100 protein-coding genes, 1 tRNA gene and 1 pseudogene (2 of these 102 cut by a window edge) are annotated in these 115343 nt (G+C 59.0%); 48 read left to right on the top strand and 54 right to left on the bottom strand.

Annotated elements, in window-relative coordinates:
- The 6 genes from QRN31_RS21830 to QRN31_RS21805 all read left to right on the top strand — a co-directional run.
- A protein-coding gene (locus QRN31_RS21830) for an amidohydrolase family protein (protein WP_285434493.1) crosses the window boundary here: on the top strand, positions 1-190 show its final stretch. 1298 nt of this gene lie to the left of the window's left edge; the window shows 190 of its 1488 coding nt (coding positions 1299-1488); the start codon falls outside the window, past its left edge; its stop codon occupies positions 188-190.
- A 12-nt stretch (positions 191-202) separates the two neighbouring features.
- On the top strand, positions 203-865 hold the full coding sequence (locus QRN31_RS21825) for a flavin reductase family protein (RefSeq protein WP_285434491.1): 663 nt from the start codon (positions 203-205) through the stop codon (positions 863-865).
- A gap of 83 nt (positions 866-948) precedes the next feature.
- Positions 949-1713, top strand: a complete 765-nt coding sequence (locus QRN31_RS21820; RefSeq protein WP_285434489.1) for a COG4705 family protein — start codon at positions 949-951, stop codon at positions 1711-1713.
- Positions 1714-1741: 28 nt separating this feature from the next.
- A complete protein-coding gene (locus QRN31_RS21815) occupies positions 1742-2179 on the top strand; it encodes a hypothetical protein (protein ID WP_285434488.1) in 438 nt (145 codons plus the stop codon).
- Positions 2180-2282: 103 nt separating this feature from the next.
- Complete coding sequence (locus tag QRN31_RS21810; RefSeq protein ID WP_285434486.1) at positions 2283-2948, top strand: response regulator; 666 nt, start codon at positions 2283-2285, stop codon at positions 2946-2948.
- Positions 2924-4276 (top strand): ATP-binding protein, encoded by a 1353-nt coding sequence (locus QRN31_RS21805; protein ID WP_285434485.1) that lies wholly within the window; start codon positions 2924-2926, stop codon positions 4274-4276. The genes QRN31_RS21810 and QRN31_RS21805 overlap by 25 nt, the downstream gene beginning before the upstream one ends.
- Positions 4277-4372: 96 nt before the next feature.
- Here the strand turns inward: QRN31_RS21805 and QRN31_RS21800 are convergent, their stop codons facing one another.
- The 9 genes from QRN31_RS21800 to nirA form a co-directional block, all read right to left on the bottom strand.
- Positions 4373-5032, bottom strand: a complete 660-nt coding sequence (locus QRN31_RS21800) for a DUF799 domain-containing protein (protein ID WP_090183372.1) — start codon at positions 5030-5032, stop codon at positions 4373-4375.
- On the bottom strand, positions 5029-5400 hold the full coding sequence (locus QRN31_RS21795) for a DUF4810 domain-containing protein (RefSeq protein WP_285434484.1): 372 nt from the start codon (positions 5398-5400) through the stop codon (positions 5029-5031). Before QRN31_RS21795 ends, QRN31_RS21800 begins: the two co-directional genes overlap by 4 nt.
- Positions 5401-5431: 31 nt before the next feature.
- On the bottom strand, positions 5432-6106 hold the full coding sequence (locus QRN31_RS21790) for a CsgG/HfaB family protein (protein WP_285434523.1): 675 nt from the start codon (positions 6104-6106) through the stop codon (positions 5432-5434).
- A 299-nt stretch (positions 6107-6405) separates the two neighbouring features.
- Complete coding sequence (locus QRN31_RS21785; RefSeq protein ID WP_285434483.1) at positions 6406-9483, bottom strand: error-prone DNA polymerase; 3078 nt, start codon at positions 9481-9483, stop codon at positions 6406-6408.
- On the bottom strand, positions 9480-10895 hold the full coding sequence (locus tag QRN31_RS21780) for a Y-family DNA polymerase (RefSeq protein ID WP_285434482.1): 1416 nt from the start codon (positions 10893-10895) through the stop codon (positions 9480-9482). Before QRN31_RS21780 ends, QRN31_RS21785 begins: the two co-directional genes overlap by 4 nt.
- A gap of 7 nt (positions 10896-10902) precedes the next feature.
- Positions 10903-11520 carry a translesion DNA synthesis-associated protein ImuA gene (gene imuA / locus QRN31_RS21775; protein ID WP_090183365.1) on the bottom strand — a complete coding sequence of 206 codons (618 nt, stop codon included), beginning with the start codon at positions 11518-11520 and terminating at the stop codon, positions 10903-10905.
- Positions 11520-12137: a transcriptional repressor LexA gene (gene lexA / locus QRN31_RS21770; protein ID WP_285434480.1), complete on the bottom strand. Its 618-nt coding sequence runs from the start codon at positions 12135-12137 to the stop codon at positions 11520-11522. Before lexA ends, imuA begins: the two co-directional genes overlap by 1 nt.
- Before the next feature lie 124 nt (positions 12138-12261).
- Positions 12262-12741 (bottom strand): DUF934 domain-containing protein, encoded by a 480-nt coding sequence (locus QRN31_RS21765; RefSeq protein WP_285434479.1) that lies wholly within the window; start codon positions 12739-12741, stop codon positions 12262-12264.
- Entirely contained in the window at positions 12738-14411 is a 1674-nt protein-coding gene (gene nirA, locus QRN31_RS21760; RefSeq protein WP_285434478.1) for a nitrite reductase NirA, read from the bottom strand. The genes QRN31_RS21765 and nirA overlap by 4 nt, the downstream gene beginning before the upstream one ends.
- Positions 14412-14776: 365 nt before the next feature.
- Between nirA and ccoN the strand changes: the two genes are divergently transcribed.
- Entirely contained in the window at positions 14777-16204 is a 1428-nt protein-coding gene (gene ccoN / locus QRN31_RS21755) for a cytochrome-c oxidase, cbb3-type subunit I (RefSeq protein WP_285434477.1), read from the top strand.
- Positions 16205-16219: 15 nt separating this feature from the next.
- Complete coding sequence (locus QRN31_RS21750; protein ID WP_222586382.1) at positions 16220-16441, top strand: cbb3-type cytochrome c oxidase subunit 3; 222 nt, start codon at positions 16220-16222, stop codon at positions 16439-16441.
- A 130-nt stretch (positions 16442-16571) separates the two neighbouring features.
- On the opposite strand, the gene QRN31_RS21745 is transcribed toward QRN31_RS21750, so the two are convergent.
- Complete coding sequence (locus QRN31_RS21745) at positions 16572-17066, bottom strand: hypothetical protein (RefSeq protein WP_285434476.1); 495 nt, start codon at positions 17064-17066, stop codon at positions 16572-16574.
- A gap of 70 nt (positions 17067-17136) precedes the next feature.
- Positions 17137-17913 carry a helix-turn-helix domain-containing protein gene (locus tag QRN31_RS21740; RefSeq protein ID WP_285434474.1) on the bottom strand — a complete coding sequence of 259 codons (777 nt, stop codon included), beginning with the start codon at positions 17911-17913 and terminating at the stop codon, positions 17137-17139.
- A gap of 79 nt (positions 17914-17992) precedes the next feature.
- Here QRN31_RS21740 and QRN31_RS21735 point away from each other — a divergent pair, with 79 nt between their 5' ends.
- Positions 17993-18685 carry an aspartate/glutamate racemase family protein gene (locus QRN31_RS21735; protein WP_285434473.1) on the top strand — a complete coding sequence of 231 codons (693 nt, stop codon included), beginning with the start codon at positions 17993-17995 and terminating at the stop codon, positions 18683-18685.
- A 1-nt stretch (position 18686) separates the two neighbouring features.
- Here the strand turns inward: QRN31_RS21735 and QRN31_RS21730 are convergent, their stop codons facing one another.
- The 3 genes from QRN31_RS21730 to QRN31_RS21720 all read right to left on the bottom strand — a co-directional run bounded on the left by QRN31_RS21730 (position 18687) and on the right by QRN31_RS21720 (position 21696).
- Positions 18687-19205, bottom strand: a complete 519-nt coding sequence (locus QRN31_RS21730; RefSeq protein ID WP_285434472.1) for a GNAT family N-acetyltransferase — start codon at positions 19203-19205, stop codon at positions 18687-18689.
- Between the two features lie 1043 nt (positions 19206-20248).
- Positions 20249-21169: a LysR substrate-binding domain-containing protein gene (locus QRN31_RS21725; RefSeq protein WP_285434471.1), complete on the bottom strand. Its 921-nt coding sequence runs from the start codon at positions 21167-21169 to the stop codon at positions 20249-20251.
- 86 nt (positions 21170-21255) lie between these two features.
- Entirely contained in the window at positions 21256-21696 is a 441-nt protein-coding gene (locus tag QRN31_RS21720) for a carboxymuconolactone decarboxylase family protein (RefSeq protein ID WP_285434469.1), read from the bottom strand.
- A 205-nt stretch (positions 21697-21901) separates the two neighbouring features.
- Here QRN31_RS21720 and pdxR point away from each other — a divergent pair, with 205 nt between their 5' ends.
- The 4 genes from pdxR (at position 21902) to QRN31_RS21700 (ending at position 25290) form a co-directional block, all read left to right on the top strand.
- Entirely contained in the window at positions 21902-23335 is a 1434-nt protein-coding gene (gene pdxR / locus QRN31_RS21715) for a MocR-like pyridoxine biosynthesis transcription factor PdxR (protein WP_285434468.1), read from the top strand.
- A 123-nt stretch (positions 23336-23458) separates the two neighbouring features.
- The gene (locus tag QRN31_RS21710) at positions 23459-23752 is read left to right on the top strand and encodes a putative quinol monooxygenase (protein WP_285434467.1); all 294 of its coding nucleotides are present in this window, start codon (positions 23459-23461) and stop codon (positions 23750-23752) included.
- Positions 23753-23941: 189 nt separating this feature from the next.
- A complete protein-coding gene (locus QRN31_RS21705) occupies positions 23942-24352 on the top strand; it encodes a cupin domain-containing protein (RefSeq protein WP_259155130.1) in 411 nt (136 codons plus the stop codon).
- Positions 24353-24579: 227 nt separating this feature from the next.
- A complete protein-coding gene (locus QRN31_RS21700) occupies positions 24580-25290 on the top strand; it encodes an ATPase (protein WP_285434465.1) in 711 nt (236 codons plus the stop codon).
- A gap of 164 nt (positions 25291-25454) precedes the next feature.
- On the opposite strand, the gene QRN31_RS21695 is transcribed toward QRN31_RS21700, so the two are convergent.
- On the bottom strand, positions 25455-30359 hold the full coding sequence (locus QRN31_RS21695) for an NAD-glutamate dehydrogenase (RefSeq protein ID WP_285434464.1): 4905 nt from the start codon (positions 30357-30359) through the stop codon (positions 25455-25457).
- A 503-nt stretch (positions 30360-30862) separates the two neighbouring features.
- Here QRN31_RS21695 and QRN31_RS21690 point away from each other — a divergent pair.
- The 7 genes from QRN31_RS21690 to QRN31_RS21660 all read left to right on the top strand — a co-directional run bounded on the left by QRN31_RS21690 (position 30863) and on the right by QRN31_RS21660 (position 38360).
- The gene (locus QRN31_RS21690; protein WP_208668626.1) at positions 30863-31216 is read left to right on the top strand and encodes a hypothetical protein; all 354 of its coding nucleotides are present in this window, start codon (positions 30863-30865) and stop codon (positions 31214-31216) included.
- 295 nt (positions 31217-31511) lie between these two features.
- Positions 31512-32471, top strand: a complete 960-nt coding sequence (locus tag QRN31_RS21685; RefSeq protein WP_020800601.1) for an AAA family ATPase — start codon at positions 31512-31514, stop codon at positions 32469-32471.
- A gap of 5 nt (positions 32472-32476) precedes the next feature.
- Complete coding sequence (locus QRN31_RS21680; RefSeq protein ID WP_285434461.1) at positions 32477-33421, top strand: DUF58 domain-containing protein; 945 nt, start codon at positions 32477-32479, stop codon at positions 33419-33421.
- Positions 33418-33912, top strand: a complete 495-nt coding sequence (locus QRN31_RS21675; RefSeq protein ID WP_285434460.1) for a DUF4381 domain-containing protein — start codon at positions 33418-33420, stop codon at positions 33910-33912. The genes QRN31_RS21680 and QRN31_RS21675 overlap by 4 nt, the downstream gene beginning before the upstream one ends.
- Positions 33905-34984, top strand: coding sequence for a vWA domain-containing protein (locus tag QRN31_RS21670; protein WP_285434458.1), 1080 nt, complete (start codon positions 33905-33907; stop codon positions 34982-34984). Before QRN31_RS21675 ends, QRN31_RS21670 begins: the two co-directional genes overlap by 8 nt.
- Complete coding sequence (locus tag QRN31_RS21665; RefSeq protein WP_285434456.1) at positions 34981-36723, top strand: tetratricopeptide repeat protein; 1743 nt, start codon at positions 34981-34983, stop codon at positions 36721-36723. Before QRN31_RS21670 ends, QRN31_RS21665 begins: the two co-directional genes overlap by 4 nt.
- Positions 36720-38360 carry a BatD family protein gene (locus tag QRN31_RS21660; protein ID WP_285434454.1) on the top strand — a complete coding sequence of 547 codons (1641 nt, stop codon included), beginning with the start codon at positions 36720-36722 and terminating at the stop codon, positions 38358-38360. The genes QRN31_RS21665 and QRN31_RS21660 overlap by 4 nt, the downstream gene beginning before the upstream one ends.
- Positions 38361-38366: 6 nt before the next feature.
- Here the strand turns inward: QRN31_RS21660 and QRN31_RS31460 are convergent.
- Positions 38367-39949, bottom strand: a pseudogene (locus QRN31_RS31460) (ATP-binding cassette domain-containing protein).
- A gap of 213 nt (positions 39950-40162) precedes the next feature.
- Here QRN31_RS31460 and QRN31_RS21645 point away from each other — a divergent pair.
- From QRN31_RS21645 to QRN31_RS21635, 3 genes are read left to right on the top strand one after another with little or no spacing between them, the layout of a single operon-like run.
- Entirely contained in the window at positions 40163-41407 is a 1245-nt protein-coding gene (locus QRN31_RS21645; protein WP_285434450.1) for an exonuclease SbcCD subunit D C-terminal domain-containing protein, read from the top strand.
- Positions 41404-45045 (top strand): SbcC/MukB-like Walker B domain-containing protein, encoded by a 3642-nt coding sequence (locus tag QRN31_RS21640; RefSeq protein WP_285434449.1) that lies wholly within the window; start codon positions 41404-41406, stop codon positions 45043-45045. The genes QRN31_RS21645 and QRN31_RS21640 overlap by 4 nt, the downstream gene beginning before the upstream one ends.
- Positions 45042-45638 carry a glutathione S-transferase gene (locus tag QRN31_RS21635; protein ID WP_285434448.1) on the top strand — a complete coding sequence of 199 codons (597 nt, stop codon included), beginning with the start codon at positions 45042-45044 and terminating at the stop codon, positions 45636-45638. Before QRN31_RS21640 ends, QRN31_RS21635 begins: the two co-directional genes overlap by 4 nt.
- Positions 45639-45765: 127 nt before the next feature.
- Here the strand turns inward: QRN31_RS21635 and QRN31_RS21630 are convergent, their stop codons facing one another.
- The 9 genes from QRN31_RS21630 to QRN31_RS21590 form a co-directional block, all read right to left on the bottom strand.
- A complete protein-coding gene (locus QRN31_RS21630) occupies positions 45766-46023 on the bottom strand; it encodes a hypothetical protein (protein WP_222586363.1) in 258 nt (85 codons plus the stop codon).
- Positions 46020-46232: a hypothetical protein gene (locus tag QRN31_RS21625; protein WP_222586362.1), complete on the bottom strand. Its 213-nt coding sequence runs from the start codon at positions 46230-46232 to the stop codon at positions 46020-46022. The genes QRN31_RS21630 and QRN31_RS21625 overlap by 4 nt, the downstream gene beginning before the upstream one ends.
- A gap of 115 nt (positions 46233-46347) precedes the next feature.
- A complete protein-coding gene (locus tag QRN31_RS21620; protein WP_255141673.1) occupies positions 46348-46473 on the bottom strand; it encodes a hypothetical protein in 126 nt (41 codons plus the stop codon).
- Positions 46474-46683: 210 nt separating this feature from the next.
- Positions 46684-46863: a hypothetical protein gene (locus QRN31_RS21615; protein ID WP_208668638.1), complete on the bottom strand. Its 180-nt coding sequence runs from the start codon at positions 46861-46863 to the stop codon at positions 46684-46686.
- 156 nt (positions 46864-47019) lie between these two features.
- The gene (locus QRN31_RS21610) at positions 47020-48195 is read right to left on the bottom strand and encodes a lactonase family protein (RefSeq protein ID WP_285434445.1); all 1176 of its coding nucleotides are present in this window, start codon (positions 48193-48195) and stop codon (positions 47020-47022) included.
- Complete coding sequence (locus tag QRN31_RS21605) at positions 48182-48478, bottom strand: DUF5629 family protein (RefSeq protein ID WP_285434443.1); 297 nt, start codon at positions 48476-48478, stop codon at positions 48182-48184. The genes QRN31_RS21610 and QRN31_RS21605 overlap by 14 nt, the downstream gene beginning before the upstream one ends.
- Before the next feature lie 202 nt (positions 48479-48680).
- The gene (locus QRN31_RS21600; protein WP_285434442.1) at positions 48681-50261 is read right to left on the bottom strand and encodes an aldehyde dehydrogenase (NADP(+)); all 1581 of its coding nucleotides are present in this window, start codon (positions 50259-50261) and stop codon (positions 48681-48683) included.
- Positions 50262-50271: 10 nt separating this feature from the next.
- Entirely contained in the window at positions 50272-51264 is a 993-nt protein-coding gene (araD1, locus tag QRN31_RS21595) for an AraD1 family protein (RefSeq protein ID WP_285434441.1), read from the bottom strand.
- A 137-nt stretch (positions 51265-51401) separates the two neighbouring features.
- Positions 51402-52736 (bottom strand): MFS transporter, encoded by a 1335-nt coding sequence (locus QRN31_RS21590; protein ID WP_285434439.1) that lies wholly within the window; start codon positions 52734-52736, stop codon positions 51402-51404.
- 192 nt (positions 52737-52928) lie between these two features.
- On the opposite strand from QRN31_RS21590, the gene QRN31_RS21585 reads away from it, so the two are divergent.
- Positions 52929-54665 carry an IlvD/Edd family dehydratase gene (locus tag QRN31_RS21585; protein WP_090183261.1) on the top strand — a complete coding sequence of 579 codons (1737 nt, stop codon included), beginning with the start codon at positions 52929-52931 and terminating at the stop codon, positions 54663-54665.
- A gap of 207 nt (positions 54666-54872) precedes the next feature.
- Positions 54873-55601, top strand: a complete 729-nt coding sequence (locus tag QRN31_RS21580) for a FadR/GntR family transcriptional regulator (protein ID WP_285434437.1) — start codon at positions 54873-54875, stop codon at positions 55599-55601.
- Positions 55602-55767: 166 nt separating this feature from the next.
- Here QRN31_RS21580 and QRN31_RS21575 read toward each other — a convergent pair whose 3' ends face one another.
- From QRN31_RS21575 to QRN31_RS21540, 8 genes are all read right to left on the bottom strand, one after another.
- Positions 55768-58152: an efflux RND transporter permease subunit gene (locus QRN31_RS21575; RefSeq protein WP_285434436.1), complete on the bottom strand. Its 2385-nt coding sequence runs from the start codon at positions 58150-58152 to the stop codon at positions 55768-55770.
- Between the two features lie 16 nt (positions 58153-58168).
- On the bottom strand, positions 58169-59221 hold the full coding sequence (locus tag QRN31_RS21570; RefSeq protein ID WP_285434435.1) for a WD40/YVTN/BNR-like repeat-containing protein: 1053 nt from the start codon (positions 59219-59221) through the stop codon (positions 58169-58171).
- 1453 nt (positions 59222-60674) lie between these two features.
- On the bottom strand, positions 60675-63332 hold the full coding sequence (pepN, locus tag QRN31_RS21565) for an aminopeptidase N (RefSeq protein ID WP_285434434.1): 2658 nt from the start codon (positions 63330-63332) through the stop codon (positions 60675-60677).
- A gap of 10 nt (positions 63333-63342) precedes the next feature.
- Positions 63343-64173 (bottom strand): DUF2797 domain-containing protein, encoded by an 831-nt coding sequence (locus tag QRN31_RS21560; RefSeq protein WP_285434433.1) that lies wholly within the window; start codon positions 64171-64173, stop codon positions 63343-63345.
- On the bottom strand, positions 64170-64430 hold the full coding sequence (locus QRN31_RS21555) for a YeaC family protein (RefSeq protein WP_090183249.1): 261 nt from the start codon (positions 64428-64430) through the stop codon (positions 64170-64172). The genes QRN31_RS21560 and QRN31_RS21555 overlap by 4 nt, the downstream gene beginning before the upstream one ends.
- A gap of 35 nt (positions 64431-64465) precedes the next feature.
- Positions 64466-65335, bottom strand: a complete 870-nt coding sequence (locus QRN31_RS21550; RefSeq protein ID WP_285434431.1) for a rhomboid family intramembrane serine protease — start codon at positions 65333-65335, stop codon at positions 64466-64468.
- A complete protein-coding gene (locus QRN31_RS21545) occupies positions 65332-66306 on the bottom strand; it encodes a metallophosphoesterase (protein WP_414922528.1) in 975 nt (324 codons plus the stop codon). The genes QRN31_RS21550 and QRN31_RS21545 overlap by 4 nt, the downstream gene beginning before the upstream one ends.
- On the bottom strand, positions 66303-67193 hold the full coding sequence (locus tag QRN31_RS21540; protein WP_010459816.1) for an NAD(+) kinase: 891 nt from the start codon (positions 67191-67193) through the stop codon (positions 66303-66305). The genes QRN31_RS21545 and QRN31_RS21540 overlap by 4 nt, the downstream gene beginning before the upstream one ends.
- A 111-nt stretch (positions 67194-67304) precedes the next feature.
- Between QRN31_RS21540 and QRN31_RS21535 the strand changes: the two genes are divergently transcribed.
- Positions 67305-68255, top strand: coding sequence for a DUF1853 family protein (locus QRN31_RS21535; protein ID WP_285434428.1), 951 nt, complete (start codon positions 67305-67307; stop codon positions 68253-68255).
- Positions 68256-68387: 132 nt separating this feature from the next.
- Here the strand turns inward: QRN31_RS21535 and QRN31_RS21530 are convergent, their stop codons facing one another.
- The 3 genes from QRN31_RS21530 to QRN31_RS21520 form a co-directional block, all read right to left on the bottom strand.
- The gene (locus QRN31_RS21530; RefSeq protein WP_285434427.1) at positions 68388-69671 is read right to left on the bottom strand and encodes an arsenic transporter; all 1284 of its coding nucleotides are present in this window, start codon (positions 69669-69671) and stop codon (positions 68388-68390) included.
- Between the two features lie 30 nt (positions 69672-69701).
- Entirely contained in the window at positions 69702-70049 is a 348-nt protein-coding gene (locus tag QRN31_RS21525; protein ID WP_285434426.1) for a metalloregulator ArsR/SmtB family transcription factor, read from the bottom strand.
- Positions 70050-70174: 125 nt separating this feature from the next.
- Entirely contained in the window at positions 70175-70735 is a 561-nt protein-coding gene (locus QRN31_RS21520) for an NADPH-dependent FMN reductase (RefSeq protein ID WP_285434424.1), read from the bottom strand.
- A gap of 173 nt (positions 70736-70908) precedes the next feature.
- On the opposite strand from QRN31_RS21520, the gene QRN31_RS21515 reads away from it, so the two are divergent.
- A complete protein-coding gene (locus QRN31_RS21515) occupies positions 70909-71169 on the top strand; it encodes a hypothetical protein (protein WP_285434423.1) in 261 nt (86 codons plus the stop codon).
- Positions 71170-71257: 88 nt separating this feature from the next.
- Entirely contained in the window at positions 71258-72151 is an 894-nt protein-coding gene (locus QRN31_RS21510) for a LysR family transcriptional regulator (RefSeq protein WP_285434421.1), read from the top strand.
- Here the strand turns inward: QRN31_RS21510 and QRN31_RS21505 are convergent.
- The 5 genes from QRN31_RS21505 to QRN31_RS21485 all read right to left on the bottom strand — a co-directional run bounded on the left by QRN31_RS21505 (position 72117) and on the right by QRN31_RS21485 (position 77404).
- Entirely contained in the window at positions 72117-72731 is a 615-nt protein-coding gene (locus QRN31_RS21505; protein ID WP_285434420.1) for a GNAT family N-acetyltransferase, read from the bottom strand. The two genes, QRN31_RS21510 and QRN31_RS21505, sit on opposite strands and share 35 nt — an antisense overlap.
- Before the next feature lie 14 nt (positions 72732-72745).
- Positions 72746-75001, bottom strand: a complete 2256-nt coding sequence (locus QRN31_RS21500) for an Orn/Lys/Arg family decarboxylase (RefSeq protein WP_285434418.1) — start codon at positions 74999-75001, stop codon at positions 72746-72748.
- Between the two features lie 128 nt (positions 75002-75129).
- Positions 75130-75888 (bottom strand): DNA polymerase III subunit epsilon, encoded by a 759-nt coding sequence (gene dnaQ / locus QRN31_RS21495; protein WP_285434416.1) that lies wholly within the window; start codon positions 75886-75888, stop codon positions 75130-75132.
- A 212-nt stretch (positions 75889-76100) separates the two neighbouring features.
- Positions 76101-76553, bottom strand: a complete 453-nt coding sequence (gene rnhA / locus QRN31_RS21490) for a ribonuclease HI (RefSeq protein ID WP_008028618.1) — start codon at positions 76551-76553, stop codon at positions 76101-76103.
- A 92-nt stretch (positions 76554-76645) separates the two neighbouring features.
- On the bottom strand, positions 76646-77404 hold the full coding sequence (locus tag QRN31_RS21485; RefSeq protein ID WP_090183231.1) for a class I SAM-dependent methyltransferase: 759 nt from the start codon (positions 77402-77404) through the stop codon (positions 76646-76648).
- 65 nt (positions 77405-77469) lie between these two features.
- Between QRN31_RS21485 and gloB the strand changes: the two genes are divergently transcribed.
- The 8 genes from gloB to fabI all read left to right on the top strand — a co-directional run bounded on the left by gloB (position 77470) and on the right by fabI (position 88185).
- Positions 77470-78237: a hydroxyacylglutathione hydrolase gene (gene gloB / locus QRN31_RS21480; RefSeq protein WP_285434522.1), complete on the top strand. Its 768-nt coding sequence runs from the start codon at positions 77470-77472 to the stop codon at positions 78235-78237.
- Between the two features lie 99 nt (positions 78238-78336).
- A complete protein-coding gene (locus QRN31_RS21475) occupies positions 78337-79791 on the top strand; it encodes a transglycosylase SLT domain-containing protein (protein ID WP_285434411.1) in 1455 nt (484 codons plus the stop codon).
- A gap of 197 nt (positions 79792-79988) precedes the next feature.
- Positions 79989-81821, top strand: a complete 1833-nt coding sequence (locus QRN31_RS21470; RefSeq protein WP_285434409.1) for an extracellular solute-binding protein — start codon at positions 79989-79991, stop codon at positions 81819-81821.
- Positions 81818-83659, top strand: coding sequence for an extracellular solute-binding protein (locus QRN31_RS21465; protein ID WP_285434408.1), 1842 nt, complete (start codon positions 81818-81820; stop codon positions 83657-83659). Before QRN31_RS21470 ends, QRN31_RS21465 begins: the two co-directional genes overlap by 4 nt.
- Before the next feature lie 3 nt (positions 83660-83662).
- On the top strand, positions 83663-84736 hold the full coding sequence (locus tag QRN31_RS21460) for a microcin C ABC transporter permease YejB (protein ID WP_285434407.1): 1074 nt from the start codon (positions 83663-83665) through the stop codon (positions 84734-84736).
- Between the two features lies 1 nt (position 84737).
- Positions 84738-85757, top strand: a complete 1020-nt coding sequence (locus QRN31_RS21455) for an ABC transporter permease (protein WP_285434405.1) — start codon at positions 84738-84740, stop codon at positions 85755-85757.
- Between the two features lies 1 nt (position 85758).
- Complete coding sequence (locus tag QRN31_RS21450; RefSeq protein ID WP_285434403.1) at positions 85759-87369, top strand: ABC transporter ATP-binding protein; 1611 nt, start codon at positions 85759-85761, stop codon at positions 87367-87369.
- Between the two features lie 21 nt (positions 87370-87390).
- On the top strand, positions 87391-88185 hold the full coding sequence (fabI, locus tag QRN31_RS21445; RefSeq protein ID WP_008152082.1) for an enoyl-ACP reductase FabI: 795 nt from the start codon (positions 87391-87393) through the stop codon (positions 88183-88185).
- Positions 88186-88247: 62 nt separating this feature from the next.
- Here the strand turns inward: fabI and QRN31_RS21440 are convergent, their stop codons facing one another.
- The gene (locus tag QRN31_RS21440; RefSeq protein ID WP_285434400.1) at positions 88248-88919 is read right to left on the bottom strand and encodes a Bax inhibitor-1/YccA family protein; all 672 of its coding nucleotides are present in this window, start codon (positions 88917-88919) and stop codon (positions 88248-88250) included.
- A gap of 123 nt (positions 88920-89042) precedes the next feature.
- On the opposite strand from QRN31_RS21440, the gene QRN31_RS21435 reads away from it, so the two are divergent.
- Positions 89043-89130: transfer RNA gene (locus QRN31_RS21435), tRNA-Ser, on the top strand.
- A gap of 274 nt (positions 89131-89404) precedes the next feature.
- Here the strand turns inward: QRN31_RS21435 and QRN31_RS21430 are convergent.
- The 4 genes from QRN31_RS21430 to QRN31_RS21415 form a co-directional block, all read right to left on the bottom strand.
- On the bottom strand, positions 89405-90385 hold the full coding sequence (locus tag QRN31_RS21430; RefSeq protein ID WP_285434399.1) for an isopenicillin N synthase family dioxygenase: 981 nt from the start codon (positions 90383-90385) through the stop codon (positions 89405-89407).
- Positions 90386-90656: 271 nt separating this feature from the next.
- Complete coding sequence (locus QRN31_RS21425) at positions 90657-91556, bottom strand: glycine betaine ABC transporter substrate-binding protein (RefSeq protein WP_285434398.1); 900 nt, start codon at positions 91554-91556, stop codon at positions 90657-90659.
- Positions 91557-91698: 142 nt separating this feature from the next.
- Positions 91699-92634, bottom strand: a complete 936-nt coding sequence (locus QRN31_RS21420) for an electron transfer flavoprotein subunit alpha/FixB family protein (protein WP_285434396.1) — start codon at positions 92632-92634, stop codon at positions 91699-91701.
- A complete protein-coding gene (locus QRN31_RS21415) occupies positions 92634-93383 on the bottom strand; it encodes an electron transfer flavoprotein subunit beta/FixA family protein (protein WP_285434394.1) in 750 nt (249 codons plus the stop codon). Before QRN31_RS21415 ends, QRN31_RS21420 begins: the two co-directional genes overlap by 1 nt.
- 205 nt (positions 93384-93588) lie before the next feature.
- Here QRN31_RS21415 and QRN31_RS21410 point away from each other — a divergent pair, with 205 nt between their 5' ends.
- Both QRN31_RS21410 and QRN31_RS21405 read left to right on the top strand, forming a co-directional pair.
- Positions 93589-95625: an NADH:flavin oxidoreductase gene (locus QRN31_RS21410; protein WP_285434392.1), complete on the top strand. Its 2037-nt coding sequence runs from the start codon at positions 93589-93591 to the stop codon at positions 95623-95625.
- A 162-nt stretch (positions 95626-95787) separates the two neighbouring features.
- Positions 95788-96171, top strand: a complete 384-nt coding sequence (locus QRN31_RS21405; RefSeq protein ID WP_285434390.1) for a VOC family protein — start codon at positions 95788-95790, stop codon at positions 96169-96171.
- Between the two features lie 70 nt (positions 96172-96241).
- On the opposite strand, the gene QRN31_RS21400 is transcribed toward QRN31_RS21405, so the two are convergent.
- Together QRN31_RS21400 and QRN31_RS21395 are read right to left on the bottom strand one after the other, a co-directional pair.
- Complete coding sequence (locus QRN31_RS21400; protein ID WP_285434388.1) at positions 96242-97018, bottom strand: pyrroline-5-carboxylate reductase family protein; 777 nt, start codon at positions 97016-97018, stop codon at positions 96242-96244.
- Positions 97008-97715 carry a TetR/AcrR family transcriptional regulator gene (locus QRN31_RS21395; RefSeq protein WP_095632016.1) on the bottom strand — a complete coding sequence of 236 codons (708 nt, stop codon included), beginning with the start codon at positions 97713-97715 and terminating at the stop codon, positions 97008-97010. The genes QRN31_RS21400 and QRN31_RS21395 overlap by 11 nt, the downstream gene beginning before the upstream one ends.
- 242 nt (positions 97716-97957) lie before the next feature.
- Here QRN31_RS21395 and QRN31_RS21390 point away from each other — a divergent pair, with 242 nt between their 5' ends.
- Positions 97958-98725: an SDR family NAD(P)-dependent oxidoreductase gene (locus QRN31_RS21390; RefSeq protein WP_285434385.1), complete on the top strand. Its 768-nt coding sequence runs from the start codon at positions 97958-97960 to the stop codon at positions 98723-98725.
- A gap of 12 nt (positions 98726-98737) precedes the next feature.
- Positions 98738-99493, top strand: a complete 756-nt coding sequence (locus tag QRN31_RS21385; protein ID WP_285434383.1) for an SDR family NAD(P)-dependent oxidoreductase — start codon at positions 98738-98740, stop codon at positions 99491-99493.
- Positions 99494-99571: 78 nt separating this feature from the next.
- Here the strand turns inward: QRN31_RS21385 and QRN31_RS21380 are convergent, their stop codons facing one another.
- Complete coding sequence (locus QRN31_RS21380) at positions 99572-100351, bottom strand: SDR family NAD(P)-dependent oxidoreductase (protein ID WP_285434381.1); 780 nt, start codon at positions 100349-100351, stop codon at positions 99572-99574.
- Positions 100352-100800: 449 nt separating this feature from the next.
- On the opposite strand from QRN31_RS21380, the gene fdhA reads away from it, so the two are divergent.
- Positions 100801-102000 (top strand): formaldehyde dehydrogenase, glutathione-independent, encoded by a 1200-nt coding sequence (gene fdhA, locus QRN31_RS21375; protein WP_102614267.1) that lies wholly within the window; start codon positions 100801-100803, stop codon positions 101998-102000.
- Between the two features lie 103 nt (positions 102001-102103).
- Here fdhA and QRN31_RS21370 read toward each other — a convergent pair whose 3' ends face one another.
- The 4 genes from QRN31_RS21370 to QRN31_RS21355 all read right to left on the bottom strand — a co-directional run bounded on the left by QRN31_RS21370 (position 102104) and on the right by QRN31_RS21355 (position 106987).
- Positions 102104-103021, bottom strand: a complete 918-nt coding sequence (locus tag QRN31_RS21370; protein ID WP_285434377.1) for a DMT family transporter — start codon at positions 103019-103021, stop codon at positions 102104-102106.
- Positions 103022-103222: 201 nt separating this feature from the next.
- Positions 103223-104569, bottom strand: coding sequence for an NAD(P)/FAD-dependent oxidoreductase (locus tag QRN31_RS21365; protein ID WP_285434375.1), 1347 nt, complete (start codon positions 104567-104569; stop codon positions 103223-103225).
- Positions 104566-106083: an aldehyde dehydrogenase gene (locus QRN31_RS21360; protein ID WP_285434374.1), complete on the bottom strand. Its 1518-nt coding sequence runs from the start codon at positions 106081-106083 to the stop codon at positions 104566-104568. Before QRN31_RS21360 ends, QRN31_RS21365 begins: the two co-directional genes overlap by 4 nt.
- Complete coding sequence (locus QRN31_RS21355; protein WP_285434372.1) at positions 106076-106987, bottom strand: dihydrodipicolinate synthase family protein; 912 nt, start codon at positions 106985-106987, stop codon at positions 106076-106078. Before QRN31_RS21355 ends, QRN31_RS21360 begins: the two co-directional genes overlap by 8 nt.
- A 790-nt stretch (positions 106988-107777) precedes the next feature.
- Between QRN31_RS21355 and QRN31_RS21350 the strand changes: the two genes are divergently transcribed.
- Positions 107778-109013, top strand: coding sequence for an aromatic ring-hydroxylating oxygenase subunit alpha (locus QRN31_RS21350; protein ID WP_285434370.1), 1236 nt, complete (start codon positions 107778-107780; stop codon positions 109011-109013).
- Positions 109014-109150: 137 nt separating this feature from the next.
- On the opposite strand, the gene QRN31_RS21345 is transcribed toward QRN31_RS21350, so the two are convergent.
- Positions 109151-110113, bottom strand: coding sequence for a LysR family transcriptional regulator (locus tag QRN31_RS21345; RefSeq protein WP_165933958.1), 963 nt, complete (start codon positions 110111-110113; stop codon positions 109151-109153).
- A 448-nt stretch (positions 110114-110561) separates the two neighbouring features.
- On the opposite strand from QRN31_RS21345, the gene QRN31_RS21340 reads away from it, so the two are divergent.
- The 5 genes from QRN31_RS21340 to QRN31_RS21320 form a co-directional block, all read left to right on the top strand.
- Entirely contained in the window at positions 110562-111599 is a 1038-nt protein-coding gene (locus tag QRN31_RS21340; protein ID WP_285434367.1) for a quaternary amine ABC transporter ATP-binding protein, read from the top strand.
- 8 nt (positions 111600-111607) lie between these two features.
- Positions 111608-112612, top strand: coding sequence for a glycine betaine/L-proline ABC transporter permease ProW (gene proW, locus QRN31_RS21335; RefSeq protein ID WP_285434520.1), 1005 nt, complete (start codon positions 111608-111610; stop codon positions 112610-112612).
- A gap of 69 nt (positions 112613-112681) precedes the next feature.
- Positions 112682-113725, top strand: a complete 1044-nt coding sequence (gene proX, locus QRN31_RS21330; protein ID WP_285434366.1) for a glycine betaine/L-proline ABC transporter substrate-binding protein ProX — start codon at positions 112682-112684, stop codon at positions 113723-113725.
- A gap of 86 nt (positions 113726-113811) precedes the next feature.
- Positions 113812-115161, top strand: a complete 1350-nt coding sequence (locus QRN31_RS21325) for an MmgE/PrpD family protein (RefSeq protein ID WP_285434364.1) — start codon at positions 113812-113814, stop codon at positions 115159-115161.
- Between the two features lie 48 nt (positions 115162-115209).
- On the top strand, positions 115210-115343 hold the start of the coding sequence (locus QRN31_RS21320) for a GlxA family transcriptional regulator (protein ID WP_285434363.1). It continues 901 nt past the right edge of the window; the window shows 134 of its 1035 coding nt (coding positions 1-134); it begins with the start codon at positions 115210-115212; its stop codon lies off the right edge, out of view.

Below are 115343 nucleotides of genomic sequence, written 5' to 3'. Positions count from 1 at the left end.
TCAGGTCCAGGGCGTCGACTACCCCGCCCTGCAACGCCAGGCCCAACGACAATTCGAAAAACTGATGCGCAGCCACAGCGACCGAACCTTCGGCCAACCGGACTGGAAAACCCTGTTCAAACCGGCCATCCCGTTTGCCGACGACTACAGCGCACACGCGCCGCTGAGCGCAATCGATCCCCTTCTTTAGAGATGTCTGCCTATGCAAAGCTTCGACTTCAGCACACTGAGTGCACGAGACAAATACAAAATCCTGATCGGCAGCGTGGTGCCACGCCCCATCGCGCTGGTCACCACGATTGATGGCGAAGGCCGGATCAATGCCGCGCCGTTCAGCTTTTTCAATGCGCTGTCCGCCGACCCGCCGATCCTCGCGCTGGGCGTGGAAAACTACGGCGATCAAAGCCCCAAGGACACCACGCGCAACATCCAGCTCAACCAGGAATTCACCGTCAATATCGTCAGCGACGCGCTGGTGGAGGCGATGAATGTCTGCGCCGTGCCCTTCGCACCCGGTTTCGATGAACTGACGGCGGCCGGGCTGACGGCGATTCCCGGCACCACGGTCAAATGCCCGCGCATTGGTGAAGCACCGGTGGCGCTGGAATGCCGACGTATGATGGCGCTGTCCATCGGCCAGTCGCGGGAGATTATCTTCGGGGAAGTGTTGATGGCCCATGTGCGCGACGAATTGATCGACCCGAAAACGTTGTATATCGATCAACTGGGGCTGGATGCGATCGGGCGCATGGGTGGCCATGGTTATGCGCGAACCCGCGATTATTTTGATTTGCCGACGCGTTCGTTGCAGGCGTGGACGGAAGCGCCTGGGGGTGGGGAGCGGTTTTGGCCGGACATCAAATAGAGCCCCTCAGTCTCAGCTAAGTCTGGCGACGTATCTTCTCCCTCTACGCAAGTTCAGCGCAGATCAGGAGAGGCTACCCGCCCATGAATTTCGATAAAGCCGGATGGCTCAACAAAGTGCCCGAGGTGACGCTGTCATTTTGGGTGATCAAGATTCTTTCGACGACGGTGGGTGAAACCGGCGCGGACTTTCTGGCCGTGGATGCCGGTTTTGGCGCGGGTTTGACGAGCATCGGCATGGCCGTGCTGCTGGCGCTCGCGTTGTTCTTTCAACTGCGTACCAAGGCCTATACACCCTGGATCTACTGGTTGACCGTAGTGCTGGTCAGCATCGTCGGGACGCAGATCACCGACATTATGACCGACATGCTCGACATCAGCCTGTACACCAGCACGGCGGTCTTTGCCGTTCTGCTGGCGGTCAACTTTCTGGTCTGGTATCGGGCGGAGCACAACCTGTCGATCCGCGAGATCGTCACCCCGCGCCGGGAGCTTTTCTACTGGGCCACGGTGCTGTGTACCTTTGCCCTCGGGACGGCAGCGGGCGATCTGGCCACCGAAGCCCTGGGCCTGGGCTTCACCCTTGGCGTGATGATTTTCGGTGCGCTTATCGCCGCGACGCTGGTGGCTTGGCGCCTGGGCGGCAACGTGGTGCTGACCTTTTGGCTGGCCTACATCCTGACCCGTCCATTTGGTGCTTCACTCGGCGATTTGCTGACCCAGGCTAAAACCTATGGTGGCCTGGGCATGGGAGCGACCTGGACGAGCGCCATCTTCCTGTGCGTCATTTTTCTTTTGGTCGCGGTTGCGCAATTCAACGTGGTCAACCGCAGAACCGTCACTCAGTAACCGTTCAAAACCCCTTTAAGGATTTCTCATGCGTCCCTTTCAAAATGCCCTTCGCCACGTTGCCATCGTTTCATCGATCGTGTTACTCGGCGTCACCGCTGGTTGCTCGAAACCTGCCGACAAGCCCGGAGCAGCCACGCCGGCCACTTCGGTAAGCGCCTCTGCCCAGACCGGTTCAAAGCTGGGTGATTTGTCTGAGTTCCGTGCCATCGCCGCGAATGTCGCCGCGCTGGTCGATAAAAACGACCTGCCCGGGGCGAAAACCCGCATCAAGGATCTGGAAACGTCTTGGGACTCCGCCGAAGCCGGCATCAAACCCCGTGCCGCCAGTGACTGGCATGTGCTGGACAAAGCCATCGACCGGTCACTTGACGCCCTGCGCGCCAGCACGCCGAAGCAGAGCGATTGCAAGGCAACCATGGATGATCTGTTGAAAGCCTTCGATTCGATGAAAGGCAAACAGTGACCCACAACGCACAGGGTTAATCCGGTGGCGGACAAACATCGGCTCAGGTGCTTCAATACAGGCGCGACGGTCATGACCGTCGCGCTTTTTTTCGGAGCCGTCCATGCGAATCCTGCTGGTTGAAGATGACTCAATGATTGGCGATGCCATTCAAGGCGCGCTGAACGATGCGAGCTACGCCACCGATTGGGTCAAAAACGGACTCATCGCCCTGGCGGCGCTGGAAACCCATGTCTATGACCTGGTGTTGCTGGATCTCGGATTGCCCGGCAAAGACGGGCTCGATGTGCTCGATGGCATACGCGGGCGCAACAATCCGGTGCCGCTACTGATCATTACCGCCAGGGACAGTCTTGATGATCGCCTGCGCGGGCTCGACGGCGGTGCTGACGATTACTTGCTCAAACCCTTCGCCATGGCGGAGCTGCTAGCCCGTATCCGCGCGGTCTTGCGCCGTAAAGGCGGCAGCGCTCATTCACGGCTCGACAACGGCGTGGTGTCGCTGGACCTTCTCTCCAAACAAGCCAGCACCGCCGACATCCCCGACATTCAGCTTTCCAACCGTGAGTTCGCCTTGCTCCAGGCCCTGTTGATCCGGCCGGGCACCATTCTCTCACGCAGCGAACTTGAAGAGCGGATCTACGGCTGGGGCAATGAGGTGGAAAGCAACGCCGTGGAATTTCTGATACATGCTCTGCGGCGAAAACTGGGAAACCACATCATCAAGAATGTCAGGGGTATGGGATGGATGGTTTCAAAGAACGCTTGAATGACTCGGTGCAGGTCCGTTTGTCTGTAACGCTGTCGCTGGCCATCCTGATCGTCGCGGCATTGGCTGGTTTTTTCGCTTTTTTCTCTGCGATCAACGAGACACACGAAATGCAGGACGAGACCCTGCGCCAAGTGGCCATTCTTTTTGATCGGCAAAGGATGACCTTGCACTACCCTGTGGCGGAGCAAGTGGCCGGCGACGATGAAGAGTCCCGGGTGATCGTCCAATACCTGGCCGACAGCACCAAAGCGAGCGGCAGTGATGACGCCACAACGCCGCTGCCCTTCCCGACTGGCCTGGGCGATGGCTTCTCGACGTTGAGCGTTGCCGGTGAAAATTTCCGCGTACTGGTGAGAACAACGGCCAGTGGCGAACGCATCGTTGTCGCTCAAGAAGCAGACGTACGCGAAAAAGAGGCGCGAAAGAGCGCTTGGCGAAGTCTTTTGCCGTTTCTCATTCTGTTTCCGGTGCTGTTGCTGGTGGTGAGCGATCTGGTGCGCAAACTCTTCCGTCCCATAGCGACCCTTTCGGAGGAAATCGATCAGCGCGACGAGCAGGCGCTGCACCCTATCGACGAGAACCACCTGCCAACCGAGATCCGGCCTTTCGTGGTAGCCATCAATCGATTGTTGACGCGTGTCGCGCAATCCATGGAAACCCAGCGCCGCTTCATTGCCGATGCAGCCCACGAACTGCGTTCGCCGATGACCGCCCTGTCGCTACAAGCCGAGCGACTGTCGGCCATAGAAATGTCGGCAGCGGCCCATCAACGTTTGTTGCCATTGACCCAGGGCATTGAACGCAGCAGAAAATTGATCGATCAACTGCTGGCCCTGGCGAGCGCACAATCGAGCGCCGAGCGATCACAGGCATCTGTTTCAGTGCATGACATCTATCGACGGGTACTGGAAGACTTGCTGCCGCTGGCGGAGCGCCGACACATCGATATTGGTGTCGAAAGCTTCGAAGACGTGCAGGTCGTGGGCAACGAAATGGACCTCCTGATCCTGGTCAGGAATCTGGTGGACAACGCGATCCGTTATACCCCGGTGGGCGGGCGAGTTGATCTGGCGGTCGAAATGGCGGGTGAATCCGTGGTCCTTGAAGTCAAGGACTCGGGCCCGGGGATCAGCGCAGAAGAACAACTGCTGGTGTTCGATCCGTTTTACCGCAGTCTGGGAACCGATGAATCAGGCTCCGGGCTGGGTCTTGCGATCGTCAAAGCCATCGCTGACCGTATGGGAGCACACCTGCGATTGAGTTTTTCGGATGAAAAAAACAGGAGCGGATTGTGTGTTTCGGTCAGGTTGAAAAGAGCCAGGTAATACGCTGAAGCCGTGTTGCTCCGCGCCTTGCCGAGCGCGGACGGGCCAACGCCAGCAAGCTCCCGTGCCACGGGAACTTGCTTGAGCCGCCGGGTTTCAGTCGGTGCCGTATTTCGGCGAACGCGGCCCGTACAGCAACCCTGCGGGTTGACCTGCCGACAACAGCCGCGCACTGGTCACACCGGCAATCGGGTAACCGGCATCGGTGGAACTGTTGATCACCTGCTTGACCGCCGCAGTAATCAGCGCGCCAATCAAACCACCGCCGCTGTTGTTGTTGCCCTCTTCGCTCGACGCCCGGGCCGAGCCGGTCCACAGGGTGGTGCCGGTCTTGAGGTCGACCAGTTTCGCGGTGGCGGTCACCACGGTTTCGCTGCTGATGATCAAGTAGCGCGTACCGTAATCCGTCACGGTGATGTAGAGCGCCGCATCGGCACCGAAGATTTCCTGCAGTTTGTTGGCCGGTGCCTGATGGATATCTGCCGGCGTGGTCAGACCGTTCTGGCGAAATGTCTCATCGACCAGCGTGATCGGCAGCACGTAATAACCGGCTTCAGCCAACGGGAACGTAACTTGCGACAGCATGCTGTAGGACGCCTTGACGTCCGGTGAGTTGTTCAGCGGCGGCAGCACCAGAATGGTTTTCGGACGGGCCTGCTTGTACGCCGCATAGTCCACGGTCTTGGGGCTGACGCAACCGCCAAGCAGTGCCAGAGCCAGCAGCCCGGCCATCAGTTTCACTGAGCGCGCGATCATTGAGTCACTCCGGCCTTGGCGTTTTTAAGCAGAAAGTCCATGTAGGGCGTCGACTCGGGGAACAATGTCTTCTCGGTCCTGAATTGCTGCACCATCTGATCGTCCTTGCCCATGCTCAGGTACAACAGACCCAGGTGAGCGTGGTAGCCAGGAGGCGGCGTCTTGCCGGTGGAGCGGATCTTCTGCAGATCGCGCTCCAGCGCTTCGGCCTGTGCTTCCTTGGGTTGCTCACCCTTGAAGTACTCATAGACTTCAGGTTGGTAGCTTTCCCACTGGTAGAGGGTTTTCGGGCTGCTGCAACCGGCCAACAGACCGCTGGCCAGTAATGTCGACGCCATCAGCGCCCATTTCGCATACATCTTGAACATGCGTGTACCGCTCCTTGTCATCAAACCTTGATCAGTTGCCCGGTTTCCATGCACCGGCGTTCATGCCATCCACCAGACGATTGATCGCCTCGCGCATGGCCAGGTCGAGCACTTTGCCGTTGAGGGTCGAATCGTAGGCAGCGGTGCCGCCGAAGCCGATGATTTCCCGGTTGGACAACGCGTATTCGCCCGCACCCTGGGTCGAATACACCACTTCGGAAGTGCTGATATTGACGATGTTCAGGTTGACCTTGGCGTAGGCCACCTGGGTCTTGCCGCGACCGAGAATGCCGAACAACTGGTGATCGCCGGTCTCTTTGCGGCCGAACTCGGTGACGTCGCCGGTCACCACAAAATCAGCGCCCTTGAGTCGCTGGGACTGGCCCTTGATCGCGGCTTCCTGCTGGATCTCGCCCATGTTGTCGCGGTCCAGCACGCTGAAGCGATTGGTCTGCTGCAGGTGAGTGATCAGGATGGTCTTGGCCTGACCGCCGAGGCGATCCACGCCATCGGAGAAGATCCCGCGCATGTAGCTCGAACGGTTATCGAACTTGCCGACAGCCATCGGCACACGAACGCCGGCATACGCCACGCTGGCGCTTTCGACTTTGGCAATCGGCAAGGCTTGCGAGCTTTCGGTCGCACAGCCGGTCATGCTGCCCAACAGGGCAATCGCTGCCGCCGATACCAACATTCGAGAGATCATTCTCACTGCACATTCCTTTTGAAAAAACGGTTAATCCCGGCGCGACAATAGCCAGCCGCTGCGAGTGACAGCGGCGAAAAAAGCGAGGGGAATCGAATCGATGATCGACGTGCGGGACGTCGACGGACGGCATTATGCCAAAGTGCCATCATCGAAGACAGCGTTTAATTGTTTATTGGCGCCAACGTATTGGCCGCACCATGATCGGTCCCATGCTTCGCGTGGGAACGCCTCCCGTGACGCTCTGCGTCACAGCGGGGACGCGGAGCGTCCATGGCTGCAACGATCAATGGTGGAGATCAGCGGAAATCGCGGCTGCGCACGCTGATGCCGTCGAGCAAAGGACTCAGGTCGCTCAAGCGGCCGGCGATCAGGTGGCGCACCTCGCCTTCCTTTTCCCAGCGGCCATCGACCTTGAGCAGTTGCGAGCCGACCAGCACCTTGCGCTGCCGTTCTGCCAAGTCACGCCAGACAATGACGTTGACGTTGCCGAATTCATCTTCAAGGGTGACGAACGTCACGCCACTGGCAGTGCCCGGCCGTTGTCGCCCGGTGACCAGGCCGGCGACGCTGACCGGGCGGCCATGCTCGACGTCCATCAACTCTTTCGAACTGCGGCAACGCCGGGCTTTCAATTCACCGCGCAGCAAGGCCAGCGGATGCGGGCCGAGGGTGGTGCCGACACTGTTGTAATCGGCCAACAGGTCCTCGCCCACGGTGGGTTTGGGCAGCGACACCGCGTCCTCTTCCTGACTCGGCAGACCGGCGAACAAGCCCAGTTGCTTGTGCACCCCTGCCACTTCCCAGCGCGCCCGATGGCGGTCACCGGCCAGGCCTCGCAGCGCACCGGCATCGGCCAGTTGCTCCTGGGCGCGCGCATCGAGCTGCGCCCGCTCGCCCAGGTCGGCGATGTCGACAAATATTCCTTTCACCCTCGCCGCTTCGATGCGTCGGGCATCGTCCTCGCGAAAGCCCTTGATCATCCGCAGCCCCATGCGAATCGCCGGCTGCGCGCCACTGATCGGCTCCAGGCTGCAATCCCAGTCACTGGCGCGCACGTCCACCGGGCGGATCTGCAAATGATGCCGGCGCGCGTCCTGCAGGATCTGGTCCGGGCTGTAGAACCCCATCGGCCAGCTGTTGATCAGCGCACAAGCGAAGGCCGCCGGTTCGTGGCATTTGAGCCAGCAACTGGCGTAGGTCAACAAGGCGAAGCTGGCGGCGTGGGATTCAGGAAAACCGTAGCTGCCGAAGCCTTTGATCTGTTCGAAGATCTGCGCGGCAAACTCGGCCGTGTAGCCGTTTTTTTTCATGCCGGCGGCCAGGCGGTCCTTGTGCGGCTCCAATCCACCGTGACGCTTCCACGCCGCCATGGAGCGGCGTAACTGATCGGCCTCGCCGGGGCTGTAGTCGGCGGCGACAATCGCAATCTGCATCACCTGTTCCTGGAACAGCGGCACACCCAGGGTGCGTTTGAGCACGACTTCCAGCGCCGGGGACGGGTAAACCTCGGGCTCTTGCTTGTTTCGCCGGCGCAGGTACGGATGCACCATTCCGCCCTGAATCGGCCCCGGGCGGACGATGGCCACCTCGATCACCAGATCGTAAAACGTACGCGGCTTGAGTCTGGGCAGCATCGACATCTGCGCCCGGGACTCGATCTGGAACACGCCGATGGTGTCGGCACGGCCGATCATGTCGTAGGTGTGCGGGTCTTCGGACGGAATCGTCGCCAGGCTCAGGTCGAGATGGCGATGACGGCGCAGCAGATCAAAACAACGGCGAATCGCGCTGAGCATGCCCAGTGCCAGAATATCCACCTTGAGCAGTCCCACCGCGTCCAGATCGTCCTTGTCCCACTGAATGATGGTGCGTTCGGCCATGGCGGCGTTTTCCACCGGCACCAGGCTGTCCAGTGGCTGCTCGGAAATCACGAAGCCGCCGGGATGCTGGGACAGGTGCCGGGGAAAACCGATCAGTTGCCCTGTCAAGCTCAGCACCCGACGCAACACCGGGCTCTCGGGGTCGAAACCGCCCTCGATCAGGCGCTCCACCGGCGGTGTTGCATCACTCCAGTGACCGCAGCAATCGGCCAGCGCATTGATCTGGTCCGGCGGTAACCCCAGGGCCTTGGCCACATCACGCACCGCGCCGGCCGCGTGATACGTACTGACCACCGCCGTCAGCGCCGCGCGGGTTCGGCCATAGCGCTGGAACACGTACTGCAAGACTTCCTCGCGACGTTCGTGTTCGAAATCGACGTCGATGTCCGGCGGCTCGTTGCGTTCTTTGGAGAGAAAACGCTCGAACAGCAGCGTGGTGCGATCCGGATCGATTTCCGTGATGCCCAAGGCAAAACACACCGCCGAGTTGGCCGCTGAACCACGGCCCTGACACAGGATGTGTTGGTCACGGGCAAATCGCACAATGTCATGCACGGTCAGGAAGTAGCTTTCATAGCCTAGCTCGGCGATCAGTTGCAGTTCCTTGTCGATCTGCACCAGCACCTTGGCTTGCGGGCCTTTTGGCCAGCGCCACGCAATCCCCTCTTCGGTCAGATGACGCAGCCAGGACGTCGCCGTCAGGCCTTGGGGCACCAGTTCGCGGGGATATTGATAACGCAACTGGCTGAGGTCGAACGTGCAGCGCCGGGCGATGGTCAACGTTTCAGCGAGCAGCGCCTGCGGATAGATCGATTGCAGGGCTTCAAGGCTGCGCACATGTCGCTCGCCGTTCGGATGCAGCCGCAACCCGGCCTCGGCCACCGGCACGTGATGACGAATCGCGGTCATGGTGTCCTGCAAGGCGCGCCGGCCACGGGTGTGCATGTGCACATCGCCGCTGGCCACGGCCGGAATGCGCAGCTCCCTGGCCAGGGTCAGCAAGGCGTCCAGGCGCCCGCGGTCGTCCTGGCCGCAATGCAACTGCACCGTCAGCCACAAGCGCTCGGCGAAAGCCTGTTTCAACCAGTGGCCGCTTGCAAAATCATCGACAGCGTCCGGCACCCACAACGCCAGAAGCCCCGGCATGGCTTCGTTGAAGTCTTCGCGCAGGACCTGATACTGGCCTTTTTGCGTGCGCCGTCGCGCTCGGGTAATCAGCCGACACAGGGTCTGGTAACCCTCCAGGTTCTCCACCAGCAGCACCAGTTTCGGGCCGTCCTCGATGCGCATTTCGCTGCCGATGATCAGCGGCAGCTCCACCGACTTTGCGGCTTGCCAGGCGCGGACGATGCCGGCCAGGGTGCATTCATCAGTGATCGCCAGCGCCTGATAGTCGTGCTTTTTTGCCCGTTGAAACAGTTCCAGGGCACTGGAAGCACCGCGCTGGAAACTGAAGTTCGACAGGCAGTGCAACTCGGCATACCCGATGCTCATGCGAACCAGCCTTGCAGCCACAGCGGACCGCCCTCACCCACCGCACGATAGGCCCAGCCCTGCTGGCCGGAACGGGTTTCGACCAGGTAGTAGTCGCGACGCACATCATCGCCGTCCCACCAGCCGGATTCGATGCGCTCCGGTCCCATGAGAATGCGCGCCGATCCTTCATGGATCGCCAGTGGCTGCGTCAGCAACCAACCCGGACGCTGCACACCCGCCAACCCCGCACAGAGCTGATTGTCGACCCGCGCCTGCCAGGCGCACTCGGGCCGGTGGTCAGCCTGGAAGCGCAAGCCATGCACCGCGTCATCCCCGAGCCGCGCGCGCAAGCGTTCGCGCAGTTGTTCCCAGGGCAAGGACTGCTGCGGACGGTCGTCGAACAGTTCCTGACGCTGCGGGACGAAGCTTGGCAGGTCCTCGGCGCGCAGCCGAAAGCCGCGTACCGGCGCTTCGACTTGAACCTGCTCCAGTCGCCCACGGGCCAGTTCGAAGAGCATCGCCGGGTCACGCTCGGCGCTGAGCAGGCCGACCTTGATCACCGTGTCCGGCAAGCCTGCGTGTTCAAGGTGCAGGTCGAACCGCTGCACGCCACTGTCCCGGCCGCACAGAAACGCCGACAGATCACCGGTCAAGCGTCTTAACGGAAACAGCAGCGCCTGATGCGATTGCACGTCGAAGTTGAGTTCGATGCGTACATCGAAGCGGTCCGGCGGCAGGTAGAACGCCAGCGCCAGCCGACGTTCACCGAACAAGGCGTCCAGGTGCTTGAGCACCTGAGCCTCGAACCGCCGCGCCAGGCTATGACGCGGCAACGCTTGCACCTGGCCCAAGGTGCGCAGCCCCATGCGCGACAACGCCGTGGCTACCGCGGGTTCCAGAGCGATCCGGTCGACCGGCAACTGCCCGAGATGGTGTTGCAAGGCCTCGTTGTCCGGCACCACCAGACCGTCATAAACGTTGGCCAATACCCGCGCAGCCACCGGGTTGGGCGCGGCGACGATCCGATGACGAAAGCCCAGCTCGCCGAGTTCGGTGCGCAACCGCGCCTCGAACTGCGGCCAGGGCCCGAACAGTCCCATGCTGGATTCGATTTCAAACACCACGGCACGCGGGTAGTGGACGCTGACCTGCGAGCTGAAACGATAGGCCCATGCCGCCAGAAACTGTTGCCAGTGCTCGATCTCGGCGACGTCGTATTCAGCCGTGGCAAAGGCTTTGCTCAAGGCTTGCGCGGCGGTCATCGACTGCCCCGCACGCAAGCCCATGGCCCGCGCCGAAGCGTTCACCGCTTGCAGCACCCGACGCTGGGCCGGGCCGGTCAGCAGCGCCAATGGCTCATCAGGATCGGGACGCTGACGCAGCACCGCGTCCAGCGCCAATTGCGGAAAAAGAATGCACACCCAGCGCATGGCAACCTCAATGCCCCACGGGGAAGGCAATCGGTGCCGAACGCGCCAATCCGCCCCGGCACTTGAGCACGCGCAATTGCGCGGGCCTGGCATCGATGGCGATGCGCAGCGCGGCCGGTGACGGGTTGATCGCTTCATGGATCGAGCGGTAGGCGAACGCCAGGGTCGAGCCGGTTTCCGCCGCCACCTGCAAGCGCCGCAACGCCCTGTCATCAGCCTTGTGCGGCCAGCACAGCACCGCGCCGCAACTGCCTGAACGCAGGCATTGCTCCGCCGCCCACAGGGCATCGCGCTCGCTGGCCTGGATGATCGACAACTGGCGCAGATCGACCCCGGCGTTCTGCCAGGCCTGCGGATACGGTACGTAAGGCGGCGCCACCAGCACGATGCGTTCCCCGGCCGCCGACAGCCGCGCCAGCGCTGGCCACACCAGTTGCAGCTCGCCAACGCCCTGCCCGGCCAGGAGGATTTCGGTCAGCGCCGCTTCCGGCCATCCGCCGGTGGGCAACGCCGCGTCCAGCGCGGCATGCCCGGTGGGTTGCGGGCTGACCGCCGGTGGCGCAGGCCGGCCCTTCCAGACCTGGCCGCCATTGAACAGCGTATCCAACGCAACGACGGCGCCCATCACCCTTGCCTCACCAGACCGCAGAACACCCCTTCGATGGCCAGGTCCTGATCAGCCTCGACGATGATCGGCTTGTAGGCCGGGTTGCGTGGCAGCAACCGGACCTCGTCGCCACTTCGCTCGAAACGCTTGATGGTGACTTCGCCGTCGAGCCGCGCCACGACGATCTGGCCGTTGAGCGCCTCGGGATTGCGGTGCACTCCCACCAGATCACCATCGAGAATGCCGTCCTCGATCATCGAGTCGCCCTGCACCCGCAACATGTAATCGGGCACCCGCGAGAAAATCGACGGGTCCAGCAGCAAGCGGCTATGGACCTCGGCATCGGCACCGATCGGTGCACCCGCCGCCACCCGACCGAGAACCGGGACGTCCAGCAACTCGGGCCGCGTGGGCTGCCCGAGCAAACGGATGCCCCGGGCCTGATGCGCATTGACCTCGATAAACCCGGCCTCGGTCAGCGCCAGCACATGCTTGCGCGCCACGCTGCGAGAGGCAAAACCGAACGCCTCGCTGATTTCAGCGAGGCTGGGGGACTGACCGTGCTCCGCGATTCGATCACGGATAAAAGTCAGGATGGCGGTACGGCGGGGAGTTAAAGTCGTCATGGAGTACATTTGTACTCTTTCGGCTTTTTCCTGACAAGGACTTGTCTGCAGGAACTGACGAACGAGGCCCGAATGACATCGACACAAGCGAGCCTGCTCGCGATGAGACCGCCCAAGCAAAAGATGCTCGGGCTTATCGCCGCCGAAACAAAGGCCTGGGCTCAATCACTGAGCGCCCATACAACACGCTCATCCCTGCCAACCCCTTCAGCGCGTCCTCAGCGGATTTGTCCTCGCGCACGGCAAAACTGTCGAAACCGCATTGGCGCATATGGCTGAGTTGATCGCGCAATACATCGCCCACCGCGCGCAATTCGCCGGCCCAGCCCAGGCGTGTGCGCAGCAAGTACGCCTGACTGTAGCCGCGACCGTCACGAAAACTCGGGAAATCCAGGGCGATCAACGGCAGCTGCTCAAACCACGGTTTGAGGTTTTCCACCTCATCGTCAGGCCCGAGCCATACCGCTTGGTGCCCGGGATTCTTCAACCAGCGGGCCAGCGGCAGGATCACTGAACCGACGGGCAACTCACCCTCCAGCTCACGGATCAACCCCCACGGATCGTCAGCGACAATCCGCGCGACACCGTCCTCCAGTCGCAGCAGATTGTTCATGCCGTCACCTCCAGCAGCTTGGGATAAACCTGCTCCTTGAACGGCTCAAGACCAATGCGCTGCAAGGTGTCGACGAACAGTTCTTCGCTCTCGCGGTAACTGACAAACGTGGCGATGATGCGCTCGATCACCTCGGGCACTTCGGCAGCGTTGAAGGACGGGCCGATGACCTTGCCCAGTGCGCTGTTCTTGCCCTGGCTACCGCCGAGGGTGATCTGGTACCACTCGCTGCCGTTTTTATCGACGCCCAGGATGCCGATGTTGCCGATGTGGTGGTGGCCGCAGGCGTTCATGCAGCCGGAGATGTTCAGGCTGATATCCCCCAGGTCATGCAGGTAATCGAGATCGTCGAAGCGCGCCTGGATCGCTTGGGCAATCGGGATCGATTTGGCGTTAGCCAGTGCGCAGAAGTCGCCGCCGGGGCACGCGATGATGTCGGTCAGCAAACCAATGTTGGCGCAGCCCAACCCCTGTTCGCAGGCCAGGCACCACAGCGTGTAGAGATCGGCCTTAGGCACATCCGGCAGCACGATATTCTGCTCGTGGGCGATGCGAATTTCGCCGAAACCGAACTGCTCCGACCACTCGGCCACGGCTTGCATCTGCTCGGTGGTGACGTCTCCCGGCGGCGAGGCAATGCCCGGTTTGGTCGACAGCACCACGCTGGTGTAACCCGCGACCTTGTGCGGCTGGACATTGCGAGAGACCCAGCGGGCGAACGCGGGGTTGTCGGCCAGTCGGGTGCCGAATTCCAGGTCGGTATCAGACAGCGAACGGTAGTCGGGCGCCACGAAGGCACTGGCGACACGCTCATATTCGGCATCGGTCAATTGCGCCGGACCGTCCTTGAGGTACTGCCACTCCTCTTCCACTTCCTTGGCGAACGCGTCAATGCCCAGGGCTTTGACCAGAATCTTGATCCGCGCCTTGTACTTGTTGTCGCGCCGACCGTGGCGGTTGTAGACCCGCAGCACCGCCTCGACATAGGACAGCAAATGCTGCCACGGCAAACCCTCGCGAATCTGCAAACCAAGGATCGGCGTGCGCCCCAACCCACCGCCCACGATGACCCGCAGCAACATTTGCCCGCGGTCGTCGCGATAAAGATACAGGCCGATGTCATGCATCATGATCGCCGCGCGGTCCTGCTCCGCCGAGCAGATGGCGATCTTGAACTTGCGCGGAAGGAACAGGAACTCGGGGTTGATGGTCGACCACTGGCGCAGGATTTCCGCCAGCGGACGCGGGTCCATCAGCTCGTCCGCCGCCACCCCGGCAAAGGCTTCGGTGGTGATGTTGCGCACGCAATTGCCAGAAGTCTGGATCGCGTGCATCTCGACCTGCGCCAGGCGTTCGAGAATGTCCGGCACCTGAGCCAGTTCGATCCAGTTGAACTGCATGTTCTGCCGGGTGGTGAAGTGGCCATAACCGCGATCGTAGTCGCGGGCGATGCTCGCCAGCGTGCGCATCTGCCCGGCATTGAGCGTGCCGTAAGGAATCGCCACGCGCAGCATGTAGGCGTGTTTTTGCATGTACAGGCCGTTCTGCAAACGCAATGGCAGGAATTCTTCTTCGCTCAGCTCGCCGGCCATGAAACGTTCGACCTGATCGCGAAACTGCGCAACCCGCTCGAAGACCAGGGCCCGGTCATAGTCGTCGTACTGATACATGTGGCTACCTCATCAGGGTGGATCGGGCTCTGCGGCCGATACTGGTCAACACACAAGTCCCTGTGGGAGTGAGCCTGCTCGCGATGGCGGAAGGTCAGCCAACCAAGGTGTTGAATGCCAGACCGCTATCGCGAGCAGGCTCACTCCTACAGGTTTTGTGTTGTGGCCCATTTGTAGGGGGACTATGGACCTGCGGCGCAGCGCGTTACAGATTCACCTGAGCGCTAAAAAACCGTATCAGGCTGTCTCAGATGAGCCCACGCCGGCCTCGAATCTGATCCGCATAAATGAAGTTTTCCTGACTCTGTTTTGTTTTCGACAGGGTTTCTACAGTGCAAGACTTTGCAACCGTGGAAGCATTGACCATGAGCACAGCAACAATCACACAGGCCTACAACTACAAGGTCGTGCGCCAATTCGTCGTGGCAACCATCGTCTGGGGTGTCGTGGGGATGGCGATGGGCGTGTGGATCGCCTCGCAACTGGTGTGGCCCGAGATGAACCTCGACCTGCCGTGGACCACCTTCGGCCGCTTGCGTCCGCTGCACACCAGCCTGGTGATTTTCGGCTTTGCCGGCAGCGCGCAATTCGCCGCCAGTTACTACGCGGTGCAGCGCACCTGTCAGGTGCGGCTGTACTCGGACACACTGGCCGCGCTCACGTTTTGGGGCTGGCAATCGGTGATCGTGGTGATGCTGGTCACCCTGCCGCTGGGCTACACCACCACCAAGGAATACGCCGAGATCGAGTTCTCCGGCGCGGTGTGGATGACCGTGGTCTGGGTCGCTTACGCCATCGTCTTCTTCACCACCGTGGTGCGACGCAAGACCAGACACATTTACGTCGGCAACTGGTTCTTCGGCGCGTTCATCGTCGTGATCGCCATGCTGCACGTGGTCAATCACCTGTCGATTCCAGTGGACTGGTTCAAGTCCTACCCGGTGTATTCCGGGGCCACCGACGCCATGGTGCAATGGTGGTACGGGCACAACGCCGTGGGCTTTTTCCTGACCACCGGATTCCTCGGGATGATGTATTACTTCGTGCCCAAACAGGTGGGGCGGCCGGTGTATTCCTATCGGTTGTCGATCGTGCATTTCTGGGCGCTGATCACCCTGTACATCTGGGCCGGTCCGCACCACTTGCACTACACCGCACTGCCGGACTGGGCGCAGTCGCTGGGCATGGCAATGTCGCTGATCCTGCTGGCACCGAGCTGGGGCGGCATGATCAACGGCATGATGACGCTCTCGGGCGCCTGGCATAAGTTGCGCACCGACCCGATCCTGCGCTTTCTGGTGCTATCCCTGGCCTTCTACGGCATGTCGACCTTCGAAGGACCGATGATGGCGATCAAGACGGTCAATGCCCTCTCCCACTACACCGACTGGACCATCGGCCACGTCCACGCCGGTGCGCTAGGCTGGGTAGCGATGATCACCTTCGGCGCCATTTACCACATGGTGCCGAAAGTCTTCGGACGAGAGCAGATGTTCAGCACGCCACTGATCAACGCGCACTTCTGGCTGGCGACCATCGGCACCGTGCTGTACATCGCCTCGATGTGGGTCAACGGCATCACCCAAGGCTTGATGTGGCGGGCAATCAACGACGACGGCACGCTGACCTACTCGTTCGTCGAAGCGTTGCAGGCCAGCCATCCGGGGTACGTGGTGCGCTTTGTCGGCGGATTGTTCTTCCTCAGCGGGATGCTGCTGATGGCTTACAACGTGTGGCGCACCGTGCGGGTTTCGGACGTGGCGCTGGCTGAACGTGACGCGCAGATTGCGTGAGGCAAGGAGCCTGGAATGTTTGAAGTGTTATTGAATGTGATGGCGGTGCTGGGGCTTTGGCTCGGAGTCGAGTATTGCCTGAAGCGGGAGACCACGCAGAGTCTGGAGGATGCCAGTCTGATTCCGTTTGCGGATGATCCCGAGGTAGCGCGGCGAGTGGAATTGGCCACCGGGAAAACGGTGAAGGCAGTGGCGCCGGAAGTGCTGAAACCTGGCTGGGGAAACCTGGAAATCTAACCCACCACAAATCCACTGTGGGAGCGAGCCTGCTCGCGATGGCGGTTGATCAGCCAACATACATGTTGATTGATAAATTGCTATCGCGAGCAGGCTCGCTCCCACAGGGTTATGTGTCAGGTCAGAAGATTCAGCCGCGCTCGCGGGGAATCAGACTCTGCAGTTGCTGCGCCAGGAAATTCGCATCGAAAGCAAAGGTATCCGGGTCTTTAAGGCCGTTGGTCTTGCGCCACTGCCAATGGGTCGCGGGTGGCAGGCACACCAGCGAAATGCTGCCATAGCGCGCCGCCGTCAAGCCCATCACCGCCAATGAAATCTGACCACCCACGCCCATCACGTCCGGCACGAACTCCACCGGTTTGCCGGCGATCACGATACTCAGCTTTTCAGTCTTGAACGTGGACGTCTCGACCGGAACGCTCGGCCCTGACGCGACATACGCCTCGCGGCTCACTTCCAGCAGATTGGGTGCCTGGACCGGTTCCAGCCACAGCTGGATCTGATCGAACAGTTCACCAATGCGCGTCGCCCACACGGCCGATTGCGACTCAAACAGTTGCTTCTTGTGCGCTTCGCTTTCTGCATAGTGGCGAAGCATCTCGCCCAGTTGCTGTACGTCGTCCATCGCGGTGTTCCTTTGGTTGAAGCGGTGCTGCGGACATTGAGCATGGCAGATGCGCGCTGGCGGCGTACGACTAAAAGCGCGAACGGTACTGGCTGGGGGTCATGGCCAGGTATTTGCGAAAGGCGCTGCCCATGTGGGACTGATGGGCGAACCCCGCATCCAGGGCGATGCTGGCCAGGTTCAGGTCGCTGCATTCGATCATCCGGCGAGCCGCCTGAAGCCGCATTTCAACCAGGTAGGCGTGGGGTGTCAGGCCGATGGCCTGGGTGAAATCGCGTAGAAAACGCAGCGTATTGTGCCCGTAAGTGTCGGCCAGTTGTTCCAGTGTCAGGGGCTGGTGGAACTGCTCGGCGATCTGATCCAGGACCCGGGCAAAGGATATCGGCGCAACCTTCTCTGGCGCTTCGGTTGCCGGCTGGGTCAGGCCAACAAAACCCAGGGCGCATTGTTCAAGCGCCAACTGGTCGGGTTGCACGGCCAGCAACAGCCGCCGCATTTCGCGCGCAAGGGTCAGCGCGCGGCGATTGCCTGAAGACTGCACACGATGGTTGACGGCGGGTAACTGCTGACTGGCAAACGGTTCGTCGAGGCGCATCAGCAGGTATTCACCGCCGCTGGCGGACTCTGAGAACACCTCGACACCGATCGGTGTGTAGGCCAGGACGCCCGGCCAGGTATCAAAATCCACGCGGCGGTCGGAATCGATGGCGTGCACGCCTTGCTGACGTTCCAGCGTCACCCCGAGGGTCTGTGACTGTGCCGCATCACGCGCGCTGTAGGCGGCACGGGGCAAGAGTTGCAGGCAAACACTGCCACCGAACAATCGCTGGCTCATGACGTCAGGCATGTGAAATTTCCTGATAGATCGAAACCGGGATCCACTGGACACTCTCTCGCAAAGGGTAGCCAACAAACAGGAGCACGCCATGCGCACCATCGGCCTTATCGGCGGCATGAGCTGGGAGTCCAGCGCCGAGTATTACCGTCTCGTCAATCAACAGGTACGCGACCGGCTAGGACCATTGCGTTCGGCGAAATTGCTAATGTACAGCGTCGACTTCGGGCCTGTCGAACAGGCTCAGCATGCCGGGCGCTGGGACGATGCCGCAGCGATTCTGGTGGACGCGGCGCAGCGTTTGGAGGCTGGCGGCGCGGAGTGCGTGGTGCTGTGTACCAACACCATGCACAAAGTGGCCGGGCAGATTCAGGCCGCGATCAGCATTCCGTTTTTGCACATTGCCGATCCGGCGGGCCAGGCAGCGGTCGATGCCGGGGCGCTGACGGTCGGCTTGCTGGGCACGGCGTTTACCATGGAACAGGACTTTCTCAAGGATCGCCTGATCGCGAAGGGCCTGACGGTGCTGGTGCCGGAAGCCGAAGAGCGTCAAGCCGTGCACCGGATCATTTATGAGGAGTTGTGCGTCGGCGTGATCAGCGAGGCGTCACGCAAGGTGTATCAAGAGGTCATCAAGTCACTGACCCGACGCGGCGCCCAGGCGGTCATCCTCGGCTGTACCGAAATCGGTCTGCTGATCAAACCCGAGCACAGCGCCCTGCCCCTGCTCGACACCACCGAACTGCATGCGCAGGCGGCGGTGGCGTTTGCGTTGGGCGACTGAGTCAATCGGCCGGCGTGCGACGCAGGCGCGCCATGCTCAAGGTGTCGACCAGTCGGCCGTCGCGCACGGCGTAGTCACGGAACAGGCCTTCGGTCTCGAAACCGAACTTGCGGTAGAGCCCGATGGCGGCTTCGTTGTCGGCATATACGGAGAGTTCGACCCGTTGCAGGTTCATCCAGTTGTCGGCGATATCCAGCACGGCCGCCAGCAGTTTCGAGCCCACGCCTTTGCCCTGCCATGCCACTGCGACGCCCATGCCGAGGTTGCCGGCATGGCTGCGGCGGATCCGCGAGAACTGTTCAAGGCCAATGTTGCCGATCACTGTGCCTTGATGCAGCGCCACCAGTTGCACCACGCGTTCGTTATCTGGTGCCAGGCGTTTGCGCCAGACCTCGGTTGATTGAAACGGCATTTGCAGCACCTGACGGGTGATGGCCGGGTCGTTGTAGAGCGCGGTGATGCCGTCGATGTGGGATTCGTTGAAGCGTTCGAGGGTGATGACCGGATTGGTGGCGGGCATGGGTGATTCATCCTTGATGCAGACATGGCTGATTACTCTACAACGCTATCTCCCGGTATGGCGACATTCCCCACCTGCAGGAGTGCAATGCTGTTGGGATTGGGGGCATATCCGTTTCTGCGGTTACGGCGACTATTGGTTCCGCTTTTACAGCGGGTCACTTGGAAAAGCCCCAAGTAACCAAGGGCTCTTGCCCCTGACGTTCGGTGCCTCGCTAAGGCTCGGCATGCCCTCTCTCCGGTCCTGCTCCGTGGGCCCGCCGCCATCGGCCATCCATGGCCGGGGGCGGCTAACCCGGCATCCATGCCGGGTTGCCCACTGCGCAGAACCTGCGCTCGGCCTCTCGAGGGGGCGTGCACCGCCAAAGCAAGGCGAGGCGGCCTACCGGCCGACCTGGTTCTTCAACGCTTACGCGTAGTGATCGTTCTCCAGAGTGTGGGCGCGGTCACGCGAAGTGGCCTTCCGGCCAACCTGGCTTTGGCAGATGTACTCAATACCTGTGGGAGCGAGCTTGCTCGCGATGGCGGCATTACAGGCAACATCACCGCTGACTGACAGGGCCTCATCGCGAGCAAGCTCGCTCCCACATTTGACGGCGTACACCCGTGGCTCCTCACCACTCATCAGGTCGAGCGTTAGCTCGCCTTCAGCTTTTGACCTTGATCTGCCCCGTCGGAAGGCCGAACGCAGGTTCTGCGTAGTGGGCAACCCGGCATGGATGCCGGGTTAGCCGCCCCCGGCCATGGATGGCCGATGGCGGCGGGCCCACGGAGCAGGACCGGAGTGAGGGAATGTCGAGCCACAGCGAGGCACCGTACGTCAGGGGCGCTGGCGCTTGGTTACTTGGCGCTCTTCCAAGTGACCCGCCGTCAGGGCGGAACCAATAGCGGCCGTCACCCCAAAAACGGATATGCCCCCACCCCCAAAAGCGAACAGCATTACCCTAATGAAATGGCTACCCCCGATAGCGGACTAACATTCAAAATAGATGTCGACTGATGCACCGCCATCGCGAGCAGGCTCACTCCTACAGTTGACCGCGGTCAGCTTTGGAACCACTCCCGACGCTCATTGAAGGTGTTTTGGATCAATTCCACGATCACCTGCACGTCAGCCCGCTGCCGGGATTCGGCATTGACCGCCATCCACACCTGGCGCTGCATCGGTTGCTCGAACAACCCGGGTAACGCGATCAAGCCACGGTCAAACTGGCTCATGTACTGCGGCAAAAGGCCGATGCAAGCGCTGCAACGGATCATCTCCAGCATCAACTCATAAGAATGCAACTGCACCACGCCGGCCAGGCGCTGATCCACCACGCTGTTCCATGGCCGGAAACTCTCGACCTGCCGATCATGCTGCCATTGCACCAACAGGAAATCGGCCAGGTCATCCAGGCTATCCGGCCGCGCGGTGACTCGCGAATAGCGTTTGGCGATGTGCGGCAGATACTCCAGGCGCGCCAGCGGCTGGGGTTCGCTGATGGCGAAACTCGGGCCCGGCAGCGGTGAATCGGTGCCGGCCAGCCACAGCACCACATCGGCACTGATCGCTTGCAGGGCCAGTTCACTGTCCAGCGTGATGATGTCCAGGCGAACGCTGGCGTTGCGGCGCAGCAGCGCCACCAGATCACGTCCAAGGATGTCATGCAGGATCGACTCGGCCACCGCCAGCCTAATCAGCGGCTGTTCGATCACCGGTACGTCGTGCTCATGGGCCAGGGCGATCAACTGCGCCTGAAGCTGCAACCCTTCACGGCTCAACGCCACGCCAGCGTCCTGATGATGGAACAGCGAACACTGCAATTGCGCTTCAAGCTGCGCCAGGTGTTTGCGCAACTGGGTCGATTTGATATTGAGGCTGCGGGCCGCTTGCATGAAGCAACCGCAGCGGGCGCTCACCCTGAAGGATTGCGCGAGCACCGGATCGATACCGGCGGCGCGAGTGGATACCATGAATGCCATCTATGACTCCCTGTCGATCTGTCCTGTAAAACCTCATCCTGCGCAGCGTTTATGAACCTGACGTGACACCCCGATGGAAAATCGATTCAGCCGCTGGGGGTTTGCCGAAAGCTCACCGCCAGGCGATTCCAGCTATTGATGGTGGTGACGGCGATGGTCAAGTCGACCATTTCGGTTTCGCTGAACTGCTCCCGGGCCGATGCATACACGTCGTCCGGCACATGGCTTTCAGACAGCAACGTCACCGCTTCGGTCCAGGCCAGCGCCGCCCGTTCACGGGGGTTGAAGAAGCCGCTGTCGCGCCACACCACGATCGAATACAAGCGCCGGTCGGTCTCACCCAGACGCCGTGCATCCACCGAGTGCATGTCAGTGCAGAAGGCGCAGCCATTGATTTGCGAGGCGCGGATCTTGATCAAGTGCAACAGCGCTGGCTCGATGCTGAGGTTGCTGGTCAAGGCTTCCATCGCGATCATCGCTTTCATCGCCTTGGGCGAGGCGCTGTAGTAATCCAGGCGGGAACTCATGGTGGCAGCCTCTTGGATTGAAGGGTTGCTTCCACGGTAGGCGCTGACGCAGGCACGTTACAGATCCAATTGCGCGAAAAAGCCGTGGACCAGCCGGCAGCAGACCAATCGCCGCTTTTTTGCCCGCGCAACTTCTGCACGACGGCCCTTGCGGGTAATCTGGCGCGACGCACACGCGCCTCAATCGCCCAGGAGCCTCGCCGGTATGGAACTTCATGTTGTCATCAACGGCCGCAAGGACCTGGCAGGCCAGTTGTACAACCAACTGCGCAGCGCCATTGAAACCGGCCGCCTGGCAGCCGGCACGCAATTGCCGCCCAGTCGTTTGCTGGCCGAGCAACTGGGCATTTCGCGCAAGACCATTTCCGACACCTATGCGCAGCTGACGTATGAAAACTTCCTGACCGGCGTCATTGGCAAAGGCACTTACGTCAACGCCCGGGCGGCGAAACCCTTACCCAAGCAAAGCCATTCGGCGCTGGCGAGTTTTGAAGTGATCGAGTCCTGGCGCAATCTGCCGGTGTTTCTGCGGCATCCGAACCTGGAAGGCTCGCTGCGCTACGATTTCATCGGTGGCGCCACCAGCAAAGGGCAGTTCCCCCAGGACGATTGGCGCCGCTGCACCTCGCATGCATTGCGCCAGATCACCGCGTCCAAGGGTTTCTACAGCTTGCCCGAAGGCCTGCCAGCCCTGCGTAACGCCATCGCACGGCACATCGCGTTTTCTCGCGGGGTCAATTGCCAGGACGAAGACGTGGTGGTGTGCAACGGCGCGCAACAGGCGCTGGACCTGATTTCCCGGGTACTGAACCGGCCAGGTAGCATCGTCGCGATGGAAGACCCCGGTTATCCGCCGGCGCGCTTGTTGTTCGGCACCCACGGCGCCACGGTCATCGGCGTGCCGGTGGATGCCGAAGGTATTCAAGTGGACAAGATTCCCTTGGGCACCCGGCTGATTTACGTCACGCCTTCCCACCAGTTCCCACTGGGCATGCCCATGAGTCAGGCGCGTCGGGTGGCGCTGCTGGAGCGCGCGTACGAGCTGGGCGCGATCATCATCGAGGATGATTACGACAGCGAATTCCGCTACGAAGGCCGGCCCACCGATTCACTGCAAAGCATGGATGAGCGCGGCATCGTCGCCTACGTCGGCACGTTTTCGAAAACCATGCTGCCGGAACTGCGGCTCGGTTATGCGATTTTGCCACCGGCGATTCTCGACGCCGTTATCCGCGCCAAACAACTCACCGACCTGCACACCTCGACCCTGCCTCAATGGGCGCTGGCCAAATTCATCGCCGAAGGCTGCCTGCTCAAGCACATCCGGCGCTGCCATACGATCTATGCCGGACGCCGCGAGCGGATCCTGTCGCGCATGGCCGGTGACCTTTCGCCGTGGCTTGCACCGGTGCCCACCACTGCCGGGTTTCACATGGTGGTGATGTGCAAGGTGCCTATCGATATTCCATTGGTCATCGAGCTGGCCAAGAAGGTCGAAGTCGGGCTCTATGCGATCGACAGCTTTTACTACCAGCAAGCGCCAAAAGCCGGGTTTTTCCTGGGATTTGGCGCCATCGATACCCTGGACATCGACACCGCCCTGGACCGTTTGCGCGACATTTTGCAGCAGGTAGCCTGACCGATTGGTCTGCGGCTTTATCCGGCGATTGGCTATTGGCGGTCCCCAGGTGCAGGCCTATCCTGCATAGGCGTTATCCCTCAATGAGCAGGATTCGTCCGGCCTGATTCAGGAGTGTGAGCAATGTCCAACGAAGTGATCAATACCGTAAAGGTGAAGGCCGCCGCCGGCCGCTCGGAAGAACTGGGTAAGCAACTGCAAAAGATTGTCGAAACCCTGCGTCAGCAACCGGGCTGCGAATCCTATATGGTCGACCGCTGCCCCGAGGACAGCAACCGCTGGAACGTCAGCGCCCGCTGGCAATCGGAAGCGGCCATGCAGATGCATTTCAACTGCCCTGAAGTACAAGGCTTCATTAGCCTGATCGACAGCCAGCTGGCCAACTCCGTCGACTTCAACAGCTTTCCGCTTCGCTAACCTTCTGTAGCAACTGCCGAACACTGCAAGGCTGCGTTCATGCCGAACGCAGCCTTGTGCTGCCTGGCATTTGCTATCGCCAATGCAGCGATGGATTGGTCCCCTCACCTTCGCGAATATTGGCTGTTTGATTGCCCTGACCCGGGGACTATCGTGGGTCCTGACGATAACCACCGCAGGTAAAGAACCATGAAAGCGTTGCGTTTCCTTGCTGCCCCCCTCGCCGCCCTCGCCCTGACCGTATCCGCCTCGGCCTTTGCCCACGACCCTTCGGAAAAGGTCACGGTCCTGCAGGACCAAATGCTGAAAAACGTGCCTGGGAAAAAAGCATTGATGATCGAAGTCGACTACAAGCCGGGACAATCCTCTATCGCCCACAAGCATGAAGGCACCGCCATGGCCTACGTGCTGTCGGGATCGATCACCTCGCAAGTGAAGGGTGAAAAGGCAATCACCTACAAGGCCGGTGAGTTCTGGTACGAACCGGCTGGCTCGGAGCATCTGGTCTCGAAAAATGCCAGCAAGACCAAACCTGCGAAGTTGCTGGTATTCATGGTGCTGTCCCCGGACGAAAAAGTGTTGATCCCCTTGGAAAACTGATGGCTGAACACGCAGCCATAAATAAACAGGCCCGAACTAGATGTTCGGGCCTTTTTATTTCCACGCGGCATTAACTGAAAACTTTTAAACCAAATAAAACTAGGGATCAACCGACAAGTTGAGTGCTGGCTATTTCAATCAGTCGCGACAGGTTTAGTCTGGAATCACCGCGATTATCTCCGGCAACTAAGATGCTTAAACCCAAGTTGTTTCACTGGAGAAACACCATGAAACTTGCGCTTGTCAGTACCTTAACAATGACCGTTGTATTAACGGGCTGCTCGATCCCCACTGCACCCACGGCCGTGTCTTCCCTGGACGGCCTCTCGATGCCACCGGTCGGTCGCAGCAATGCCACGCGCATCACCAATGGCAGCCATGTTTCGCTGGGCGTCATCTACAGCCGCAATACCCAGGTCAACCGGGCCTACCTTCAGGATTACCAAGCCAATGCCGGCACCGGTTTCGGCCAGAGCCTGCTGGTGCAGTCGATTCACGATGCTTACGTTGCCACCTCCAAGCCCGATCTCGCCGTGGACTGGGTCAAGGCCTCCCTGCAGCGTCAGTTCGGTTCGGTCACGGTGTACCCGGACCTGCAAAGTCTCAAAGCGGCGAAACCCGATGTCGTGGCGATTATCGACAGCCGCAGTCAGTTGATCACTTCGCGCAGTTCCGACATTCAGTCTGATGTCAGTGCCGATTTTTATGACGCCCACTTTAATTACATCGGCACCGCACAGGGGCATGACGCTAAAGAATTGAGTCCTGTATGGGCAGACTTTAAACGCAGCGAAGAGATCGTCGCGGACATTAACGAACAACAGAATGTGCAAGTTCGCGCACTGCAAAAGTTTGACCAGTCACTCAATAATTTACTGACCAGCCCGACAGATAAAGTGTCGATGCTTAATAATATAACCGGTTGGAAGTTGTATTGAGGCTGATGGTCCCATCGCGAGCAAGCTCGCTCCCACAGTTGACAGCGTCCCCCTGTGGGAGCGAGCTTGCTCGCGATAGGGCCTGAACAGCCACCCTAAAACCTTCAGGCACAAAAAAAGCCCCGCCTCTTTCGAGACGGGGCTTTTTCATTCAGCGGCTGATATCAGGCCGCAGGCTCCAGCTCGTCAGCGCTGACAGCCGCTGCGGCTGTCACCACTGCTTGCCCGCTCAACGCCAGGTCCAGCAGCTCACGGTTGGCAACCGCGTACATGGCGTAGTCAGTGCCGCTGGCGGCACGGATTTCTACCAGCATGGCGCGCCAGCGTTCGATCATGCCTTCGTGCTCTTCCATCCACAGCGCCAGACGTGTTTCCACGTCTTGAGTGCCGTCGCCCTGTTGCAGGACGGAGATGGTGATCGCACGTTGTTGCCAGTCGACGTCATCACGGAACGCTTCACGGGCCAGGGCTTGCCAGTTGTTTTCAACCGGCAGTGCGCTGATCTGTTGCAGGTACCAGGTGATGTCCAGCGCGCTGCCCACGGCGAAGTAAGCCTTCGCCACGTCTGCAGGGTTCTGGCCAGTCACGTCGGAGGCTTCGATGATCGGCAGCAAGGTGTACAGGTGCGAAGTCCCGGCCACCATGCGTGCGAGCAACTCAGGCACACCGGCTTCGACGTACGCCTCATAACGAGCCTGCCAGTTTTCGTGGATCTCGCCACTCAGCAGTTCGTCGAGCTTGAGACCCAACTCCTTCAGATGCGGACCGAAGTGCGCGACGTCACGGGCAGCGTTCTGCTCGTTGCGACGGGCACGCAGGAACCAGCGCGTAGCGCGACGGCCCAGACGCATCAGCTCGTCCATCAGCTCCAGTTGTACGTCGGCCGAAACCTGATAGTCCAGGGCTTCGATCTGACGGAACCAGTGCGGGAGGTGGAAGATATCCCGAACTATTACATACGCACCCGCAACATTCGCCGGGCTCATGCCGGTCGACTCTTTGAGTCGTTGAACGAAGGTGATGCCCATGTGGTTCACCAGATCGTTGGCGATCTGGGTGCTGACGATTTCGCGCTTCAGACGGTGACGGCGCATGGCGTCGGAGAACTTGCTCACCAGGCTCGGCGGGAAAGCGGTTTCCATGTCGCGCGTCAGGTAGTGGTCGTCCGGCACCAGGGAGTTGAGCAGCGCTTCCTTGAGGTCGATCTTGCTGTAGGAGATCAACACCGACAGCTCGGCACGAGTCAGGCCATGGCCTGCCGCAACGCGCTCGTTGATCGCTTCTTCAGCCGGCAGGAACTCGATGGCGCGATCCAGCTTGCCGCGGCCTTCCAGGTCGTTCATCAGACGCTTGTATTCGGCGATACGCGGCAAGGCACGACGGGCAGCCAGCGACAGCGCCTGGGTCTGCTTGTAGTTGTTGCCGAGTACCAGGTTGCCCACTTCGTCGGTCATGCTCGCCAGCAACTGGTTACGTTGCTTGTCAGTCATGTCGCCGGCGTGAACCACTTCGTTCAGCAGGATCTTGATGTTCACTTCGTGGTCGGAGCAGTCCACGCCACCGGCGTTGTCGATGAAGTCGGTGTTGGAACCGCCGCCATTGAGGCCGAATTCGACGCGACCCAGTTGGGTCATACCGAGGTTACCGCCCTCGCCCACGACTTTGCAGCGCAGTTCGTTGCCGTTCACGCGCAGCGCATCGTTGGCCTTGTCGCCGACATCGGCGTGGCTTTCGGTGCTGGCCTTGACGTAAGTGCCGATACCGCCGTTCCACAACAGGTCCACTGGCGCCTTGAGCAAGGCGTTCAGCAGCTCGGTCGGTGTCAGCTTGTCGGCCTGAATGTCGAAACGCTCTTTCATCTGCGGGGAAATCGCGATGCTTTTCGCGCTACGGGAGAAGATCCCGCCGCCTTCGGACATGATGCTGGTGTCGTAATCCGACCAGGCCGAACGCGGCAGGTCGAACAGACGCTGACGCTCGGCGAAGCTGTTGGCAGGCTCCGGGTTCGGGTCGATGAAGATGTGCAGGTGGTTGAAGGCTGCGACCAGTTGCAGCTTGTCGGACATCAACAAACCGTTACCGAACACGTCACCGGCCATGTCGCCGACGCCGACTACGGTAATGCTGTCTTTCTGGACATTGATGCCGCGTTCACGGAAGTGGCGTTGAACGCCGACCCACGCGCCCTTGGCGGTGATGCCCATCTTCTTGTGGTCGTAACCGGCCGAACCACCGGACGCAAACGCGTCACCCAGCCAGAAGCCGTAGTCGATGGCGATGCCGTTGGCGATGTCGGAGAAGGTTGCAGTGCCCTTGTCGGCAGCTACCACCAGGTACGGGTCATCGTCGTCATGACGCACAACGTTGGCCGGCGGCACCAGGGCGCCGTCTTTCAGGTTGTCGGTGATGTCCAACAGGCCCGAAATGAAGATGCGGTAGCAGGCGATGCCCTCGGCCGCGATCTCGTCGCGGCTGCCGCCCAGTGGCAGGCGACGCGGCAGGAAGCCGCCCTTCGCGCCGACGGGCACGATGACCGAGTTCTTCACTTGCTGGGCTTTTACCAGGCCCAGGACTTCGGTACGGAAGTCTTCTTCACGGTCGGACCAGCGCAGACCACCGCGAGCAACGTTGCCGAAGCGCAGGTGCACGCCTTCGACGCGAGGCGAGTAAACGAAGATTTCGAACTTCGGTACTGGCTTCGGCAGCTCAGGGATCTGGTGCGGGTTGAACTTGAAGCTGAAGTAGGACTTGTTCTGACCGTGGGCGTCAGTCTGGTAGAAGTTGGTGCGCAGGGTCGCCTTGATCAGGTCCAGGTAGCGACGCAGGATGCGGTCTTCGTTCAACACCTGAACGTCGTCCAGTGCCGTCAGAATCGCGTGTTCCAGACGTTGCTGCTTGTCTTCCAGATCGTCGCCGGTCAGCTTGCGCGCCAGGTAGAAACGGGTTTTGAACAACCGGGTCAGCTCACGAGCGATGTCGGTGTGGTTGTTCAGTGTGCTGGCGATATAACCCAGGTCGAAGCCCAGGCGGATCTGCTTCATGTATCGAGCATAAGCACGCAGCAACGCCACGTCGCGCCATGGCAGGCCGGCGGTCAGTACCAGACGGTTGAATGCATCGTTCTCGGCATCGCCACGCACGATGTGGACGAAAGCGTCCTGCAAGGTGTCGTTGAGTTGCTGGATGTCGAGTTCCAGGCCTTCGGCAGCGGTGAACGCGAAATCGTGAATCCAGAACTCGCGGCCGTTGTTGTGACGCAGGCGGTACGGGAATTCACCCAGTACGCGCAGACCGAGGTTTTCCAGGATCGGCAACACGTCGGACAATGCCAGCGGGGTATCGGCGTGATACAGCTTGCAGTGCAGTTCGCGCTGGCCCGAGACCTGACCCAGTGGCTGATAGAAGCTCATGACCAGTGGATTTTTTTCGCTCAGGCTCAGCAGGTGCTGCATGTCGACCACAGCCGAGTGGGCAGCGAAACGCTCGCGGTAACCGGCCGGGAAGCCTTTCGGGAAGTCAGCCAGCACGTTGGTGCCGTGGGCTTCGCCGAAGCTCTCCACGACCAGGCTCGCGTAGTCGTCCTGCCAGCTGCGGCAGGCTTGCACCACTTCTTTTTCCAGCAGAATCGGGTCGATGTCCAGGCGGTTCTTCGGATCGACGCGCAGAATCAGCTGCACGCGCGCCAGCACGGACTCGGAGAAGAAAGTCCAAAACTCGCAGTCCGAGGCTTTCAGGCGATCCATCAGCACTTGCTGGATCTTCTGGCGCACTTCGGTGGAGTAGATATCGCGCGGCACGTAGGCCAGGCAGTAGCAGAAGCGGCCGTACGGGTCTTTGCGCAGGAACACGCGGATCTTGTTGCGTTCCTGGATCTGTACGATCGACATCACGGTGCTGAACAGCTCGTCGACCGGGGTCTGGAACAGATCATCACGCGGCAGCACTTCGACCACCTGCGCCAGTTCCTTGCCCAGGTGAGCCTTGGGCTGGAAGCCGGAGCGGCGCTCGATTTCTTCGACCTTGCGGCGGATGTACGGGATGACCCGCACGCTCTCGCCATACACCGAGGAGGTGTACAGGCCCATGAAACGGCATTCCTTGATCACGTTGCCGTCGGCATCGATTTCACGGATCGACACGTAATCCGGGTAAGCCGGACGGTGCACACGGCTCGGATGCGCGGCCTTGGCGAACGACAGCAGGGTCGGTTCGCGCAGGTAGTTCACGGCGTAGTCTTCGATGCGCAGGTCATCGTAGGTCAGGCCAGTGCGCAGCAGCTTGGTCAGGCCGAGGAAGGAGTCCTGATCGTAGACGATGTGGCCGCCGTCGGCTTCGTCGCGCACCACGAATTCTTCATAGCCGAGGAAGGTGAAGTGGTTACCCACCAGCCATTCCAGGAAGCTTTTGATCTCGGCTTTTTCTTCTGGATCGACCGCAAACTTGCTGTTGTCCAGGCCGGTGAGGATTTGCTGGACCTTGTCTTTCATCGGCTCGAAATCGGCGACCGCGACGCGGACTTCGCCGAGAACCTGTTCCAGTTCCTTGCTCAGGACATTCATTTCGGCCGTGTTGGCACAACGGTCGATTTCCAGGTACATCAGGGATTCTTGCAGGATCCCTTCGCCCTGGGTGCCTTTTGGCAGGATTTCCAGCAACTCGCCCTTGCTGCCGCGACGCACGCTCAGCACGGTGGTTTGCAGGGTATGGATGCTGTAGCCGCGACGATTCAGCTCGGTGCGCACCGAGTCCACCAGGAATGGCAGGTCGTGGTGCAGCACTTCGACCGCGGTGTGGGTCGACTGCCAGCCGTGGCGCTCGTAATCAGGGTTATAGACGCGCACTTGCGGTTGCGCGTGATCGAAGCGCTCAAGCAGGCGCCACGCAGAAAGGGTGCAGCCGGCGAGGTCGGACAACCGACGCTGGGTCAGCTCGTCCAGGGAAATGATGCCGAAGAATTGTTCAGCGAACAGCGCCACTTGTGGCAGTGCCTGTTCACTGATGTGCTGCGCCAGTGCCGCTTTCAGTTGGTGCTGGAAGTCGGCTTTGCTGGCTGCGGTGAAGAACGCCATCTGTGGTACTCCGCTTGGGCTTGTTATTGATGGAAGCGTCGCGTGCAAAACCCCTTTCGGGGCGATCCGTCACCCTGTTCCTGATTCTCGGGCAGAGGAAACAGGGTGACAGGTGGGTGAAGCTGGACGAGACACTCAGGTCACATTCACCTTCCAAGAATGGGCATCTGCAAAAACGACTCTGCGATCAATTGCACAATGTCTTTACAGGTATCCATTCGATGCGCAGCTTAACGAGTGCGGCAAGGCCTGTGCTTGCGGCGCTGCGACATATTCGGTCATCGGTACGCAGCTCTCGGCATGCGCCTCGAACAACACTAGCAGTCGTGCAGGAAAATGGGCGTTTTATGCCCGTTTTTACCGCACATCCGTCCTCGAAATGACCAGCAACACTTCAAGTGTTCACGACACTTCCTCTGACACTCAGACGAGCAGAAATTCCCACAGGCTGGCAGAATCGGGTTTTATTGCGTTCATAACGCTCGCCGAGCCAGGAATCCCCCATGCAAATCACCACCGAACAGTTGATCGTCAACCCGTGCGATGACGAAGAAGACAACCTGGCCATGCTCTGCTGCACCAGCGATGATGGCGAGATGTTTCTGATGAGTCGCTTCCCAGATGAGGAAGAGCTGGAAATCATCTTCCAGGACACGCCTTCAACGCTCGATGGCGTGAAAGTCACCCTCAGCCCTACCCGCCTGCTGATCGAAATCGCAGCAGCCGACGCCGATGCGCTCAATGGCGAAGATTCCCTGGAAATCATTCACAACACCGATGCCAGCGACCTGCCGGAAGTGGAAGAGACCTTGCAGAATATTCTTGATGGCATCGGCACTTATATAAGCGAACTCTAAGCCTTGGATTCTTGAGTGCCTGAACCGGCCCCATCGCGAGCAAGCTCGCTCCCACATTTGATCGCATTTTCATGAAACAACTCGGTCTCCTGTGGGAGCGGGCTTGCCCGCGATGAGGCCCGAAAGCACACCGTCAACCTTCGAACCTCACAAAACTCCAACACTTTCTCCAGTCAATTCCCGCACTTTGCTCAAAATGCCGTTAGTCGCCGCCCCCCGCGATGGATTAAAGTAACGCCCCCAGCCCTGGCGTTATTCGAACGTCTTCGGTCACCCTTTCCAGGAACAGTCATCGATGGAACATCGTGAAGCGCTGCTAGCGCTGCGAACCTTTCTTTCAACGCAGATTCTCGGCCAGGAAAAACTCATCGAGCGCTTGCTCATCGCCCTGCTTGCCGACGGCCACATGCTGGTCGAAGGCGCCCCTGGCCTGGCCAAGACCAAGGCCATCAAAGAACTCGCCGAAGGCATCGAAGCCCAGTTCCACCGTATCCAGTTCACCCCTGACCTGCTGCCTGCCGACATCACCGGTACGGAAATCTATCGCCCGGAAACCGGCAGCTTCGTATTCCAGCAAGGCCCGATCTTCCACAACCTGGTGCTGGCGGACGAAATCAACCGTGCCCCGGCCAAGGTGCAATCGGCACTGCTGGAGGCCATGGCCGAGCGTCAGGTCAGTGTCGGGCGCAGCACTTATGAGCTATCGCCGCTGTTTCTGGTGATGGCCACGCAAAACCCGATCGAGCAGGAAGGCACCTACCCGCTGCCCGAAGCCCAGCTCGACCGCTTCCTGATGCACGTGAAAATCGGTTTCCCGGACGCCGCCGTCGAGCGCAGGATCCTGCAACAGGCCCGTGGCGAAGCGCTGAACGGCGAAACCAAACCCGAACGCCGGGTCAGCCAGCAGGCGATCTTCGCCGCCCGCAAGGAAATCCTTGGCCTGTACATGGCCGACGCCGTGGAGGAATACCTGGTGCAACTGGTTATGGCCACGCGCACGCCGGGCAAGTTCGACCCGGAAATGGCCGAGTGGATCGCCTACGGCGCCAGTCCACGCGGCTCGATTGCCCTCGACCGCTGCGCCCGGGCTCACGCCTGGCTCGCGGGTCGCGATTTTGTCAGCCCGGAAGACATCCAGGCGGTGTTGTTCGACGTGTTGCGCCACCGCATCATTCTTTCCTTTGAAGCCGAAGCTGCTGGCATCGACCAGGACCGGGTGGTCCAGCGGATTCTCGACGTCGTAGCCGTCGCTTGACCCCGATGAACGCCCCCCTGCCGCCCGAGCCGGGCATCCGCGTCAGCCTCTCCGAGCTGATCGAGATGCGCCATCGCGTGCGCGAAGTGCAGCTGTTTTCCACGCCGAGCCAGCGCAGCCCGCTGATCGGCCTGCACCACTCCAAGCTGCGCGGGCGCGGCGTGGACTTCGATCAGGTGCGGGTCTATCAGGCCGGCGACGACGTGCGCACCATCGACTGGCGCGTCACCGCCCGGACCCAGGAACCGCACACCAAACTGTTCCACGAAGAACGCGAGCGGCCGATTTTCATCATGGTCGAGCAAAGCCGCCGGCTGTTTTTCGGCTCCGGACTGATGTTCAAATCAGTGCTCGCGGCCCAGGCGGCAAGCCTGATTGGCTGGGCAGCCCTGGGTCACAACGACCGGGTCGGCGGGCTGGTATTCGGCGACAACGAGCATTACGAGATCAAACCCCGGCGCAGCAAGCAAAGCCTTCTGCAGTTGCTCAACCGCCTGGTACGGGTCAACCAGTCGCTGCACACCGAGACCGAGCAGCACCGCGATTCGCTCAATCTGGCCCTGCGTCGCGCACGGGAAGTGCTGCGCCCTGGCAGTCTGGTGATCTTGATCTGCGATGAACGCGCCTTGACCGAAGGCTCCGAGCAGCAGCTGAGCTTGTTGTCGCGCCATTGCGACCTGTTGCTGCTGCCGCTGTCCGACCCGCTGGACCACGCACTGCCCGCCGCCGGGCTTTTGCGCTTTGCCGAGCGTGGCGCGCAGCTGGAACTCGACACGCTCAATTTCGACCTGCGCCAAACCTACCGAGCCCAGGCCGAAGCCCGCATCGCCCGCTGGGAACTGCTGGCGCAGAAGTTGCGGGTCTTGCTGATGCCGCTGAGCACCCAGAGCGAGATGGTCGAGCAACTGCGCGAGTACTTGAACCCACAGAAACCGGGGAAAGGTCGATGAGCAGCCTCGATCAATTGCAACCACTGATAACCCCGCCACCCATCGATTTCTGGCCACCCGCGCCGGGCTGGTGGCTGCTGCTGTTGTTGCTGCCGCTGATCGGTTTCGGGCTGTGGAAGGCGCGGCGCTTCATTCCGAACAAACGCCCTGTCGTGCGTGCCGAACAACCGCTGGATCCGGTGCGTATCGCCGCGCTGGCCGAACTGGCGCTGATGCCCAAGCCCTATGACGGCGCACCGGCCGGCGCCTGGCTGCAGCAGCTTAATGGCTTGCTCAAGCGCCTTTGCCGCAACCATTACCCCTACAGCCAGAGCCACACCCTCAACGGGCGCAAATGGCTGGCGTTCCTCGACAACCGTTGCCCGGCCGCCGGCCTGACCCGCTGGATGGTGCTGGTCGAAGGCGCCTACAAACCCGAATGCAAACTCGACGACAAGGCCATCGCCGGCCTGACACAAGCCGTCGACACCTGGATTCGCAAACATGTTTGAGTTCGCCTGGCCGTGGATCTTTGCCGTGCTGCCGCTGCCCTGGCTGATGCGCATCCTGCTGCCGGTGGCCGACAGCGGCGAACCGGCGCTCAAGGTCAGTTTCCTCAACGACCTCGAAGGCCTGGCCCGTCGCCGCGCCCGGGCCAACTTGCCGGCATGGCGCCAGCAAGCACCGTTCATCCTGCTGTGGCTGTTGTTGCTGATTGCCGCCGCTCGCCCGCAATGGCTGGGCGAACCGCTGCCGATCGCAGCCAGTGGTCGCGATTTGCTGGTGGCGGTGGACGTGTCCGGCTCCATGGATTTTCCCGACATGCAATGGCAGGACGAAGACGTCAGCCGCCTGTCGCTGGTCAAGCATTTGCTCGGTGACTTCCTTGAAAGTCGCGAAGGCGACCGCGTCGGCCTGATCCTGTTTGGCAGCCAGGCTTACCTGCAAGCGCCGCTGACGTTCGACCGGCACACCGTGCGCGTGTGGCTCGACGAAGCGCGCATCGGTATTGCCGGCAAGAACACCGCCATCGGTGATGCCATCGGCCTCGCTCTCAAGCGTCTGCGCCTGCGTCCGGCGCAAAGCCGCGTGCTGATTCTGGTGACCGACGGCGCCAACAATGGCGGTGAAATCGATCCGCTCACCGCGGCGCGCCTGGCGGCCAGCGAAGGCGTGAAAATCTACCCGATCGGCATCGGCGCCGACCCGGAGCAAAGCGGTACGTTAGGGTTTCTTGGGATCAACCCGAGCCTGGACCTCGACGAGCCGGCCTTGAAGGCCATCGCCCAAGCCACGGGCGGCCAGTATTTCCGCGCCCATGACGGCAAGGAATTGCAGGCGATCAAGGACACCCTCGACAAACTCGAACCGGTGACCCAGCAACCGACCCAGGCCCGCCCGGCTCAGGCGCTGTATCACTGGCCCCTGGCGCTGGCGCTGCTGCTGAGCATGTTGCTGGTGGTGCGCGAGCTTTGGCCGGATAACCCGCTGCAGCGACTGTTCACCAAGGATCTGTTTTTGCAAACGCAATTGCCTGACTGGCGCCAGCGGCTCAACCGCCTGCGCCTGCGGAGGCGCCGATGAGTGCGCTGTGGCCGTACTGGTTCCGTCCCTGGTGGCTGCTGTTGTTGCCCGTCTTGGGCTGGTTGATTTGGCAGCTCTGGCATCGGCAGAAACGTGCCGGACGCTGGCAGATGATTCTGCCGCCGGCCTTTCACGCCGCGCTACTGAGCGGTGGCGGCGGTCGCGACAGCAAACTGCCGTGGATCACCCTGGGAATTGCCTGGGTGCTGACCGTTCTGGCCCTGCTGGGTCCGAGCTGGCAGCGGGTCGAACAAATCAGCCAGAAACCCGCCGACCCGGTGGTCGTCGTGCTTGAACTGACCCCGGAAATGCTCGCCACCGATGTCGCCCCCAACCGACTGGAGCAAGCCCGGCGCAAGCTGCTGGACCTGCTGCAAGACCGCAGCGACGCCCAGACAGCCATTGTCGTCTATGCCGGCAGCGCACACACGTTGGTGCCTTTGTCGGACGACCTCTCCACCAGCCGCAACCTGCTGGACGCGCTCAAACCATCGCTGATGCCCGTGGCCGGCCATCGTGCCGATATCGCGGTGACCAAGGCCCTGTCCCTGCTCCACCAAAGTGATTTGGGCGAAGGCCGGATCCTGCTGATCGGCTCTACCCTGACCGACCTGGAGCGTGAGGGCATTGATCAGGCGCTGGACGGCAAATCGACGCAGTTTCTGATGCTTGGCATCGGCACCGCTGAAGGGGCGCCGGTGGCCCAAGAGGACGGCAGTTTCCTCAAAGATGATCAGGGCGCGATTCTGGTGCCGCACCTGGACAGCCCAAGCCTGAAAGCGTTTGCCAATGACCTTGGCGGGCGTTATCACCAGGCGCGCCTTGACGATTCCGACCTGCGCGGCCTCGGCCTGCTCGACGGTCCACGCAATCTGCGCAACGACGGCCAGACCCTGCGCCTCGACACCTGGGCCGATCAGGGTTACTGGCTGCTGCTACCGTTGCTACTACTGGCGGGCTGCGCCGGTCGACGCGGCTGGTTGTTCTGCCTGCTGCCGCTGTTGCTGGCGCTGCCGCAACCGAGCTATGCCTTCGATTTTGAAGACTTGTGGCTGCGTCCCGATCAACGCGGCTTGCACCTGCTCAAGCAAGGCCATCCGGCGAAGGCCGCGCAACATTTTGAAGATCCGCAGTGGCAAGGCGTGGCGCTCTATGAAGCCGGCGACTATGCCGGTGCCGCCCAGCGGTTCGCCGAAGGCAATGACGCCCACGCCCACTACAATCGTGGCAACGCCCTGGCCCGAAACGGCGACCTGGAAGCAGCGCTGGATGCTTACGATCAAGCGTTGGAGCGCCAGCCGGATTTGCGCCCGGCACAGACCAACAAGGCTTTGGTGGAAAGTCTGCTCAAGCAGAAAAACACCCCGCCGCCGGCCGAGCCGGACAAAAACGCAGGCGAGCAAACCGACACCGCCGCGCAAGAGCCGCCGCCGGGCGCCGCCACCCAGCCATCGGACAGTGGTGAACCGCAATCCGACGCCCAGCAGGCTGCATTGGAGGCTAATCAGTCGCCTACCACACCGCCAAAACCGGGCACCAATGAAGTCCCGGGCAGTGAACTGGGGGATGAACAAACCACCACGCCACCGCTGCGGCCGGCCAACGACAACATCGATGGCGAACAGCGTCAGGCGCTTGAGCAATGGCTACGTAAAATCCCCGATGACCCGGGTGAACTGCTCAGGCGCAAATTCTGGTACGAACAGCAACAACATCAGGATCAGGGAAAAATTCGATGACCCGCTTCACCCTTTTCATCCTCGCGCTGTTGCTCTGTGCCGTTCAGGCCCAGGCGGCGGAACTGGTCGCCAGTGTCGACCGCAGTCGCCTGAACTCCGGCGAAACAGTCGAACTGACCCTGGAATCCAACGACGTGACGCAGTTCGGCAAGCCTGATCTGGCGCCGCTGGAACCGCAGTTCGAGGTGCGCGGCACTCGTCAGGTCAACCAACTGACAACGCTCAACGGCGATAACCGCGCCACCACGCGCTGGATCATCACCTTGCTGCCCAAGGAAAACGGCAGCGTGACGATTCCTTCGTTGCAGTTGGGCGAGGCCAATAGCCAACCGATCACCGTGCAAGTGGTCGAAAGTGAAACCCAGGACACCACCAACAAACTGGCTCCGGTGTTCATTGACGCCAGCCTGGATCAGACCAGTGTGTACGTACAGGCCCAGGCCATCCTGACGTTGCGCATCTACCATTCGGTCTCGCTGTACGACGACAGCAGCCTGACCCCGCTGCAGATTCCAGACGCGCGCATTGAACAGCTGGGTGAGACACGCACCTACGAAAAAACCATCAACGGTCTGCGCCATGGCGTGATCGAAATGCGCTATGCGATTTATCCGCAACAAAGCGGTGAATTGACCATCCCGGCGCAGATGTTCAGTGCCACGCTGGTGGACACCCAGCCCCCCCAGGATCCTGCAGCCCAAGGGGCAAAAACCGGAAAGTTGATGCGCGTCAGCTCTGCGCCGATTCTGCTGACAGTAAAGGCCAAACCCATTACCTACCCGGCCGACATACCGTGGCTACCGGCGCGCAGCCTGGAACTGAGCGAAAGCTGGAACCCGGAGCCGGACCACACGCAGGTCGGTGACTCGCTGACCCGCAGCCTGACCTTGAAGGCCGAAGGCCTGGCCAGTTCGCAATTGCCGCCGTTGCCCGCCACGGACGTCAACGGCCTGCGCCGCTACCCGGATCAACCGGTGTTGAGCAACCAAAGCACCGAACGCGGCTTGGTCGGCCACCGTGAAGAACGCGAGGCCCTGGTGCCTGGCCGCAGTGGCGCCATCGAGCTGCCATCGGTGGAGGTAGTCTGGTGGAACACCTTCGAAGACCACCTGGAACACAGCAGCCTGCCCGCCCGAACCCTGCAAGTGGCGAACAACCCAAGTCTCGTGGTCGACACCCCGGCCAGCGGCGCCCCACTCACGTCCACGGCCGACAGCGAAACCCTTTGGCGCTGGAAACTCGCCACACTGATCCTCGCCTGCACCACCCTGCTGGGCTTCGGCCTCTGGTGGCGGGCGCGCTGGCAACCGGCAATCTCGCGCGCCGCGCAGGCCGGCCCGAGCCCGCGCACGGTGCTCGATGAACTCAAACGCGCCTGCCAGGCCAACGACTCACACGCCACCCGCCAGGCCCTCGACGCCTGGGCCCGGCAACAACCGGAAACCCTGGCCGACATGGCCGCCCGCTTCGTGCCACTGTCCGACGCGCTGGACGGCCTGAACGGCGCGCTCTACAGCGAGACCGGCCAGTATTGGCAAGGCGAAGAATTGTGGCGGGCGATCAAGGCAATCCCGATTGCCGAGCGGGTTCATGATCCGGTGGGTGACAGTGGGTTGCCGCCGTTGTATCCCAAGTAATGCTGTCTAACTGTTGAGATGAAACTCGGCATCCAGATGAATCGCCTGTAAAAAAGCGCTGTCGTGAGAGATGACAATCAATGCCCCCTGATACTGATTGAGCATCTGCTCCAGCGCTATTTTGCTGGGCAAGTCCAAATGGTTATCCGGCTCATCCAGCAACAGTAACTGTGGCGGCCGCTGGGCGTACAACTGCGCCGCCAAGGCTATCTTCAAACGCTCGCCCCCACTCAACTGACAGGTCTTGAGCGTCGCCCGATCCGCATCAATACCCATCTGCGCCAACCGGGTTCGCGCCTCGGCTTCGGGCAACTCCGGATTACTCTCGTAGAGCCATTGCACCGCCGTGCGTTCGGGGTGCTGCAACCCCGCGTGTTGATCCAGCCAGCCAACATGGCAACTGCGTATGAGTTCGCCTTCGCTCACCGGCAGTTGGCCAGCGATGACTTGCAACAGGGTCGACTTGCCGCTGCCGTTGGCACCTGAAATGGCCATGCGCACAGGCCCGGCCAGCGTTAGATTGATCGGCGCTGCGTAACCGAACGGGAGAATCACGTCATTGAGTTGCACAAGCAGCTTGCCATTGGGCACTACGCTTTCGGGGGACAACATCATCCGCTGAATGTCCGGAGCACACCGCGCCCGGGCCTCGGCAATACGATGTTGCTGCTGCTCCCGGGCCAACTGCTGATTGAGGCGCAATTTCCCCTGACTGTTTTCGCTGCGCTCTTTTTGAGCATTGGTGATCAGCCTGGTTTGACTGCCGTCGCGGGCCTGGCGGTCGCCACGTGCACTGCGCCGTTGCTGACGTTCCATCTGCACGACCATTTCACGTTGTTCGCGCTTGGCCTGTGCCCTCTCTCCTTGCAATGCCGACTGGAATGACTGCTGTTCCTGTTCGCGCGCCGCCACATACTGACTGTAGTTGCCGCCATAGGCCGCCAGCCCCAACGGCGAGAGCTCGACAATTTCACTCATGTGTTCCAAAAGCCCCCGGTCGTGACTGATCAAAATCAGACCGTTGGACCAACGATTGATCTGCTGCGTGGCTTGTGCTGCTGATCAATATCCAGGTGGTTGCTGGGTTCATCCAGAATGAGCCAGTCGGCCCGAGACAGCCAAGCCCCCAGCAGCGCCACACGCTGCCGCTCGCCCCCACTTAAGGTGTCGGTACGCGAGTCCGCGTTCAAATGCCCCAGACCGATCTTCTCCAGCTCCGCCTCAAGGCGCGTGGCGCAATCCCATTGATCGACCGCCAACGCATGGTCGTCATCGTCGATGCTGCCTTGTGCAATACGATCCAGCGCCGCCAGAATCAAGTCGACCCCAGCCAGCGCGGCAACGGTGGGATAGCGCTCGAGCTCCAACAGCTGCGCCACAGCGTATACCTGACCTTCGCGACGGACGATGCCGCTGGTGGGCAGTTGCTCCCCCATCAGTAGACGGCCAAGCAAGGACTTGCCACAGCCATTGGCACCGACGATGCCGGTGGCCCTGGAGTTGAAGGTGTGATTCAAGTGATCGAACAGAACGCGCCCGTCGGGCAGGTTGAACGACACTTGGTCAAGTTGAAGTAATCTTTGGATCATGACATCTCCTTGAATATTCAAATCTCCTTGGTCTTGCACAACAGCATCCGTCACGTCACTTCGGACTGCTGTCCACCATACTGAAACTTCAGACAATCAATAGACAATCCTTCAAAGCTTTCCGCATCTCCGGTCTTTTGCCATTAAACTCTCTCCCTTTTCGCCGCCATCATTTTCCTCGCGGCCATTACCTTATTTCCTACGGAGTTCGCCTTGCGTCTGTTTCACACCTCCGACTGGCACCTTGGGCAGAACCTGCACGGCCAGGACCGCGATTTCGAGCACGGTTGTTTCCTTGAGTGGCTGTTGCGCCAGCTGAAGCTGGACCAGCCCGACGTGCTGTTGATCGCCGGCGATATCTTCGACACGGTCAATCCTCCGGTCAAAGCCCAGGAACGCCTCTACGAATTCATCGTCAGCGCCCACGAGCAGCAGCCTCTGCTGACCATTGTGATCATCGCCGGCAACCACGACTCCGGCTCGCGGATCGAGCTGCCGGCACCGTTGATGCGCCGTTTGCGCACTCACGCCCTCGGTCGGGTGTTGTGGCTGGATGACGGCCAGCTGGATGCCGAACGGCTGTTGCTGCCGTTGCCGGATGCCAGCGGCGAGATTGCCGGCTGGTGCCTGGCGCTGCCATTCCTGCGCCCCGCTGAAGTGACGGGTGCGCAGTTGGGCGACAACTATTTGCGCGGTATCGGTCAGGTTCATGAATGGCTGATCGAAGCCGCCAACGCCAAACGCAAGCCGGGTCAGGCGCTGATTGCTATCAGCCATGCGCACATGGCGGGCGGTTCTGTGTCGGAAGATTCGGAGCGCAGCCTGATCATCGGCAACGCCGAAGCCCTGCCCGCCAGCCTGTTCGGCCCGAGCATCAGCTATGTCGCCCTTGGGCATTTGCACAAGCCGCAGAAAGTGAACGGTGAAGAGCGCATTCGCTACAGCGGCTCACCGATTCCGCTGTCGTTCTCGGAAATCGGTTATCAGCATCAGATTCTCGACGTGAAGCTCGAGGGCGAAACCCTGGTCAGCGTCGAACCGAAGCTGATCCCCCGCGCCGTGAACCTGCAACGCATCGGCCCGGCGCCGCTGGCGGAAATCCTGCTGCAACTGGCCGACCTGCCGAACATCGATTTGCTCGCCGATATTCAGCGCCAACCGTGGCTGGAAGTGCGCGTGCGTCTGGACGAACCGCAACCCGACTTGCGCCATCAAGTGGAAAGCGCCCTGCAAGGCAAAGCCGTGCGCCTGGTGCGCATCGCCGCCGAATACGCCGGAAACGGCAGCCGCGAAGGCGTCGATGATGGCACCACGTTGATCGAACTGGATCAACTGACGCCTCAGGAATTGTTCAGCCGCGCCTGGCAGGACAACTACGGCAGCGAGGTTGATGAGCAAACGCTGAAAGACTTTGCCGAGCTGTTGCAAGACGTGCAGACGGAGAGCGAACAACCATGAAGATCCTCGCGATCCGCCTGAAAAACCTGGCCTCGCTGGCCGGGCCTTTTGAAATCGACTTCACCGCTGAACCGCTGGCCAGCGCCGGCCTGTTCGCGATCACCGGGCCGACCGGCGCGGGCAAAAGTACGCTGCTCGACGCCTTATGCCTGGCGCTGTTCGGCGCCGTGCCACGCTTGAGCAATGCCCAGGTGTCTGCCAAAGCGCCGGACGCCGACGGCGAAATCAGCACCGGCGACCCACGCACCTTGCTGCGTCGTGGCACCGGTGAAGGCTATGCCGAAGTGGATTTTGTCGGGATCGACGGCCGTCGTTACCGCGCGCGCTGGGAAGCCAATCGCGCTCGGGAAAAGGCCGGCGGCAAGCTGCAAGCCAGCCGTCAGAGCCTGCGCGACATCGATCAGGATCAGTTGCTGGCCAGCCAGAAAGTCGAATTCAAGACCCAGCTCGAAGCCGTGCTGGGCCTCAACTTCGAACAGTTCACCCGTGCCGTGCTGCTGGCCCAGAGCGAGTTCAGTGCCTTCCTCAAGGCCAACGACAACGAGCGTAGCGAACTGCTGGAAAAGCTCACCGACACCGCGCTCTATACCCGCCTCGGCCGGCGCGCCTTCGACAAAGCCAAGGAAGCCCGCGAAGCCCACAAGCTGTTGCAGGATCAAGCCACAGGCGTGACGCCGCTGGCACCCGAAGCCCGAGCCGAGCTTGATGAGCGTTTCAACGAAGCGCAGCAGCAACTCAAAACCCAACAGGCGCAGCTCAAGCAGCTTGAATTGCAGCACACCTGGCTCAAGGACCTGCGTCAGTTGCAGGATGAGCAACAGAGCGCCAACGAGCAGTTGACCAGTGCCCGGCAACAGTGGGAAAGCCTCGCTGGCGAACGCTTGAAGCTGACGCGACTGGAACAACTGGCCCCGCAACGGCATCAGTTCGCCCGCAAGACCGAGCTCACGGCTCAGCTCACACCGCTGGCGGCGCAGATTCAGCAGCACACTCAGCAGCAGACCGAGCTGAACGCACGTCAGGCGCAACTCGAACAAAGCCTGAGCGCTGCGCAGACAGCACTGATCGAAGCCCAACGCCAACACACATCCAACGCGCCGTTGCTACGTCAGGCGTTTGAAGCACAAAGCGCCCTCGCCCGTCTGGTAAAAGACGTCAGTGTCAGCGCCGACCTCAAGCAGCAAGCGGAACTGGCCTGCACTCAGGGGCAAACCACGATTCAAGGCTTGCAGGAGCAGCAACAGCAAGTGGCCGCGCGTCTGCAGCGGATCGCCGGGGAGCTTGAGCAAAGCGCGCATCTGGCGCCCTTGAGCGATGCGTGGAACGCCTACCGTGATCGCCTGCAACAGCTGATGTTGATCGGCAATCGCTTGAACAAGGGCCAGGCCGAGCTGGCCGCCCTTGAGCAAAGTGCCGCCCGCGCCAGCGAAGAACTGGCCGCGCAAAAACAGCATCTGGAAGTGCTCTACAAAGAGGCCGGCGCCGAGCCCGAGGCCGTGGCCGAACAGATCCAGTTGTTGGGCAACCTGTTGCAGGACAACCGCAAACAATTACGAGCGTTCGAAGAGCTGACGCGACTGTGGGCCAGTCAGCAGGAGATCGACAAGCGCGGCGCAGAACTTCAGCAGCGCCAGCTCACGGCTCAGCAGGAACGTGATCGCCTGACTCAGGACGGCGTGAAGACCAAGAATGAACTGGTCGTCGCCGAACAGACCTTGAGCGTCACTCGCGAACTGCTGGAACGCCAGCGCCTGGCCCGCAGCGCCAGCGTAGAAGAACTGCGCGAACAGTTGCAGGATGATCAGCCATGCCCGGTCTGCGGCAGCCCTGAGCACCCTTATCATCAACCCGAAGCCTTGCTGCAAAGCCTCGGGCGCCATGATGAAAGCGAGCAGGCCAACGCGCAAAAAGCAGTTGATCTGCTGAAAGAAAAACTCACCGACCTGCGCGCCGAAGTCGGCGGCCTGATCGCGCAACAGAAAGAGCTGTTGCAGCAGCAAGACCAACTCGCCACCCAGCAACAAGGCCTGGCGCCGAGCCTGGAAGCGCATCCCCTATCGGCGCAGTTGCTGGCGCAGGACGCGATCAAACGTGATGCCTGGCTGCACCAGCAAAACAGCCAGTTGAATCAGAGCATCGCCCAGGACGAACAGCGCCAAACCGCCCTGCTCACCCTGCAACAAGACGCCGCCCGCCTCGCGCAGCAACTGCGCAGCGCCGAAGCGGCGAGCCAGCAAGCGAGTCAACACCTGAGCAATCAGCAACGCGAGCTGAGCAGTGATCGCCAGCGCCTGGATGAAGAGCTCAGCGCCTTCAGCACCCTGCTCCCGGCCGAAACCCTGGAGGCCTTGCGTCACGAACCGGCCGCTACGTTCATGCAGCTCGACCGGCAGATCGCCCAGCGTCTGGAGCAACTCGAACAGCAACGCGATGAACTCGGCGAACAGCAAAAACGTCAGCAGACGCTGGAAAAGGAACAGGACCGCCAACTGGCCCGTGCCCAGGCACTGGACGCGGCGCAACAACAGTTCAGCGTCCTCGCCGAGCAACACCACACGTGCCAACAGCAACTGGCGCAACTGCTCGGCGAACACAGCAGCGCCGAACTATGGCAGCAGCAACTCGATCAAGCCGTTGATCAGGCGCGTAACGCCGAAGTCACGGCCAATCAGGAACTGCAAACCGTGCGCACGCGCCTGGTCGAACTGGCCGCCGAGCTCAAAGCCAAGCAAGAGCGCCTGCTGGCCCTGGAGACCGAAGACCACGAGCTGAGCGCGAAGATCGCCGACTGGCGAGCCTTGCACCCGGAACTCGACGACGGCGGTCTGGAAACGCTGCTGAGCGTCGACGACCAGCAGGTCAGCGACCTGCGCCAGCAATTGCAGCACAGCGAAAAAGCCATCGAACAAGCCAGCGTGCGCGTGCAGGAACGCGATCAGCGCCTGCTCAATCATCAGGCGCAGCACAACGGCAATCTCGACGCCGAGCAATTGGCGACGGCACTGACCGAGTTGCAAAACCTGTTCGCCGCCAGCGAACACCGCTGCGCCGAACTGCGTGCGGAACAGGCCGAGGATCAGCGTCGGCAGAACGCCAATCAGGCGTTGGCGCAGCAGATCGCCGACGCCTACGCCGAGTACCAGCGCTGGGCGCGTTTGAATGCGTTGATCGGCTCGGCCACTGGCGACACCTTCCGCAAGATTGCCCAGGCCTACAACCTCGACTTGCTGGTGCATCACGCCAACGTGCAGTTGCGCCAACTGGTGCGGCGCTATCGCCTGAAACGCGGCGGCAGCATGCTCGGATTGCTGGTGATGGACACAGAGATGGGCGACGAACTGCGTTCGGTGCATTCGTTGTCGGGTGGCGAGACGTTCCTGGTGTCGCTGGCCCTGGCGCTCGGTTTGGCATCGATGGCCTCCAGCACGCTGAAAATCGAGTCGCTGTTCATCGACGAAGGTTTCGGCAGCCTCGATCCGGAATCCCTGCAACTGGCCATGGACGCCCTCGACGGCTTGCAGGCGCAGGGCCGCAAGGTCGCGGTGATTTCCCACGTGCAGGAAATGCACGAGCGGATTCCGGTGCAGATTCAAGTCCAGCGCCAAGGCAATGGCCTGAGCACCCTGGAGGTGAAATGAATACGCTGTATTCGTTCCGCCGCTGCCCTTACGCCATGCGTGCGCGTATGGCCCTGCGCTACTCGGGTGTGGCGGTGGATATCATCGAAGTCAGCCTCAAGGCCAAACCGCCCGAGATGCTCGCGCTATCGCCCAAGGGCACGGTGCCGGTGTTGAGTGTCGACGGCCAGGTCATCGATGAAAGCCTGGCGATCATGCGCTGGGCCTTGGCGCAGAACGATCCGCAAGACTGGTTGCTCAAGGATGATCCTGCCGGGCAAGCGCTGACTGGCGCACTGATCGAAGAGAACGATCAGGCGTTCAAGGTGCACCTCAATCGCTACAAATACGCTGAGCGTTATCCCGAGCAGCCGATGGCGGTTTATCGGGCTGAGGGCGAGGTGTTCTTGCGCAAGCTGGATGAGTTGCTTGATGGACGCGATTACTTGCTGGTCGGGCATCCGACGCTGGCGGATGTGGCCCTGATGCCATTCATACGGCAATTCGCCCATGTCGATCGCGAGTGGTTTGCACAAACGCCTTACGTGCGGTTGCAGGCGTGGTTGCAGCGGTTTCTGGAGTCAGAGTTGTTCACCACCGTGATGGCAAAGTAGAACGCGGTCAATGTAGGAGCTGTGTAGGAGCTGTCGAGTGAAACGAGGCTGCGATCTTTTGACTTTGTTTTTTACAAGCAAGATCAAAAGATCGCAGCCTCGTTTCACTCGACAGCTCCTACAGGGTTCACGCGAACACATCACACATCCGCAGCACCGAGCAATCGACGTGGAACGGCCCGAAGAAATCGACCTGGCGTTTCATCGGTGGATTGCCAGCCTGCAGCCCAAAGGCTTTGGCCGTTTCAATGTCACGCGCGAGGTTGTGATTGGCTTCGATCGAGCGGGCTACGGAACCTGCCGAACCTTGCCCGAACCCCAGCAGCGAAGCGCCATTGGTCATGAATGCCAGAAAGGCGATGACCCAGAGTTTGCCCCCTTTCATGCCCCTGCCACTCCCGCCAGTTCTGTCTGATCGATCATCACGTTTTGAGCGCGGTGTTCAAACTGGATGGCGGGATATGCGACCTGAATCGGCGCTTCGAAGGTGTGTTGCGACTGCGCTGCAATGCTGACCACCAGCACCATGGTCACATAGAGACCTATGGCCAGGTAGGCGCCGTATTTGGCAGAAGTGATGATTGAGCTGGCCATGGTGTTCTCCGTGGGCATGTTTCAGAGCCCACAGAATCGATCAAAAAAGCTGTGATAACCACTCAGCGTTATCCATAGTCACCATCAGCTTCGTTGATCATTAAGCCAGTCTATTTCAGTCTTCAATAAAACTCATCAAGCGCTCACGGGCCGCATCCGGCTCGTCTGGAACGGGCTGGGCAGCTGAAAGAATGGGGGTGGAATAGAGAAACAGAAGAACCACTGCCAGACGCATCGCCATGCTGCCGATCCTTGTTACTAGAGTATGAGTCAAAAAAACAACGTCAAATCTAAACGCATGGCTATGTGATATCAAGCGATGCATTGATGGCTATGTGATGCTGTCGTAAACGCGTTATGCAGGAGCGACATCACTCATCGTCTTTCGAAGCATTCAGTTCGATCGGCGCAAGTGACTTCGCTCCTGCATAAAAGGTGCAGGGTTGGAATTTCAGGCTTGGGTCTTGTGATCCAGTGCCGCGTAGAAGTTGGCGCTTTGTTGCAGGTATTTCTGGGTGTAGCTCTGGGTGTGGGTTTTTTTGTCGTTGATTTCAACGTTGGCGCTGGCTGGCAGAGCAACGGTGGCAGAGATGGCGGAAGCAGCGATGATGGAGAAGAGATTGAAGTTCATGTCGGTATTCCTCGGAGTCAGTTGGCTTGCATGCCCGGTGGGGCCGTGAAGCAAACTTAACCTCCGAGGAACGATGCCTTGAAATGCTTTGTAGCATTACCAAATATCAGCGTCGTTGATACAAGGACACAGGCCCCATCAATCGGGGCCTGCGGCCTATTGACGCACCAGGAACTTGAGGTCGCTTGGCGCATCCATCGGCAGCTTTTGTACGGTTTTACCCAGCAGACCGGTCTTGGCATCGCGTTCGATGACGACGATCTGGTTACTTTTCTGGTTGGCAATCAGCAAGAACTTGCCGCTGGGATCAAGACTGAACTCCCGAGGGTGGTCACCTTCAACCGAACGACGCTGCAGCTCTTTGAGATGGCCGGTCGCAGGATCGAGGGCGAACACCAGCAACTGATTGGCGGTGCCACGGTTGCTGACGTACAGGAACTTGCCATCGGCTGAGGCGTGAAGTGCCGCCGCAGCCTTGTCCGATGTCGGCTGGCCGGCGGCGAGGTCGACCATTTGCGTTTGTTCAAGCTTGCCGTCCCGGTAGTCGAACACGGCCACCTGAGCACTCATTTCCATGGTCAGCCAGGCATGCTTGCCATCCGCGCTGAACAGCAAATGACGCGGCCCACTGCCGGCCGGCAATTGCACGGACGCCGGCGTGGCAGGCGTCAACGGCAGATGTGGGTTGGCCTTGGGGTCGAAGCGATAGACAAAGATCTTGTCTGCCCCCAGGTCATTGGAAAACACGTAATGGCCATCCGGCGACGAGACGGTCGAATGCACGTGCGCCGACATCTGCCGCTCGGGATTGACCCGACTCGCGGAATGACTGCTCATCTGCACCACGGGTTTGAGCGTGCCATCGGCGCCCACCGGCAACACCGCCAGCGTGCCACCCGGGTCCTCAACCACCGAATAGTTGCTGACGAACACATGACTGCCATCAACGCTGAGGCTTGAATGGGTCGGCTCATTGCCCAGGCTTTGAACCTGATTGATCAGGCTTAACGCGTGGGTCTTGGGATCGATCGCATAACTGCTGACACGCCCGACCGGGTCTTTTTGTCCCGGGCCGTTTTCGTTGACCACGAACAGATGACGCTGATCCTTGGACACGGTCAGCCAGGACGGATTTTCGCTCTTGACCACTTGCAGTGGCTTGGCGTCGATCTGCCCGGTGGCACTGTCGAATTTGAGGCGATAGATGCCCTGACTCTGCCCCGCCGTGTAGGAGCCGACCAGCAATTGATAGTCTTCGGCCAATGCCGCCTGGGCGCCCATTGCGCCAATGCTGCCGGCCATCAACAGCGGCCAGAGATTACGAATCCTCATTCGCTTCTTCCTCGTCGTCATCACCGCGAATTGCGGTCATGCACACCAATCGGTGTTCGCCGGAACTGCCGGTGATCAGCCAGCTTTGCAAGTCTGGATCGAAGGTCGCGGCTTCGACTTCGGCCGGAGTGAACTCCCAGTGCTTGGACACACGACCGTCCAAGCATTCGATGTGCAGATTGTCGTCTTCATCGAGGGAAAATTCGAAGGCGTGAAGCCCGTCGATTTCCACCATATCGCAATGTTCGAGGGTGGCGAGCAAGGTGTCGGTTACGGCAGTCATGGCAGTCAATCTTTGAATGGGAAAGACGCAATGATAGCTCAATGTGAGGGCGGCTCCGTGCCTGGCATAAAACCCGACCACGAGCAGGAACAAATGTGGGAGCGTGGCTTGCCCGCGATGGCTGACTCTCATTCACTATCGAAGTCGACAGTCAGATTGCTATCGCGAGCAGGCTCGCTCCCACAGGGATTGCAGTTACTTTTTACAGTGCATCGCGTGATGGCTTGCCGTCCACCAGGCGTTGGATTCGCAGAGGGTTAGCGTTCTTCAACGCTTCCGGCAGCAGACTGTCCGGATAGTTCTGGAAGCACACCGGGCGCAAGAAACGGTCAATCGCCAACGTGCCCACTGAGGTGCCGCGCGCATCGGAAGTCGCCGGATACGGCCCGCCGTGAACCATCGAATCGCAGACTTCCACCCCGGTCGGATAACCATTGAGCAAGATCCGTCCGACCTTTTGCTCAAGCAATGCCGTTAGCTCGCCAAACTGCTCGAAGTCAGAAGGCTCGCCAATGATCGTTGCCGTCAGCTGCCCGTGTAGGCCATTCAACGCTGCACTGAGTTGCGCTTGATCGGCGACTTCGACGAACACCGTGGTCGGGCCGAAGACTTCTTCCTGCAAGACCTCATCGCCGTTGATCAACAGGCTCACATCCGCCTTGAACAGCTGCGGCTGGGCCTGATTGCCTTGTTGCGCAGTACCGGCCAGATGCTCGATGCCGGGATGAGCGAGGAGTTTTTGCAGGCCTTTGCCATAGCTGCTCAAGGTCCCGACGTTGAGCATGGTTTGCGCGGGTTGATCGTTGATCAGCCCCGCGACCTGCTGCACGAACGCACTGAACTGCGGCGAGGCAATACCGATCACCAAACCGGGATTGGTGCAGAACTGGCCACAACCTTGAACGACGGAGGCCGTCAGGTCGCGGGCAACGGCTTCAGCTCGAGTTGCGAGGGCCTGTGGCAAGACGATCACCGGGTTGATGCTCGACATTTCGGCGAACACCGGAATCGGTTGTGGGCGCGCAGCGGCCATGTCGCACAGTGCCCGACCGCCCTTGAGCGAACCGGTAAAGCCGACCGCTTGAATCGCCGGGTGCTTGACCAGCGCTTCGCCAACACCGCCGCCGTAGATCATGTTGAACACGCCAGCCGGCATGCCGGTTTTTTCCGCGGCGCGGATGATCGCGTCAGCAACTCGTTCAGCGGTGGCCATATGACCGCTGTGGGCCTTGAACACCACCGGGCAACCGGCGGCCAAAGCCGAAGCGGTGTCGCCGCCCGCCGTGGAAAACGCCAAGGGGAAGTTACTGGCGCCAAACACGGCGACCGGTCCCAGGGCAATGCGGTATTGGCGCAGGTCAGGACGCGGCAGCGGCTGGCGGTCGGGCAATGCCTGATCGATGCGCGCACCGTAGAAATCGCCACGGCGCAGCACTTTGGCGAACAAGCGCATCTGGCCGCTGGTGCGACCACGCTCGCCTTGAATACGTCCGGCGGGCAGCGCGGTTTCACGGCAGACCAGCGCGACGAACTCATCACCCAAGGCGTCGAGCTCATCGGCCACGGCATCGAGAAATTGTGCACGACGTTCGGCGCTCAGGCTGCGATAAGCCGGATACGCGGCAGCGGCAGCCTTGGCGGCAGAATCGACTTCTTCAGGTGTGGCCTGGAAGAAATCGTGTGGCAACGCTTCGCCGGTGCTGGCATCAAGGCTCTGCAGCTTGAGCGAGCCGGCTGCGCTGCGCTGGCCGCCAATGTAGTTGTGACCAAGAATCTGGGTCATGCCTGTCTCCTTAAAGGGTGCCGATGGTGCCGGGCTCGAACGCCGCTTCAACCGGTGCAATCCCGTTGATCAATGGCGCGCCGAACTCGGCCTGACTGATCTCGAACACGTCACCCGGTCGGGTGCGAATGCCGTCGGCAAAGGACAGGGTCGCAGTGCCGAAGAAATGGATGTGTACGTCCCCCGGACTCAGAAACTGGTTGTACTTGAAATGGTGATACTCGAGGTTTTCCAGGCTGTGGCACATGTTGGCCTCACCGCTGAGAAACTCGTTCTGCCAGAGCACTTCACCGTCGCGCAGGATGCGGCTGGTGCCGGCCAGATGTTGCGGCAGATCGCCCACGCGAAGTTCCGGGCCGTAGCTGCAACTGCGCAATTTGGAGTGCGCCAGGTAAAGGTAGTTCTTGCGCTCCATCACATGGTCGGAAAATTCGTTGCCCACCGCAAAACCGAGGCGATACGGTTTGCCGTCGTGGCCGATGACATACAGACCGCTGAGTTCTGGTTCCTCACCGGCGTCTTCGGCAAAGGGCGGCAGCGGAAAAGGTTTTCCCGGACGCACGACGATGCTGCCGTCGCCCTTGTAGAACCACTCCGGTTGCACACCGGCCTGACCAGCCGCCGGCTTACCGCCCTCCACGCCCCATTTGAAGATGCGCATGGTGTCGGTCATCGCGGCTTCGTCGCCGGCCTGCTGATGCATCTTGTCCCGCGCCGAGGCACTGCCCAAATGAGTCAGGCCGGTGCCGCTGACCAGCATGTGCGCCGGGTCCGGGTGATCCAGTGGCGGCAGGATCTGCAGGTTGGCCAGCAGTTGTGCGTAGTCATGGCTGACGCCCAGGCCCAGGGTTTTCACCTGTTGTTCAAGATTCACGCCCGCTTCGATCGCCGCCAACGCCAAGTCGCGCACCGTGCGCGCAGCCTGCACTTCGCGCACCTGGCCCTCTTCGACGACGCCGACCCGGCGCTCGCCGTTACTCAATTCGAACTGAACTAAACGCATGAATTTTCTCCAGTTATTCAAAACTTCACTGTTCCCTGTGGGAGCGAGCCTGCTCGCGATGAGGCCATACCATCCAACATCAACGTTGAGTGTCTGTCCGTCATCGCGAGCAGGCTCGCTCCCACAGTTGATTGGGGTCAGGCCTCAGGTTGGGTACGGCTCGCGCCGCGTGCACTCGCTGCGAACTGGTCCGACGGCAGCACATGCTTGCGCTCCAGCAGGCGATAAACCACACCGGTCAACACCAGCCCGAACACCATCACCCCCGACAGGAAATACAGCCCCGACGCCAGGTTGCCGGTGTATTCCTTCAGCGCACCAATCACGAACGGACCGATATAGCCGCCGAGGTTGCCCACCGAATTGATCAGCGCGATCCCGGCCGCTGCACTGGCGCCAGCAAAGAAGCGACCCGGCAAGGTCCAGAACACCGCCGTGCAGGAAAACAGCGCGAACGCCACCAGGCACAACGCAGCCAGTTGCAGCACCGGCAACGTCAGCCAGGCACTGAGGAACAGGCCGATGGCGCCCAACACGTAAAGCACCGCCAAATGACCGTAACGGTCATTCAGACGGTCGGAACTGCGCGGAATGATCAGCAAGCCAATGATCCCGAAGATGTACGGCACCGAAGACACGAACCCGGTCACCAGGTCAGTCCCGCCGAATTGTTTGATCAGCGTCGGCAGCCACAAGCCCAAGCCATAAATGCTCAACGTCACCGGCAGATAAAACAGCGCCAGCAACAACACGCGTTTGTCTTTCAGGGCGTGCAGCGGATTGCCGTGACGAGTCTGGCCGTAGGTCTCAAGGTCTTTTTTCAGTTCGCCGGTCAGCCAGTCCTTCTCGGCCTGATCCATCCATTTCACCTGTTGCGGACCATCCGGCAGGTAACGCAGCACCGGCCAGGTCAGCAGAATCGCCGGCGTGCCGATGACGATGAACAGCCACTGCCAGCCGTGCAGGCCAAGGGTGCCGTCCATGCCAAGCAGGCCGCCGGACACGGGGCCGGTGATCATCATCGCGATGGGTTGGGACAGGATGAACAGCCCGAGGATCTTGCCGCGATGGCGAATCGGGAACCATTGGGTGATGTAGTACAGAACGCCCGGGAAGAACCCGGCTTCGGCGGCACCGAGCAGAAAGCGCATCACATAGAAGCTGTGCGGTCCCTGGACGAAGGCCATGCCGATGGTGATCGCGCCCCAGGTGACCATGATCCGTGCAAACCAACGGCGGGCACCGAAACGTTCGAGCATCAGGTTGCTGGGGATTTCCAGCAGGAAATAGCCAATGAAGAACAGCCCGGCACCGAGGCCGTAGGCCGCATCACCGATGCCGATGTCCGCGCCCATGTGCAGCTTGGCGAAGCCGACCGCAGAGCGATCCACGTAGGCGATCAGGTACAGCAGGATCAGGAAGGGAATCAGTTTCAACGTGATGCGACGAATAAGCCGCAGTTCCTGGCTCATGAGATCGGTCTCCGATTGTTGTTGTTATAGAACCTCAGGGGACGCCTCTCGCCAAAGCTGCCAGGGCCATCCCTCCGTTGAAAACGACTATATAGTAATACTAATTGCCCAACAACACTTCCAAATGGCCGAATTTGAGCTTATGTTACGCCTTAGCTCGAACAATATAGTCATACAATAAGAGAATCGATCATGTCTGATAAGAAACCCACCCTGCGTTCCGCCCAATGGTTTGGCACTGCCGACAAGAACGGCTTCATGTACCGCAGCTGGATGAAGAATCAGGGCATCGCCGATCACCAGTTCCACGGCAAGCCAATAATCGGCATCTGCAATACATGGTCGGAACTGACCCCCTGCAACGCGCACTTCCGCCAGATCGCGGAGCACGTCAAACGCGGGGTGATCGAGGCCGGTGGTTTTCCTGTGGAATTCCCGGTGTTCTCCAACGGTGAATCGAACCTGCGTCCCACCGCCATGTTGACGCGCAACCTGGCGAGCATGGACGTGGAAGAAGCGATTCGCGGCAACCCGATTGACGGCGTGGTGTTGCTGACCGGTTGCGACAAAACCACCCCGGCGCTGCTGATGGGCGCGGCCAGTTGCGACGTGCCGGCCATCGTCGTGACCGGTGGACCGATGCTCAACGGCAAGCACAAAGGCAAGGACATTGGCTCCGGCACCGTGGTCTGGCAGCTCAGCGAGCAAGTGAAAGCCGGCACCATCACCATTGACGATTTCCTTGCAGCCGAGGGCGGCATGTCCCGTTCGGCCGGCACCTGCAACACCATGGGCACCGCGTCGACCATGGCTTGCATGGCCGAAGCACTGGGCACTTCCCTGCCCCATAACGCGGCGATTCCAGCCGTGGATGCGCGCCGTTACGTGTTGGCGCACATGTCCGGCATGCGCGCTGTAGAAATGGTGCGCGAGGACTTGCGACTGTCGAAAATCCTCACCAAGGAAGCCTTCGAAAACGCCATCCGCGTCAACGCCGCCATCGGTGGTTCGACCAACGCCGTGATTCACCTGAAGGCAATTGCCGGACGCATTGGCGTCGAACTGGATCTGGACGACTGGACCCGCATCGGTCGCGGCATGCCGACCATCGTCGACCTGCAACCGTCCGGGCGCTTCCTGATGGAAGAGTTCTACTACGCCGGTGGCCTGCCAGCCGTGCTGCGTCGCCTCGGCGAAGCTAACCTGATCCCGAACCCGAACGCCTTGACCGTCAACGGCAAGACGCTGGGCGAGAACACCAAGGACGCGCCGATTTACGGCGAGGACGAAGTGATCCGCACCCTCGACAACCCGATTCGTGCTGACGGCGGGATCTGTGTGTTGCGCGGCAACCTGGCGCCACTCGGTGCGGTGCTCAAACCGTCCGCCGCCAGTGCCGAGCTGATGCAACATCGCGGCCGTGCGGTGGTGTTCGAGAACTTCGACATGTACAAGGCACGCATCAACGATCCGGAACTGGACGTCGACGCGAACTCGATTCTGGTGATGAAGAACTGCGGACCAAAGGGTTATCCAGGCATGGCCGAAGTCGGCAACATGGGCTTGCCGGCGAAACTACTGGCCCAAGGCATAACGGACATGGTGCGCATTTCCGATGCGCGCATGAGCGGCACCGCGTATGGCACGGTGGTGTTGCATGTGGCACCGGAAGCGGCGGCCGGCGGACCTTTGGCGACAGTGAAGGAAGGCGACTGGATCGAGCTCGATTGCGCCAACGGACGCCTGCACCTGGACATTTCGGACGCGGAACTGGCCGCACGCATGGCCGACCTGCAACCGCCACAGCAATTGATCGTGGGCGGTTATCGCCAGCTGTACATCGACCATGTGCTGCAGGCGGATCAGGGTTGCGATTTCGACTTCCTGGTCGGCTGCCGCGGCTCCGAGGTCCCGCGACACTCGCACTAACCTCCCCCTGCCCTGTGGGAGCGGGCTTGCCCGCGATAGCGGTGGATCAGTCGCCATAACCGTCGAAAGTGATGGCCCCATCGCGGGCAAGCCCGCTCCCACATTGGCTCTACGTTCCGTTCAAGACTGCGCTTGCTCTGGCGACCGTGCGTGCCGCGCCTGCTATCATGCGCGGCACCTCCATCGCACAGGATCGCGCCGTTCCCCATGGATTACCGCAAACCCTCCGACCGCAAAAGCATGCACTCGCGCATCGTCCAGGAACTGGGCATGCAGATCGTCTCCGGGCGCTTCAAGCCGGACGACAAACTGCCCGCCGAAGCCCTGCTGTGTGAGGAGTACGCGGTCAGTCGCCCGGTACTGCGCGAAGCCACCCGTGTGTTGGTCGCCAAGGGCCTGGTGTATTCCCGTCCGCGGGTCGGCACCGTGGTCAAGCAGCGCAAGGAATGGCACATGCTCGACCCGGACGTGCTGCACTGGCTGATGCAAAGCAGTCCGCAGAATGAATTCTTCGATTTGCTGACCAGTGTGCGCAGCATCATCGAACCGGCCGCGGCCGCCCTCGCCGCGCAATTCGCGACCGACGCCGACATCGCCTCCATCGGTGAAGCCTACCAACGCATGGAAGCGGCACCGACGCCTGAAGCGCTTTTGCAACCAGACCTGGATTTCCACAGCCGCATCGCCGATGCGACCCATAACGACCTGTTGGCCAACCTGTGCAACATGTTGTCGGTGGCGATTGCCGAAGCATTGAAGCATTCCAACCAGCGGCCGAACCTGCATGAACTGGCGTTGCCACGGCACAAGGCGATTCTGACCGCGATCGAGAACCGTGATGCGCTGGGCGCACGGCATGCGACGCTGGTGCAACTCGATGATGCGCGCAGTGCGCTGAATGTGGTGCTGGGCACCGATCCCGCGAACCCACACTGAACCCTGTGGGAGCGAGCTTGCTCGCGATAGCTGAGTGTCAGCCAACATCAATGTTGAATGTTACGCCGCTATCGCGAGCAAGCTCGCTCCCACGGGGACTGGTGTGAAATTTTAGGCATAAAAAAGCCGCAACCTCAGGTTGCGGCTTTTCTGTTTCAGCCAGGGATCAATGAGCGAACAGCGAGTTGCCCTTCTGTCCAGCCAGTTTCTCCGGTTTGATCAGGAACCGTGCCAGCGCTGGCAACAGCCAAAGTGCGCCAAACATATTCCAGAGCAGCATGAAGGTCAGCATCAGGCCCATGTCGGCCTGGAACTTGATGGCCGAGAAAATCCAGGTGCACACGCCAATTGCCAGGCACAGGCCGGTGAACAGCACGGCTTTACCGGTGGACTTCAGCGTCTGGTAGTACGCCTCTTGCAACGGCAGGCCCGCCCGCAGGAAACTTTCCAGGCGGCTGTAGATGTAGATGCCGTAGTCCACGCCAATCCCCACGCCCAGCGCCACCACCGGCAGCGTCGCGACTTTCACGCCGATGCCCATGAACGCCATCAGGGCGTTGCCCAGGACCGAGGTCAGGACCAGTGGCAACACGATGCACAAGGTCGCCGCCCAGGAACGGAAGGTGATCATGCACATGGTCGCGACGCAGATGTAGACGAGGATCAGGATGGTCAGCTCGGATTCCTTGATCACCTCATTGGTGGCCGCCTCGATACCGGCGTTACCGGCCGCGAGGATGAATTCCAGGCCTTCCTTGTTGTTCTCCTTGGCGAAGTCCTGCACGGCATGCACCGCGCGATCCAGGGTGGCAGCCTTGTGATCGTTGAGGAACACCAGCACCGGCGCCAGGGAGCAACTGTTGTTGTACAGGCCGTCAGCACGAGCGATGGAATTGTTCAGCACGTCCGGGTTGCGCGACAGGGTTTCCCATTTCAGGTTGCCTTCGTTCATGCCCTTGATCATCTGCTTGGACACGGTCACCAGCGAGATCGCCGACTGCACGCCCTCGGTGTTCTGCATCTTCCACATCAGTTCGTCAATTGGCGCCATGGCTTCATAACGCGAGCAACCTTCGGCCTTGGTCTTGACCATCACCACCAGCACGTCGGAACTGGTGGAGTAATTGCTGATGATGAAGTTGTTGTCCTTGTTGTAGCGCGAATCCGGACGCAGCTCCGGCGCGCCTTGATCGAGGTCGCCGATTTTCAGGTTCTGGCTGTACCAGAGACCACCGCCAAAGGCCAGCAAGGCCAGGACGATCGACACCGGCGCTACCTTCGGGCTGGCAAAGTTCGCCAGCAGGCGCCAGAACGGGTGTTCGCGGTGGGCGTCTTTCTTGCTGCGCGCGACGGCACGTTTGCTGATACCGACGTAGGAAATCGCCACCGGCAGCAGAATCAGGTTGGTGAACACGATCACCGCCACACCAATGGAGGCCCCGATCGCCAGCTCACGGATCACACCGATGTCGATGATCAGCAGCGTGATAAAGCCCACGGCATCGGCGAGGATCGCGATCATCCCCGGCAGGAACAGTTGGCGGAACGTACGGCGTGCAGCGGTCAACGCGTTGTCCGCGTCACTGGACTGCAAGGCGATGCCGTTGATCTTCTGCACGCCGTGGGAAATACCGATGGCGAAAATCAGGAACGGCACCAGCATCGAGTAAGGATCGAGCCCGAAACCAAAAAAGTGCATCAGCCCCAACTGCCAGACCACCGCCACCAGCGTCGTACTCAATACCGCCACGGTGCTGCGCATGCAGTTGGTGAACCAGTACAGCAGGATCAAGGTGATGATGAAGGCGACGCCGAAGAACATCACCACCATGACCAGGCCATCGATCAGGTCGCCGACTTTCTTGGCGAAACCGACGATGTGGATCTTCACGTTAGGGTTCTGGACTTCGAACTTGTTGCGGATCTTGTCTTCAAGTTCGTGAGAGAACTTGCGGTAGTCCAGCGCCAGCAACTTGCCCTGGTCCTGCGGGTCCGGGTAGGACTCCAGCAGCGGAATATCGACGATGCTCGACTTGAAGTCGTTGGCCACCAGACGCCCGACCTGACCGGACTTGAGCACGTTGTTGCGCAACAGGTCGAGGCTTTGCTGGGAGCCGTTATAGCTCTGCGGGATCACTTCACCGCCGGCAAAACCCTCCTCCGTCACTTCGGTCCAGCGTACGCTCGGGCTCCACAATGACTTGAGGCCGGAACGGTCGACGCCGGAAATGTAGAACACTTCGTCGTTGATCTGGCGCAGGGTCTCCATGTATTCCTTGGAGAAGATGTCGCCGTCAGTGGCCTCCACGGAAATCCGCACCGTGTTGCCCAGGTTCGCCAGGTCGTTGCGGTGCTCCATCATCTTCTGGATGAAGGGATGCTCGAGGGGGATCATTTTTTCGAAACTGGTGGACGGCCGGATCAGCGTTGCCTGCCAGAACAGGAAAATGCTGACCAGCAGGCAGATGACGATCACTGCCGGGCGGTTATTGAAGATCAGGCGCTCAAGAAACGTCGCCTTGTCCTGTTGATGGGTTGTCATGGATGTCATAGCTCCGCCCTTCTTATTATTTGCCCAGCTCTGAGCCGGTTGGCGAAGTAGCGCGAACGCCGCCCTGTCCTGCCAGAATCAGATTACCGTTGCCTGCCGCCGTCACTGCCGACACGGAAATGCGATCCGGCCGGTTGAACACGCTGAAGGTTTCGCCGTTGTCGTTGCTGCGAATCACCGAACCGCCGTTGCCGACGATTACGATGGAACCGTCGTCGAGCAACGTGGCGCCCGACAGACCAAACTCCAGCGCACCGCGAGCCGCCTTGAGCTCGACCGGCTCCCAGGTGGTGCCGAAATCGGTGGAGCGAAACAGGTTGCCGCGCAGTCCGTAGGCCAACAGTGTGTTGGGCTGGGCGGTGCCGATCACGCCGAACAGCGAACCCTGGTAAGGACCTTCAAGCTTCTCCCAGGTCTGGCCCCAATCGGCGGAGCGGAACATGCTGCCCTGCTCGCCGACGATGAACAGCCCGGCATCCTTGACCGCCGCGATGGCGTTGAGGTGGTACTGGTCTTCGTTGTCCAGGCGGTCGCTGGCGTCTTCCCAGTTTTTGCCGCCGTCGGTGGTGGTCATCAAATTACCGTACGCGCCCACGGCAAAGCCGCTGTTGACGTCCTTGAACCAGACGTCGAGCAACGGCGATTCGCGTTTCAAATCTTCGAATTGCTTGGTCCATGTGACGCCGCCGTCCTCGCTGGCGAGGATCTGTGCGTCATGGCCGACGGCCCAACCGTGTTTGTCATCGACGAAATACACCGAGGTCAGCAGTTGCCGGGTCGGCACCTTGGCCTGGGTCCAGGTTGTGCCCTGGTCATCGGAGTACAGAATGTGCCCGCGATCCCCGACTGCCACCAGGCGTTTGCCGGCGTGGGCAACGTCGAGCATCAGGCTTTTGCTGGCTTTGGCGGATTCAACGGAATAGACCACATCGGACGCCGGCGCGGCAGTGGCCAGCGCGGGTCCCGACAACATGGCGCAGCCCAACAGCGAGAGCGCTGTAGCCAGCAACGCGAATTTGCGTATTGCCGGCGGGCGGCAGATACCCACACCCATGACAGGCTCACTCATAGACCTTCCCCCATTATTATTGTTAGGTCGTTTAACCTTTCAGGGCGCCGTAAGGGGTGTGCATCGTGATTGCCTGTTCTGGAGCATAGTCCTGAAATGCGCAATCTAGAGCCCCTTCGGAAGCTGGCTTATCCTATCGGGGTTTGGAAAGGTCTGACAATCGACGCCACGTTATGTTTTGTTAACCTGGGGGGTATGGGGAGCCAGTGAATGATGGAGCATTCGCAGGTGTGATATTTGATAGCAAGTGCATATCCGTTGCTGCGGTAACGGCTGATTATGGTTTCGCTCTTACAGCGAGTCCCTTTTTCAAACGCCAAAAAGGAACCAAAAGGCTTCGCCCCGGCGTACGGCGCCTCGCTGAGGCTCCGCGTACCCTCGCTACGGTGTCCATCAGGGGGCATCGCCTCCGGTCTGCTTCGCGACGACCTCCTCTCGATGTGTGCGGCTTCGCCGCACGGCGCTACGCGCCTAACCCCCTGATGGACACCTACGCTCGGCCTGCCGAAGGGGCGAAAGATCAAAAGCAGATCAAAATCAAGATCAAAAGCCACAGCCACAGCCACATTGCTGGTCGCCTTTTGCAGCCATGCACCGGGCTGACAAACCAGCTTCCACAGTTGGACTGGGCACATCAGGAAGATATTTGTCGGCTGGCAGGCCGCCATCGCTGCGATGCGGCGGCCCGACAAGCCAGCTCCCACAGGGGTCGGTGCACATCTGCAGGAGATTGGTCGGCTGGTCGGGCGCCATCGCTGGCAGGCCAGCTCCCACAAGGTTCGGTGTGCATCTGCGGGAGTTTGACCGGCTGGCAGGCCGCCATCGCTGCGATGCGGAGGCCCGACAAGCCAGCTCCCACAGGGGTCGGTGCACATCTGCAGGAGATTGGTCGGCTGGTTGGGCGCCATCGCTGGCAGGCCAGCTCCCACAAGGTTCGGTGTGCATCTGCGGGAGTTTGGTCGGCTGTCAGGCCGCCATCGCTAGCAGGCTAGCTCCCACAGTAAATCGGGGCATACCGCCCGCTCTTCACCACTCAACAGGATGAGCGTTAGCTCGGCTGCAGCTCTTGATCTTGATCCACGGGCGACATCGGAAGGCTGAGTGGAGGGATTCATCCGGGGTGGGAGCGCAGCGACCGTTCGACGAAGTCGAACACATCGAGAGGAGGTGCAGCGAAGCAAACCGGAGGCGATGCCCCCCGGATGGATCCCGGAGCGAAGGAACCCCGAGCCCCAGCGAGTGGGCCGAACGTAGGAGCAAGCGTTTTTTTGCTTACTTTTTTTAGGCGTTTGTAAAAAAAGTGAGTCGCCGTAAGGGCGAAACCGCCAGCCGCCGTTACCGCAGAAATGGATATGTACACCCAAAAACAACATGGTCAGCTATCAGGCCGCCATCGCGAGCAAGCTCGCTCCCACAGGGTTCGAGTGAACACCTGTGGGAACCCAAACCAACCTCAAGCCAAACTTTTACTGACCACCTCAAACACATCACTGGAAAGCTGCCCAGAAGCACGAATCCGCTCCAGCTCACCCTTCATCAACGCCTGACGCGCATCATCATATTTGCGCCAGCGAGTCAGCGGCGCCAACTGCCGCGAAGCAATCTGCGGATTAAACCCGTTCAACTCAATCACCAGATCAGCCAGGAACCGATACCCCGAACCATCCGCCGCATGGAAATTGATCAGATTCTGCCCCGCAAACGCACCCACCAGCGCCCGCACCTTGTTCGGGTTCTTGATATTGAACGCCGGATGCTGCATCAACTGCCGAACCCGCTCCAGACCACCCGGCAACGTGCTGCCCGCCTGAACACTGAACCACTGATCCATAACCAGCGGATTGTCCTTGAAGTGCTCGGCAAAACTCGCCAACGCCTTGGCCTTCTCGTCTTCGAACGGCGAATTCACCAACACCGCCAACGCGGTCAGGCGCTCGGTCATGTTATCGCTGGTCTCAAACTGCTCCAGCGTCGCCGCAAGGACTTCCGGCTTACCGCTAAGCATCAAGTACGACAGCGCAATGTTCTGCAACGCACGACGAGCGAAATGCTCAGCCTCAGCCACGTACGGGGTTTTCTTCGACAGATCGCGATTAGCCTGATAACGCAACCACAACGCCTCGAACAAACCCTCAGCCAACTGCTTGCGAGCAAACTCACGAGCGATGTGGATGGCATCAACATCCGCCACTTCGCTGATTTCAGTCAGGTAAGCCTCGCCCGGCAGCGAGAGCATTTCCGCCACCATCGCCTGATCCAGCGTCTCGTCGGACAGCACAGTGCGCAGAGCTGAAATCAGGCGCTGATCCAGCACCAGTGTCTCGCCCTTCTGATGCTGAGCGATCAACTCCTGCAACACCTGGACCGACAGTTGCTGACCGGCATCCCAGCGGTTGAAACCATCGCTGTCATGCTGCATCAGGAACATCAGCTGATCGCGGTTATACGGGAAGCTCAGTTTCACCGGTGCCGAGAACCCGCGCAGCAGCGAAGGCAGCGGCTGTTCAGCGATGTCGACGAAGGTGAACGTCTGTTCGGCTTCAGTCACCGAAATGACCCGCGAAGTGCCCTGGGCACTGGCTTCACCGGAAAGACGCAAGGCAATCGCCGCGCCTTTGGCGTCCAGCAGGCCCAGTTCCACCGGAATCACGAAAGGTAACTTCTCGACCTTGTCCGGGGTGGCCGGGCAGCTCTGGCGGAAGGTCAGGCTGTAGGTTTTCGCCGCGGCATCGTAAGACTCGCTGACCGCCAGGCGCGGTGTGCCAGCCTGGCTGTACCAGCGCTTGAATTGGGTCAGTTCGACACCGTTGGCGTCTTCCATGGCCTTGATAAAGTCATCGCACGTCACGGCCTGGCCGTCATGGCGATCGAAATACAGGTCGCTGCCTTTGCGGAACCCTTCGGCGCCGAGCAAGGTGTGGATCATGCCCACGACTTCCGAACCCTTTTCGTACACGGTCAGGGTGTAGAAGTTGGAAATCTCGATGAAGCTGTCCGGGCGCACGGCGTGGGCCATCGGACCCGCGTCCTCGGCGAACTGATGAGTGCGCAGGTACGCCACGTCCTGGATGCGTTTCACGGTCGCCGAGTTCATGTCGGCGGAGAAACCGGAATCGCGGAACACGGTGAAGCCTTCCTTCAACGACAACTGGAACCAGTCGCGGCAGGTCACGCGGTTGCCCGACCAGTTGTGGAAGTATTCGTGAGCGACGATCGCTTCGACACGCTGGTGCGCAGCGTCGGTCGCGGTTTCGGCGCGGGCCAGCACGGCGCTGGAGTTGAAGATGTTGAGGCCCTTGTTCTCCATCGCGCCCATGTTGAAGTCGTTGACCGCGACGATCATGAAGATGTCCAGGTCGTACTCGCGACCGTAAACCTCTTCGTCCCAACGCATCGACTTCTTCAAGCTGTTCATCGCGTGCTGGCACTTGTCGATGTTTTCCGGCTCGACATAGATGCGCAGCGCCACGGAGCGCTCGGTCATGGTGGTGAAGGTGTCTTCAACACACCACAAATCACCGGCCACCAGCGCAAACAGGTACGCCGGCTTCATGAACGGGTCTTCCCAGGTCGCCCAGTGACGGCCATCTTCGCCAGGACCACTGGCAATCGGGTTGCCGTTGGACAGCAGCACCGGATAGCTGTGCTGCTCGGCGACCACCGTGGTGGTGAACTTGCTCATCACGTCCGGGCGGTCAAGGTAATAGGTGATCTTGCGGAAACCTTCGGCCTCGCACTGGGTGCAGAACATGCCGCTGGATTTGTACAAACCTTCCAGCGCGGTATTGGTTTCCGGGTGAATGCGCACGCTGGTGTCGACCGTGAAGCGTTCGCTCAACGGCTGCAGCGTCAGATGATTTTCGGTCAGCTCATAGTCGCCAATGCCAAGCTCCCGGTCGGCCAGGTTGACCGTCAACAGCTCCAGCTGCTGGCCGTCGAGGACCAGCGGCGGCAAGCCCGGGCCACGCTCTGGATTGCGGCGCATCACCAGTTGCGCATGGACCAGGCTATGGTCCTCGAACAACTCGAAGGTCAGGTGCGTCTCGTCGATCAGGTACTCGGGCGCCTGATAGTCCTTCAGGTAAATCATCTTCGGTTGTTCGGTGCGCATGCTGGAGTCCTTACTGATGCACGGCGAGCTGATAAGCCGTGTACTTACGAATATTGATCACGCCAGTGTCGAAAATCAGGTATTGGCCCTTGATCCCCAACAGCGTGCCTTCGGCAATCGGATTCTTGTCCAGGTTGAAGCTGACAATCTTGGCCGGGTATTGCTCGACCGGATAGCGGATTTCGAGGGTTTCTACGTCGGCAATGGTCTGGATTGCCTGTAAGCCAAATCGTTCCTGCAAACCCTGCAAACCTTCGGCACAGCTTTCAAACAATTGATCACGAACCTGAGCCAGGTCCACCGAAATCGCATCACCCTTGAGCAATGCACGCCAGTTGGTCTTGTCCGCTACCTGACTGCGAAACAGGTCTTCGACGAAGCCCGACTGCTGGCGCGTCGACACACGCATGATCGGCAGCGCCTGACGCGCGCCCTGGTCGATCCAGCGGGTCGGGAGCTGGGTGGCGCGGGTGATCCCGACTTTCACTCCGGAAGAATTGGACAGATACACAATGTGATCGGTCATGCAGAACTTCTCGCCCCACTCCGGCTCACGGCAAGTGCCTGCGTCGTAGTGGCAACGCTCCGGGCTCATGATGCAGAGGTCGCACTGGGCCAGCTTGGTCATGCACGGGTAGCAATAACCCTGGCTGAAACTGGTTTTGGTCTTGCGTCCGCAATGGGAGCAAAAAATCGCCCCCAGGTATTCCAGACGCACCGTGCTGCCGATCAATGGATTGACCGGGACCTCGACGTCATCCAGACGAAACGCGTACTGCACGTTCGGCCCGTCAAGGCGCGCCGACATTTTGCTGATTGCACCGCGGCCAATCTCAATCAATGGACGGCATCCGATTTGAACAGGATATTGGGCACGCTGATCGACTTCGAGCTGCACTCCTGCGGCCCCATGTAGCCGGTACGCTCTTCCTCGGGCAGGTTCTGGATTTCCCAGGCGATCATCGCCTGCAACGACAGTTCGCGCTGCTCGGCGGTGAGCTTGCCACCGTCGGACCATTTGCCGATTTCCACCGCCAGTTTCAGGCTCTGGTAGATATCGGGGGTGATGTTTTGGATCATTTCGTTAAAAGAGGACATCAAGAGCTCCGCGCGCTTAAATTCACATAACGGTTTCAGACGGCCAGTTTACGGCGGTTGTACAAACCGCCCAACAAACCGGTCAAGCATCCGACGAGCAACCCGCCGACGTGGGCGGCATTGGCAATTTCACCGAAGCCGATCATCGAGACCAGCCCGGACATGCACAGCACCAGCCACACCAGCATCATCACCAGCACGCCGCGCGGCAGGCGATAAGCCGGGTTCGGCGACAACAGCTGGAAGATCCAGCAATGCCCAAGCAAGCCATACAGCACGCCAGACAACCCACCGAACAGGGTCGGACCGCTGAAATAATACTGGGCGTAATTGGAGACCAGGCTGAACAGCAAGGTCAGGCCGATCAGGTTGATGCTGCCCTGGCGCGACTCGATGCGCCGCCCCAGCTCCCAATACCACATGCCGTTCATGGCCAGGTGCAGGATGCCGAAGTGGATCAGCATCGGCGTCACCAGACGCCACCACTGCCCTGCCGCCAAGCCGTCAGCCAGCGGCACGAACTGGATATAGTCGCCGACAACGCGAAAATCGAGGAAGGTCAGCCAGCGCATCGTGTCGAGGTTTTCACCCAGCAGCGTCACTGCGCCGACAATCAGGCTCAACAGCAGCACCAACCCGGTCGCCCTGGCGTGACGCAATTGCTCCACAAAACCGGGCCGCCTGGTGGTGTGCGCCACCGGAATGTCCAGTTGCTGATCCGGGTCACCTTCCGGAAAGCGTTCGTACAGGGAACGCACGTCTTCGCTGATATTGGCCGGCACCCACAGCACCTGCTCGCCCGCTTCTTCGCTGACGCGATGCGGCACTTGCATGCGCTGCAGCAGTTTGACGAACCCGCTCAAATCCACCGCCAACGGCAGACGCAGCACGGCAACCACACTCATTGCAGCACCTCCGGCCGCTCGACATCGACCCAGACGAATTTGTGCGGATCGAGCCGGGTTTCCTGATCCAGGCGATAAGCGACCAGTTTGCCGTAAAGCACCGCGCTGTAGTCCAGGCAGGCCAGGTTCGGACGGATCGGCGCCGGTTTGCCGCTGCGCCAATAGTGGCCGACGAACAGCAACGGTTCATCGACGCCATAGCGCAACAAAGTGTTTTTTTCCGTTGAAGACAGTGGCTTTCGGGCCACGGGCTCAGGCAAGGCATCAGGCTGGAACACAATATCTCCGTAGGTTTGCGGGTCGTCTTCCCAGAACTTGGTGCGAAAGAACGAGCGCGTCAGGCCATCGCCGCTGGTCATGGTCAACCCGTCAGGCAAGCGCATGTCAGTGCCGCGCAGCAAGCGATCGAACACGGTGCAGGCGAAGCTGCCCGGCACGGCCGAAGCCTGGAGGAAATGTTCGTCGATGCAACCATTGGGAAACAGCGCGCGCAACGGTTCGATCAAGCCCGAATCCCAGCAGGCGTGCACCACGCGAAAGCGTCCGGCGTCGACGAACAGGGGCAGTTCGTAGAACCATTGCTGGAAATCATGCCAGTCGCCGGGATGCTGTTCGAATTGAGTCAAGGTTTCGCCCAGCAAGCGTGCATGACGTGGCGTGTGTTCGCGCACGAACTGCTTGCCGCTGCCCGGAGGTGCGGGGGTGGCCCAGCCCAGCGCGTTGAATTCATGGTTGCCCATAATGCACAGCGCCTGCCCGGCCTCGACCATGTCGTGGACGATGTACAGCGCCTCACGAATTCGCGGACCGCGGTCGATGATGTCGCCAACGAACACCGCCATGCGTGACGGGTGTCGCCAGACGCCACCTTGTTTGTGATAACCGAGCCGGTCGAGCAAGTGCTCAAGGGTCAGAGCGCAACCGTGCACGTCACCGATCAGGTCGTAGCTACGCGCGGGATCGAGCATCAGTCGCCTCCACCACCCAACCGACTGCCCCAGCCGAGCTTGGTCCGGCAGACTTCATAGTAATTGTGGTCGAGCGGGTGAATCAGCCGCAGTTTCTGGGCCTTTTTGCTGATGGTGATAGTGTCACCCGGCGCGCAGGTGAAATGGTTCTGCCCGTCACAGGAGACTTGCGGGTAGATCTGCATATCTTTGGACACGACGATTTTCAGCTCACTGTTGCCATCGACCACAATTGGCCTGCCTGACAAGGTATGGGGGTACATCGGCACTATCACAATAGCGTCAAGCTTGGGGTGCATGATCGGCCCGCCCGCCGACAGCGCGTAGGCGGTCGAACCGGTGGGCGTGGCGACGATCAGGCCATCGGCCTTCTGGCTGCAGACGAACTGGCCGTCGATGTACAGCTCGAACTCGATCATGCGCGTGGATTTGCCGGGGTGCAGCACCACGTCGTTCAGCGCATCGCCCTGGCCTATGGCCTCGGCATGGCGGCGGACTTCGGCTTGCAGCAGGAAACGGTTTTCCACCAGATAATGGCCGTCGAGCACTTCGGCGACTTTGACTTCCAGCTCATCGGGGCGGATATCGGTCAGGAAACCCAGGCTGCCCCGGTTGATGCCAAGCACCGGGATATTGTGTCGGGCCAAGGCACGCGCGGCGCCAAGCAGGCTGCCGTCGCCGCCGACCACAATCACCATGTCACAGACTTCGCCGAGCATCTTGCGCGACGAGGTTTGCAGGCCATGGCCGGGCAAGACTTCGGCGATGGTGTCTTCGAGGATCACGTGCAGATGACGATCGAGCAGAAAGCGTTTCAGTCGGCGGACGGTATCCAGCACCTGCGAACTGCCCAGGCGACCGATGATGCCGATATTACGAAATTGCTCCATGGGGCCCCTGAGGTCTGTGACGGCGAAAAACACGATTATGGGCGAAAGCGCGGGATAGACAAAATCCTTTCAGCCACAAGGATGTACTCCGATTAAGGCTATGCTCGCAAGATGATCCTATTTCCCGATTTGCTCCAGTTACCCCATCGGTTGCGCCACCCTGAAGTGCGCGACCTGGCCTGGGTCATCCTCGCGCCGCCGATGCTCGGCGAAACGCCGTGGCCACAGCGGCATCCGCTGGCCGGCAGTGACTGGGTGCAGGCGCCGGACCGGCTGGAGCACTGGCTGCGGCAACTGGACCACGACAGCTATGACTTGCTGCACTGGCTGGCGCAGGCCAGGACGCGGCGACTGGGCCTGTATTACGAGCGCTTGTGGCAGTACGCCGTGCGCCACGCGCCAGGCATCGACTTGATCGCGGCCAACATGCCGATCCGTCGCGAAGGTCACACGCTCGGCGAACTGGACATGCTATTGCGCGACCGCGACGGCGTGCATCACCTGGAACTGGCGATCAAGCTGTACCTGGGCCCGCAAAATGGCGACGGACACGACACCGCGCAATGGCTCGGGCCAGGCTGTCATGACCGGCTGGACCGTAAACTGGCGCACCTGACCCAGCATCAGTTGCCGATTTCTGCTCGACCAGAGAGCCGCGAAGTACTGGCGGCGCTGGATATCCAGCAGTTCAGCGCGCATCTGTGGCTGGGCGGTTACTTGCTCTATCCGTGGCCTGGGCAAGCCGAACCACCTGCCGGCGCGCATCCGCAACATTTGCGCGGTAGCTGGCTGCATCAGAAGGACTGGGCGCAATTTGTCATGCAGCGTCCATTCGGTCGCTGGCAACCCCTGCCCCGCCACGCCTGGCTGGCGCCGGCGCATTATCCGGCGGAGCTGACCTGGAACGCTGAACAGTTGAATGCCTGGCTGAGCGATCTCGAACCGCAGGCACCGGCGCAATTGATGGTGCGCCTGACTGAAAATGCCGATGGAGAATGGGAGGAAGCCGAGCGACTGTTCCTGGTGGCGGATCTTTGGCCGAATGTGCCGGGTGGTGGCTGATTTTTGTATCGTCTTGTCCGGCCCCATCGTCGGAATGCCGCCCAGAGCAGGCTCACTCCCACAGGGAAATGCAGTTCAAATGTGGGAGTGATCCTGCTCTGGGCGGCATTCCGACGATGGGGCCAACCAGGTCTAGATGGACAACCGCAACGCCAACGCCGCCAACGTCACCAACAGAACAGGCAACGTCAACACGATCCCGACCTTGAAGTAATACCCCCAGCCAATCTGAATATTCTTGCGCTGCAGCACGTGCAACCACAACAACGTCGCCAGGCTGCCAATCGGGGTGATTTTCGGCCCCAGGTCGCTGCCGATGACGTTGGCGTAAATCATCGCTTCCTTCACCACGCCCGTGGCCTGGCTTGCATCGATCGACAGCAAACCGATCAGCACCGTCGGCAAGTTGTTCATGATCGACGACAACAGCGCGGTCAGCACGCCAGTCCCCATGGCAGCGCCCCAAACACCGTACTGCGCAAACCCGTCCAGCCACCCCGCCAGATACCCGGTGAGCCCGGCATTGCGCAGGCCATACACCACCAGGTACATGCCCAGCGAGAAAATCACGATCTGCCACGGCGCTTCTTTCATGACCTTGCGCGTGGAAATCTTGTGGCCACGGGCGGCGATGGCCAGCAGCAACGCGGCGCACACGGCGGAGATGGCACTGATCGGAATACCCAGCGGCTCTAGGGCAAAACAGCCGAGCAGCAGAATCACCAGCACCGCCCACCCGGCATAAAACGTTGCCTTGTCGTGGATCGCCGTGGCGGGATGCTCCAGTTGTTCGGGGTCGTAATCCTTGGGAATGTCACGACGGAAGAACCACATCAACATCGCCAATGTGGCGGCGACACTGACGACGTTGACCGGAATCATGACCGCCGCATAACGATTGAAGCTGATGTGAAAGAAGTCCGCTGAAACAATGTTCACCAGGTTCGAGACCACTAGCGGCAGGCTTGCGGTGTCGGCAATGAAGCCGGCGCCCATCACAAATGCCAGCGTAGCCGCCGGAGAAAAGCGCAATGCCAGCAGCATGGAAATCACGATCGGCGTGAGAATCAGTGCAGCCCCGTCGTTGGCAAACAAGGCCGACACCAGCGCCCCGAGCAGCACCATATAAGCAAAGAGTTTGCGTCCGCTGCCCCGCCCCCAACGCGCCACATGCAAGGCTGCCCAGGCAAAGAAACCCGCCTCATCCAATAACAGACTGATGATGATCAGCGCCACAAACGTGCCGGTGGCATTCCAGATGATCTGCCAAACAATCGGGATGTCACTCAGGTGAACCACGCCGAAAATCAGGGCCAGCACTGCACCAAAAACCGCGCTCCAGCCGACACCGAGGCCTTTGGGTTGCCAGATCACCAGGGTGATGGTCAGCAGAAAAATCAGCGACGCAATAAGCATGCAAAACAGCCTTCAAAGAGAAATCAGGGATTAGCAGCAGCGTACCGGGCGATCGGCCATTGCCTGCAAACGGGCAACATCAGCGGCCAGCCACTCGGAGTGATCGGCCAGCGCGTCCTGTAACAGAGTGATGACCCACGGTGATAATTCCGGGTGCAGGCGATAAAAAACCCACTGCCCCTGTCGACGGTCCGCCAACAGGCCATTGCTGCGCAGTTGCGCCAGATGACGGGAAATTTTCGGCTGACTGAGGTCCAGCCCGGCCGTCAATTCACACACGCACAATTCACCTTCACGGGCGATCAACAGCGCGATTCGACTGCGAGTGTCATCGGCCAGGGCCTTGAAAATATCGACGGGACTGCGAGAACTGGACATGGGTAAACACGCCTCTGGACAACGAGGCGTGAAATATATGGAATTTCGAATATGCAGTAAAGCGAATGCTGAGAACCGCAACCGTTACAGGCTCGGGCTCACAGGCTCCTTTCCATGGGTGCTTGTCACACTTTCTTATGCTGTTCGACCCACTTGCCGTAAGCATTGATGAAGTTCTGCAAGAACGGCTTCACCGATTCCGACACCTTGCCCGCCTCATCGAACGCCGAGCCAGCGCCACCCAAGTAGGCCTCTGGTTGCTGCATGCACGGCACATCCAGAAACACCATGGACTGACGCAGGTGATGGTTGGCACCAAATCCGCCGACTGCCCCCGGTGAAGCACTGATCACTGCGCCGGGCTTGCCGCTCCAGGCACTTTTGCCATACGGACGCGATCCGACATCGATTGCATTCTTCAATGGTGCCGGCACCGAGCGGTTGTATTCAGGGGTGACGAACAGCACTGCGTCGGATGAACTCACTTGTTGCCGGAAAGTGCTGTAGGCTGCCGGCGGAGAAGTTCCGTCAATGTCTTCGTTGTAGAGCGGCAGGTCACCAATTTCAATGATATTGAGCTTGAGATTGGCCGGTGCCAGGTCGGCCAAAGTCAGCGCCACCTTGCGGTTGATCGAATCCTTTCTCAAGCTGCCGACAATAACGGCGATCGTGTAGACGTTGCTCATGGAAGATTCTCGACTGTTCGATGGAAAGACTTGTAGTTATAGATGACGAATCATCAGAGGGCTGCTGAAATCGCCGCCCCTGACTATTTTTTTCCTGTAGGAAAACTTACCTCGCCCAACCACGGTCTACAGAACCGCAAATTGAGTGATTTATCTCCAGAGGTTCTAAGCAGATGGCAGCAGTACTCGTCGGTCAGTTCCATGCAAGAGACGCGGAAGGCCGTGTTTATTCCGTGCATGAGTTCCAGGAATCCACCCCGTCGGCAGACGGCCTGACTGGCTCTGCGCCTGTCACCACCTACAAACTGGCCATTGGCGACCGCGTCAAAAAGCTAGATGACAACCAGTTTCTGCTGGTGCAATCGGACGTGACCATCGTGCGCGAGCCCGACACCTATGTCGGCAGCCCAAAGACGACCAACGTCGCCTCATAACTTCGCGTTATGAGCAGAAGTCATATGCGCGCACTTGAGTTAGGATTCAGTCACTGACTCCCTCACCTGCTGAACATGGACTTCACGCATGCGTTTACGTCATATCGAAGTGATCCACGCGCTCTTGCAGACCGGTCACCTGGGTACTGCCGCCGAATGGCTGCAGTTGCCGGTGGCCGAGGTTGAAAGCCTTTTGCGCGATGCCGAGGATCAGTTGGGTTTCATGCTGTTTTCCAGCGTGCGTGGACGCTTGCAGGCTACACGTGAGGCGCGGGAACTCCAGGTCGAAATTGCCCACGTCTATGACGCGCTTGAGCCGGTGCAGCGCCTGGCCAGCAGCCTCAAGCAATATCAGGCGCATCCGCTGCGCATCATTTGTACCCCGCCCCTGGCGCACCAACTGTTGCCACAGAGCATTGCGGCCTTGCGCCGACGCCTTCCCGATGCGCCTTGCACCCTGCTGAGCCAACCGACCCGAGATATCGTCCGCAGCCTGCTGCTGCGTGAAAGCGATCTGGGGTTGAGCCTGCACGACCCTGATCACGCCGACATTCATTGCCAGGTGATTGCCCAAGGCAAGCTCCAGCTATTAGCGCCCCACGGTTGGCTGCAACCGAAACAGAAATACATTTCCCTGCAGGACCTGGCTGGTCAGTCGATGGTCGGCCTGGAAGGTCACGACCCGCTGAGTCCGGCGCTGGAGAACAAGTTGCACGCCTTGCGCCCCGCCCCCGTCATTCTGACACGGGTGCAGACGCATCAAATGATGCGCAGCATGGTCGAGGCCGGCGAAGGCCTGGCGATTGTCGATCCGTTTACCGCCCTCGGCGCCAAATCGACCGGGCTGGACGCTTGCCCACTGGCACCCGCGGTGCCGATCAGCCTCTATGCCCTGACCCTGAAAAACGCTGAGCCCACCCCAGCCGTTCAGGCGCTGTTGGACATCCTCACGGAACAAGCCGCGGCGATGCTTTCGAGCTGAGCGGATTTTCCAACGGATTATCGAACAAGCGGTACCAGAACAGCGCCACCTCGGCGGTATTGGGGTCGATGCCGCGATAGCGCAGATGATCAATCCCGCCAATCACAAAACCACAGCGTTCATAAAGCCGGCAGGCCCCCAGATTGTTGTTCTGGGTTTCGAGCATGATGCCCGGCAGTTTCTTCTTGCGACTCCAGAACTGCGCCACGTCCAGCAACGCCTTGGCCACACCATGGCGCCGCGCTGGCGCATGCACGGCCAACTCGTCGATGTGGGCAAAGCCGTTCCAGTTGGTGCTGACCACCAGATGCCCGACGGGTTCGTCATCGAGATAGGCCATGAACACCGCACTGTCGGCGGCATCGCGAAAACTGCTGAACTCCTCGGGATCGATGCCGTAGCACTTTCGATACGGGGTGATTGGCGTCACTCGCCACTGCTCCACCGGCTTGCCGATTTCGGCGACGCCATAGGAAGCGACTTCAAAACTGAAATCACTGCCCCAGATATAAGGCGCAAAACCCTCATCGGCGACACGCACCGACAGTCCTGGATATTTTGGATTCATGATCGGCTGCATGCTGGGAAAGGTCCTCATTCCTTGATGCAATCGACGGTGTAATGCCGTCCATTGCCCTCGTCTTCGTGTTGCAGTCCATGCACATCAACGACAAACCCGGGGAAGCTGCTGTCGAACGTGCGAGCAAACGACAGGTAATCGATGATCGATCGGGTCGACTCGGTGAACCGCTCGCCCGGCATGATCAGCGGAATGCCAGGCGGATACGGAACCAGCATGACCGCGGCGATCCGTCCGTCCAGCGCATCGATCGACACGGCCTCCACTTCACCCCGCACCAATTGATCATAGGCGTCAGCCGGCTTCATGGCGATTTCCGGCAACACCGTGTACATGCGTTTAAGGTGTTTGGCCGTGGCATTGCTGCGATAACAGGCGTGCAATTGATCGCACAAATCGCGCAAACCCATGCCTTGATAACGCGTGACATTCTGTTGCGCCACGCACGGCAGGCATGTCGCCAGACTGACGTTGGCGTCATAACTGCGTTTGAACTCCAGTAACTCGGTGAGCAGCGTGCTCCATTTACCTTTGGTGATGCCCATGGAGAACAGCACCAGGAATGAATACAGCCCGGTCTTCTCGACCACCAGTCCGCGCTCCCAGAGAAACTTGCTGACCACTGCCGCCGGAATCCCGCGCTCACTCAGCGCACCGCCTGCAGTCAGCCCTGGCATCACCAGGGTGACTTTGATCGGATCAAGCAGGACGTAGTCGTCGGTCACACCACCAAAGCCATGCCAGTCGGCGTCAGGTTGCAGCAACCAGTCCTGGGTCTCGACGCGATCAATGCCTTCCACCGACGGCGGCTGCCAGATGGAAAACCACCAGTCATCCGCCGCGATGTGTTGCCGCAGATTGGCCAGGGCCCGACGAAAACTCAGGGCTTCGTCGAACATTTCCTGCAACAGCGAACGCCCGGCCGGGCCTTCCATCATCGCCGATGCCACGTCCAGCGACGCGATGATGCTGTATTGCGGCGAGGTGGAGATGTGCATCATGAACGCTTCATTGAAACGGTCGCGGTCCAGTTGCCGCGCCCCGCCATCCTGGACGTGAATCATCGAGGCCTGACTGAACGCCGCCAGCAATTTGTGCGTGGAATGAGTGGTGAAGACCAGCGGGCCATCGTCGGTACGGGATGTGCCCATGCCGTAACGCCCGGCAAAAAATTCATGGAACGCCGCGTAGGCGTACCAGGCTTCGTCGAAATGCAGGACTTCGACGCTGTTGCCCAACTGCTGCTTGATCAGCTCGGCGTTGTAACAGAGCCCGTCGTAGGTCGAATTGGTCACCACCGCAAGCTTGACCTTGGGCGCCCGGCCCTTGGTCAGCGGGCTGGCGTCGATTTTCGCCTGGATCGATTCACGGCTGAATTCGCTCAGCGGAATCGGGCCGATGATCCCCAGCTCATTGCGTTCTGGGCACAGGTACAGAGGGATCGCGCCGGTCATGATGATCGAGTGCAACACCGACTTGTGGCAGTTGCGGTCCACCAGCACCAGATCATCGCGAGCGACCATCGAATGCCAGACGATCTTGTTGGCGGTCGAGGTGCCATTGATCACGAAAAAGGTGTGATCAGCGCCGAAATTACGTGCGGCTCGCGCTTCGGCTTCAGCCAGTGGGCCGGTGTGATCGAGCAACGAACCCAATTCCGGCACCGAAACCGACAGGTCGGAACGCAGGGTGTTCTCGCCGAAAAACTGATGAAACGCCTGCCCGACCGGACTCTTGTGATACGCCACTCCGCCGCCATGGCCGGGCGTGTGCCAGGAATAATTGGAATCAGCCGTGTGTTGCACCAGCGCCTTGAAAAAGGGCGGCAGCAAACCATCCAGGTATTTGCGGGCGGCTCGGGCCACTTGCCGGGCGAGAAAAGGCACAGTGTCTTCGAACAGGTAAAGAATGCCGCGCAGTTGATTGAGTTCCGCCATGGCGTCGGCCGGAGCGTTTTCCAGCGTCACCTGCTCACCCAGGGCGAAGATCGGCAGGTCCGGCGCACGAACCCGCGCGAGGCCGATGAGCTCCGCCATATTGTGTAACAAATGCGAGTGGGCGCTGGGGTCTTCGGCGGCGATCAACATGCAGGAGAGACCGTGATGGGTCGAAGCGACCAGCCGCCCTTCGGCGTAATCCACTGCCGAAACGATGCTGAAGCCTTCCTGCTCCAGCTCCCGGGCGATGCCTCGCACGCGGTCACCGGCGACGGTATCGGCCTTGATGTCGCGGTGGACGATCAGGACCGGGAATTTCAAATCTTTATACATGAGGCTCAGTGTCCTGAGGCTGCAGGCCGCGGCCTGCCAATATCCTCAGGGTAGAGGGTTCAAGCGCATGTGGCGAGCGCCGATGCCCCGAAGCGGGTCAACCGGCGCACCATCATGTGGCCAGCTATTCAGGCCTGAGCCTTAGCCTCGGCCAGTTGCTGCCACAACGACGGAGCCCCGGCAGCCTTGGCAATCGCTTCCAGACGCGCAACGTGCCGGGCCAGATCATCTTCGCTGGCACGGATAATCTGGGTGGGCTGGCGATCAGCGGGCAAACGGCGGATTTCGGTGGCGGAGTTGTCCGCCCCTTCACCCGAGCCATTGCCATCGGACGCATTACCGGCCAGCGACAGGCTGGTCTGGCCACCGGTCATGGTCAGGTAAACGTCGGCGAGAATCTCGGAGTCGAGCAAGGCGCCGTGCAGTTCACGGCCGGAGTTGTCGACGCCGTAACGTTTGCACAACGCGTCGAGGCTGTTGCGCTGTCCCGGGTGACGCTCCCGGGCCATCATCAGGGTGTCGAGGATCGAGCAGTGTTGCGTGATGTCCGCACGATCGTGCTGGCCCATCAAGGCAAATTCGTTGTTGATGAAGCCAACGTCGAACGCCGCGTTATGGATGATCAGCTGTGCGCCCTTGATGAATTCGAAGAACTCATCGGCCACTTCACTGAAACGCGGCTTGCCCACCAGGAATTCGTTGGTGATGCCGTGGACGCCGATGGCGCCTTCGTCACTCTCGCGATCCGGTTGCAGGTAAACGTGGAAATGCCGGCCGGTCAGGCGCCGACCGATCAACTCGACACAACCGATTTCGATAATCCGGTGGCCGTCGGTCACCGGCATGCCGGTGGTTTCGGTATCGAGTACAACGGATCTGGTGGCCATCAGTGCTCAGCTCTCAACGGGTCATTCGTGCAAAAACGGCGATGTTAACACGCTCGCTGGGGTCTTTCAGATACACCGTGTTGCACCCAATCGCGAGCAGGCTCGCTCCCACTGATCGTTCCCACGCTCTGCGTGGGAATGCAGCCCGGGACGCTCTGCGTCCCATTGGAACGCGGAGCATGGGAACGATCAGTGTGTGTGTGTGTGTGACTTCAGGCTTGTTTGTAACCGCGCACTTCATCCACGCCACGGTTAGCCAATTGGTCCGCCCGTTCGTTGCCGTGATGGCCGATGTGCCCGCGCACCCATTTCCAGGTGACGTTGTGGCGGTTGACTTGCTCATCCAGCAGTTTCCACAGGTCGGCATTTTTAACCGGTTCTTTCGCGGCAGTTTTCCAGCCGCGTTTCTTCCAGTTGTCCATCCACTCGTTGATGCCTTTCATCACGTATTGCGAGTCAGTCACCAGCAGCACATCGCAGGAGCGTTTGAGCTCTTCCAGGCCGCGGATCGCGCCCATCAGCTCCATGCGGTTGTTGGTGGTGTTGGCTTCGCCGCCCCACAGTTCTTTTTCCACGCCCTTGCACACCAGCAACGCGCCCCAGCCGCCAGGGCCAGGGTTGCCTTTGCAGGCGCCATCGGTGAAGAGTTCTACGCTATCGCTCATGCCAATCTATCCAGAAAATGCGGTGGCTCGCCGATCGGTGACCGACGATGCCCGAGGCCGGAACATGTCCGGCCGGGAAAATAAAGTGTGTATTACGGGTCGATGCGGCGGCGATTGACCTTGGCCATCGGCAACGGAATCAGCTTGCCCATCGGTTCGCGCCGTTCCTGACGCAGCGGGCGTAACCCCACCACGATCTTGCGCGCGACCAATAAATAGAAGCCGCCCCCCGACAGTTGCCAGTCACCGGCCTTGCGCTCCCAGCCGGCCAGACGAGCCTGCCAGGCGGGTGACGCAAGCGGCGGACGATAGCACCCGAAGCGGCGTTTCTCCAGCGCGAAGCCCAGCAGGTTCAACCAGTCACCGACCCGCGACGGCGAGATGCAGCGAGCCTTGCGCAAACCATCGTGGGCGAACACATGACGCAGGCCCCAGGTGCTCCAGGGATTGATCCCGATGATCAACAAGTGCCCGCCGGGTCGAACGCTGCTGGCCGCTTCGCGCAGCAAACCGTGAGGCGACAGACAGAAATCCAGCCCGTGCTGCAACACCACCACGTCAGCGGCATGCTCGCTCAACGGCCAGGCCTGCTCTTCGCAGACAATCTCGACGCCCGGCAACGGTGCGCCGAGCCGCACATTGCGCTGCACCTGCGGTGCCGACGGCGGCGTCTGGGCCGACGGTCCGTAATGCACCAGGTAGCCGCCGAAGAAGCGCCCCAATTCGTCTTCGAGCATGCGCCGCTCTTCGTCCAGCAGAAATTGCCCAATGGGGCCGGACAGCCATTCACGGGCCGCGCTGATCAATGTCAGCCACTCAGGATCGGCCTGAGCGAACGCTTTATCGGTCATTGCATTCTCCAACGCGCCAGGAAGTTCTAAGATGCGCCATTGTTTTCCGCTTGGCGAATCCGACGATGATACAGATCAGTGCCCTGCCCGCCTTCACCGACAACTACATCTGGTTGTTACAAGACCATCGCACCCAGCGCTGTGCGGTGGTCGATCCCGGCGATGCCGCGCCCGTGCAAGCCTGGCTGGCAGCGCATCCGGGATGGGTATTGAGCGATATTCTGATCACTCATCACCATCATGATCATGTCGGCGGTGTCGAGCAGTTGAAAAAAGCGACAGACGCGACCGTCTATGGCCCGGCCAGCGAAACCATCCCGGCGCGGGACGTGGCGCTCAAGGACAACGACCGCGTCAGCGTACTGGGCCTGGACTTCGACGTCTTCGCCGTGCCCGGCCACACGCTGGGGCATATTGCCTATTACCATCATGGGCTGCTGTTCTGCGGCGACACCCTGTTTGCCGCCGGTTGCGGGCGCCTGTTCGAAGGCACGCCGGAACAAATGCATGCTTCGCTGTCGCGCCTTGCCGCGCTGCCGGAGGATACGTTGGTCTACTGCACCCACGAATACACCCTGAGCAATCTGAAATTTGCCGCAGCGGTCGAACCGGGCAATCCGGACACCACCGCGCGTCTGGAAAAAGTCACCGCGCAACGTGAAGCCGGAATCATGACCGTGCCCTCTACTCTGGCGCTGGAAAAGCTTACCAATCCGTTTTTGAGGGTCGACGAAACATCCGTTAAAGAAAAAGTGGACGAACGGAACGGAACCGATAACCGGGCTCCGAGTGCGGTTTTTGCTGCCTTGCGGGCTTGGAAAGATAAGTTCTAAGCAGGCTATCTATTGGTACAAAAATTCTGAATGGTTGACCGCAGGGGGTACGCTTTCTAGAATCGCCCGACATTTTTGCCCGGAACTTACTTCCAGCCAATGTCGTCATCTATTCGTAAAGCCATCAATTCAGACGCATTGACCCGCTTGGCTCAAGCCATAGCGGTGGCTGTGTCCGCCACTCTGGCGGGCTGTTCCAGCCATGTGCCGCAGACCGAAGCGACACACACACCGAATATCGCCGCGCGAGCCAAGCAGAAACCCATCTGGCTCAGCGAAAAACCAACACCGCAAGTACCACAGGACGTCTGGGAGCGCATGCGCCAAGGCTTCCAGTTGCAGGACGGCCTGGGCGTCAACCCACGTATCGAGCAACAGCGCCTGTGGTTCGCCAGCAATCCATCCTTCCTCGAAAACGCCGGCGAACGCGGCAGCCTCTACATTCACTACATCATCGAACGCCTTGAAGAACGCAACATGCCGCTGGAACTGGCGCTGCTGCCCGTGATTGAAAGCGCCTACAACCCGATGGCCTATTCCCGGGCCGACGCGGTGGGTCTTTGGCAATTCATCCCGTCCACCGGGCGTTACTACAACCTGCGTCAAACCCGTTTCTATGATGGCCGCCGCGACATTACCGCTTCGACCACCGCGGCCATGGATTACCTGACCCGCCTGCACGACATGTTCAACGGTGACTGGTTACTGGCCCTCGCCGCCTACAACGCCGGTGAAGGCACGGTCAGCCGCGCCATCGAGCGCAACGAAAAGCTCGGCTTGCCAACCGATTACTGGAACCTGCCACTGCCGGCCGAAACCCAGGCCTATGTGCCGAAGCTGCTGGCCCTGTCGCAGGTCGTACTGGCTCCCGAAGCCTACGGCGTGAATCTCAACCCGATCGCCAACGCACCGTACTTCCAGGTCGTCGAAATCAATCAGCGCATGGACCTGTCCAAGGTTGCCGCGGTGGCCAACATCGACGAGGACGAACTGTTTCAGCTCAACCCGGCGTTCAAGCAGCGTACGACCATCGACGGCCCCCAGCATTTGCTGGTGCCGACGTCCAAGGCTCAGTTGCTGACCGCCAGCCTGTCGACCATGCGTCCTGAAGAGCTGATCAGCAAAAAATCGTTCACGCCCGTCTTCGAAGGCGCCGACGAGTCCGAAGTCGCCAGCCTCAAACGCGCCTACCGGGTGAAACGTGGCGACAACCTCGTCGCCATCGCCAGGGCCAACAAGGTCGACGTCAAGGACCTGCAGCGCTGGAACAAAATGAGCGGCAAGGACCTCAAGGTGGGTCAGACCCTGGTGATGCAGGACACCACCAAGCGCGGCGGTGGTCGTGTCAACACGGTGGTGGCAGCGAACAGCAAAAACGGCAGCAAGGCCGCCAAGGCAAAGCCGCCGACCCAATACAAGGTTCAGCAAGGCGATTCGCTGTATATGGTTGCCAAACGTTTCAACGTTGAAATGCAACACCTCAAGCGCTGGAACCCTCGGGTCGGCCAGGCGCTGAAGCCGGGACAGATGCTGACGGTTGCTTCGCCACGCTAAGAATGGGCCCCTGATTACAGGGGTTTTTTATGCCTGCAGCGCGGGTTTTCAGGCAAGCCCGCTGCCACGGGATCTGCGATCCGCAGGGCTATCGAGCCCACCATTAACAGCGCATTAACCCCCTGTCTTTTTCCTGTCGATACAAGCTGTTACTGTACGGCCCACAAAGCCCAAGCCGCCTGGATCGGATCTCTGACTTGAAGCGTCCCCTCCTCCTGCTCCTGATCAGCCTGGCCTTGAGCTCCACCGCAAGCGCGACGATCACCGAAAGCCACGGTTATGCGCAGTTCGGCACGCTCAAGTACCCGGCCAGATTTACCCACTTCGACTGGGTCAACCCGCAAGCGCCCAAGGGCGGTACGTTGCGGGTGATGGCGTTTGGCACCTTCGATACGCTCAACCCCTACACGTTCAAGGGCTCGAGCCCGGTCTCCACTCCCAATTTCCTGCAATACGGCATCAACGAGCTCAACGAACCGTTGATGGTCGGCACCGGCCAGTACGCACCGTCCGGCGACGAGCCGACCTCCAGTTACGGCCTGATTGCCCAATCGGTGGAATACAGCGAAGACCGCAGCTGGGTGGTGTTCAACCTGCGCCCTGAGGCGCGGTTCCACGATGGCACCCCAATTACTGCCTACGACGTGGCGTTTTCCTACCGCTTGCTGCTCAAGGAAGGTCATCCGCAATACCGCACCAGCCTTCAGGAAGTGTCGCGGGTCGACATCCTCAATCCCCAGCGCATTCGTTTTGTGTTCAAGCGCGCCGGCAATCCGCTGCAGATCCTGCGCCTGGGCGAGTTGCCGGTGCTGCCCCAGCATTACTGGAAAGGTCGCGATTTCAAGGCCACCACCTTCGAACCGCCACTGGGCAGCGGCCCGTATCGCATCACGTCGGTCACGCCTGGGCGTCAAATCGTTTTCGAACGGGTCAAGGACTACTGGGGCAAGGACCTGGCGGTCAATCGCGGCAAGTACAACGTCGATCGTATGGAAGTCGAGTTCTACCGCGACAGCGATGTGGCCTTCGAAGCCTTCAAGGCTGGCGAATTCGACATCTACATCGAGCATCAGGCCAAGAACTGGGATAACGGTTACAACTTTCCGGCCGTCACTCGGGGCGACGTGATCAAGGCGCAGATCCCGCACCAGATCCCGACCCAGACCCAAGGCCTGTTCATGAACAGCCGCCGCCCGACCTTCGCCGATAGCAAGGTTCGTGAAGCGCTGGGGCTGATGTTCGATTTCGAGTGGACCAACCGCACGCTGTTCAGCGGCGCTTACGCGCGCGCCTTGAGTTATTACCCCAACAGTGAATTCTCAGCCTCCGGGCTGCCGGTCGGGCACGAATGGCTGATGCTCAAGCCCTATCGCGAGCAATTGCCCGCCAAGCTCTTCACCGAGCCGCTCAGCCTGCCGAAGACCGAAGGGCGCGGCATCCCCCGGGAAACCATGCGAAAGGCCCTGACGCTGCTCGCCGAGGCCGGCTGGAAACTCAATGGTCAACGGATCGAGAATGCCAAGGGTCAGCCACTCAGGCTCGAGATATTGCTGGTCAACCCGAACCTGGAACGCATCCTTCAGCCTTACGTCGAGAACCTCGCCAACATTGGCGTCGATGCGCGGCTGCGCACCGTCGACCGCGCCCAGTACAAACAACGCCTGGATCAGTTCGACTTCGACATGATCCTCATGACCTTGAACCAGACCCTCAGCCCAGGCCTGGAACAATGGCAGTATTTCCACTCCAGCCAGGTCGGGGTCAAGGGCAGTAAGAACTACGCCGGCATTGCCAACCCGGTAGTCGATCACTTGCTTGAACAGCTGCTCGCCGCCCAAACACGCGATGAACAAGTCGCCGCCGGCAAAGCCCTGGACCGTGTACTGCTGTGGCAGCACTACATGATTCCCAACTGGTACCTCAATTATCACCGCCTGGCCTACCGCAACCGGTTCGCCTTCGTCGCCACGCCGCCCTACACTCTGGGGCTGTCCGCGTGGTGGCTGAAATCTTCGGAGAAAGATCGATGAAACCCGTCAGCGCCCTGCTCTTGCAGGCCAGCGGTCTGCTGTTTGCCGGGCTGGCCTGCGCCGCCCCGCAACACGCCGTGACCCTGTACAACGAGCCGCCGAAATACCCGGCTGACTTCAAGCATTTCGATTATGTGAACCCCGACGCGCCCAAGGGCGGGATCTTTCGCCAGGCCGGGTTCGGCGGCTTCGACAGCCTCAACCCGTTCATCAGCAAAGGCGTGCCGGCCGACGACATCGGCATGATCTACGACACCTTGGCCAAACAGGGCATGGACGAGCCATTCACCGAATACGGGCTGGTCGCCGCCAAGATCGAGAAAGCCCCGGACAACAGCTGGGTGCGTTTTTACCTGCGACCCGAGGCACGCTTCCACGACGGCCATCCGATCCGTGCCGAAGACGTGGTGTTCAGCTTCCAGACGCTGACCAAGGACGGTGCCCCGCTCTATCGCGGTTACTACAGCGACGTCGACGAAGCGGTCGCCGAAGACCCGCTCACCGTGCTGTTCAAGTTCAAGCACAGCAACAACCGCGAACTGCCGCTGATCCTCGGTCAGTTGCCGGTCTTGCCGAAACATTGGTGGGCGAACCGCGATTTCAACAAGGGCAACCTGGAGATGCCCCTGGGCAGCGGCCCGTACAAAGTCAGCGAAGTCAAAGCCGGGCGCTCGGTGCGCTATGAGCGGGTCAAGGACTATTGGGGCAAGGACCTGCCGGTCAACCGCGGGTTCTACAACTTCGACGTGATGACCACCGACTACTACCGCGACAACACCGTGGCCCTGGAAGCGCTGAAGGCCGGGCAGTTCGATTACTGGCTGGAAATGACCGCCAAGAACTGGGCCAACGCCTACAACATCCCGGCCGTCACCGAGGGCCGGTTGATCAAGGAACAGATCCCCAACGGCAACCCCACCGGCATGCAGGGTTTTGTGTTCAACCTGCGCCGCCCGGTCTTCCAGGACGTGCGCGTGCGTCAGGCGTTGACGCTGTTGCTGGACTTTGAATGGACCAACAAGCAGCTGTTCAATGGCGCCTATGTGCGCACCCGCAGCTTCTTCGAGAACTCGGAAATGGCCGCCACTGGCCTGCCTGACGCCGATCAACTGGCGATCCTCGACCCGTTTCGCGGCAAGATTCCCGAGCAAGTATTCAGCGAGGCGTTCCAGAACCCGGTAACCGACGCCAGCGGCATGATCCGCACGCAGCAGCGCAAGGCCTATCAACTGTTGCAAGAGGCTGGCTGGCGGATCGTCGATGACAAGATGGTCGATACCAACGGCAAACCGGTGAGCATCGAATTCCTGCTGGCCCAGACTGAATTCGAACGCGTGCTGCTGCCGTTCAAGCGCAACCTCAGCGACCTCGGGATCGACCTGGTGATCCGTCGGGTCGATGTGTCGCAATACATCAACCGCGTGCGTTCGCGGGACTTCGACATGATCGTCGGCAGCTTCCCGCAGTCCAACTCGCCGGGCAACGAACAGCGTGAATTCTGGATGTCCGCCGCCGCCGACAAACCCGGCAGCCGTAATTCCATGGGCTTGAAAGACCCGGTGGTGGACCAACTGGTCGAGCAACTGATCAACGCCGATTCGCGCAAAAGCCTGGTGGCTCATGCCCGGGCGCTGGACCGCGTGCTGCAATGGGGTTATTACGTGATCCCCAACTGGCACATCAAGACCTGGCGCGTGGCTTACTGGAACCACATCGGCCATCCAAAAACCTCACCCAAGTACGACATTGGCATCAACACCTGGTGGGTCAAGCCCGACGCTAAACCGGCGGTAGAAGTCGAAACCAAACTGCAAGCCGACCCTGCGGGCACGGAGTAATAGATGCTGGCGTATATTTTTCGGCGACTGCTGCTGATCATCCCGACCTTGCTCGGCATTTTGCTGATCAACTTCGTGATCATCCAGGCCGCCCCGGGCGGCCCCGTAGAACAGATGATCGCCAAGCTCGAAGGCTTCGAAGGCGCCACCAGCCGTATTGCCGGCGGCGGTGCCGAAGTGTCGGTGGCCGGATCGGCGTATCGCGGTGCCCAAGGCCTGGACCCGGCGCTGGTCAAGGAAATCGAGCACATGTACGGTTTCGACAAATCGGCGCCGGAACGCTTGTGGATCATGATCAAGAACTACGCCACTCTGGATTTCGGCGACAGCTTCTTCCGCGACGCCAAGGTCATCGACCTGATCAAGGAAAAGATGCCAGTGTCGATCTCGCTTGGGCTGTGGAGCACCCTGATCATGTACCTGGTGTCGATCCCGCTGGGGATCGCCAAGGCGACGCGGCACGGCAGCCACTTCGATGTCTGGACCAGTTCGGCGATCATCGTCGGCTACGCGATCCCGGCGTTCCTGTTCGCCATCCTGCTGATCGTGGTGTTCGCCGGCGGCAGCTATCTGGACTGGTTCCCGCTAAGGGGCCTGACCTCCAACAACTTTGCTGAACTGAGCACTGGCGGCAAGATCCTCGATTACTTCTGGCACCTGGCGCTGCCAGTGACGGCGCTGGTGATCGGCAACTTCGCGACCATGACCCTGTTAACCAAGAACAGTTTCCTCGACGAAATCAACAAGCAATACGTCGTCACCGCCAAGGCCAAGGGCCTGACCAATCACCGTGTGCTGTACGGCCATGTGTTCCGCAATGCCATGCTGCTGGTGATCGCCGGCTTCCCCTCGGCGTTTATCGGGATTTTCTTCACCGGCTCGCTGCTGGTTGAGGTGATCTTCTCGCTTGATGGCCTCGGCTTGATGAGTTTTGAAGCGGCGATCAACCGCGATTACCCGGTGGTATTCGGCACACTGTTTATCTTCACCTTGCTGGGGCTGGTGGTGAAATTGATCGGCGACCTCACCTACACCTTTGTCGATCCGCGCATCGATTTCGAAAGCCGGGAGCATTGAGATGAATCTGTCCCCACTCAATCGCCGGCGTTTCGAGCTGTTCAAGGCCAACAAGCGCGGCTGGTGGTCGCTGTGGCTGTTTTTGGTGCTGTTCGGTCTGAGCCTCGGCGCCGAGCTGATCGCCAACGACAAACCGCTGGTGGTGCATTACGACAATGGCTGGTACTTCCCGGCGCTCAAGCGCTACCCGGAAACCGCGTTCGGCGGCGAATTCCCGCTGGAAGCCAACTACAAAAGCCCTTACATCCGCGAACTGCTCAAGGCCAAAGACGCCTATGTTTTGTGGGCACCAATTCCCTACAGCTACCAGAGCATCAACTACGACCTGAAAGTCCCGGCACCGGCGCCGCCGTCGGCCGACAATCTGCTGGGCACAGACGACCAGGGCCGAGATGTATTGGCGCGGGTGATCTACGGTTTCCGGATTTCGGTGCTGTTTGCCCTGACGCTGACCATTCTCAGTTCGATCATCGGCGTTATCGCCGGCGCCTTGCAGGGCTTCTATGGCGGCTGGGTGGATCTGGCCGGACAGCGATTCCTGGAAATCTGGTCCGGGTTGCCGGTGCTGTACCTGCTGATCATCCTCGCCAGCTTCGTCCAGCCTAACTTCTGGTGGCTGCTGGGGATCATGCTGCTGTTCTCGTGGATGAGCCTGGTGGACGTCGTGCGCGCCGAGTTCCTGCGTGGGCGTAACCTAGAATACGTGCGAGCGGCACGGGCACTGGGGATGCAAAACGGTGCGATCATGTTCCGTCACATTCTCCCCAACGCCATGGTTTCGACAATGACGTTCATGCCGTTCATCCTGACCGGCGCCATCGGCACCCTGACTGCGCTCGACTTCCTGGGCTTCGGCCTGCCACCGGGCGCACCGTCGCTGGGTGAGCTGGTGGCCCAGGGCAAATCCAACCTGCAAGCGCCGTGGCTGGGCATGAGCGCGTTTGCGGTGCTGGCGTTGATGTTGAGTCTGCTGGTGTTCATCGGCGAGTCCGCTCGCGATGCCTTCGACCCGAGGAAGTGAAATGAATCAGGACAATCTGATCGAAGTGCGCGACCTGGCCGTCGAATTCGTCGTTGGCGATCGCGTTCAGCGCGTCGTCGAAGGCGTCAGCTTCGACATCAAGCGCGGCGAAACCCTGGCACTGGTGGGCGAAAGTGGCTCTGGCAAATCGGTGACCGCGCATTCGATCCTGCGGTTGCTGCCCTACCCGCTCGCTCGTCACCCGTCCGGGACCATTGAGTATTCCGGGCAGAACTTGCTGAGTCTGAAAGAGAAAACTATCCGCCATATCCGGGGCAACCGGATCGCGATGATCTTCCAGGAGCCGATGACCTCGCTCAACCCGCTGCACTCGATCGAGAAACAGATCAACGAGGTACTGGGCATTCACAAGGGCCTGATCGGCAAAGTGGCGACCAAGCGCACGCTGGAGTTGCTGGAAATGGTCGGCATTCCCGAGCCGCACAAGCGCCTCAAGGCCCTGCCCCACGAATTGTCCGGCGGCCAGCGCCAGCGGGTGATGATTGCCATGGCCCTGGCCAACGAGCCGGAACTGCTGATCGCCGATGAGCCGACCACGGCCCTGGACGTAACCGTTCAGCTGAAAATCCTCGAATTGCTCAAGGAATTGCAGACCCGTCTGGGCATGGCGCTGTTACTGATCAGTCACGATTTGAACCTTGTGCGAAGAATTGCGCATCGCGTATGTGTCATGCAGCGCGGTTGCATCGTCGAACAGGCATCGTGCGAAGAGCTGTTCCGCGCGCCGCAGCATCCGTACACTCGGGAACTGCTGGCAGCGGAGCCCAGCGGCAAGCCGGCGACCAATATCATTGGCCCGCCACTGCTGCAGGTCGAGGACCTGAAAGTCTGGTTCCCGATCAAGAAAGGCTTACTGAAAAAGACCGTCGACCACATCAAGGCGGTGGACGGCATCAATTTCAGCCTGCCCCAGGGCCAGACCCTGGGGATTGTGGGAGAAAGCGGTTCAGGCAAGTCGACACTGGGGTTGGCGATTTTGCGGCTGATTGCCAGCAAAGGCGCGATCCGTTTTGAAGGCAAGCAGCTAGACTGCCTGACGCAACAACAGGTTCGGCCTTTGCGTCGGGAGATGCAGGTGGTGTTTCAGGACCCGTTTGGCAGCCTGAGCCCGCGGATGTGCGTGAGCCAGATCGTCGGTGAAGGCCTGCGGATCCACAAGATGGGCACCGAGGCGGAACAGGAACAAGCGATTATTGCGGCATTGAAGGAGGTAGGCCTGGACCCGGAAACCCGGAACCGCTACCCCCACGAATTTTCCGGTGGGCAACGGCAGAGAATCGCCATTGCCCGGGCATTAGTGCTAAAACCGGCGTTGATTCTGCTGGACGAGCCGACTTCGGCCCTCGACCGCACCGTTCAACGCCAAGTGGTGGAGCTGCTACGTTCACTGCAAACCAAGTACAACCTGACGTATCTGTTTATCAGCCATGACCTGGCTGTCGTCAAGGCGCTGAGCCACCAGCTGATGGTGGTCAAGCATGGCCAAGTGGTCGAACAGGGAGACGCGCAAAGCATCTTTGCCGCCCCCCAACATCCGTATACACAGCAGTTGCTGGAAGCCGCTTTCCTGGCACCAGCCACTGCGCAATAACCTGAAAGAGAGGAGCAACACATGGGTTTTCTCGCCGGTAAGCGCGTACTGATCGTCGGTGTCGCCAGTAAGCTGTCCATCGCATCCGGCATCGCTGCCGCCATGCATCGCGAGGGCGCTGAGCTTGCCTTCACTTATCAGAACGACAAACTCAAGGGTCGTGTCGAAGAGTTCGCACAGAGCTGGGGTTCCAACCCTGACCTGTGCTTCCCGTGCGACGTGGCCAGCGATGAAGAGATCGCCAAGGTTTTCGTTGAACTGGGCAAGAAGTGGGACGGCCTGGACTGCATCGTGCACTCCGTCGGCTTCGCCCCGGGCGACCAACTGGACGGCGACTTCACCGAAGCCACCACCCGTGAAGGTTTCCGCATTGCTCACGACATCAGCGCCTACAGCTTCGTGGCCCTGGCCAAGGCTGGTCGCGAAATGATGAAAGGCCGCAATGGCAGCCTGCTGACCCTGTCGTACCTGGGTGCCGAGCGCACCATGCCTAACTACAACGTAATGGGCATGGCCAAGGCTTCCCTGGAAGCTGGCGTACGTTACCTCGCCGGCTCCCTGGGCCCGGACGGCACCCGCGTCAACTGCGTATCGGCTGGCCCGATCCGTACCCTCGCGGCTTCCGGCATCAAGAACTTCCGCAAAATGCTGGCAGCCAACGAAGCGCAAACCCCGTTGCGTCGTAACGTTACCATCGACGAAGTCGGCAACGCCGGCGCCTTCCTGTGCTCGGACCTGGCGTCCGGCATCAGCGGCGAAATCATGTACGTAGACGGTGGTTTCAACACCACTGCAATGGGTAGCCTGGAAGAGTGATCTTTCGCTAGCCAATAAAAAAACCCGCCTAGGCGGGTTTTTTTATGACTCAAAGCTGGCGATTAATCATCGCGGCTCATGATGCCGAACAGCTGCAACAAGCTGACGAACAGGTTGTAGATCGATACATACAGGCTGATGGTCGCCATGATGTAGTTGCGCTCGCCGCCCTGAATGATGGCACTGGTCTGGAACAGAATGCAGACCGAGGAGAACAGCACGAAACCTGCGCTGATCGCCAGTTGCAGACCGCTGATCTTGAAGAAGAAGCTTGCCAGCGTCGCACCCAGCAACACGAAGAAGCCAGCCGTGATGAAACCACCGAGGAAGCTCATGTCCTTGCGGGTAATCAGCACGTAAGCCGACAGGCCACCAAACACCAGCGCGGTCATCGCAAAGGCCGAACTGACGACTTCAGCGCCGCCCTGCATGCCCAGGTAGCGGTTGAGGATCGGGCCGAGCAGGAAACCCATGAAACCGGTCAAGGCAAATGCCGACACCAGGCCCCAGGCCGAATCACGGAGTTTGTTGGTGAGGAAGAAAAGCCCGTAGAAGCCGATCAGCACCACGAACACGTTCGGGTAACCGACACGCATTTGCTGAGCGACGAACGCCATCACGCCGCTGAATGCGAGGGTGAGAGCAAGCAAGCCGTATGTGTTGCGCAGGACGCGGCTAACCTCTAGCTGCTCAGCCTGCACGCTGTTATTAACTGCGTAATCCTGTTCGCGCATGGCGACACTCCTGTTGGTTTGAAACGTTCAGTCGCAAAGATCATAACAGACGCTCTGTAACAAGCTATGCAGAGAGTTTGACAGTGTGTTTCATTCAGGTATTATGGCGCCCGCAACGCAAACGGAGGTGTGGCCGAGTGGTTTAAGGCAACGGTCTTGAAAACCGTCGACTGTAACAGGTCCATGAGTTCGAATCCCATCGCCTCCGCCATCTTTATACGACAAAGCCCTGATTATTCAGGGCTTTGTCGTTTCTGGCTTTTGGAAAAACTTCACCGCCCACACCCTGGATGAAGTCCAGCCGATCCGCCCCAGCGGTGGTTTCCCAATGGGGCAGTCCCCGACGCATCGACGATCCACTCGGCCGTGACGGCGGCCATCGAGCTGTCTACCAGCCGGATTAGCGACACGTGAGCAGGTAAACGAGCCAAATCGAACTGATCAACGAAACTCCAGCTCAGGAGCGGCGTTGAATTGATAACCCTCTATGCGCCTTGCAGATGCGCATAGCTATCTACAAAGCGCTTAAATTTGTGTTGGCCACATGTGTACGCTTCATACTTCGCGGGTAGAGCCTCGCTCACGCAGGTCGGCACAGGTTCAACAACCGCATCGAAATCCAAATCAATAAAGAAGGGTATTGAATAGCGCTCCAGACCGCTGGTATTTATGACGCGATGCATTGTCGAGGTGTAGCGATCGTTGGTGAGTGTTTGAACCAGATCACCAATATTGACGATAAAAGTGCCTTCAACTGGTGGGGCAGTAACCCACTCCCCTGCCCGGTTCCTGACTTGCAAACCGCCAACCGCATCTTGTGATAGAACAGTCAAGAAACCGTAGTCCGTGTGTGCCCCAATACCAATCTCCTCTTGGGAAATTCTTCCGATCTGGGGCGGGTAACGCAAAATCCGCTGAATCGTGATGGGCTTACGCTGAAGGTGTTCAAAGTAATTTTGTGGTAGACCCAAGCTCAGCGCGATCCCACCAATCAGCATTCGCGCGAGGGCCAATACAGAGGAATGGTAATCTTCGGCAACCTTCTCAAATTGCGGCAGTGCCGATGGCATTTGATTAGGACCAAAAAATGGAGAGACCTCATCGTAATGAGCTCCGCAATCAAAACACTCTTTGAAATCGCGGGTATTAGCAGGATCGACGTTTTCCGCGTACATCGGTATATAACCACGTAGCGTGGGCCCGGAATTTACGACATTCAGCTTGTTCTTCTCATCAAAAGGAAGCTTGAAAAAGCTTTTGGTAAGCGCATACATCTCATCTATTAACTGCTGGTCAATGCCATGGTTTTTTATATAAAAAAAACCCACCTTTTCGCATGCGTCACCTATTTGGCTTGCCACCTCCAGTGGATTTTCGCCGTTTATGAGCGACGATATATCTATGACGGGAATTTCAGTGAACGCTGTTTGTTTGCTAGCCAGCCGAATATCAAATAACTCTGTCACGTATGTTCTCCTTTCAAGAATGTCAATTAGGCAGAAGATTTAGAAAGCACGGCGATACCCTCTTTAATCTTACTGAGTCACATGATTGCTACTGCTCGTTTATTTCTCTCGAACTAATGTTCAAGAACCACTCATCATATATCGTCGCAACGCAATACAATGACCTGTGTCCGGTATCTATAAAAATCCGATCCAAAGATGAACACTCAATACCCTTCACTCACTGCAAAGGGCATCGAACTGCAAAATAGTGACAAGACAGTGGCCGTCGTCACTGGCCCGCTGTTGTTGCAGCAGTCGTGCCGTCAAACATTGCGGCAAAGCGGGGCTTGTTGGCTGAGTAGTATTCTGCAACTACCTTATCTGCCGAGCTATCACGCGCGGTAGCCATCATTTTCTCAAGGTCAGCTTTAGGAATTTTGAAGTTGGCGAAGAATCGAGCAACATCGGGGTGTTCTGCGCTAAAACCTTTGCGGGCAACCGCGTGGATTTGCTCAGAGCCTCCGAAAATCTGCTTCGGATCATCCAAATATCGCAGTGACCACTTGGAGAACATCCAGTGCGGGCTCCATGCGTTAATCAAAGACCACTTGTCACGTTTCAGATTACGATCCAACTCGCTCAACATTCCAGACTCTGAAGAGGCGACCATCTTATATCCATCAAGACGATATTCTTTAATGGCCTTTTCCGTAAGTTTGTACTGACCATTACCCACTTCGGAAGTCAAAATCTTGCCACCGAGTTTTTCCCTTACCTCTGGCTTGTTAAGGTCTTCGACACTGGCGATTTCACTGACAGGAATAGAAGTGGGTACCGCCATGCCAATCCGTCCCTCATAAAGCACCCCCAAGTCTTCGAGCTTGTCGCGGTATTTATCATAAAAGGACTTGTGAGTGCTTGGCAGCCACACCATAGGAATCAGGTCGATATTACCGTTAGCCAGCGCCTGAAACTGAATACCAATATCGGCAAGAACCAATTTGACCGGTTGCTTCAGGTGATCTCGCAGCGCCGTGTCTGCCAGCTTTACAGCGATCTCCGTATCCGACCAATTCACCCAACCAATACGGATAGGCACGGGCTCCTCGGCATGAGCTATCAGGCTGCCGGAGATCATAACCAAACCTGCAAGCCAGCCGGTACAAGTTTTACTGGATAACGTAATCATGTGCATCTCCGCGTGCTGTATTAATAGTTATTGGCAGGACAGCAGAAGCATCAACGCCTCGTATAAAAATGCGAAGCCCATATTGAACTTTCAAATATGAAACTTCGCCCATTGTTCTGCCATGGAATCATCATCAACTCACTCACAATGCCTTTTCGAGCGCTGGTAATGCCTCAAACAAATCCGCAACCAACATGTAATCTGCAACTTGGGCGATCGGCGCCTCAGCGTCCTGGTTGATCGCGACGATTACCTTTGATCCACTCATACCCGCCAGGTGTTGAATGGCGCCACTGATACCTGCGGCGATGTAGAGATCCGGTGCCACTATTTTCCCCGTCTGCCCGACTTGCAAGTCGTTGGGGGCAAAACCCGCGTCCACTGCAGCGCGTGATGCGCCTACGGCGCCACCGAGCTTGTCTGCCACACGTTCGATCAATGCAAAATTCGCTTTGCTCTGCATCCCGCGACCACCGGAAACGACGACACGAGCGCTCGACAGGTCAGGCCTTTCGCTCACCGTCAGCTGTTCGCTTACAAAGCTGACAGTGCTTGCACTGCGCCCCCCATTAACGGCCATGACTTCGCAGCGATCCTGATGGGACGAGGCTTGGGCAAAAGCCGAGGTACGGAGGGTGAGCAACTTGACTGAATCGATGGACTGAACGGTGACGATCGCGTTGCCGGCATAAATGGGTCGCTCGAAAGTGTCTGCCGACACAATTTTGATGACGTCCGAAAGCATGCCGACATCCAGGCTGGCCGCTACCCGTGGCAACACATTGCGCCCCATGCTGCTCGCATCGGCCATTACATGGGTATAAGTGTCGCCCACTAGCGAAGTGATCAGTGGCTGGACATTTTCGGCCAGCGTCTTCTCGAACATCTCATCCTGCGCGAGCAGCACTCGATGCAGGCCCTTGGTAAGCGCGGCCTGTTCCGCAACGTCTGATGCCTCTGGCCCACCCATCACAAGCAAATCCGTTTCGAAGCCCAGATCGATAGCAGCAGTAATCGCACTCAATGTGCCTGCCGTGAGTTGAGTCCCTTTGTGCTCGGCTATAACCAATGTGCGCATCAAACTAACCCCGCCACGTTTCTCAGTTTTTCCACCAGTTCAGATACCGAACTGACGTTGACACCTGCTTTTCGCACTGGAGGTGGCGTCACCTTGAGCAGCCGGGTGTGCTCCCTCACGCTCGCGCCCAAGCCATCAGCGGCAATCACCTCGAGCGGTTTTTTCTTGGCCTTCATGATGTTTGGCAACGAGGCATAGCGCGGTTCATTAAGGCGCAGATCACAGGTAATAACGGCGGGTGCCGTAAGGGCCACAACCTGGCTGCCACCATCAACTTCACGTTCAACAACCCATCGGCCATCGGCATAGCTGATGGCCGAGGCAAAGGTGGCCTGACCACTGCCTATCAATTGCGCAACCATCTGCCCGGTCTGGTTGTTCTCCTGGTCGATAGCCTGTTTACCAAAAAGGATCAATTGCGGCTTTTCGTTATCGATCACTTTGCTGAGGTATTTGGCCACGTTGAGCGGCTCGAGCATCGCGCTCGTTTCAACCAGAAGTGCTCGATCTGCGCCAAGCGCTAATGCCGTACGTAATTGTTCTTGCGCAGCAGAAGTGCCAACTGAAACGACCACCACCTCGCAAACCACGCCTTTTTCCTTAAGGCGAAGAGCTTCTTCCACTGCGATTTCGCAGAAAGGGTTCAAGGCCATCTTTACGCCATTCAGGTCGACGCCTGAACCATCACCTTTAACACGCGCTTTCACGTTCGGGTCGATGGCGCGTTTTACCGCTACGAGCACTTTCATAATTCCCTCGGGCACTCATCAATCGATGCAATGGATGACAGGCGTGGATGAGCCAGTTCAGTCCTTGTTTTGACGGATGTTAATCCTGGATTTTTTGTTGCGCAAGCAAAATGTACACCTGTGTCACCACCCATTGACACAGGTGTACATTTATCCTAATTTCTAGTCACCAAGCCTGATGAAGCCCACTTTGGAGCGCACCACGATGTCCAGCGATCCCTTGCTGCAACCCTATAAAATCAAGAATCTGACCCTCAGAAACCGGATCATGACCACCTCCCATGAACCGGCCTACCCTGTGGATGGCATGCCCAAGGATCTCTATCGCGCCTACCACGTGGAGCGCGCAAAGGCCGGTGTCGCCCTGACCATGACTGCCGGTTCCGCTGCCGTCTCCCGAGACAGCCCGCCGGTATTCAACAATGTGCTCGCCTACAAGGATGAAGTGGTCGGATGGTTGAAGGACCTGACCGATGAATGCCACGAACATGGCGCGGCAGTGATGATCCAGTTGACTCACCTGGGCCGCCGCACCCGCTGGGACAAGGCCGACTGGTTGCCGGTGGTGTCGCCGTCACACCGTCGCGAGGCGTCACACCGCTCCTTCCCGAAAAAAATGGAAGAATGGGACATCGAGCGGATCATCAAGGACTATGTAGACGCGGCGGAACGCATGAAGGCGGCAGGTCTCGATGGTCTGGAGCTTCAGGCTTACGGGCATTTGATGGACCAGTTCTGGTCGCCGTTGACCAATGACCTCGACGGCCCTTATGGCGGGTCACTTGAAAATCGCATGCGCTTTACCTTCGACATCCTGCGTGGCATCCGCCAGCGGGTCGGCGAAGATTTTCTGCTGGGGGTTCGCTACACCGGTGATGAAGAATTGCCCGGGGGTTTTACTGCCAGCGAGGGCATGCAGGTTTCTCACATGCTCAAGGACAGCGGACTGGTCGACTTCCTGAACGTCGTGCGTGGTCACATTGATACGGATGCAGGGCTGACTGATGTCATCCCGATTCAGGGTATGCGCAACTCGCCTCATCTCGACTTCGCTGGCGAGATCCGCTCCTCAACAGGCTTTCCGACCTTCCACGCGGCGAAGATTCCCGACGTGGCCACCGCACGCTACGCGATCGCCTCGGGCAAAGTGGACATGGTGGGTATGACTCGTGCGCACATGACCGATCCGCACATCGTGCGCAAGATCATCGAAGGGCGCGAAGAAGATATTCGCCCGTGCGTCGGCGCCAACTATTGCCTGGATCGCATCTACCAGGGTGGCGCGGCCTACTGCATCCACAACGCAGCGACGGGGCGGGAAACCACCATGCCCCATGACATTCCCAAAGCCGCCGTCAAGCGCAAGGTGCTGGTGGTCGGTACCGGCCCTGCCGGGCTGGAAGCGGCGCGGGTCGCCGGTGAGCGCGGCCATGATGTAACGGTACTTGAGGCGGCTGACCAACCTGGCGGGCAGATTCGTCTGACGGCATTGAGCGAGCGTCGTCGCGAGATGATCAGCATCATTGATTGGCGCATGGCGCAATGCGAACGACTGGGGGTGAAGTTTCATTTCAACACCTGGGCCGAAGCCGACACCGTGCAAGCCTTCGAGCCTGACGTGGTCATCGTGGCGACCGGAGGCCTTCCGGATACCGAGGTGCTCCGCGAAGGCAACGAACTCGTGGTTTCAACCTGGGACATCATCTCCGGTGACATCAAGCCCGGTCGCAACGTACTGATCTTCGACGATGCCGGGGATCATGCTGCTCTACAGGCAGCCGAAGTCATCGCCAATAGCGGCGCGAAAGTAGAAATCGTGACCCCTGACCGCTCGTTTGCACCGGAAGTCATGGCCATGAACCTGGTGCCCTACATGCGCAGCCTGCAGGATCTGGACGTCACTTTCACTGTCACCTACCGCGTCGATACCGTGGAAAAACGTGATGGCGGACTCGTTGCAACCTTTGGCAGCGACTACGGACAGGTTCACAAGCAACGCATGGTCGATCAGGTGGTCGTCAACCACGGCACCCTCCCTCTGGACGACCTGTACTTCGACCTGCGTCCTCTCTCCACCAATGGCGGCGCGGTAGAGCAGCATGACCTGATAGCCGGCACGGCACAGAACATCGTCACCAATCCCGAAGGACGCTTCCAACTGTTCCGGATCGGCGACGCCGTGTCTGCTCGCAACACCCACGCGGCCATCTACGACGCTTTGCGCCTGGTGAAAGAAATCTGAATTCGAGCCTCCATTCTTGTTGGAACGGAGGCTCGCCATGAACAAGAGGGAAACCATGTCAGCAGTGACCATTAAATCGAAAGCGGCAGTCGCTTTTGGCCAAGGCACTGCCGTGATATCGGCCAGCGCTCACACCCGCATCACAACCCAAAGGAAATCAAAATGTCTGTTTTTACCCATGTCACTGTCGGTACCAATGACCTTGCCAAAGCACGGACCTTCTATGATCGTGTTCTCAAAGAAATTGGTCTTAACCGTGTTGCCGACCTTGATGAATCCGGCTCCATTTGGGGCGTGGATAAACCGTCGTTCTTCGTGCTAAAACCCGCTAATGGCAATCCTGCCAACGTTGGCAATGGCGTGACCGTGAGTTTCGAAGCGCCAAATCGCGCTGCAGTACATGCATTCCACGAAACCGCACTTGCGGCGGGTGGCACCTGTGAAGGCCAACCGGGTTCGCGTAGCTGGGCTGAAAATGCCTATGCCGCTTACGCTCGGGACCTTGATGGCAACAAACTGGCTGTCTACTGCTTCAAGGCGGAATAATCGCAAACGGTTGATGCTTTCTACAGTGAAGGCCCTTCAGCGGGCCTTCACTGTCTATCCCCTGCCCTGGCTACATGCCCCGACGCGCAACTTCAGCGCCGGCCTTTACCGCCGCCCCCACAATGGACTCGATGTTCTGATCGGCCATCGACTGCAGCGCTGCCGCCGTCACGCCACGGTAGGCCATCAACGACTCAATCATTTGTCGCGGATCGCGGCTGGCAAGCATCTGGCCTCCCCCCACCACTACGCCTTGTGCAGCGCGCTGCGCGATGGCAAGGGGGATTCCTGCAGCCACCGCCTGATCAGTCAGCGCCAATTGCAGCATCGCCGGGAAGGCCGGCCCAGTCCCGGACAATGCGCTGAGATAATCAATACAGTCTTCATCCGGCACTTCGTCAGCCGACCCTACGCACTCGAACAGTCGCTGCACCCACTGGCGGTCGCGCTCAACAAGGTTTCCGGCACAGTACCAAGGCGTGAACGACTGCCTGATTTCCACGGCCGCATTCGGCATGGCCCGCACGATTACATCCGCACCGGTTGCCGCGCTGATGGCTGCCGCCGGAACTCCGGCCATCAGAGAAATCACTAGCTTGCCGCGGGCGTTGATCAGCAGTTCGCGAAACTGCTCCGGCCGGATGGACAGCACGACAATATCGCTGAGGTCCACCAACTGCTGGTTGTCGGCCAGCAGCCTCACGCCAGGCTCAAAAGTACTGACACCTGAGCGGTTCGAGATCAACAAATGGTCAGGCTTGATGAACCCGCTATCGAGCAGCGCCTGCGCGATTGCGCGCCCGAGCCAGCCGGTGCCCCCAATGATGCCCAGGGTTCTATTCTCCATCGGCAGGAGACTCCTCGAATGTATCGACCAAGGGAACAAAAACACCGGGCTCTTTTTCTGCGTAGCCGAACTTTCCATAAAAGCGGTCCAGCTCGCGACGCTTCGGTACCTTGCCGGTAAACACGCTCACGTACTGGGGAATCCGTCGAAATCGCACGACAATGTCTTCATTGGTTTTCATCGAGATGTAGCCGATCTGTGTGAGGTAGATCGTCCTGGCCCGAACGTCAGCCCCCTCGACGTCGTAACCAAACCGTCGGAACATCGCGGCCAGGGCATTCATCCGCGCTTCATCGGCTAGAGCGATTTCAGCTTTGACCTCGTCCGATTGCAGCGCCCAACTGCGCACGGCAAATTCGAACTGCGAGTCGAACAGCTCAGGGTTCAGCCAGCACTCAAAGACGTTGAGAATCGCTTCTGAAATGCTTTCTGCATAACTCTCACATTGGCTGACCATACCGCCGGTGTTCTTGTCCCGCCATCGAGCCAGGAGTGCCGCGAGCAGCTGTTCCCGATCTTCATAGAACCAGTAGAAGCTGGTGCGAGACAAATTCAAGCGCTTGGCCAGCGGCATCACCCGCACAGCATCCACACCCGACTCTTTAAGAGCATCGTAGGCAGCATCCAGCCAACCATCGACGGAGCCTCGCCAGCCTGCGTCCTGCGCTTTGGTTTTAGCCCTTCCTGTCTGTGACATTCGGGTTGCACCTTTCTTTGTAAATTCCTAGTCACTGTACACCCCGAAATCTGTGGCGTACACGGCATGTACATGGGCGTACATTTTTTAGACATATGTTCGCTATGCAAGAGGATGTTTGGTGCGTGCGCGATTTTTTGGATAACGCCACGTCATCTTTGGCCCGGTAAAAAAGTTGTTGGACGCTGCGATCCATTGAAACCAAATAATGGCTCCGACAAAAACTTCAAATAGGTTGCCCTATGAAATTCAATAATAAAGTGGTGATCATCACCGGCGCTGCCGGGGGCGTCGGACAGGCGTTAGCGTTATTGTTCGCACGTGAAGGCGCCAAGCTTGTCTTGTCTGATCTTGACGAAGCCGGTTGCAAATCAATCTCCGCAAAAGTCCGTGACCTGGGCGCAGAAGTCCACTACGTGGCAGGCGATTTGCGCCGAAAAGAATATTGCGAAGCGATTGTCCAAACGGCCGTCGATATATTTTCGGGTATCGATATCGTGTTGAACAATGCGGGCATCATTCCCCGGGGCACGATTGAGGAAACCACTGACGAGATGTGGTTTGACGCCATGGGCGTAAACCTGAATGCGGTGTTCTTCATCTGCCGTGCCGCGATACCGCATATGAAAAATCGCCCGGGCGCCGCAATCGTCAACACATCCTCTGTCTGGGGCATTTATCCCGGCCCCGCTCATGTGGCGTATTGCACAAGCAAAGGGGCTGTCGCGGCGTTAACCAAAAATCTGGGCCGCGATTGCGCCCCTTTGGGCATCCGTGTCAACGCCGTGTGCCCGCACGAAATCAACACCCCGATGATACGCAGCGGCTTTGAGCGTCGAGGCCTGGATCCGGATAAAGCCGTGCAAGAACTGAACAAGAGCGTGCCATTAGGCCGCATCGCCGAGCCTGAAGACATTGCGGATGTCATCGCATTTCTGGCGTCCGACGAGGCCAGGTACATCGCCGGTGAAACGGTAGAAGTCACAGGCGCCAAGCCGGTATCCGGCTAAGGAGAGTTAGCGATGCTCAACGGTAAAAATGTAGTGGTGACCGGGGGCGGCAGAGGGATTGGCCGAGGCATCACCGAACAATTGCTTGAGGCAGGAGCGTCTGTGTTGATCGCTCAGCGCCAGGCACTGGACGCCGACTTGCGAAATCACCCTCAAGTCTATTTCGTCGAGGCTGATCTCGCCTCGATGGAGTCGCCCAATTTGATTGCCCAGTTCGCCCAGGAGCAGCTTGGCGGAATCGATGTCTTGGTTAACAACGCCGGGTTCATGTTCGAGAAATCCATTGATGATATGACCGAGCAGGACTGGGATCGCATGATGGCAGTCAATCTGCGGGCGCCAGCATTCCTGTGCAAGGCGTTGGTGCCTCAGATGCGTCAGCGAGGCGGTGGCAGCATTATCAACATCGGTTCGATCGAAGGCATAGGCGCCAACCCTGAACATGCCGCGTACTGTGCGTCCAAGGCGGGCATCCATGGGCTGACCCGAGCCTTGGCAGTCGATCTCGGCCGAGACGGGATCCGCTGCAATGCCATTGCTCCGGGTTGGATAAATTCCGAGCTGAGTGATGCATACCTCGCCGCTCAAGCTGATCCGCGTGCGGCGCGCCAGGCACTCCTGCGCCTTCACCCGGTCGGGCGTACCGGATTGCCGACGGATGTTGGCGGGACAGTCGTATTCCTGGCCTCGGAGTCATCGGCCTTTATCACCGGGCAAGTGCTGGTGGTGGATGGGGGGCGCACCGCGAAACTACCACTGCCGTTTTGATCGAATTCGCCTGAATCGCGACGGAGGAAGTCACTTGCTCTCCTCCGCCGCAAATTTTTGCGGCGGACAACGCATTCATTACTTGGGTGCTTTGTTCTCTATCAGGCAATTGCCACCATCGATCACCAACAACTCTCCAGTGATGTAACTGGACTCAGGTGAGGCCAGGAATGTAACGGCAGCAGCCACTTCTTCTGGGCGACCCGCCCTGCCAACCGGGACATACTTCGCTGCATTCTCTTCCTCTGGAGTGCTTGACCCAGTGGCGATCCAACCCGGCGCGACCGAATTCACAGTGATTCCATAGCCCGCAACCTCAAGGGCCAGGCTCATGTTCATACCCACCATTCCGGCTTTTGCCGCGGCATAAGCCGCCTCGCCTCGATTACCGGCTCGAGTGCCAGTCGTGGAGCTGACATTGACGATACGGCCGTAACGTCTGTTACGCATCCCCGGCAAAATTCCACGGGTCAACAGAAAGGCAGTTGTCAGATTTCGAGCAATTGAAAGATTCCAGCTATCGACACTCATGTCCGCCAGTTCGGCAAAAGGCTCCGGGTGCCCCTGGGCGGCCATGCCGGCATTGTTCACAAGAATATCGATTCGCCCCCATACCGATTCGGCCCAAGTGGTCAGTTCAAGGACTTGATCCTCTTCGCTCAGGTCAGCCGCACGCCCGTGCACTTCAAACCCTGCGACGCGTAACTCCTCCACTCGATCATGGATGCGAGCACTGCTGCCTGTGATGATCAACCTCACGCCGAGGCTGCCCAGACGCTTCGCAATCGCAAAGCCAATGCCACGTTCACTGCCCGCGCCACTGACAAGCGCTACCTGATCACTCCAGTCCGAAACCATTGCTTTTTGCTCCTGTCCGTCCAGGGTTAGCCCCTGAATCCATGGAAATTGAGGGGGAAGATAGACTCAACACACACCCCATGCCTAACACTGCAGGTGGATATCTGGGGGTACAAATGCTGATCCTGGTGGTAAGTACTGCGTCCTCATAGAAGATCCAGACTGAATCATAGACGCACTAGGTATGGAGCGATGCAAACCTCCAGCAAGCCTAGCGGTTGAGTGTCCTGAAACGGGTGGTGATTGGGTGCTAAATGCTCTCGCCGGGTACTGATACCAGGCGTAGGATCGATACGATGACGGCTAATCACGCGTCGTTGGAAGGTAACTTCCAACCCATCTGCATTCACGCGCGAACGCAAGACATATACCGCCGCACTGTAAGGCCGCGCGACCCTTTTCGCAGTACAAGGGCCGTGTTCTCACAACAACAAAAGCGAGGTGAAATCATGTCTGGTAATCGTGGTGTCGTGTATCTCGGCGCAGGCAAGGTCGAGGTGCAGACCATCCCCTATCCGAAAATGCAAGACCCGCGCGGCAAGCGCATTGACCATGGCGTGATCCTGCGCGTGGTCTCGACCAATATCTGCGGCTCCGACCAGCATATGGTGCGTGGCCGGACCACGGCCCAGGTCGGGCTGGTGCTAGGCCATGAGATCACCGGCGAGGTGATCGAAAAGGGCCGCGACGTGGAAAACGTGCAGATCGGTGACCTGGTCTCGGTGCCGTTCAACGTCGCCTGCGGCCGTTGTCGCAGTTGCAAGGAACAGCACACCGGCGTCTGCCTGACGGTCAATCCGGCGCGCCCCGGTGGTGCCTATGGCTATGTGGACATGGGCGACTGGGTTGGCGGCCAGGCCGAATACGTGCTGGTGCCGTATGCCGACTTCAACCTGCTGAAGCTGCCTGATCGCGACAAGGCGATGGAGAAAATCCGCGACCTGACCTGCCTCTCCGATATCCTGCCGACCGGCTACCACGGCGCGGTGACCGCCGGTGTCGGCCCTGGCAGCACCGTGTATATCGCCGGCGCCGGCCCGGTCGGACTGGCTGCCGCCGCCTCCGCCCGTCTGCTGGGAGCGGCGGTAGTGATCGTCGGCGACGTCAATCCGCTGCGTCTGGCGCATGCCAAGGCCCAGGGCTTCGAGATCGCCGACCTGACCAAGGACACTCCACTGCACGAGCAAATCGCCGACCTGCTCGGTGAGCCGGAAGTCGATTGTGCGGTCGATGCGGTGGGCTTCGAAGCCCGTGGCCACGGCCATGACGGCGCACAGCACGAGGCCCCGGCCGAAGTGCTCAACGCCCTGATGGGCGTGGTGCGGGTCGCCGGCAATATCGGTATCCCCGGTCTGTATGTCACCGAAGACCCGGGCGCGGTCAACAAAGCCGCCAAACATGGCAGCCTGAACATCCGTTTCGGCCTCGGCTGGGCCAAGTCCCACAGCTTCCACACCGGCCAGACCCCGACGATGAAGTACAACCGCCAGCTGATGCAGGCGATCATGTGGGACCGCATTCACATTGCCGAGGTCGTCGGCGTGCAAGTGATCAGCCTGGACGACGCGCCGCGCGGTTACCACGAGTTCGACGCCGGGGTGCCGAAGAAATTTGTCATGGATCCGCACAAGCTGTTTAGCGCGGCCTAAGGAGTAGGTTGGGAAAAGGGCAGCGTTGAGCTGCCCTTTTTTATCGCCTTGTCTTGCCCTGAAAACCAACCACGCATTGATTACTTCATCCACTCAGGTACGTTCACGCCTTTGCCTTAATCGCATACAGCCCCCCAATAATCACCAACGCTGCACCGACAACCACCCAGGTGTCCGGACGCTCGGCAAACACGATCACACCAATCAACGTGGCGAACACCAGAAGCGCATAGTTGAACGGCTGCAGGGAAGAAGCGGTCGCGTATTTCAGTGCTTGAATGAAGAGAATCTGTGCGACTACGCCCGTCAATGCCAGGATCCCCATCAAAAGGCCCTGGACTGGAGTCGGAGTCACCCATGCAGGCAGCCCCGCAAATGTGACCGTCAGGGCACCCACACTGGCCATGAAGAGCATGTTCGTCGCAAAGGAATCATGCTGGCTAATCCGGCGCGTCAGTACGTTGAACACCGCGAACGCCAAAGCAGCCAGCAAGGGGATCAGCGCCGCGAGTTCAAAGACGCCCGCGCCTGGTCTGAGAATGATCAGCGTGCCGGTGAACCCTATCGCCGCAGCAACCCAGCGCCGCAGCCCTATGAACTCCCCAAGCACCGACCCCGCCAATGCCAGTGTCATCAGCGGAAATACGGCATAGAGTGCATGCATTTCGGCGAGGCCCAAATATCGTAGCCCCACTGCAAACAGTAGGGTTTCACCCACGGCAAGCAACGCTCGAATGATTTGCAGCCAAGGGTGCTTACTGCGAAATGACGCTTTGGCCCTACCTTGGTAAGCGGCATACGCGAGAGCAAAAATGACAAACACCCAATAACGCAGCATGACCAGTTGGGCGACCGGGAAGTCTTTGACAAGCACCTTGGTTATTCCGTCCTGGCTCGCAAAGATAAGCATTGAAAGCAGGCATAGAAAGATCCCGAGTTGGGGCCTCGCGACCCCAGGACTAGTGGCGACAGTGGGCGCAGTATTTTTTGTTCGGACGCGCTTCAATCGCAACTCGGTCATGCCCTCCTCCTTAAAATTTCAGCAACGGCCTGTTTTTTACTTCACCAATCGCGTTTCTCTCGACGAGCCGGTAACCAAAACTCATCACGCCCACAAGCGCGAACGTGCAGAATGCCTTCCAGATATTTCTCATGGATTATTCCGTTCTTATGAGTGACTTGTTAAACGGCCTTTATTGGAAAGTCCGACAACTTAAATTGGTTAACCTTCTCGCCCTGCCCAAAACTCATGCCAGCGAATAACCGAACTGACGCCCAGTTTCGTTATTATTTTAGGGGGTAGCTTGCTGGGGCCTGGTGCGTGACTGAAGCTATCGAGAAACGCCGAACGCGTGCCCGATGCCAACTCCGCAGCCATCACACCTGCCAGGGTGCTTTTCACAGTACCCAGTCCATTTTCGCAGCATGCCGAATACAGGTTTTCTTCAATCTCGCCAAATGCCGCAGCACTGTTACGACTTAAGCACAGGCGGCCGGCCCAACTGAATTCCAGCGCCGTGGATTTCAGCTCGGGAAAGCGCGCATCCAGGGAGTGTCGCTGCTCCTTAGCCACCGCAGCTACCTGCTCTGGAGTGACCTGGATGCTCGGTTCATAGGTGAACTTTGTCCGAATGACAATTCGCGAGAGACCGCCTGAAGAGATCTTGCGAACGGTCGCGCCCATTGGATCAGCCGGCAGCAACGCCCACTTGGCTCTGCCCGGCACTTCTTTCCTGAATTCATCATCACTGTACGCCGCCGTCATGGACGCGTAAGTGAAGACGTGTAGCAGGCGTCCTTGATAATGGCCGAAGTTTTCAATGTGCCCGTTAACCCCCAGGATGACCTTGGGTGCGTGGACCGTACCGTTATGAGATCGAGCGCTCCAACCGCTTCCCTGTTTGGTCAACTCAATAATCGGAGAGCGCTCGAACAGCGTGATTTTCCCGTCGAGCCCTGCTGCCAGGTCTCTAATGTATTGCGCGGGCTGAATCATCACCGCGCCGGGCGTGTAGATCCCACCGTGGTAATAGGTGGACCCGGTGATTTCGCGCATTTGCGCGGCATCAAACATCTCGAACTTCTCGCCAATGCGCTCAAGGGATTGAGCGTAATTGACGTTCAGCTTCAATCCCCGCTCAGTGGCGGCCGCGTTGATTTTCCCTGAAGGGTCGAAGGTGTCGGCGGACATGCCGTACTCCCGCGCGGCTTCAGCAGCAAATGCAATCGCAAAACGATTTTGCGTGATTTCCAGTGCAGTCGCAGACTCACTCGCCACGGAGTATTCCCCGGACGACAGACTGTGCGGCACATCGATCATGAAACCAGAATTTCTGCCCGCCGGCCCCTTGGCGACTTCATGAGCATCGACCACAACAATGCTGTCACCCGGGTGTAACTGTGAAAGCCTGCGAGCGGCGGACAAGCCTGCAAAACCGGCACCGATAATCAGCCAATCCGCCGTCACGTCTCCATCAAGCATGCGGACAGGCGCAGTGCGTGCGGAAATCGCCTCCCAACCTGAAACCCCGGTGTCTACCGGCAGGCGCTTGATGGTATGGGTGCTCATTTTTCGGTCTCTTCATCCGACCGATCAGACACATCGATCCAGATGGTTTTGATTTCGGTGTACTGGTCGTGGGCGAAAATGGATTTGTCCCGACCGCCGAAGCCCGACTCCTTGTAGCCACCGAATGGTGTTGAGGCGTCGCCCTCACCAAAGCAGTTCACCGTAACGATGCCCGCGCGAATGTCCCGCGACAACTTGATTGCCCGCCGCAGACTGCCGGTATATACCGAGGCGGCCAGGCCGTAGACCGTGTCATTGGCCAACGCAATGGCTTCGCTGATCGTGTTGAACGTGGTGACCGAAAGGATCGGGCCGAAGATCTCTTCCTGGAACAGCCGGTCGTCTCGACCAACACCGTCAATCACCGTTGGCTCTACAAAGGCACCGTCTTTGGTTGCGCCGCCATACACGACTGCGAGCTTCCCTGCGGTGGCGTGCTCAAGGTACGACTTCACTTTTGCGAAATGCTCTGGGCTGACCAGCGACCCTACGCGGTTCTGTGGATCGAGTGGGTCACCCATCTTCCATTCGCGGATGTAGGCGCCCATGCGCTCCAGCAGTTCGTCTTTAACCGACGCATGAACGATCAGACGTGAAGTCGCGGAACAGTTTTCGCCCATGTTCCAGAACGCGCCATTGACGACATGCTGAGCGACGAGATCCAGGTCCTGGGCATCGTCCATCACCACGGCCGGATTTTTTCCGCCGCACTCAAGGACGATGCGTTTGAGGTTCGAATCGGCGGCGTAATGCAGGAAACGGCGGCCGGTCGCGGTGGAGCCAGTGAAGCTCACCATGTCGACATCGTGATGCAAACCGATGGGCTCACCGACGTCTTTTCCCGTGCCAGTGACAATGTTGAGCACACCTGCGGGTATACCGGCTTCAAACGCCAACTGAGCGACACGCAGCGTAGTCAGCGAGGTTTGCTCGGCGGGTTTAACGATGACCGAACAGCCCGCAGCGAGCGCCGGGCCGATCTTCCAGGCGAGCATCAGCAACGGGAAGTTCCAGGGCAATACGCAGCCCACCACGCCTATCGGCTCCCGGACCACCATCGTCAGCGCGTCGCTGCCAACCGGGGCGGTGTTGTCATAAATCTTGTCAATCAGCTCTGAGTGCCAGCGTATGGTGTGGATGGTGTCCGGGATGTCGACCAACTGACATTCACTGACCGGTTTGCCGCTATCGAGGCTTTCGAGGACGGCCAGTTCGTATTGATGGCTTTCAAGCAGGTTTGCAAACTTCAACAGAACCGCTTTGCGCTCCCGAGGAGAAATAGATCTCCAGCGTCCATCCTCAAAGGCTTCCTTGGCATTGCTCACCGCGAAGTCGACATCATCGGACGAACAAGCTGCAACGTCGGTCAAAAAGTCACCGGTCGCCGGATTGTTTGTGGCGAAGGTTCTGCCAGAGATCGCGGGTTTAAACGCGCCATTGATGAACGCCTTGGATGGCAACGAAATGTCTTTGGCCAGAGCGGCATATTCGGCCTTGCTCAGAAGATCACCCATGGCTGGCTCCCGAAGTAATATTGGCTACGTTACGTTTGAGTTCAGCAATGACCGACGCGAAACGCTGCTTTTCGTCCGCTTCAAGTGGCTGCAATGGCAGGCGCACGTTACCGACTTTCAATCCCGCAACTTCGCAGCCGTACTTGATCGACTGCACGAACTTGCCACCGTCCAACGCATTCATCAGCGGCATCATCGCCGACATGATTTGACGGCCTTTGTCGAAGTTCTTTTCGATCACGCAGGCTTCGTAAAGCGCTACATGTTCTTTGGGCAGAAAGTTGGAACCTGCGCACACCCAACTGCGGGCGCCCCAGGCAAAAAACTCGAGGGCCTGGTCGTCCCATCCGCAGGACAAGGCGATGTTGGGGAACTGCCGGGCCAACCTATGCACCTGGCCCATGTCGCCAGAACTTTCCTTGATGGCGACGACGTTTTTCGATTGGCTGACACGCGTGAAATACTCTTCATCCATCGAAACGCACATGCGCCCCGGATAGTTGTAAAGCATGATCGGCAAGTCCGCTGCGCGATCGATAGTGAGCGCGTGAATCGCGTTTTCCTTTGAGGTTGGCAACGCGTAAGGCGGGGACGTGACAAGAATGGCGTCCGCTTTGATCGATTTCGCATCCTTGGCGTACTGAACCGCATCTTCGGTACGAATCGCCCCGGTACTGACGATCAGTTGCACCCGAGTGCCGATCACATCTTTGGCGTAGGCCGCCAACTCCGTGCGTTCTTCCGACGTCTGCGCATAATACTCGCCGGTCGAGCCGCCGATAATAATGCCGTGCACCTTCGCCTCAATCAGCGACTCCAAAACTTGCGAGTACACATTCCAGTCAATCTCCCCGTCCGAGTTATAAGGAGTTACTGCTGGCGTATAAATACCTTCAAATTTCAAGATAAATGCTCCGAATGCGAGTCAGGTGGAAGATAAACGAGCGCGTCAGCGTTGATGCCTTGAGGCGCAATAAAAAACTCCATGTTTCACGGGACACAGGCCCTGACGTTTAAAGTCTCTGTAAAGAGCAGTTTTGTGCTTTCACAAATGACCTGCAGAGGCTGTGTTACCAACTAGTGCGATGGACTGCTGAATCCAGACTCGCATGCGCCAAGAAGGTGGTCAATAGAGTGTATTGCTGCCGTATACCTTTCTGAATGGGCAAATCCTTCAGCTTATAAAATTTATTCTCCTTAATAATCAACAAGATAAAAAATCATCATCGAAGCAGCAGCTTCAATCGATAACATTTGTTTATGCATTGATAAGAGTAAATGTTTCTTGTTGACGCACGATTACCGTCGTAGCCTTACAACAGCGATATTCTACCGATACATTGGATAAGCGTTTTTCTCGTACAGTCGCCCCATTAATTAAGACCTGGTTTCCCAGGCTCAAATTAAGGTGATGTAGAAATATAGCTATTGATGCAAACATTGGCATTTCAGAAATGTGTGCATGAGTAAGGACTTGAACGAAATGAGCGCACGGATGCCACCACCATCCAAGAAGGCACATTTTTCGTAAAGCGCTTGCTGGACGTCGCGAAACATTCCGGTTCGCGGATAGACGCAGCACAGTTTGATGGGCTTGCATCCTCAGACGGTACTGCGAACTCAAGACCGTTTGGCCTCACCTCGCTGAGCAGGCTGAACGTTTCGCCCCCTTGGTATTTTGGAGTGTGTTGACCGTGAGCACTAAATCGGCAGTTTCAAATCTTATCGCGCAGCGCAAGCCTGACCACGCGCTGCCAGGTGCCCTTTATAGCGATCCAGACGTTTACAGGCAGGATCTGGAACAGATCTGGCACAAAAGCTGGATCTTTGCAGGGCACACATTTGAGCTGGAGAAGTCAGGTCAGTACCTGTCGTTGCAAATCGGCGATTACCCTGTCGCTATCGTGCGCGGCGCAGACAAGCAGATTCGTGCATTCCACAACGCCTGCCGCCATCGCGGTTCCAAGGTGTGCCCGCAAGCCAGCGGCAAAGTTGCCAAACTGGTGTGCCCTTACCACAAATGGACATTCGAGCTGGACGGCAAACTGCTTTTCGCCGGGAACATGGGGGACGATTTCGACAAGTCTCAGCATGGGTTGAAGTCGGTGCATTGTGAGGTCGTCGAAACGTACATCTATGTGTGCGTTGCAGAGGTCGCCCCAGACTTTTCGTCGTTCAGAAAATCCGTCACCCCTTTCGTTGCGCCTCATAACCTGGACGACTGCAAAGTCGCGTTTGAGTCGAACATCATTGAGAAAGGCAACTGGAAACTGGTTTTCGAGAACAACCGTGAGTGCTACCACTGCGATTGTACTCACCCGGAATTGATGCACTCATTCGTGGACAACCCATCGGTGGGTGGCGCCGGCGGCGATGAAGATCCCGAACTCAAAGAGCACTGGGATCGCTGCGAGGCGGCAGGTCTGCCTAGCCGATTGGTCATGGATGATAAAGGTCGTTTCCGAATGACGCGCATCCCCCTGTTTTCCGGGGCCGTCAGCTACACAATGGATGGCAAGCCTGCGGTCGCTGGCCGGTTGGACACCACCGGAGAAGCCAACATCGGTGCGCTGCTGTATTTCAACTACCCATCAACCTGGAACCACTTTCTGGGCGATCACGCGCTGAGTTTCCGCGTTCTGCCCATTGGCCCGGGCGAGACGATGGTCACTACAAAATGGATCGTCAAGAAGGACGCGCAAGAAGGTGTCGACTACGACATCGATCGCCTGACCAAGGTTTGGCTTGCAACCAATGACCAGGATCGCACTTTGGTTGAAGGGGCACAGGTCGGCGTCAGTTCTCCTGCTTACGAGCCTGGCCCATTGTCGGTGGCCAGCGAAATTGGTGTGTGTCAGTTTGATGATTGGTACTGCAAAACGATGCTTGATCAGCTCAATGAGACCATCCCGTTAAGATCTGTCGGCTAAGTGCAACACTGCCGGTGGTGAGAATCATGAATGATCACCACCGGCATCCCCTTCAGTTCTGCCTTGAGCAATACCTGTTGGCGGTGAAGCTCCCCACACCTCAAGTGATTGCTCAATCACTGCCGCGTTCCTTTCTTCTAAACGGCCCTGGAAAACTGGGCCAGAATCCAGTCGCGTAGCCGGCAACAGGCGTCGTCATTGATCCGGTCTTCACGAAATGTCAGATAGTGCTGACTTTCATGGAGAACCACTTCTTCTTCGATCGGACGAATCAGCGTGCCGTTTTCGATCAGGTTTTCGACCAGGTGATTCCAGCCCAGCGCTACACCTTGGTGTGTCAACACCATGCTAATCACCAGGTTGTAGTCATTCGCGTTGAATACGTGAGGACTGTCGTGGGGGCGCTTCTCGATATCAACATCGTGATAAGCCAGCCAAACTCCCCAGTCGACGTGCTCCGCTACCTGGGATCTGCCATAGGGGCTGAGGTTTAGCAAAACCCCGTCGCGTAATCCTTCCAGGCTGGATAGCTCAGGGTGCTCCGCTTTGTAACGAGGCGTGCACACCGGGTAGATGACGTCATGGAACAACGGATAGCTACGATACCCATCCTGAATCCTGGCCATCTTGGTGATGAAGATGTCCGGAGTTACACCTGGCTCCATCGACAAAAAGTTTTGAGTGGTTACCAGATTGAGGTCGATGTCTGCGTTCTTGGTAAAAAACCCCGGCAGCTTCGCTGCGAGCCAGAGGGCTGAAAACGCGGGAGAACAGCAAAGCGTCAGCGTGCGTTTGCCTGCATTGTTGGTGCGAATGCGCTCCGCCGCTTGGGAAATATTGACGAAAGATAGCTGTGCCGCATCAAAAAAGATGGACCCGGCTTCCGTCAACTCGACCGCTCGACCCACCCTCTTGAAAAGATCCACCCCAAGGTACGCCTCAAGCTCCCGAATCTGACGGCTGATTGCCGCTTGGGTAACGCACAGCGCTTCAGCCGCACGCGTAAAGCTCTGATATTTGGCGGCGGCTACGAATGACTTCACTGCTTTCAGAGACGGCATTTTCAGCAGCGTCATGTCTGGATCGATGTGCTTAACCATAACCTAGAGTATTGAATATCCGGTTTGGGGCCTTTCGGAGGGCCGTTAGGGATGAGATCGGCCGAAGGGTTCCACCTAGAGCCTACGCTGGAGCGTAGCTGAAACAAAGTGTCTAAGACAGGCCCAGCGGCAGTTGTCTTCGCAACTAGCACTGCCGCAGTCGCAAATTGATCTATTTAATTGATTGATAACATCACGTTATTGATTGGCGGGAAGAAATGTTGTTAGACGCTGACCCTATTAGGTAATAACTTGGTTCTCAAGGAACTGCTTAATTCAGCGCCGATAAAACAAAAATAATAAACATCACATAATAAAGAGGATGGTCACAATGACTAATTCCCAATCTGTCTCCCATTTTGACTGCCCCCACAAGCACCGTCTTAACTGATCAAGACACGTACACCTAAATTCTTGATCTTACGTCGTAATTGCAGCAGGAGGGGTTATGAGTCTTGGTGACGAGATACTCTCGGTAAAAAACATTTACAAAGTCTTTGGCACTCAGCCAAAGCTCGCGATGGAGATGCTGGCTCGCGGTGCTGACAAGAATGAAATTTTCAGCAAAACCGGTCAAGTCGTTGGCGTTTTTGATGCCAGTTTCTCCGTAAAACGCGGTGAGATTTTCGTCATCATGGGACTTTCTGGCTCTGGAAAGTCGACGATGGTTCGGCTGTTCAACCGACTGATCGAACCGACCTCGGGCACCATCCATCTCAACGGCCAGGAAATCACCGGTCTGTCAGATGCTGATCTCCTCAGCGTTCGTCGCAAAGACATGAGCATGGTGTTTCAGTCGTTTGCTCTGATGCCCCACATGAGTGTGATCGACAACGTTGCTTTCGGCCTGGAAATCTCGGGTGTCGAGGAAATTGAACGGCATAAACGTGCACTCGAGGCACTCAAACAGGTGGGGCTCGATGGCCACGCCTACAGCTATCCGCATCAACTGTCCGGCGGCATGCAGCAGCGGGTAGGTCTGGCCCGAGCGCTGGCCAACGATCCCGCCATCCTGCTGATGGACGAAGCCTTCTCGGCACTCGACCCACTGATTCGCCACGAAATGCAGGGCGAACTGATTCGCCTGCAGGCAGAACAGCATCGCACCATCATCTTCATCTCCCATGACATTGATGAGGCGATTCGCATCGGCCATCGCATTGCGATCATGGAGGGTGGTCAGGTCGTTCAGATCGGTACCCCGCAAGAGCTGCTTTGCAACCCGGCGAACGATTACGTCAGAGCTTTCTTCAAAGGCTTTGATGCCTCGAAGATCCTCAAGGCGGGTGATGTCGCCAAAATTTGCGCAGAGCATCCGTACGCCATGGATCACTCCACTCCCACGCTTCGCGACGATGTACTTCTGCAGGACGTCTTTCACATCGTTGCTGATGCCGTTAATCCAGTTGCCGTGCTCGATCGCCAGGGTGTGTTCAAAGGCACGATCTCCAAGAGCCTATTGCTTCAAACAATGAGCCGACACTAACAGGCTCTATTTGCTGGCTTGCCAGGCTCGGACATTCAGGTGATGACATGAACGAATTCAATTTCCTAGACCCTTTTCAATCTATCAACGTCCCTTTGGGCCAATGGGTAGAAGTTGCCCTGAACTTTCTGGTTCATAATTTCCGTGAGGTTTTCCGATCGATAAGATGGCCAATCGACCAAGTACTTAATGGTATTCAGTTCGGATTGTTGGCTATTCCTCCGTCAATATTCATTATTGTTGCAACGCTCTTCGGCTGGCAGATAGGAGGGAAAAAGATAGGCATACTTTGTTTCGTCACCCTCACCCTCTTAGGAGTGATCGGCGTATGGAATGACGCCATGATCACCCTCGCCCTAGTGCTCACGTCACTGTTTTTCTGTGCAGTTATTGGCATTCCGCTGGGCGTCCTGTGTGCCCGAAGTGACCGACTGGAGATGCTTCTTCGCCCGGTACTCGATGCAATGCAAACACTGCCTGCATTTGTTTATCTGGTGCCCGTGGTGATGCTGTTTGGCATCGGTAACGTACCGGGAGTCCTGGTCACGATCATCTTTTCGGTCGCACCACTGGTCAGGCTCACCAATCTGGGTATTCGCCAGGTACCGGAAGACAAGGTTGAAGCTGCACGGGCTTTCGGATGCACCCCACGCCAGATGCTGAGGCGGGTTCAACTTCCCTTGGCTGCACCGACGATCATGGCGGGTCTGAATCAGGCATTGATGTTGTCACTGTCCATGGTGGTGATCGCTTCAATGATATCGGTTGGTGGACTGGGGATGATGGTACTTCGAGGGATTGGCCGCCTCGATATGGGCTTGGCAACCGTCGGTGGATTGGGTCTGGTATTGCTGGCGATTTTCCTCGACCGACTGACCCAGGCAATGGGCGAACGCAGTAACAGGGCAACCAAAGGTGAACACTGGTACCAGACAGGACCGGCGGGCGTCATTTATCGCCTGAAAAGAAAAAACACTGTCATGAAAATAGAAGTCAGTCCTAAAGAAAGCTAACTCCGCTAAGCGGCGCGTCGTGAACCAATAGAAATGCCAACTTCTTTAATCCAGCCAAGGCAAACGATAATGAACTTCACAACCTTCGGAATAAAACAGAAATTCATTCACTCTGTGGCGCTTTTAGTACTAGCGGTCGCCCCTGTTTTCGCATCAGCCGCCACGGCGCAGGAGCCCGGAAAAGGTGTATCTATCACTCCGATTTTCCCGTCAATTGCCGAAGAGCGATTTCGCGGAGAGATCGCAATGGCGGGGCTCAAGGAGTTGGGCTACGACGTTCAGACGCCTAAGGAAACCGAATACTCCACCATGATGATTGCACTTGCCAATGGTGACGCTGATTTTTCGGTTCATCTGTGGGAGGAACTGCACAAATCGTTCTACGCAAAAGCCGGCGGCGATGAAGCGATGGTGAAAACCGGCAATATTATGCCGGGCGTACTGCAGGGCTACATGATCGATAAGAAAACGGCTGACCAGTATCACATCACCTCTCTCGATGATTTGAAAAAGCCAGAGATTGCCAAGCTGTTCGATAGTAACGGTGACGGTAAAGCGGACATGACTGGTTGCAACCCCGGCTGGGGCTGTGAGCTGATCATTGCCCACCATATGAAAGCCTATGGCCTGGATAAGACTGTCACAAATAACCAGGGCTCCTATTTTGCCCTGATGGCCGACACCATTGCTCGTTACAAAGAAGGCAAGCCGATTCTCTATTACACCTGGGTACCTCAGTGGATCTCCGGTGTTCTGGTCGAGGGTAAAGATGTTGTTTGGTTAACCGTGCCACGTACGGATCTTCCAGGTGGTAAGAACGATGTCAACACTACCTTCAATGGCAAAAACCTTGGTTTCGCGGTAGACACTGTCAGAGCGGTCATCAACAAAGAATTCGCCGAGAAAAATCCGGCTGCCGTGAAGTTCCTGTCTGAAATGCAGATCTCTACCGACGATGAAAGCGCGCAAAATCTCAAAATGCACAATGGTGAAAAAAGTGCAGCTGACATTACTCGTCACGCCAAAGAATGGATCGCGGCCCATCACGCGAAATACGACAGCTGGCTGGTAGACGCACGAGCCGCCGCTAATACCGCCACCGCAAAAAATTAATCCCTTCATTTAAATCTGCATAAAAGGTTGCCCTTCCCCGGGCAACTTTTTATCCGTTTCGGCGTTCATCATTCAGGAATCATGAAATGCAGTTGTATTCATTCGTCCAGAATTTCAGTTACAAGGACGCGCCCCTGCATACACGCGAGTTGGTTAAAACTTGCCTGCTCGACATCATTGGTGTGGCCGCCGGTGCTCGCGACAATCAAACCAGCGTGATGCTCAAAACCTACGCTGACACCCACTACTCTGCCAACAAGCTGTCCAGCCGCCTTTGGTTCGACGGCAGAGCCGTGCATCCATTGGGCGCTGCGTATGCAGGCGGTTTCTGCGTTGATAGCCTGGATGCACATGAAGGTCACTTCACCTCCAAGGGGCATGCGGGTGCAACCGTTGTCCCAGCCCTTGTTGCATTGGTCGACGCGTATCGCAGCCAGGGCAAAGACATCAGCGGCGAGGAATTCCTCAGCGCACTGTGCATCGGTTACGAGACCGCCCTGCGTGCGGGTCAGGCATTGATGGCCACCGCCCCTGAATATCATGCCTCAGGCGCCTTTTCCGGAATCGGGGTCGTTTGCGCCGGTGCCCGCCTGCTGAAGCTTGATGAAGCGACATTCCGTCATGCGCTGGGTATCGCGGAATACTTCGGCCCGAGATGCCCGATGATGCGCCTGGTGAGCTTTCCGACAATGTTGCGTGATGCCCACGGCGCCGGGGCGTATGCCGGACTGAACGCACTACTGATGGCGCAGCTCGGTGTCACTGGCGCCCCAGCCGCCACCGTTGAACCGTTGGAGATTTCCACTTTCTGGCAGGACATCGGAACCCGTTGGGAGATCGACGAGCAATATTTCAAGCCTTGGCCGGTATGTCGCTGGGCGCAACCGGCACTCACAGCCATGACCGATTTGATGCGAGCACATCCAGCCATCACTGCTGAGTTGATCGAGACCATTGATGTCGAAACGTTCCACGAGTCTGTGTGCTTGCAGGGGCATTTTCCGAAGAATGCGGACGAGGCCCAGTATGCGCTGGCGTTCCCGCTGGCGGCCTTGATCGTTCGCGGGAAGCTGGGGCCAAAAGAGGTCAGCGGTGATTCCATTCATGCACCAGACATCTTGAGCATCAGCGAGAAAATTACCCTTCATGAGGCGGCTGACTTGTCGGCCAGGTTCCCGGAGGAAATTCTGTCCCGCGTCACGGTTACCCTGAAAGACGGCACGCGTCTGACGAGCCCAACCGCGATGGCCAAGGGCGACCCCGGCAACCCTATGTCGAGTGACGAACTCACCGCTAAATACCATTTACTGGCTGATGACAGTTTGGGAACCACACTCAGCACTGCCATCAAGAACAGTATTGAGGCACTGCCCGGCAGTGATGACTGCCAATCACTCTTTGATTTGTTGTTGTCCGCTCCAAAAACCGCTGCCTAGATTGCGCAACGTGTTCTTAGCTATTGGTTCAGGTGTCAAAGAGGATTTATGACATTCGTATTCGAGAGCGTGCTCAAAGACAAAAACATGGGGTACTCCTATACGGCGCACAAACCAGTAAGGCCGCAGGCAGTGACTCGTGTGGCTTTCGTGCTTTTGAACAATTTCTCGATGATGTCGTT

This window comes from Pseudomonas sp. fls2-241-R2A-110 (assembly GCF_030209165.1).
Taxonomy (GTDB): Bacteria; Pseudomonadota; Gammaproteobacteria; order Pseudomonadales; family Pseudomonadaceae; genus Aquipseudomonas.
This window is presented reverse-complemented; position numbering and strand designations above follow the sequence as displayed.

Coding starts and splice junctions, on each gene's coding strand:
- QRN31_RS21625 (WP_222586362.1), bottom strand. CDS start 46,232: ATGGCCAGCTCAATCATCACTTCTGCCAAATACGGCGCCTACCTGGCC.
- QRN31_RS21485 (WP_090183231.1), bottom strand. CDS start 77,404: ATGACCGATAAAGCGTTCGCTCAGGCCGATCCTGAGTGGCTGACATTG.
- QRN31_RS21555 (WP_090183249.1), bottom strand. CDS start 64,430: ATGTCCTCTTTTAACGAAATGATCCAAAACATCACCCCCGATATCTAC.
- QRN31_RS21505 (WP_285434420.1), bottom strand. CDS start 72,731: ATGCAGCCGATCATGAATCCAAAATATCCAGGACTGTCGGTGCGTGTC.
- QRN31_RS21365 (WP_285434375.1), bottom strand. CDS start 104,569: ATGAGCACCCATACCATCAAGCGCCTGCCGGTAGACACCGGGGTTTCA.
- QRN31_RS21360 (WP_285434374.1), bottom strand. CDS start 106,083: ATGGGTGATCTTCTGAGCAAGGCCGAATATGCCGCTCTGGCCAAAGAC.
- gloB (WP_285434522.1), top strand. CDS start 77,470: ATGATACAGATCAGTGCCCTGCCCGCCTTCACCGACAACTACATCTGG.
- QRN31_RS21620 (WP_255141673.1), bottom strand. CDS start 46,473: ATGGCGATGCGTCTGGCAGTGGTTCTTCTGTTTCTCTATTCCACCCCC.
- QRN31_RS21725 (WP_285434471.1), bottom strand. CDS start 21,169: ATGGCATTCATGGTATCCACTCGCGCCGCCGGTATCGATCCGGTGCTC.
- QRN31_RS21585 (WP_090183261.1), top strand. CDS start 52,929: ATGTCTGATAAGAAACCCACCCTGCGTTCCGCCCAATGGTTTGGCACT.
- QRN31_RS21825 (WP_285434491.1), top strand. CDS start 203: ATGCAAAGCTTCGACTTCAGCACACTGAGTGCACGAGACAAATACAAA.
- QRN31_RS21745 (WP_285434476.1), bottom strand. CDS start 17,066: ATGGACGACGTACAGCAACTGGGCGAGATGCTTCGCCACTATGCAGAA.
- QRN31_RS21795 (WP_285434484.1), bottom strand. CDS start 5,400: ATGTTCAAGATGTATGCGAAATGGGCGCTGATGGCGTCGACATTACTG.
- QRN31_RS21390 (WP_285434385.1), top strand. CDS start 97,958: ATGAAATTCAATAATAAAGTGGTGATCATCACCGGCGCTGCCGGGGGC.
- QRN31_RS21640 (WP_285434449.1), top strand. CDS start 41,404: ATGAAGATCCTCGCGATCCGCCTGAAAAACCTGGCCTCGCTGGCCGGG.
- QRN31_RS21440 (WP_285434400.1), bottom strand. CDS start 88,919: ATGCGCGAACAGGATTACGCAGTTAATAACAGCGTGCAGGCTGAGCAG.
- QRN31_RS21450 (WP_285434403.1), top strand. CDS start 85,759: ATGAATCAGGACAATCTGATCGAAGTGCGCGACCTGGCCGTCGAATTC.
- QRN31_RS21580 (WP_285434437.1), top strand. CDS start 54,873: ATGGATTACCGCAAACCCTCCGACCGCAAAAGCATGCACTCGCGCATC.
- QRN31_RS21465 (WP_285434408.1), top strand. CDS start 81,818: ATGAAACCCGTCAGCGCCCTGCTCTTGCAGGCCAGCGGTCTGCTGTTT.
- QRN31_RS21810 (WP_285434486.1), top strand. CDS start 2,283: ATGCGAATCCTGCTGGTTGAAGATGACTCAATGATTGGCGATGCCATT.
- QRN31_RS21415 (WP_285434394.1), bottom strand. CDS start 93,383: ATGAAAGTGCTCGTAGCGGTAAAACGCGCCATCGACCCGAACGTGAAA.
- QRN31_RS21765 (WP_285434479.1), bottom strand. CDS start 12,741: ATGAACAATCTGCTGCGACTGGAGGACGGTGTCGCGCGGATTGTCGCT.
- QRN31_RS21815 (WP_285434488.1), top strand. CDS start 1,742: ATGCGTCCCTTTCAAAATGCCCTTCGCCACGTTGCCATCGTTTCATCG.
- QRN31_RS21750 (WP_222586382.1), top strand. CDS start 16,220: ATGTTTGAAGTGTTATTGAATGTGATGGCGGTGCTGGGGCTTTGGCTC.
- QRN31_RS21710 (WP_285434467.1), top strand. CDS start 23,459: ATGTCCAACGAAGTGATCAATACCGTAAAGGTGAAGGCCGCCGCCGGC.
- QRN31_RS21550 (WP_285434431.1), bottom strand. CDS start 65,335: ATGAGTGTGGTTGCCGTGCTGCGTCTGCCGTTGGCGGTGGATTTGAGC.
- QRN31_RS21630 (WP_222586363.1), bottom strand. CDS start 46,023: ATGAAAGGGGGCAAACTCTGGGTCATCGCCTTTCTGGCATTCATGACC.
- QRN31_RS21675 (WP_285434460.1), top strand. CDS start 33,418: ATGAGCAGCCTCGATCAATTGCAACCACTGATAACCCCGCCACCCATC.
- QRN31_RS21345 (WP_165933958.1), bottom strand. CDS start 110,113: ATGGTTAAGCACATCGATCCAGACATGACGCTGCTGAAAATGCCGTCT.
- QRN31_RS21615 (WP_208668638.1), bottom strand. CDS start 46,863: ATGAACTTCAATCTCTTCTCCATCATCGCTGCTTCCGCCATCTCTGCC.
- QRN31_RS21740 (WP_285434474.1), bottom strand. CDS start 17,913: ATGCCTGACGTCATGAGCCAGCGATTGTTCGGTGGCAGTGTTTGCCTG.
- QRN31_RS21460 (WP_285434407.1), top strand. CDS start 83,663: ATGCTGGCGTATATTTTTCGGCGACTGCTGCTGATCATCCCGACCTTG.
- QRN31_RS21425 (WP_285434398.1), bottom strand. CDS start 91,556: ATGATTACGTTATCCAGTAAAACTTGTACCGGCTGGCTTGCAGGTTTG.
- QRN31_RS21605 (WP_285434443.1), bottom strand. CDS start 48,478: ATGACTGCCGTAACCGACACCTTGCTCGCCACCCTCGAACATTGCGAT.
- QRN31_RS21380 (WP_285434381.1), bottom strand. CDS start 100,351: ATGGTTTCGGACTGGAGTGATCAGGTAGCGCTTGTCAGTGGCGCGGGC.
- QRN31_RS21570 (WP_285434435.1), bottom strand. CDS start 59,221: ATGAGTGAGCCTGTCATGGGTGTGGGTATCTGCCGCCCGCCGGCAATA.
- proX (WP_285434366.1), top strand. CDS start 112,682: ATGAACTTCACAACCTTCGGAATAAAACAGAAATTCATTCACTCTGTG.
- QRN31_RS21805 (WP_285434485.1), top strand. CDS start 2,924: ATGGATGGTTTCAAAGAACGCTTGAATGACTCGGTGCAGGTCCGTTTG.
- QRN31_RS21700 (WP_285434465.1), top strand. CDS start 24,580: ATGAAACTTGCGCTTGTCAGTACCTTAACAATGACCGTTGTATTAACG.
- lexA (WP_285434480.1), bottom strand. CDS start 12,137: ATGTACTCCATGACGACTTTAACTCCCCGCCGTACCGCCATCCTGACT.
- QRN31_RS21600 (WP_285434442.1), bottom strand. CDS start 50,261: ATGACCCAGATTCTTGGTCACAACTACATTGGCGGCCAGCGCAGCGCA.
- QRN31_RS21385 (WP_285434383.1), top strand. CDS start 98,738: ATGCTCAACGGTAAAAATGTAGTGGTGACCGGGGGCGGCAGAGGGATT.
- QRN31_RS21525 (WP_285434426.1), bottom strand. CDS start 70,049: ATGTCCAGTTCTCGCAGTCCCGTCGATATTTTCAAGGCCCTGGCCGAT.
- QRN31_RS21500 (WP_285434418.1), bottom strand. CDS start 75,001: ATGTATAAAGATTTGAAATTCCCGGTCCTGATCGTCCACCGCGACATC.
- QRN31_RS21635 (WP_285434448.1), top strand. CDS start 45,042: ATGAATACGCTGTATTCGTTCCGCCGCTGCCCTTACGCCATGCGTGCG.
- QRN31_RS21510 (WP_285434421.1), top strand. CDS start 71,258: ATGCGTTTACGTCATATCGAAGTGATCCACGCGCTCTTGCAGACCGGT.
- QRN31_RS21785 (WP_285434483.1), bottom strand. CDS start 9,483: ATGAGCATCGGGTATGCCGAGTTGCACTGCCTGTCGAACTTCAGTTTC.
- QRN31_RS21340 (WP_285434367.1), top strand. CDS start 110,562: ATGAGTCTTGGTGACGAGATACTCTCGGTAAAAAACATTTACAAAGTC.
- pdxR (WP_285434468.1), top strand. CDS start 21,902: ATGGAACTTCATGTTGTCATCAACGGCCGCAAGGACCTGGCAGGCCAG.
- QRN31_RS21705 (WP_259155130.1), top strand. CDS start 23,942: ATGAAAGCGTTGCGTTTCCTTGCTGCCCCCCTCGCCGCCCTCGCCCTG.
- fabI (WP_008152082.1), top strand. CDS start 87,391: ATGGGTTTTCTCGCCGGTAAGCGCGTACTGATCGTCGGTGTCGCCAGT.
- QRN31_RS21540 (WP_010459816.1), bottom strand. CDS start 67,193: ATGGAGCAATTTCGTAATATCGGCATCATCGGTCGCCTGGGCAGTTCG.
- QRN31_RS21730 (WP_285434472.1), bottom strand. CDS start 19,205: ATGCCCGCCACCAATCCGGTCATCACCCTCGAACGCTTCAACGAATCC.
- QRN31_RS21670 (WP_285434458.1), top strand. CDS start 33,905: ATGTTTGAGTTCGCCTGGCCGTGGATCTTTGCCGTGCTGCCGCTGCCC.
- QRN31_RS21410 (WP_285434392.1), top strand. CDS start 93,589: ATGTCCAGCGATCCCTTGCTGCAACCCTATAAAATCAAGAATCTGACC.
- QRN31_RS21475 (WP_285434411.1), top strand. CDS start 78,337: ATGTCGTCATCTATTCGTAAAGCCATCAATTCAGACGCATTGACCCGC.
- QRN31_RS21780 (WP_285434482.1), bottom strand. CDS start 10,895: ATGCGCTGGGTGTGCATTCTTTTTCCGCAATTGGCGCTGGACGCGGTG.
- rnhA (WP_008028618.1), bottom strand. CDS start 76,553: ATGAGCGATAGCGTAGAACTCTTCACCGATGGCGCCTGCAAAGGCAAC.
- QRN31_RS21695 (WP_285434464.1), bottom strand. CDS start 30,359: ATGGCGTTCTTCACCGCAGCCAGCAAAGCCGACTTCCAGCACCAACTG.
- QRN31_RS21325 (WP_285434364.1), top strand. CDS start 113,812: ATGCAGTTGTATTCATTCGTCCAGAATTTCAGTTACAAGGACGCGCCC.
- QRN31_RS21520 (WP_285434424.1), bottom strand. CDS start 70,735: ATGAGCAACGTCTACACGATCGCCGTTATTGTCGGCAGCTTGAGAAAG.
- QRN31_RS21610 (WP_285434445.1), bottom strand. CDS start 48,195: ATGAGGATTCGTAATCTCTGGCCGCTGTTGATGGCCGGCAGCATTGGC.
- QRN31_RS21575 (WP_285434436.1), bottom strand. CDS start 58,152: ATGACATCCATGACAACCCATCAACAGGACAAGGCGACGTTTCTTGAG.
- QRN31_RS21455 (WP_285434405.1), top strand. CDS start 84,738: ATGAATCTGTCCCCACTCAATCGCCGGCGTTTCGAGCTGTTCAAGGCC.
- QRN31_RS21400 (WP_285434388.1), bottom strand. CDS start 97,018: ATGGAGAATAGAACCCTGGGCATCATTGGGGGCACCGGCTGGCTCGGG.
- QRN31_RS21590 (WP_285434439.1), bottom strand. CDS start 52,736: ATGAGCCAGGAACTGCGGCTTATTCGTCGCATCACGTTGAAACTGATT.
- QRN31_RS21395 (WP_095632016.1), bottom strand. CDS start 97,715: ATGTCACAGACAGGAAGGGCTAAAACCAAAGCGCAGGACGCAGGCTGG.
- QRN31_RS21420 (WP_285434396.1), bottom strand. CDS start 92,634: ATGCGCACATTGGTTATAGCCGAGCACAAAGGGACTCAACTCACGGCA.
- QRN31_RS21665 (WP_285434456.1), top strand. CDS start 34,981: ATGAGTGCGCTGTGGCCGTACTGGTTCCGTCCCTGGTGGCTGCTGTTG.
- dnaQ (WP_285434416.1), bottom strand. CDS start 75,888: ATGGCCACCAGATCCGTTGTACTCGATACCGAAACCACCGGCATGCCG.
- QRN31_RS21530 (WP_285434427.1), bottom strand. CDS start 69,671: ATGCTTATTGCGTCGCTGATTTTTCTGCTGACCATCACCCTGGTGATC.
- fdhA (WP_102614267.1), top strand. CDS start 100,801: ATGTCTGGTAATCGTGGTGTCGTGTATCTCGGCGCAGGCAAGGTCGAG.
- QRN31_RS21405 (WP_285434390.1), top strand. CDS start 95,788: ATGTCTGTTTTTACCCATGTCACTGTCGGTACCAATGACCTTGCCAAA.
- QRN31_RS21685 (WP_020800601.1), top strand. CDS start 31,512: ATGGAACATCGTGAAGCGCTGCTAGCGCTGCGAACCTTTCTTTCAACG.
- imuA (WP_090183365.1), bottom strand. CDS start 11,520: ATGGGCGCCGTCGTTGCGTTGGATACGCTGTTCAATGGCGGCCAGGTC.
- QRN31_RS21370 (WP_285434377.1), bottom strand. CDS start 103,021: ATGACCGAGTTGCGATTGAAGCGCGTCCGAACAAAAAATACTGCGCCC.
- QRN31_RS21690 (WP_208668626.1), top strand. CDS start 30,863: ATGCAAATCACCACCGAACAGTTGATCGTCAACCCGTGCGATGACGAA.
- nirA (WP_285434478.1), bottom strand. CDS start 14,411: ATGTATCAGTACGACGACTATGACCGGGCCCTGGTCTTCGAGCGGGTT.
- QRN31_RS21535 (WP_285434428.1), top strand. CDS start 67,305: ATGATCCTATTTCCCGATTTGCTCCAGTTACCCCATCGGTTGCGCCAC.
- QRN31_RS21735 (WP_285434473.1), top strand. CDS start 17,993: ATGCGCACCATCGGCCTTATCGGCGGCATGAGCTGGGAGTCCAGCGCC.
- QRN31_RS21790 (WP_285434523.1), bottom strand. CDS start 6,106: ATGATCTCTCGAATGTTGGTATCGGCGGCAGCGATTGCCCTGTTGGGC.
- ccoN (WP_285434477.1), top strand. CDS start 14,777: ATGAGCACAGCAACAATCACACAGGCCTACAACTACAAGGTCGTGCGC.
- QRN31_RS21800 (WP_090183372.1), bottom strand. CDS start 5,032: ATGATCGCGCGCTCAGTGAAACTGATGGCCGGGCTGCTGGCTCTGGCA.
- QRN31_RS21660 (WP_285434454.1), top strand. CDS start 36,720: ATGACCCGCTTCACCCTTTTCATCCTCGCGCTGTTGCTCTGTGCCGTT.
- QRN31_RS21515 (WP_285434423.1), top strand. CDS start 70,909: ATGGCAGCAGTACTCGTCGGTCAGTTCCATGCAAGAGACGCGGAAGGC.
- pepN (WP_285434434.1), bottom strand. CDS start 63,332: ATGCGCACCGAACAACCGAAGATGATTTACCTGAAGGACTATCAGGCG.
- QRN31_RS21820 (WP_285434489.1), top strand. CDS start 949: ATGAATTTCGATAAAGCCGGATGGCTCAACAAAGTGCCCGAGGTGACG.
- QRN31_RS21680 (WP_285434461.1), top strand. CDS start 32,477: ATGAACGCCCCCCTGCCGCCCGAGCCGGGCATCCGCGTCAGCCTCTCC.
- araD1 (WP_285434441.1), bottom strand. CDS start 51,264: ATGCGTTTAGTTCAGTTCGAATTGAGTAACGGCGAGCGCCGGGTCGGC.
- QRN31_RS21720 (WP_285434469.1), bottom strand. CDS start 21,696: ATGAGTTCCCGCCTGGATTACTACAGCGCCTCGCCCAAGGCGATGAAA.